Genomic DNA, 110,854 nt, shown 5'->3' with positions numbered 1-110,854 from the left:
GGTCTCGCCACCGAAGCGCCTGACGAAGTGCGCCCGGCTCAGCCCTGCTACTCGCGCCAGCCGATCTACCCCCAGCGGTTCGCCCAGATGCTCTGTGATGAAGCTTTGCGCCCGGGCAATCGGCGGCGCCACATTGGTCGTCGCCGGCGTCGCGCCGAACAGCCCGTCATGCAGCGCCATCATCGCGTCATACGCCGCCCCCGAGGCCTCGCCGCTGAGCAGTTCGGGCGTTCGCATCAGCTGCACGCAAGCATCCGCCATGCGATCCACCGCGCCTGCCGAAGGCGTCACCACCGGCCCCTTGAGGTCGATGATCGCCCGCACCAGCCGCAACGCCTCGCGACCATTGGCGCCGATCCAGAAATACTCCCAGGTCTGGCCCCGATCGAGCCAGTAGCGGTTGGCATGCGGAAAGCTCAGCACCATGGTGGAGCCCGGCAGCAGCACGTGCCGGGCGCCGGCATAGTCGAGCTCGCCCCGCCCGGCGATGGTGTGCTGGATGATGACGAACGGCACGTCGCCGCGCTTCAGCCCCTCCCAGTTATAGACCTCGTTGACGCGCTTCTCGAAGCCGGCGCCGGTGGCCATCACGTGAAAGCCCAGAGGGCCCCGCGGCGGCGCGATGGTCTGGATCTTGTGCCCATGGGCAATCAGGTCGGACAGCATGAAATTACCCGCGATCGCATGTCTTTCCTCTACACCGGCGGCCCGCCTTGCCGCTAGATGGAGCCAAATTCAAAGGGGAGGAACGCCATGTCGTTCAAAGTCGCGATCATCGGCGCCGGTTCGGTGGGGTTCACCAAGACCCTGATCTCGGATCTGCTCAAGGTGCCGGAATTCGCCGATGTCGAGTTCGCGCTGACCGATATCAACGCCCACAACCTCGACATGATCCACCAGATCATCTCGTCGATCGTGGCGGTCAACAACCTGCCGGCCAAGGTCACCGCCACCACCAACCGGCGCGAGGCCATAACCGGCGCGCGCTACATCATGAGCTGCGTCCGCGTCGGCGGGCTCGAGGCCTTCGCCACCGACGTCAACATCCCGTTGAAATACGGCGTCGACCAGTGCGTGGGCGACACCATCTGCGCCGGCGGCATCCTCTATGGCCAGCGCAACATCCCGGTCATTCTCGACTTCTGCAAGGATATCCGCGAGGTTGCCGAGCCGGGCGCGCTGTTCCTCAACTATGCCAACCCCATGGCGATGAACACCTGGGCCGCCGATCTCTATGGCGGTGTCGATGTGGTCGGCCTCTGCCACGGCGTGCAGCACGGCGCTCATCAGATCGCCCAGGTGCTTGATGTCGATGACCGCGACCTCGACTATGTCTGCTCGGGCATCAACCACCAGACCTGGTACATCGATATCCGCGCCAAGGGCCGCAAGATCGAGGCGGACGAACTGATCGCCGGCTTCGAAAAGCACCCTGTCTATTCCAAGCAGGAAAAGGTCCGCATCGACGTGCTGAAGCGCTTCGGTGTCTACTCGACCGAGTCGAACGGCCACCTCTCGGAATACCTGCCCTGGTACCGCAAGCGCCCTGAAGAGATCTCCCGCTGGATCGACATGAGCGACTGGATCCACGGCGAGACCGGTGGCTATCTCCGCCACTCCACCGAACGCCGGAACTGGTTCGAGACCGATTTCCCCAAGTTCAAGGCTGAAGCCACCAAGTCGCTGTCGGAGCACAAGCGTACCACCGAGCACGCCAGCTACATCATCGAAGCGCGCGAAACCGGCCGCACCTATCGCGGCCATTTCAACCGCCGCAACAACGGCATCATCAAGAACCTTCCGGCTGACGCCATCATCGAGAGCCCGGGCTTCGTCGATCGTTTCGGCATCAACATGGTCGAGGGCATCGAGCTGCCGATCGCCTGCGCCGCCACCTGCTCGGTGTCGATCTCGGTGCAGCGCATGAGTGTCGAAGCCGCAATGACCGGCAACATCGACATGTTGAAGCTCGCTGTGTTGCACGACCCGCTGGTTGGCGCCATCTGCACCCCTGACGAGGTCTGGCAGATGGTCGACGAGATGGTGGTCGCCCAGGCGCAGTGGCTGCCGCAATATGCCGACGCCATCCCCGCCGCCAAGGCCCGGCTGGAAAAGGCGACCGTGAAGACCAGGGACTGGGCCGGTGCCGCCCGCAAGGTGGTCCGCTCGGTCGAAGAGCTGCGCGAGATGAAGGGGGCGCATCACTGAGGGGTGCGGCCAAGGGGGCCTTGCCCACGCGCTGACGAGAGAAGTTAACTCCCGTTAACCCGACTCCCTGCATGGTGGCGGCATGTCCGATGTCGCCACTGCGCTGCTGCAACTGATCGGCCGCACCGAGCCCGCCGCTGACCCGGCGCTGGCGGCAGTGAAGCTGGCGCGCGCCAGCCTTGACGCGCTGATCCTCCGCCTCGGCCAGAGCATCGACGCCAAGGTCACGGCGCAACTTGCCGGCGGCCTGACCCAGCTCACGGCCGGCAGCGAGAGTTTCGTCCTGAAGCTCGAGACCGCGCTGCCGGTCAATACCGTGGTGACCCTGAAGATCTCCCCGACCCCGACCGGTCAGCCCGCCGTCACTGTCACCGTGCAGCCGCAACCGGCAGTTGCCCAGCCGGCTCCGCCCGCGCCGCAAGCGCTGTCGCCGTTGCCGCCCCCGCCTGCCGCCTCGACGGCGCCGCCTCCACCGGCTCCGGCGGCTGCGCAACCCGCACCGCTCGCACCGCCGCCGCCAGGTGCTGCACCGGTTGCGGCAATGCCGTTGCCCCTGTCTCCAACTGCCCCGGCGGCGCCGACCCCCACCCAGGTTCAGCCGTCGATTACGGCCACCCAGCTGCCAGCGACCCCGGGGCCACAAGCGGGGCCCGCCGCGCCGTCTCCGCTTCCCCGGGTCACCGTTCAGCAGGCGGCGGCTGCCATGGTGCCAACTGCGCCGACACAAACGCTGCCATCAGCTCCAGCCCCGGCAATGCCGGCGCCGCTACCCGCGCCAGCCCCCGCAGCGCCGGCTCAACCAGCTCCGACGGCAATCCCGCCGCTCAACCAACCGACCACACCTGCCGCCGTCTCGACGCCGCCAGCGCCGGCTGCGGCTTCCACGCAGCCCGCGACGGCCCAGCTCCCTCTGTCCGCCCCGGCCGTCCCGGCGAGCAACTCCCCCACCACGAGCAGTCCGACACCGCCGCCGGTGTTGCAGCCTGCGGCCACCACCTTGTCTGCGCCAGGTGTCGCAAGCGGTCCGGCGCCAGTCAGTGCGCCGCAGCCTGTGTCTACCCCGGCAGTGCCGAGCCCCGTGCCTCACGCAACCACCCCAGCGACCTCGCTGGCACCGCCGACGGTCGTGCCGCCAATGGTCGCATCACCGATATCGACCCCGCGGCCGGTATCGCAGCCCGCCTCGCCACCGCTTGCCCAGATCCTCGCCGACCCTGTCCAGGCCGCGGCGCGCCAGGATAGCGTCCTGCCGCTGATCGCCCGGCTTGCGACACTCGCCGCGCCCACGGCCGCGGCATTACCGCGTCCAGCGCTGGAGGCGATCGCCATGCTGCTTGGTACCCGGCTCGACCTCAATCGCGCCCCGCCTGACGGCAAGATGCTTCGCGACGCCGTGCTGCGCACCGGCATCATCACCGAGCCCGGCACTCGCACCCCCACCGATGCCAAATCCGCCCTGTTGCAGCTGCGTTCGGCGCTGTCGGGCTTCCTCGGCGGCGAAGTCGAGGCGATCGCTCCGGTGACGCGGCGTCCACCCCCGCCGCTTAAGGGCGAGCCCGTCCGCGCCTCCTCCGCTCAACCCATGTCGCCACTGGCCGAGGAGCCCGTCGAGACCGCCCGCCAACTTCTCGGTCACGCCGATGCGGCGCTCTCCCGCGCAAAACTGCTGCAGCTGGCCTCGAACCCCAATGATGCCGCGCGCCCCAACGTCGCGGCGCCCGCGGCCGAGTTGCGGGTGGAAGTGCCGATGCAGCTCGGCGCCGAAACCGGCATCCTGCAGCTGCTGGTCGAGCGCGATGGTAGGCACAAGCGCACACCCGCCGAGCGCGGCTGGCGCATGCGCTTCGCGCTCAACTTCGCGGCCACCGGCGAAGTCGGCGCCGAGGTGGCGTTGCTCGGGCGCAGCGCCAGTGTCTCGCTGTGGGCCGCCGACCCGGCCACTGCCGATGCGCTCGAGGCGATGCTGCCCGAGCTCGCCCCGGCGCTGGCCCGCCACGGTCTCGATCTCGGTTCCATCAGGGTGCGCCGCGGCGCACCGCAACCTGCCGTTCGGGCCCCGGGTCAATTGCTGGACAGCGCCCGATGAGCGACACCCCAAAGCCCGTCAGCCTCGCGGTCGCGCTGGAATATGAGCGCGGCACCCGTGAGGCGCCGCGCGTCATTGCCAAGGGCCGAGGCGAACTGGCCCGCCGCATTGTCGAGGTGGCGGGCGAGGCCGGCGTCGTCATCGAGGCCAACGGCCCGCTCGTCGAAGCGTTGGCGAGTGTCGAACTCGACGAGCAGATCCCGATCGAACTTTACGAAGCGGTGGCCGAGATCATCGGCTTCGTCCTCCGCGCCAGTGCTCAGCGTCATTGGACGCCCACCGAAAGCTAGAGCTCCCCGCCTTGCATTCCCACCCGGCTCCGGGCGAAGTGACGCGCCAAGTTCTGGGAGCCCGCGTCATGCCGACCATTGCCGACCTCGATACCCCCACCGTTCTCATCGATATCGATCGCGTCGAGGCCAATCTGCAGCGGGCCCAGGCACATGCCACCGAGCAAGGCTATGCGCTGCGTCCGCACATCAAGACCCACAAGTTGCCGCGCTTCGCCAAACGCCAGATCGAGCTCGGCGCCGTCGGCATCACCGCGCAGAAGCTGGGCGAGGCCGAGGTGATGGCCGATGCCGGCATCGCCGATATCTTCCTGCCTTACAACATCCTGGGCCCCAGGAAGCTGGCGCGGCTCAAGGCGTTGAACGAGCGCGTCACCCTGTCGGTCACCGCCGACAGCCCCGACACGCTGTTCGGCTATGCCGCGACCTTCACCTCCGGCAAACCGTTGACGGTGCTCATCGAGTGCGATTCCGGCGGCGGTCGTTGCGGCGTGCAGACCCCGGCCCAGGCGCTGGCTCTGGCCCGCCAGATCGCGCTCGCCCCCGGCCTCCGCTTCGGTGGCCTGATGACCTATCCGCCACTGCATGGGGTGGAGAAATCAAACGCCTGGCTCAGCGAGGCTGTTGCGCTGTTCGCTGAAGCCGGCATTGCCGTGTCGCGCGTCTCCTCCGGCAACAGCCCGGACATGTGGGCCCAAGCCGCTGCTCCGGTCACCGAGCGCCGCCCCGGCACGTACATCTACTATGATCGCTTCCAGGTGAAGGAGCGGGCTGCCAGCCTCGACGATTGCGCGCTCACCGTACTGGTCACTGTGGTCAGCCGGCCCACCGCCACCCGCGTGGTCATCGATGCCGGCTCCAAATCTCTCACCTCCGATCTGCTCGGCATGGAGGGTTTTGGCCTGGTGATGGGCACCGATCTCACGGTGAAGGGGCTCTCCGAAGAGCATGGCGTCATCGAGCTTCCCGTCGCCTCCGACTGGCCGCGCATCGGCGAGCGGTTGCGCATCATCCCAAACCACGCCTGCGTCATCTCCAACCTTTTCGACAGCGTGACGCTGATCTCCGGCGATGAGGTGCGCGAAGTGGTTCCCGTCGCGGCGCGCGGCCGAGTGGACTGAGCGCTTGCCGCGGGGATCGCAGACTTTTCCCGGTTCGAGAGGGCGACAAATCAAGAATGCAGAGCATTTCGGCGTTTCACTGAAACGATGAAATGCTCTAGAACACCTCTCGCAAGGGAGTGGTATTCAAATGGTCGCTGATTGGTATGATGGTTTGACGCTGGCAACCGAGTGGCGCCCAGCCGCCGAAGGCGTGGCAGCGCGCTACCGGCTGATGCTCACCAACGACACGGGTGAGGCGCTGCGCGACTTCCGTCTCGGCATTTCCGGCCCGGCGCGGGTCAGCGACGATGCCGAGATCGTCGGCGCCAAGGTGGTAACGCAGCTGAGCAATTTCTGCGAACTGGCGCCCGAGCGCGGTTTCGTCCTTGCCCCCGGCGCCAGCTGGACCATCGATGTGCTGCAGCTCGATTACCCGATCCGCCACTGGACCGATGGCGCCACCACCGGCTTCCTCGTTCTCGCCGACGGCACCACGCGCTCGCTGCGCACCGTGCCGACCCGGCGCGAGGGCAGCGATACCCTGCGCAAGAAGGGCACCGCCATCTTCGAGGTCCCCGAGCACCCGCCGGTGCCGGTGTCGATCGTCCCCTGGCCGCGGGATGTGGCGGTCTCCGGTCGCCGTACCGCGCCCGCCGGTCTCGCACCGCTCCCTTCGGCGATCGGCAAGTCCGCCGCCGCGGCCTTCGGCAAGCTGACCGAAAAGCTGTTCCCCGGCGAAGGCCTCGTCCGCCCCGCCCATGAAGGCGGCTTCCCGGTCGAACTCAGCGCCGGTCCCGGCGGCAAGGAAGGCTATGCCATCGAGTTCACCGCCGACCGGGCCCGCGTCATCGGCGAAACCGAAACCGGCTTGCTCTATGGCCTGATCACGCTGGGCCAGATCCTGCGCGGCGCCCGCATCCACCTGCGCCAGTTCAACTTCCCCACGTCCGGCCGCATCGAGGATGCGCCGGCCATGGTGTGGCGCGGCAGCCATCTCGATGTCGCCCGCCGCTACTACGCCAAGGACGAGGTCGAGCGCTTCATCGCCATTCTCGCCTGGAACAAGCTCAATGTGCTGCATTGGCACCTGAGCGACGACGAGTCCTGGCGCGTCGAGATCGATGCCTACCCGCAGCTCACCGGCAAGGGCGCCTGGCGCGGCTATGGCATGCCCGTGCCGCCACTGCTTGGCTCGGGTCCGGAGCGCACCGGCGGCTACTATTCGAAGGCCGATATCCGCGCCATCGTCGGCTTCGCCACCGAGGTCGGCGTCGACGTGGTGCCCGAGATCGATATGCCGGGCCATTGCTATGCCATGCTGCAGGCCATCCCGGCGCTGAGCGACCCCGGCGAGAACGCGCCCTATTACTCGATCCAGAGCTTCCCCAATAACTGCCTCAACCCGGCGGTCGAGGCCACCTATGGAGTGGTCGAGGCTATTATCGACGAGATGGTCGAGCTCTTTCCCTCGCGCTACTTCCATGTCGGTGCTGACGAAGTGCCCGAGGATGCCTGGCACTCCTCGCCGGCCGCCAACAAGCTGCGCCAGCAACTCGGCGTCACCGGCGCCGCGCCGCTGCAGGCCCGCTTCCTGCAGCGCCTGCAGGCCTACCTCACCTCGAAGGGCAAGCTGACCGGGGCCTGGGAAGAAGCCTCGCATGGCGGCGGCATCGACAAGGCCAACTGCTACCTCGTCGGCTGGCGCACCACCGAGGGCAGCCAGCAACTCGCCGCCGAAGGCTATGAAGTCGTCGTGGCTCCGGGCCAGGCCTATTACCTCGACATGGCCAACACCGAGGATTGGCACGAGTGCGGCGCCGCCTGGGCCGGCTGGTCTTCGCCGGAAAAGGCCTACACCTTCGAGCCGACTGCCGGCTGGAGCGACAGCGAGCGCAAGAAGCTCCTCGGGGTCCAGGCCTGCATCTGGTCAGAGCCGATGACCGATCGCGCCGTGTTCGACCGGCTGGTCTTCCCGCGCCTCTCGGCCATTGCCGAAACCGGCTGGAGTTCCAACCGCGATTTCAACCGCTTCAAGGCGCTGGTCGGCCTGATGCCGAACCTCTACGGTCGCTACGAAGGATTCTAGAGCAGGATTGCATTCGCACTCCTGCTCCTTGTTGTGTCGCGAGATCGAACCGGAAAAGTCTGCAACTTTTCCTGATTTCGCTTTGGAAGGACCGTTAGCACAATGGGCGATCTGCTGGTCCGGCTGTATGATCTGCCGGATATTGCCTCCGAAGCAAAGGTGAAGGCGGCCGGGGTCACCGTCCGCCGCGCCCTGCCGCCGGAGCGTCACGTCGTCACCGCCTGGGTCGGCCAGCATTTCAGCCCGTTCTGGGTGTCCGAGGTCGAGGCGGCGATGAGCCACCTGCCGGTCACCTGCTGGATCGCCCACAAGGACAACCAACTGCTCGGCTTTGCCTGCCATGATGCCACCGCCAAGGGGTTTTTCGGCCCCACCGGGGTCGACGAGGCGGCGCGCGGGCAGGGGATCGGCGAGGCTCTGCTCATCGCCACGCTGCGCGGCATGCGCGAGGCGGGCTATGCCTATGCCGTCATCGGCGGCGCGGGCCCGGTCGAGTTCTACCAGAAGCGGCTCGACGCCATGGTGATCCCCAAATCCGATCCCGGCATTTACAATGGGATGCTACGTCCCCCCAAGTCGGGTTGAATGCAGCGTATCGACTAACCTTGCATTTACTCGCTGCCGCTAGGCTATGAGCTTCGATCTCCTTGGGATTTCCGGGGCTACAGCGCTTTGCCAAAGACCGGAAAGACACCCACCGACGCGGCCGCGCCAGCGCAGGCCGACACCGCGGCGCTGGCCAAACTCACCCGTTCGCTGAGTTCGGCGCGTGGCAAGCTGCGCGCCCAGGAACTGCACCTGCGCGCCATTCTCGACAATCTCGCGCACGGCATTTCGCTCTACGATCGCCACGGCCGGCTGGTGCTGTGCAACCGCCAGTTCCTCGATATCTACCGGCTGCCGCCGGCATTGGGTAAACGCGGCACCAGCTTCCGCCAGATCCTCGAGGCGCGCGTCGCGGGCAACACCCATGTCGGCGACGACGTCGAGGGCTATGTCGCCGACCGGCTGAGCGCCGTGCACGAGCAGCGCACTTTGGGCGGTATCCACCGGCTCAATTCCGGACAGGTCATTTCGATGACCCACCAGCCGATCGACGATGGCGGCTGGATCTCGACCCACAAGGATGTGACCGAACTGCACAACATGCAGGCCGAGCTCACCCACCTCGCCTACCATGATGCGCTGACGGGCCTGCCCAATCGCACGCTGTTCTATCGACGGGTCGGCAATGCCTTCCATGACGTCGGCAGGGCCAGCGGCTTTGCTGTGCTCTGCCTCGATCTCGATGGCTTCAAGGCCATCAATGACACCCTGGGCCACGCCGCGGGCGATGCGCTGTTGAAGCAGTTTGCCGGCCGGCTCGGCGGCTGCCTGGGCCCGAAGGACAGCGCCGCCCGCATGGGCGGCGACGAATTCGCCGTGCTGCATCGCGGCGGCGATGCCGAAAGCGCGCTCGACCTCGCGGCCAGCATCTGCGCCGCCACCGTCGCACCCTACGACCTCGACGGCCAGGTGCTGACCATTGCCGTCGGCATCGGCATCGCGGTGGGTGGCGCCGACGGGAACGAACCTGACGAGCTGCTGCACAATGCCGACGTCGCTCTCTACGCCGCCAAGCGCGACGGGCGCGGCGCCATCCGCTGCTTCGAGCCCGAGCTCAACCGCATCGGCGTCGACCGCCGCCGGCTCGAGGCCGACCTGCGCCGCGCCCTCGAGCACGGTGAGTTCGAGCTGCATTTCCAGCCCATCCTCAACCTCCGCACCCACGCCTTCTCGGGCTTCGAAGCCTTGCTGCGCTGGCAGCATCCGGAGCGCGGGCTGGTTCCGCCTTGCGACTTCATCCCGGTCGCCGAGGATACCGGCCTGATCGTCCCGATCGGCGACTGGGTCATTCGCGAGGCGCTGGCCGAGGCGGCCCGCTGGCCGGGCGAGCTGAAGATCGCCGTCAACGTTTCGTCGATGCAACTGGTCCGCGGGAACCTCGTCACCACGCTGGTCCAGGCGCTTGCTGCCTCCGGCATCGCCCACGAGCGCGTCGAAATCGAGATCACCGAGTCGGTGTTCCTCGAGAACTCCGAGCAGAGCCTCGACACCCTGCGCCAGCTGCGCGCGCTCGGCGTCCGCATCGCGCTCGACGACTTTGGCACCGGCTTTTCGGCGCTCGGCTATCTGCTCGCCTTCCCGTTCGACAAGATCAAGATCGATGGCACCTTCATCAGGGCGCTCGACAGCGCCGAAGGAGCCGAGACCATCGTCGCCGCGGTGGCCGATATCGGTGCCCGCCTGATGATGGCGACCACCGCCGAAGGCATCGAGACCGCCGCGCAACTGCGCGGTGTGCATGCCGCCGGCTACACTGAGGCGCAGGGCTACCTGATCTCCCGCCCGATGGCCCGCGACGCCGTGCGCCGCCTGGTCCTCGCCTCCGACGCCATGCCCGAGGCGCCGTTCGAAGAGCGGGAAGCGGGGTAGGGCATCCAGGGGGAACAGAGCCGCCGGCAGCTACGTCCCTTCTCCCCTCCAAGGGGGCGCAATAGCGCCTCCCGAGGGAGAAGGTGGCCGAAGGCCGGTTGAGGGGTGAAGCGGTACGGCGAACGCTCGTTGAGAAGCTGAGCCCCTCAACCTGGTTCCGCTACGGACCTGGCGGTCCTAGCTGCACCACCCTCTCCTCAGGGAGAGGGGACAAGGCCGGTGCATCGCTGCATCTCCTTCGCCCGTCACCCCACCGTCATCCATCCGTCACAGCGGCGTCGCCTGCCGGGCGCACGGCTCCACGATATTTCAGGAGCGTCAGCATGACCGATCGTTTGAAAACCCGCGCGCGCCCGACGCGCCGCCAGTCTTTCACCACCAAATATTCCGACCTGATGGCCGAGGGCTATTCCCGCCGCACCGTGCTGAAGGGGCTGCTTGCCGGCACCGCGCTCGCCACTTCCGGCCTCGGCTTCAGCCGCGCCGCCGCCGCGACCAACTCGTCGTCGAGCCTCACCTTTCCCGAGCTGAGCCGCGTCACCGACAAGACCGACCACTGGCCCGAGGGCTACTCCCGCCAGATCCTGATCAAGTGGGGCGACAAGCTGTTCGCCGACAGCCCGGCCTTCGACGTCGCGACCCTCGATGGCGCGGCCGCCGAAAAGCAGTTCGGCTATAACAACGACTTCACAGCTTTCCTGTCGCTGCCGCAGGGCAGCGAGGCCAATGATCATGGCCTGCTGGTGGTGAACCACGAATATGCCTCGCCCTACCTGATGTTCCCCGGCCTGACCGACGAGGATTACCGGGAAAAGCTCACCGACGCACAGATCCGCGCCGTCGCAGCGTCCACCGGCATCTCCGTCGTTGAGGTCAAGAAGACCGGCAACCAATGGCAGGTCGTCACCGATGGGCAGTACAACCGCCGCGTCCATATGGGCACCGAGATGCGCCTGAGCGGGCCCGCCGCCGGCGACGACCGACTGAAGACCAGCATCGACCCCACCGGCACCATCGTCTTCGGCTCGATCTCCAACTGTTCGGGCGGCATCACCCCCTGGGGCACCATGCTGTCGGGCGAAGAAGGCGGCATGGACATCTTTGCCGGCGACTACACCACGCTCCCCGACCAGGAACTGGTGGAGCGCCAGGGCTGGGATGAGGAAGAAAATGACGGCTATGCCTTGAGCCGCATCGACGCCCGCCTGAAGTTCGAGAATGAGCCGAACGAGTGGCTGAAGTTCGACTGGGTGGTCGAGATCGATCCGTTCGATCCCGCGTCGAAGCCGGTGAAGCGCACCGCGCTCGGCCGCTTCACCCATGAGGGAGCGCAGGTCGCCGTGGCCCCCGATGGCCGCGTCGTCCTCTACATGGGCGACGATGACGACTTCGAGTACCTCTACAAGTTCGTCACTTCCAAGCCGTGGAATCCCACCGACCGCGCCGCCAACAAGGACCTGCTCGACGAAGGCACGCTCTTCACCGCCCGCTTCGATGCCGAGGGCAAGCTGACCTGGCTGCCGCTGGTGCAGGGGCAGGGGCCGCTGACGCCGGAGAATGGCTTCCACAGCCAGGCCGACGTGGTGCTCCGCACCCGCATGGCCGCCGATCTCCTTGGCGCCACCCCGATGGACGCACCGGAAGGCTTCGTGCCGCACCCGAAAACCGGCCGCGTCTATATCGCCATGACCGAGAACGAGGATCGTTTGCCGGCCGGCGAAGGCGATGCCGGCGAACAGGTCAACGTCGCCAATACTCGCGCCCCCAACCCCGACGGGCATATCCTCGAGCTCACCCCGCCGGGCGCCCCCGAGGCGCCCGACCATGCCGCGACCGACTACACCTGGGATGCCTTCATCCTTTGCGGCGACCCGACTGATCCGGCCTCGCACGCGCTCTGCCACCCCGAGACTTCGGCCAATGGCTGGTTCACCGACCCGGACAACCTGTCGGTCGATCCCGCCGGCCGCCTCTGGGTCACCACCGACGGCCCGCCGGATGCCGGCTTCAACGATGCGCTCTATGCCGCCGACACGGAAGGCGACGGCAAGGCGCTGCCTAAGCTGTTCTACCTGCCGCCGGTCGGCTCGGAAGTCTGCTCGCCGGCCTTCACGCCGGACGGCAAGACCATGTTCCTCTCCATCCAGCACCCGGGCGAGCTGCGCTTTGAAGACGGTGAGGACTCCACCTCGATCGCCGATGCCGGCACCAACTGGCCCGACTTCATCGACGGCCAGGGCCCGCGCCCCTCACTGGTGGTGATCAGCAAGGACGATGGCGGGGTGATCGGCAGCTGATGGCAGGGCGGGCTAACTGAAGCAGACGGCCCCCTCCCATCCTCCCCCATGAAGGGGGAGGTGCCCCGCCGGTTCACTTGGCACGAACGAAGACAGAGCTCCGACTCTTCACCTCCCGCTTTATGGGGGAGGCCGGGAGGGGGCCGTCTCTATCAGTCAACGTACAAAAAAGGCGGGGATCGCTCCCCGCCTTCATCACTCCTGAAACCCCAAGTCTCAGGGGTAAGTTCTCAGAGCTTGTCGGTAATCGCCGAAGTGAAGGCGCCCGACGGCTTGTTCTGGATGATCTTCTGGTCCAGCAGCGCCTTCTCGGTACGGTCATAGGCGGCCGCGTCGAGCTTGAAGTCCTTGGCGTCGACGAGCTTGGCCACTTCGCCCATCATGTACTTCTGATGGTCGAGCGTCTGCGCGCCGCTTTCGTCGTTGTCGATGACGATCTGCGCTGCCTCATCGGGATGCTCGATCGCATAGGCCCAGCCCTTCTGCGAAGCGCGGACGAAGCGCACCATCTTGTCGGCGAAAGCCGGGTCGGCGAGCTTGTCTTCCATCGCATAGAGGCCATCCTCGAGCAGGTCGTTGCCGAGGTCGGTGTAGTTGAAGATCACCAGCTTGTCGGTGGTGAAGCCGGCGTCGATCGCCTGGCCCAGTTCGTTGTAGGTCATCACCGAGATGCAGTCCGCCTGCTTCTGCACCAGCGGCTGCACGTCGAACGACTGCTTGAGGACGTTCACGCCATCGGCGCCGCCTTCGGTCGGGATGCCCAGCTTGTTCATCCAGGCGTAGAACGGATACTCGTTGCCGAAGAACCAGACGCCCAGCGTGTGGCCCTTGAAGTCGGCTTCGGTCTGCACGGGGCCATCCTTCGGGCAGATCATCAACAGGCCGGATTTCTTGAACGGCTGCGCAATGTTGACGAGGCCCACGCCCTGTTCGCGGGCTGCCAGCGCGCCGCCCATCCAGTCGACGATCACATCGGCGCCGCCACCTGCGATCACCTGCTCGGGGGCAATATCCGGCCCGCCCGGCTTGATCGTGATGTCGATGCCTTCTTCGGTGTAGAAACCCTTGTCCTTGGCGACGAAATAGCCGGCGAACTGCGCCTGCGTCACCCACTTGAGCTGCAAGGTGACCGGATCGGCCGCGTGAGCCGCGGTGGCACCGAGCGCCAGCGCGCCCGCCACCAGACCAACGAGAAGCTTCTTCATTTTGTGCGTTTCCCTTTTCCCCTGATTACGCCCGACCACCACGGACGGACGGATGCCAGAAGGTGACTGCCCTCTCCACGAGCGCCACCACCCAGTAAAAGACAGAGCCCGCCAACGCCGCCACGGCGATCTCTGCCCAGACCATCTCGACATTGAGCTTGCCGATCTCCGACGAGATGCGAAAGCCCATGCCGACGATGGGTGTCCCGAAGAATTCAGCCACGATTGCGCCGATCAGCGCCAGTGTCGAGTTGATCTTCAAAGCGTTGAAAATGAACGGCGCCGCTGCCGGCAACCGCAGTTTGAACAGCGTCGACCAGTAGCCCGAGGCATAGGTGCGCATCAGGTCGCGCTCCATGTGTCCGGCGGCGTTCAGCCCGGCGACGGTGTTCACCAGCATCGGGAAGAACGTCATGATCACCACGACGGCCGCCTTCGATGGCCAGTCGAAGCCGAACCACATCACCATGATCGGCGCGATACCGATCAAGGGCAGGGCCGAGATGAAGTTGCCGAGCGGCAGCAATCCGCGTTTGAGGAACGGCGAACGGTCGACCGCAATGGCGACGAGGAAGCCGGCGCCGCAGCCGAGCGCGTAACCGGCCAGCACTGCCTTGAGGAAGGTCTGCTGGAAATCCGCCGCGATCCTCGGGATGTTGCCGATCAAGGTCTCCCAGATCCCCGATGGCGAGGGCAGCAGCACCTTGGGCACATTGCCGCCCCGGGTGATCGCTTCCCAGGCGACGAGAATGGCGACGCCGAAGATTGCCGGGACCAGCACCCCCACGGCATCCGGAACCTCGTCCCGCGCAATCGCCAGCGACAGCCGCTCGGCGAACAGCCAGGCAAACAGCCAGCACGCCACCAGCGCGAACCAGTAGCCCGGCTCGGCCTGCTGCAGCGTTTCGAGCGCCATGATGAGCCCCACGGCGCCGATCGCCGCCAGCCCCCCATCGACCCAATAACTGACTTTTACCCGGAAGCGGACGAGGCTCAGCACCGCCAGCACCAGGAACACCCCGACCGCCGGGAATTCCCACACCGGCAGCGGTGCTCCCTCGGTCGAGGCGAAATCGAAGATCAGTGCCAGGAGGGCAAAGCCCGACGCAAAGGCCGCGAGTACCCGTTGCAGCGCCGTCATGCTCGCGCTCCCAGGCTTTGGTTGGTGAGCCGCTCGGCCAACCCGACCAGCGCGATCAGCGCCCCGGCCAGCAGGGCGGCGGCCAGCAGCGCCGACCAGATCTGGATCGTCTGCCCATAGTACGAGCCGGCCAGGAGCCGCGCTCCGATGCCGTTGCTGGTGCCGGCCGGCAGCTCGCCGACAATGGCGCCGACGAGGCTCGCCGCGACGCCGACCTTCATCGAGGTGAACAGGTACGGCAGTGCAATCGGCCAGCGCAGCTTGGTGAACACCTGGAAACGCGCCGCATTGTAGGTCCGCATCAGGTCGAGCTGGATCGTCTCGGGGCTGCGAAACCCCTTCACCATGCCGACCACCACCGGGAAGAAGCTCAGATAGGTCGAGATCAGCGCCTTGGGGATCAGACCGGAGATGCCGACCGCGTTCAACACCACGATCACCATCGGCGCGATGGCGAGGATCGGGATGGTCTGGCTGGCGATGATCCATGGCATCAGCGAGCGGTCCATCGCCTGGTTGTGGACGATGAACGCCGCCAGCCCGATGCCGAACACCGTGCCCATGGCAAAGCCGAGCAGCGTCGCCGAAAGCGTGATCCAGCCATGATAAACGAGGCTGCGCTTCGAGGTCACCGCCTGCTCGACCGTGGTCTTCCAGAACTCGCCGACAATCTGGTGCGGCGCCGGCAGCAGCGGCTTTTCGGCATTCAGCACGTCATTGAGCTGCTGGCCGAAGCTGACGTCGGTCACATCGGTGCGCTGGTAGAAATCCGACATCCCCTGCCAGTTCATCAGCACCGCCGCGAGGTACCAGACGACGATCAGCGCCGCCACCATCGTCAGAATGGGAGCGACGTTCTTCACTTGGTGAACTCGACGATCGTCTTCAGCGGCAGCCGTGCACCACTCTTGGTGTCCGTCACCCGGACGGTGAACTCTGCCTTTCCGGGCTCACCATCGCCCTCGAGGCCGATCTCCATTCCCGTCAGGTAGATGTTCCCCGCGACGACCTCCCCCTTGAAGCAAGGTTGCGCCGGATGCTGCTGTACGTCTCCGTTGGGCAGCTTCACTTTTAGGTCGCAGCTGAGCTGCACCATACCGTGATGTTCGCTGCTGAAGAATGTCAGCAGTGTCGCCTTGTCGCCGGTCCCGAGCTTGCTGGTCCCCTTGAAGCGAGGCGTCGTCTCGACCGAGGTGTTCCACTTGGCTCGCCAGTTGCTGTCAGTCACCACCAGCGATACCGCCGCCAGCCCGCCTTTGCAGACGCTGCCCTTGCCCATCATGCAGGCGGCTTCGGCTCCGCTCGCAAACCCGATCGCGGCGGTTGTAAGTCCGGCCAGCAGGAGCAGTCTTGATCTCGTCATCGCTCTCTCCCGCATTTCGCTACTCCTCGTAGGAGTGGCCGGCCCTCAGGCCGTCACGTACCCGGTGGGCGATGGCGAGGAACTCCGGCGTCTCGCGGATTTCGAGCGGCCGCTCGGCGGGGAGCGTGCTTTCGATGATATCGGTCACCCGTCCCGGCCGCGGGCTCATCACCACGATCTTGGTCGAGAGGTACACTGCCTCGGGGATCGAGTGGGTGACGAAGGCGATGGTCTTCTGGGTCGCCGCCCAGAGTTTCAGGAGCTCCGAGTTGAGGTGGTCGCGGACGATCTCGTCGAGCGCTCCGAACGGCTCATCCATCAGCAACAGGTCGGCATCGAACGCCAGCGCCCGGGCAATCGACGCGCGCTGCTGCATGCCGCCACTGAGCTGCCAGGGGAACTTCTTTTCGAACCCTTCGAGGTTCACCAGCTCCAGCGACTTCTTGATCCGCGCCTTCCGGTCGGCGTCGCCATAGCCCATGATCTCGAGCGGCAGCGCCACGTTGTTCTCGATCGAGCGCCACGGGAATAGCGCCGGCGCCTGGAACACGTAGCCATAGGAGCGGTTGACCCGCGCATCGGCCGGCGAGGTGCCGTTGACCGTGATGGTGCCGGAAGTCGGCTGCTCCAGATCGGCGATGACGCGCAGGAACGTCGTCTTGCCGCAGCCCGAGGGGCCGATGAACGAGACGAACTCGCCCCGCTTGATGTCCAGGTTGACGTCCGACAGCGCCACCACGTCGCCATCCGCCGTCTTGAAAGTCAGGCCGAGACCCTTGGCCTCGACCACGCTCTGCGATTTGCCCCCGTCAGTCGTCAAACCCTCAAACCCCCGTCGCCGGAATGCCGGTACGCTCTACCTTGCGTGGTGCGGTGATCTCTTTCCACGTCGAAAGCGCCCGGTTCACCGGGTTCCTCGCCTCACGCGCCACGAACTGGCCGTGGCCCTGCTCGGTGCTGATCTTGTCCTCGGTCACCGCCACCTGTCCACGCGTCAGCGTGAACCGCGGCAGCCCTTCGACCTCGATGCCCTCGAACACATTGTAGTCGATCGCCGACTGCTGTTTGGCCGCAGTGATGGTCTTCTTGCGCTTGGGATCCCACACCACGAGGTCGGCATCTGCCCCGACGAGGATGGCGCCCTTCTTGGGGTACATGTTGAGGATCTTGGCGATGTTGGTCGAGGTCACCGCCACGAACTCGTTCATCGTCAGCCGGCCGGTCTTGACGCCCTTGGTCCACAGCACCGGCATCCGGTCTTCGAGCCCGCCGGTGCCGTTCGGAATCTTGGCGAAGTTGCCCACCCCGTTGCGCTTCTGCGCCGTGGTGAAGGCGCAGTGGTCGGTCGCCACCACCTGCAGCGAGCCCGACGCCAGCCCGGCCCACAGCGAATCCTGGTGCTGCTTGTTGCGGAACGGCGGGCTCATCACCCGGCGCGCCGCATAGTCCCAGTCGCGGTTGAAATACTCGGTTTCGTCGAGCACCAGGTGCTGGATCAGCGGCTCGCCATAGACGCGCTTGCCGGCCTGCCGCGCCCGGCGGATCGCCTCATGCGCCTGCTCGCACGAGGTGTGGACGATATAGACCGGCACCCCCGCCATGTCGGCGATCATGATCGCCCGGTTGGTCGCCTCGCCCTCCACCTCCGGCGGTCGCGAATAGGCATGCGCCTCCGGCCCGTTATTGCCCGCGGCAAGGAGCTTGGCCGTCATCTGCGCCACCACGTCGCCGTTCTCGGCGTGGACGAGCGGCAGGGCGCCGAGATCGGCGCAGCGCTGGAACGACGAGAACATCTCGTCGTCATCCACCATCAGCGCACCCTTGTAGGCCATGAAGTGCTTGAACGAGGTGATGCCGCGATCGACCACATCGGCCATCTCGTTGAACACCTGCTCGCCCCACCAGGTGATCGCCATGTGGAACGAGTAGTCGCAACTGGCCTTCGAGGTCTTGTTGTCCCACATCTGCAAGGCTTCGAGCAGCGACTGCTGCGGGTTGGGCAGGCAGAAATCCACCACCATGGTGGTGCCGCCGCTCAGCGCCGCCCGGGTGCCGCTTTCGAAATCGTCGCTCGAATAGGTGCCCATGAACGGCATCTCGAGATGCGTATGCGGATCGATTCCGCCCGGCATCACGTAGCAGCCGCTGGCATCGAGCACCTCGCCACCGCTGAGGTTCTGCCCGATCTCGGTGATCCTGCCGCCTTCGACCCGGATATCGGCGACATAGGTGAGGTCGGCGGTAACGACGGTGCCGCCCTTGATGATCTTGCTGCTCATGCTCGGTCCCTGTCTTTGTTCAGTCTGCCCTCCCCAAGAGGGCCGAAAGCGCGCCGCGTAGGGCGCGCTACGATACGATCTCCGCCGTTTCCAGCACGGCGCGCAGCAGCACCTCGGTGCCGGCCGCCGCCCACTCCTTCGAGATCTCTTCCGCTTCGTTGTGGCTGAGCCCGTCGACGCACGGGCACATGATCATCGCCGAGGGCGCCACCCGGTTGATCCAGCAGGCGTCGTGTCCGGCGCCCGAAACGATGTCGCGGTAGGAGTAGCCGAGTTCCTTGGCCGCCTCGCGGACATTGCCAACCAGCGTTTTGTCGAACGTCACCGGGTCGAAATGCCCGACCTGCTCGACCTCGAAGCCGATATCGAGCGCCTCGGCGGTGTTCTGGATGCCGTAGCGGATGCGCTCGTCCATCTCGTCCAGCACCTCTTTATTCGGCGAACGGATGTCGATGGTGAACACCGCCTTGCCGGCAATGATGTTGCGCGAGTTCGGGTAGACCTCGATGTGCCCCACCGCACCGACGGCGTCAGGCTGGTAGTCCATCGCCACCTCGTGCACCAGCTCGATCACCCGCGCCATGCCGAGGCTGGCATTGCGCCGCTTCGGCATCGGGGTGGAGCCGGTATGCGCTTCCTTGCCGGTCAGCGTCACCTGCAGCCACTTCAGCCCCTGGCCGTGCGTCACCACACCGATATCGACGTTCTCGTCCTCGAGGATCGGGCCCTGCTCGATATGCAGTTCGTAATACGCGTGGATCTTGCGCGCCCCGACCACCTCGTCGCCGCGCCAGCCGATCCGCTCCAGCTCCTCGCCGAAGCTTTTGCCGTCCTTGTCCTTGTGGGTGTAGACCTCGGCCTGGTCGAGCACGCCGGCGAACACGCCCGAGGCCATCATCGCCGGCGCGAACCGCGCCCCTTCCTCGTTGGTCCAGTTGACCACCACGATCGGGCGCTTGGTCCGGATGTCGAGATCGTTGAGCGTGCGGATCACCTCGAGCCCGCCCAGCACCCCGAGCACGCCGTCATAACGCCCGCCGGTTGGCTGCGTATCGAGATGGCTGCCGACATAGACCGGATCGAGCCCCGGCTCGCTGCCTTCGCGCCGCGCGAACATGGTGCCCATCTGGTCGAGCCCCATCTCCATGCCGGCCGCCTCGCACCAGCGCTTGAACAGCGCCCGGCCCTTGGCATCGTCATCGGTCACCGTCTGCCGATTGGAGCCCCCGGCAACGCCCGGCCCGATCTCGGCCAACTCGTGAATGGAGCTCCACAGGCGTTCGGGGTCGATACGAAGGTTTTCGCCAGGAGCTGCCATAGTCAGTCTTTCAAGAGTCGAGGAATGTCTGCGGTGAGCCTGTAGCTCCGCTGCTTCGTCGTCGCGGCCATGGTCCCTCTTTCCCCTCTCCCCTCAGGGGAGAGGGTGGCGGGCGCGTAGCGCTCGCCGGGTGAGGGGTGCCCAGCTATCGCCGCGAGAATGCTGTCAGCAACGCCGTGGGGGTTGCCCTGCACGTCGTTGTTCCAAAAGCGCAGGACCGAGTAGCCCTGAGCTGCCAGGTACGCCGTCCGAACCAGATCGGTCTCAGACTCGACGTGCTGGCTGCCATCGAGTTCGACAACCAGTGCCGCTTCGCGGCAGGCGAAGTCAGCAAAGTATGGGCCGATTGCAACCTGTCGGGCGAACTTCCAGCCACCGATCTGTCGGCCGCGAACCATCTGCCAGAACTTGTGCTCGGCTTCTGTTTCGTTGCGGCGCAACGAGCGTGCCCGAGAGACTGAACCCCTCACCCGACGCTGCGCGTCGACCTCTCCCCTCAGGGGAGAGGTGACCTCGGCGTCGGAGTTTGAGGGGCTGCCTGCCATCGCTTACTTCTGGCTCGGGAAGCTGAACTCGGCGCCGCTCTTGATGCCCGCCGGCCAGCGCGTGGTGACTGTCTTGAGCCGGGTGTAGAAGTGCACGCCTTCCGGCCCGTAGATGCCGTGGTCGCCGAAGATCGAGCGCTTCCAGCCGCCGAACGAGTGGTAGGCCACCGGCACCGGGATCGGCACGTTGATGCCGACCATGCCCACTTCGATCTTGTCGGCGAAGTCGCGCGCCGCGTCGCCGTCGCGGGTGAAGATCGCCGTGCCGTTGGCATATTCGTGCCCATGGATCAGATCGACCGCATCCTGGTAGCTCTGCGCCCGCACCACGCTCAGCACCGGCCCGAAGATCTCCTCGCGGTAGATCTTCATGTCGGGCTTCACATGATCGAACAGCGTGCCGCCGACGAAGAAGCCGTTCTCATAACCCTGCAGCTTGAAGCCGCGGCCATCGACCACCAGTTCCGCCCCGGCTTCGACGCCCGCATCGATATAGCCGACGATCTTGTCGCGCTGCGCCTTCGAAACGATCGGGCCCATCTGCGCGTCCTTGTCGGTCGCGGGGCCGATCTTCAGCGCTTCGACCCGCGGCTTCAGCCGCGCGATCAGTGCGTCCGCGGTCTTGTCGCCCACCGGCACCGCCACCGAAATCGCCATGCAGCGCTCGCCGGCCGACCCGTACCCCGCGCCCATCAGTGCGTCGGCGGCCTGGTCCATGTCGGCGTCGGGCAGGACGATCATGTGGTTCTTGGCGCCGCCCAGCGCCTGCACGCGCTTACCGGCCTGGGTGCCGCGCCGATAGACGTATTCGGCGATCGGCGTCGAGCCGACAAAGCTCACCGCCTTGATGTCGGGATGGTCGAGAATGGTGTCGACCGCTTCCTTGTCGCCATGGACGACGTTCAGCACGCCGTCCGGCAGGCCGGCATCCATCAGCAGCTGCCAGGCGAACATCGGCGCGCTCGGATCGCGTTCCGACGGCTTCAAAACGAAGGTGTTGCCGCAGGCGATGGCCAGCGGATACATCCACATCGGCACCATGGCCGGGAAGTTGAACGGCGTGATGCCGGCGACCACCCCCAAGGGCTGCCGGTCGGAATAGCTGTCGATGTTCGGCCCGACATTGCGGCTGAACTCGCCCTTCAAAAGCTGCGGCACGCCGCAGGCGAAATCGACGCAGTCGATGCCGCGCGCCAGCTCGCCCAGCGCGTCATCATGCACCTTGCCGTGTTCGCGGCTGATCAGCTCGGCCAGTTCGTCGGCGTGCTTTTCCAGCAGCTCCTTGAACCTGAACATCACCCGCGCCCGCTTCATCGGCGTGGTCGCGGCCCAGGCGGGCAGGGCCTTCTTGGCGGCGGCCACGGCGGCATTCACCTCGTCGACGCTCGACAGCGGCAGCGTTGCGGTGGCCTCGCCGGTAGCCGGGTTGAACACCGGCTGGCTGCGGGTGCTCGTCGAGGTGACCAGCTTGCCGCCGATCGCATTCTGTACAGTCTGCATCACAGACCTCCGCTCGTTGGGTGTAGAACGTTCATTCTATCGGTTGCGATATAGAACAATCGTTCCATTCTACTCAAGCGTCTTCAGGATGCTGCCCAGGGTGCCGATCAGTTCGTCGATCTGCGCCTTGGAGATGATCAGCGGCGGGCTCATCGCGATAATGTCGCCGGTGGTGCGGATCAGGATGCCGGTCTCGAAGGCCTTGACGAAGGCCGAGAACGCCCGCTTGGTCGGCTGGCCGGCAATCGGCTCGAGCTCGATTGCGCCGATCAGCCCCAGGTTGCGGATGTCGATGATGTGCGGCAGGCCCTTGAGCGAGTGCAGCGCATCGGCCCAGTAGGGCGCGAGCTCCGCGCCGCGGGTCAGCAGGCCCTCGTCCTTGTAGGTCTCGAGCGTCGCGAGGCCCGCCGCCGAAGCGATCGGGTTACCCGAATAGGTGTAGCCATGCATGAACTCGATGACGTGCTCGGGTCCCTGCATGAACGCATCGTGGATCTCGGAGCTGACCAGCACCGCGCCCATCGGGATCACGCCGTTGGTCAAGCCCTTGGCCGTCACCAGGATATCCGGCGTGACGCCGAAATAATCCGCCGCGAACGGCGTGCCGAGGCGGCCGAAGCCGGTGATCACTTCGTCGAAGATCAGCAGGATGCCGTGCTTCCTGGTGATCTCGCGCAGCTTCTGCAGGTACCCCTTGGGCGGGATCAACACGCCGGTCGAGCCGGCCACCGGCTCGACGATCACTGCCGCGATGGTCGAGGCGTCATGCAGCGTCACGATGCGCTCGAGCTCGGACGCCAGGTCCTCGCCGCCCGCCTCGCGCTCGCCGCGGGTGAACTGGTTCTTGCCCGGCGTATGAGTGTGCGGCATGTGGTCGACGCCGGTCAGCAGCGTGCCGAACATCTTGCGGTTGGTGACGATGCCGCCCACCGAGATGCCGCCGAAATTCACCCCGTGATAGCCGCGCTCGCGGCCGATCAGCCGGAACCGGCCGGCATCGCCTTTCACCTTGTGATAGGCGAGCGCCACCTTCAGCGCCGTCTCGACCGATTCCGAACCGGAATTGGTGTAGAGCACGTGGTCGAGCCCCTCAGGCGCGATCGATACCAGCGCATTGGCCAGCTCGAACGCCTTGGGATGGCCCATCTGGAACGCCGGCGCGTAGTCGAGCTCGGCGGCCTGCTCCTGGATCGCCTCGACGATCTTGGGGCGGCAATGGCCGGCATTCACGCACCACAGGCCCGCCGTGCCGTCGAGCACTTTGCGTCCGTCGGAAGTCGTATAGTGCATGTCCTTGGCGCCGACGAACATGCGCGGCGCCTTCTTGAACTGTCGGTTCGCCGTAAACGGCATCCAGAACGCGCTCAGATCGTTCGGCGTGACATTGCGACGGTCGGACACCTTGGACTCCCCCGGAGGCTATTTGTTGAGTTCTGAGGTCAAGTATATTTGGCGCTTGACCTTTGGATGTGTTATCCAGAAATTTGACCAGTTGGAAAAAACGTTATCACTCCCATGCCGCCGATCAAGGTGAAAATGCTGGAGACCGAGGGCGGCAAAGGGGGCGCAAAGGCAGCGCCGTCGAAGCGCCCGCGGGCGCAGACGCGCATCCAGCGCGAGAAGCAGGAAGTCATCCTCGAGGCGGCGCTCGACGTGTTCAGCCGCGAGGGATTCCGCGGCGCCACGATCGACCAGATCGCCGAAGCGGCGGGGATGTCGAAGCCCAATCTGCTGTACTATTTCCCGCGCAAGGAAGAGATCTACCAGCGCCTGCTCGCCGAGATGCTCGATGTCTGGCTGGCGCCGCTGCGTGAGATCGATTCGGTCGGCGATCCGGTCCCCGAACTCCGCTCGTACCTCCGCCGCAAGCTGGAGATGAGCCGCGACTATCCGCGCCAGAGTCGGCTCTTCGCCAACGAGATGCTGCAGGGCGCGCCCCGCGTGCTCGAAATGCTGGAAACCGACCTCAAGGCGCTGGTCGACGACAAGGCCAAGGTGATCGAAGGCTGGATGGATGCCGGCAAGATCGTCCGCACCGACCCCTACCACCTGATCTTCTCGATCTGGGCCACCACCCAGCACTATGCCGATTTCGACGTGCAGGTCCGCGCCGTGCTCGGCAAGGACCGCGGCGGCGAAGGCCGCTTCGAAGACGCCGCCCGCTTCCTCGAAAACCTGTTCCTGCACGGGTTGCTGCCAAGTAAGTGATGCCAACTCTTTGTTGGGGTTGACCTTTCGCGTCGCTTCCGCGAACACGCCAAAGTCATCCGCCCGCTGGCGGGCAGGGGGGAGTGTCGTGACCAGCCGTGCCGACGAGTGGATTCTCCGCGCTGCAGACGCCTGGGTCCGCCTGACCAATCGCCGCCTGGTGCGCGCCTGCCGGCACCAGTTCGGCCACGTGCCCGATTTCGCTCGCCCGCGCGGCCATGATGCGCTGATGCAGTGGCGTAAGCACTTCGACCACAACCCGCTCTTCGTCACCTTCTGCGACAAACCCGCCGCCCGCGCCTGGGCGCGCCAACGCATCCCCGAACTCGCCACCGCCGAGATCGTCTGGCAGGGCGCGCGGCTGGAGGATCTTCCCGAACAGGCCCTCGGAGACGATTGCGTGCTGAAGGTGAATGCCGGCACCGGCGCCAACTACTTCCCCGGCCGCGGCCGGTGGGATGCCGAGACCCTGCGCCATCAGTTCGGCCGCTGGCTGCGGAGCCCCGCTTGCGGACCGGGGGAATGGGCCTACCACCAGGTGCCGCTCCGCCTCGTCGTCGAGCGCCTCATTGCGCCGCCGGGCGAACTGATCGACCTCAACCTGCGCTGTCAGGATGGCGAGATTTCCTCTGCCTTTGTCGGGGTGAACTGGAAAACCCCGGACGCCGTCGGCTGCTACCTGACCCGTGACGGTCAGCCGTTCTCCCCGGCGGACTCAGCGCTGGTCGAGCGGCTGCTCCGTCCCGGAATATTCGCGCAGGCCAGCCGCCTTGCGCGACAGCTCAGCCACGGCATCGACCACGTCCGGGTCGATTTTCACATTCGCGGCGAGACGCTGTTTCTCGGCGAACTGACGGTCTATTCGTCCTCGGGTTTCGGTGAGGAAGAGCGAGTGGGCGTCGGAGCGCTGATCGAGCGTTCCTGGCTCGCCGCGATCGAGAAATCGTGGTTCCTCGCCACCCCGCAGCCCTGGCCGATGTCGCTTTACCAGGGCGCCTTCCGCCGCTGGGTGGTGGAGCGCCGGCGCGAACTTGCAGCGCCTGAGGTAGAAAAGGCTGGCCGACCGCGCTAGCGCGCGTTCAAGAAAGGTTGCAGACCTTTCTGGTTCGAAAGCGCGACGGAACTTGGAGCATTTCGCCGTTTCAACGAAGCGATGAAATGCACCAGGCGGTCGGCCCATGGCTGGGGCCGCGTGCCTCCCGGCCACTCAGCTGAGCGGCAGCGTCGCCCGGGCCAGCAGGGCGACCAGTTGGCTCTGCTGCTGCGTGCCGGTCTTGACGAACAGCTGCGCCAGGTGGGTGCGCACCGTATGGATGGAGACCTGCAGCATTTCGGCGGCCTGCTTGAGGCTGCACCCCAGAACCAGCGCGCCGGCCACCTGTGCTTCCTTTCGGGTGAGCCCGAACAGCCCAGCCAGGCGCTGCTCCAGGCCCATGGGCGCGTTCGGCTCCAGCGACTGGATGAACACCACGGCGGCCTGCCGCACCGGCAGGCCGTAGAGCCCGGCATCGGGCATCGGCGCCACCGTCAGCGCCAGCCCCCGCCCCAGCCCGTCGGCGGCCGGCACGATCATGTAGCCACCCAGGCCGTGCCGTCCGTCGGGGTCGGCAAACGCATCTGCCAGCAGCCGGCGCAGCCGTATCGTGCCATGGCCGGCCTCCAGCACGCCACGCAGCGCGCCTAGTCCGGCCTTGCGGCTGGCCAGTACCCGCTCCGCGGTGTCGTTGACGCTGAGCAATCGACCATGCGCGTCGACCAGCGCCATCCCGATGCCGAGCCGGTCGTAGGTCTGGTGGCGTTCGGTAAGCCGCAACGCGCCCAGTTCCGATCGCATGTGGCCGATCCGTGTGATCAGCGGCGTCAATCGACGCAACAGCGTCAGGTCTTCCTCATCCACCGGCCGCTGATCGAAACCGCAGCTCGCTCCGAAAAAGCCCGTGAACCTGCCGTGGCTCGCCGTGGTGACGGCCACGAAGCTGCGATCCCCCTGCGGGCGCAACCAGCGGTTGAAGAACACGCTGCGTTCGAACTCGGCACGCGGCATCAGTGTCAAGTCGCTGAGGACCCGGCCGGGTGGCGCGCCGACGACCGGGTTCTCCACCTCCGGCGCGAAGCAGATTTCGCCATAGGCGTCCTCGCATTCGCCATACAGCAGCTGTTGTCGCCCGGTGCCGGCCTCGAACACGCCGACCGCCAGGATGCGTGCCGGGATCATCTGTTTGAATGCCGCGGCCGCGTCCGGCCAGTTGCGTTCGTCGTAGACCGCCGCATAGAGCCGGTGGGTCAGGGCGACGATGTCGTCGGCCGTCACGGCGGTCAAACGCGGCCCTCCCGGTTGATCTGTCGTAATGGCAGCTGCTCGAATGCATCGCCCAGCGGCGCCTGCAACCGCGGTGACGGCAGGCCGTATCGCCCCGCATCGGCCATGGGCCCCACAGGCCGCCCATACTGCGCTTCGCAGTTGCCGCACAGCCCCGTATTCTCATAAGTCCGGGTATCCAGCAGCCCGATGGCGGCGCCTGACGGACTCATCACCTGCTCGAGCTTGCCCCCGGCGACGGTCCAGCGGTCGTGATAAACCGCGACAAACATCAGGTCGGATAGTTGAGCAATGTCTTGGACACTGGCAGGTCGCATGCAATCGACTCTTCAGCTGGCCGACTCCCGGAGGCGCCGACGGTACAATGTCATTAAGTATTACTATCTTGTTATAACGACTTTGCGCTGCCGCGTCAGGTCAGACATCATTCAAATGAATGAGACCAGCTTCACATATGTCGGGAAGGTCAGCGTTCCCGCAGCAACGCCAACACCACCAGCCCCAGCACTGTGACCATCGCGCCGGCGGCGACGCTGACGCTGGCCCAGCCATGCCCGGCCAGCCCCTCGAATACGATGACGAAGGCCGGCACCAGGTAGCCATAGGCGATGACCTTGGCGGCCGGCAGCCGGGCCGAGGCAAACTGGATCAGAAAGAAGCATACCGCCGTCGGCCCGATGGCGAGATAGAGCACCACCCACCAGACCAGCGCCGGCAGGTGCAGCCAGTCGGTCGAGAGGATCTCGGGCAGGCCGTAAAGGACGATCCATGCTGCCGTCGCCACCATCGTCCAGAAGCTCAGCACCAGCGCCGACTCGCCTCGGTTGAAACGGCGCAGCAGCGGCGTGTAGATCGCATAGGCGACGCAGCCGACGAAGTAGATCAGCTCGCCCTGGCCGATATCGAAACGCAGCAATGCGTTGATATCGCCGCGGAAGATCACCCAGATCGCACCCAGCCCCGCCAGCAGCAGGCTGACCAGCACCGCGAACCCCGAGCGCTGCCCGACGATGAAATACGCCGTCACTGCCGTCATCAGCGGCACCAGCGTGTAGACCGCGCTGGTCGCCACCGGCTGCGTCATGGTCAGCGCGATGAACATGGTGACGAAATAGACGGCGGTCAGAAAGCCGTTGATGCCGAAGCGCCACGGCGCCGGTGGGAAGGCGAACCTCTGCCGCGCCACCCCGAAGGCGAACGCCCCCATCAGCAGCGCTGCGAGGACGAAGCGCAGCGCGTTGAGCGGTACGGCGTGGATATAGGGCACCGTCAGCGCCCCAAAGGTGAACGAGCCGGCGATCAACGCCGCGAACAGCAGCATGGCGAGGTGCGACAGCACTCGCTGGCGCTTCGCGTCTGTGCCCTCGATGCTGATGCCGGCGACGCTCACGGATGGCCTAGAGCGCGTAGGCGATGACGAGCAGGAAGGCGCCGCTGAGCCCGGTGTTCATGATGAACGACTGCACATGCGGCTTCTGCTCCTCGCCGCTGAACTCCCAGAACGGGTGAAACAGCACGGTAGCGAGGACCAGGAAAACGATCAGCGCCAGCCCGCCGAGCAGCCCGGCAAACGGCACGAACGGCGCCAGCATCGTCAACGCGCCGCCGACGATCTGCAGGGCCACCCCGAACTTCGCAGCCGTCTCCGGCTGCGCCACCTTCTTGCCCGCGAGGAAACTCGCAAGGCCTGGAATGCTCTTGATGTTGCGGATGCCGAAAACCACGAAGGCGCCGCCCAGCAGGAGGTGGGCGAGAGAGAACAAAGTCGAGAACATGCGCGAAGCTCCTCAGATGCGTGCAGAGCGCTTTGTGGAAAAGTCGTGAGACTTTCCGCCTCGAAAGCGCGGCCAATCAAAAAGACTGGAGCACCTCGCCGCTCCGCCGAAGCGGCGAGGTGCTCTTGTTACAGGACAACGACGCACGGGGCAGGCCGAAATCGACACCGGCCCACCACAATTGTGCGTCGATCAGGCGGCAACCGTTTCCGGCGCGACGGCATGCAGTGTGCGCAACCCGACGGTCACCCGGTTCCACACGTTGATCGTGCTGATCGCCACGGTGATGTTGGCGATCTGCTCCTCGGTGAAATGCGCCCTCAGCGGCTCAAATGCCTCATCCGGCGCCCGGGTATCGGCCAGCAGGGTCAGCGCTTCGGTCCAGGCCAGCACCGCCCGCTCGGCATCGCTATAGACCGGCGACTCGCGCCACACATTGACCAGGTTGATCCACTGGTCCGGGAGCCCGGTATGGCGCGCTTCCCTGATGTGCATGTCGACGCAGTAGGCGCAGCCGTTGATATGTGAGGCGAGCAGCTTGATCAGGTGGATGTAGCGGGGTTCGAGGCCGGTTTCCTTGACCACGAAGCGGTCGAGTGCCGCCACGGCCCGGTAGGTTTCGGGCGCAACCTTGGTGATGTCGAGGCGAGCTCGCATGGGGGATAGTCCTTCTTGCTTGGGGGAAAGATCAGTCGGCGGCCGGACGCCGCTCGTGGCGTTCGCGAAAGGCGCAGCTGCGCCCTGCTATGGCGTTGCCGAGCTCGGTATCCGGATTGTACGCCAGTTCCGCGATGCTGACCTTGCGCAGCTCATCGCGATAGGCGCGTTCCGCCTTCAGCATGGCGGCGCTGACGCCGCATGGCTTGGCGAAGAATTTCTGGGGCAGGGGATCAGGTCCCCGTTGCCGGATCTCGCTGCAGCGGAACGCCGGTCCGGCCCCCTCGAGCGCCAGCACCACGTCGAGCAGCGTGATCTTCTCCGCCGCGCGACCCAGCCGATAACCGCCGCGCGGCCCCGGCACCGAGGCGAGCAGGCCCGCCCCAGCCAGCGCCTGCAGGTGCTTGAGCAGGTAGCTGGTCGAAACGCCGTGATACTCCGCCAGCGCCGCCGCCGGCATGGCGCCGTCGGGCTGCAACCCGCTCAGCATCAGCATGCAGTGGATGGCCTGCTCCACCCCGTCGCCCAGCTTCATCGTCCAACTCCTATCCTGGATAAAGTTTATCCATGATTCTGCTGGGAGTCGAGTGCCGCGGCTGTAGCGGTGGGATCGTCAGGCCGCGGCAGCCAGGGTGGGGGAATCGGCAAACACGAAGGCGTGCCCGGGCAGAGCCTTGGCGCGGTAGAGCGCCGCGTCGGCGGCGGCGACCAGTCGGGTGCGATCATCGCCGTGCTCGCTGCCCATGGCGATGCCGATGCTGGCGCCGATCTGGATCTGTGTCGTGCCCAGCCGCACCGGCTCGTTCAGCGCCACGCCGATATCGGCCGCCAGCTCCGCCAGTTCCGCCCGCGAGGTCGGCGGCGACCGGAGGAAAGCGAACTCGTCGCCGCCGATCCGCGCCACACAGTCGCCATCGCGCGCCAGCCGCTTCAGCCGATCGGCCACGATCCTCAGCACGTCGTCGCCCGCGCCATGTCCAAAGCTGTCATTGACGTGCTTGAAGCCGTCGAGATCGAGGTAGAGCAGCGCTGGGCCATTCACCGTTTGACTCAAGCGTTGGTCGAAACCCAGCCGGTTGTGGAGGCCGGTCAGCGCATCTCGCGCCGCCAGTTCCTGCGCGGCGCGTCGCCGCGCTTCGAGCAGCCGCGTCAGCCGATAGAGCCGGTTCAGGACGATGCCGATGCCGCCGAGGAACAGCGCGCTGGCCAGCAGCCGGATCGGCGCCAGGTGCTGCGCCAGTTCGGTGCCGATCTGCCTCGGCGTCCACATCAGCTGGGTCTCGGATTCGGGAACCGCGATGGCCACTTCGCCTGGCTGCAGGCTGGCCGCATCGCCGAATCGCGCGCCGTTCAGCACGTAATCCTGTGCCAGGCGGTTCGCACCGGCTGCGTCCGGCCGCCCGTCGCGCAACACCACCTCGAGCGCCACCCGTGCCCGTTCGGTTTCGGCGGTGATCGCCGTTTCGTTGATCGAAAGGACCGAGTAGCCGGCGGCGATCACCACGCTGAGGCCCAGCAGCGCGATGGCGAAGATGCTGATGATCAGGAGGCGCCGGGGGTTGGGCAGGCTGAGGTCAGCCGTCATGGCAATAGCGTCGGCTCCACGACCCGAACCGACCGTGCCTGCACCGTGCTGCGCCATCATCCCCTCCACGTCAGGCGGACGCTACGGCGCGGGAGTTTGCCAATCCCTTATCGCCGACAGCCCTCGTCGGCGCATGGTTGAACAATGGTTACGCCCAAGTGGCAGTTGGCCCGCCCCAACCGCCGGCCCCCACCTCCCCCTTGAAGGCGGAGGCAAGCGCATATGGCGGCAAGAGACACCAGCTCACCTTACTCCCCTTGAGGGAGAAGGTGGCGCACAGCGCCGGATGAGGGGTACGCGCAACGCAGTGTAGCGCGCTCCGAGCGCAGCGAGGAGCGATCCAGTGCGCGGAGAGATACCCCTCATCCGCCCTTCGGGCACCTTCTCCCTCAAGGGGAGAAGGCACAGGGGGTGGTGCCCACGCTTGATACCTCGCTTACTCGGCCGGCTCAACCGACTTGCGCATCGGGTTGTTCGGGTGCGTCGTCCAGTTGGCGTAGGTCGGCTCCACCACCTTCTTGGTCCGCTCGTCGAGCATGCCCGGCTCCAGCTGGATCATGGTGATGCAGTCTTCCACCGGGCAGACATTGACGCAGAGGTTACAGCCGACGCACTCGTCGTCCATCACCTCGAAGTGCCGCTTGCCGTCCTTCTCCTTCATGATCGCCTGGTGCGAGGTATCCTCGCAGGCGATGTGGCAACGGCCGCAGCTGATGCACTTGTCCTGGTCGATATGCGCCTTGGTGATGTAGTTGAGGTTGAGGAACTGCCAGTCGGTGACGTTGCGCGTGGCGCGGCCGGTGAAATCGTCCAGCGTCGCGTGGCCCTTTTCGTCCATCCAGTTCTTCAGCCCCGAAATCATCTCCTCGACGATCTTGAAGCCATAGACCATGGCCGCGGTGCAAACCTGCACGTTGCCGGCGCCCAGCGCCATGAACTCCGCCGCGTCGCGCCAGGTGGTGACCCCGCCAATGCCCGAGATCGGCAGCCCGTGCGTTTCGGCGTCACGGGCGATCTCGGCCACCATGTGCAGCGCGATGGGCTTGGCCGCCGGGCCGCAATAGCCGCCATGCGTGCCCTTGCCGTCGATCGTCGGCATCGGCGCGAAATTGTCGAGATCGACGCCGGTGATCGAGTTGATGGTGTTGATCAGCGATACCGCGTCGGTGCCGCCGTTCTTGGCCGCACGCGCCGGACGGCGCACATCGGTAACGTTTGGCGTCAGCTTGGTGATCACAGGCATACGCGTATGCGCCTTGCACCAGCGCACGATCATCTCGATGTACTCGGGCACCTGGCCTACCGCGGCACCCATGCCGCGCTCACTCATGCCGTGCGGGCAGCCGAAATTAAGCTCGACGCCGTCGGCCTCGGTCTCCTCGACCACGGCGAGGATGGACTTCCAGCTTTCCTCGGCGAGCGGCACCATGAGCGAGACGACCACGGCGCGATCCGGCCAGTTCTTCTTGACTTGTTTGATTTCCTGCAGGTTCTTCTGCAGGTCGCGGTCGGTGATCAGCTCGATATTGTTGAAGCCGAGCAGCCGCCGGTCGGCACCCCAGATCGCGCCGTAACGCGGTCCATTGACGTTGACCACCGGCGGGCCTTCTTCGCCCAGCGTCTTCCACACCACGCCGCCCCAGCCCGCCTTGAAGGCGCGCTCGACATTATACGCCTTGTCGGTCGGCGGCGCCGAGGCCAGCCAGAACGGGTTGGGCGACTTGATCCCGACGAAGTTGTTGCGGATGTCGGCCATGGCGTCCCTCCTCAGTTTCCAGCGAGATAGCGGTTGATGCTCTCGGCCGCGTCGCGACCCTGCGCCACCGCGGTCACCGTCAGGTCGTCGCCGGCTGCAATGCAGTCGCCGCCGGCCCAGACGCCCGGTCGCGAGGTGCGGCCCTCGGCGTCCGTCTCGATGCGGCCGGCGTTCAGCGCCAGCCCTGCTGCCGTCTCGTCCTCGAGCGTCTGGCCGATCGCCTTGAATACCTGGTCGGCCGGCAGCGTCAGCGTGTGACCCATGCCGCTCAGGCGCCCGTCCTTGAGCTCGGTGTATTCGAGTTCGATCCCGGTGACCTTGCCGTTCTCGCTCAAGACGCGCTTGGGCTGCAGCCAGTGCCGGATGGTGACGCCCTTCGACGCCGCCAGATCCTGCTCGAAGCTCGAGGCGTTCATGTGCTCCTGCCCGCGGCGATAGCAGATGGTCACCTCTTCGGCGCCGAGAAGCTTGGATTGCACGGCGGCGTCGATCGCCGTCATGCCGCCGCCGATCACCACCACGCGGCGACCGACGGGGAGCTTGGAGAGATCGTCGCTCTGGCGCAGTTCGGCGATGAAGTCGACTGCATCGGCAAGTCCGTCAGGGCCGTCCGTCTCGCCTTCGGCCCGCAGCGCATTGACGCCGCCCAGCCCGATGCCGAGGAACACCGCGTCGTGGGTCTCGAGCAGTCGGTCGAGCGTCAGATCCTGCCCCAGCCGCTGACCCAGCGCGATCTCGATGCCGCCGATCGAGGTGACATAGTCTACCTCCGCCTGTGCAAAGCCGTCCGGCGTCTTGTACGAGGCAATGCCATACTCGTTGAGCCCGCCTGCCTTGGGGCGCGCGTCGTAGATCACCACGTCGTGCCCGTGCACCGCCAGCCGGTGCGCGGCAGCGAGGCCAGAGGGACCGGCGCCGACCACGGCGATGGTCTTGCCGGTGGCGGGCGCGCGGGTGAAGAACTGCGCATTCTCCTCCATCGCGATATCGGTGGCATAGCGCTGCAGCTGGCCGATCTTCACCGGCTTGCCTTCGGCCTCCATGCGGACGCATGCGTCTTCGCACAGTTGCTCAGTGGGGCAGACGCGGGCGCACATGCCGCCCAGGATATTCTGCTCGAAGATTGTCTCGGCCGCGCCCAGCGGGTTGTCCGTCGAGATCTCCCGGATGAACATCGGGATATCGATCTCGGTGGGGCAGGCGTTCATGCACGGCGCATCGAAACAGAAGTAACAGCGATCGGCCTCGACGAAGGCCTCGTGCCGGTCGAGCGCCGGGTGCAGGTCGGAAAAGTTGCGTGCGTACTGGCCGGGCTCGAGTCGCCCGGATGCGATGCCTTGTTTGAGCATTCCCCCGCTCATCGGCAGCTCCCTCTCTCCTTAGAGCCATTCCAGACTAAGGACGCTAGCGCAGCTCCGAAATTTTATCAATTGGTCAAAAATAGGAATTTTGGGCTCACCTCGCAGCCATCCACGCTGGCGGAAATTCCCTCGTGGCGATTGGATCTGGAGGCCGTTTGCCGGTCTTTGCGACCGAAATCGTGCCTTATTCTGTCGATCGGCGGCGGCTTCCGACGATGTTTTCGCGCCCGGCGGAGAAAAACTTCGCACCGCGGCATCCCTTCCGAGTCATTGGCCAAACCCGGACAAGTTTCTGGAATCTCGCGCAAAATCCCGCCGAGGCCGGGTAATGCTACTGATGCATTTCCGCAACGGTTGCACTTGGAAGGGCGGTGTTCATTTTCGGTTCATATTGTCGCCACACCGCCAAAGCCTTCTCCGGCCATCGTAAACAAGCGTGAGTAGTCCAAGGTTGAATAGGAAAATCGTTCTGGTCGCCGCAGCCCTCGTGACGGGCCTTATGACCTCAGTCACAGGCGCAATGGCAGATCAGTGCGGTGGGGCGTCCTGGTATGGACCAGGTTTCCACGGCAAGAAGACGGCCTCGGGCGAGCGGTTCAATGAGAATGCCATGACTGCGGCCCACAAGACTCTCCCCCTCGGCACGGTCGTGAAAGTCACGAACCAGCGGACGGGCAAGTCGATCAAGGTCACGATCAACGACCGCGGTCCCTTCGCCAAGGGCCGCATTATCGACCTCAGCAAGGCAGCTGCTGCCAGGCTCGGCACCAAGAATGCAGGTGTCGGCAAAGTGTGCGTCGCCAAGCTGTAAAAACCGAATGGCGCTCGGGGCAGGGTTGAGACCTGTCCGCTTTGAGCGTGTGGCCAACGGCCGATCGGTTCGCAAGATCAGGGGTCGCCCAGGTGAGATGGGCGGCCCCTTTGCTTTTGCCCGGGAGCGCTTTCAGGAAAAGCTGGTTCGGCAGCGCGACAGACGCCGCCCTAGATATCGTTTGCCGCGTTGAGTTCGCCGGTCGTCAGCCCGTCCTCCTCGGGGTCGAGCGGATGCGGCTCCGCCCCGATGACTGCCTCGATATCCACGGCCAGCTTGGTGAGATCGAGATCGGCAACCTTCTCCACCGGCTGCCGCTGCAGCGCGTGCTTGAGCGCCTCTTCGATCAACTGGGTGCGCCGGGCTTCGTCAACCACCATTGCCATCGATCTTGATCCCTCCCTCGTCGACGCGGATCTCGAGCGCCGGCTTCTGCGATTCCTGGTAGGCGATGTAGATGCCGAAGCCGACGGCGAGCGCCGCGAGCACTGCGATGACGGTGTAAAGCGAACTTCTGCTCATGCCGGTTCCTCTGACGCTGTTCCAAGGGAGCAACGCGTCAGCCCCGCCGCAGGTTCAATCGGCGATCGAGCGAAGCGCCCCGACGAATGATGCGATCCCGTCGTCGAGCCCGGCCGAGTTGTCGATGATCCGAGGCACGATCCCATCCGGCACCGGTGCGCCTTCGCGCTGCAGCCGTGCCTCAATGTCCTCGGCGCTCTCCCGGCCACGCCCGGCCAGGCGCTTCGCCCGCACCTCCGGTCGCGCCGTCACTAGCAGCACATGGCAGCTGGGGTACTTCTCTATCGCCCGCTCGATCACCTTGCGCGAGGTGTTCACCACCACGATCCGCCCGGCCACCATTGCCGCGTCGATTGCCGCCGGCACGCCATAGCAGAGCCCATGCGCTTCCCAATCCAGCGCATAGGCGCCGCGCAGCTTCTGCCGGCCGAACTCGTTGACGTCGATGCTGTCGTGATCCTCGAGCTCGACCATCGCCGTACGCGTCACCACCCGGCGCGGGAAGCTGAAGCGATGATCGTCGGCGAGGGCCGCCTTGGCCGCGCCGATCAGCGTATCCTTGCCGGCGCCCGACGGTCCGACGACGAGCACGAGGGCGCCGTGGCTCATCAGCTGACCCGCTTGCCCTGCCGCCACACAGCGCGCACCACCGGCACCGGGTCGGTCCGCCGCACCCGCACGAGGTCGGCGCGCTTGCCGATGGCAATCTCGCCGCGATCATTGAGGTGCGCCGCCGCTGCCGGCCGCGAGGTCACCATGCCCACCGATTCCGGCAGCGTGATGCTGTCGGCCACTTCCGGCAGCAGGAAGGCCGCGTAGATCAGCGAGAACGGCACATAATCCGAGCTCAGGACGTCGAGCACGCCTGCCCGCGCCAGCTCCGCCGCCGAGATATTGCCGTTGTGCGATTTGCCGCGCACCACGTTGGGGGCGCCCATCAGCACGGCCATGCCGGCCTCGTGGCAGGCGCGCGCCGCTTCCATGGTGGTGGGGAACTCGGCAATCGCCATACCGTCGCGCACCGCCTCGTCGACATGCTCGACCGTCGCATCGTCGTGGCTGGCAAAAGCCAGCCCGATCTCGCGGCCGCGTTTCAGGATCGCGGCGCGGTTCTTGTCGGCATACTTGTCGCGCTCGGCCTGCCGGTCGGCGATGTACCGCGCCATCTCGGCGTCCGACAGACGCAGCTTCTTCTGGTAGTAGGCGATGTAGTGGTCGAGCGTCGTGTATTGGCGCGCGCCCGGCGTGTGGTCCATCAGCGAGGCGAGCCCGACGATCGGGTTGCTGCAATTGTCCTCGAAGTGCTGCGCCACGTCGGGCGTCGCCAGCTCGCACCGGAGGTGGATGTGGTGGTCGGCCCTGAGCCGGTCGCCGGCATCGGCCTCGGCCACCGCGTCGACCATGGCGCGCACATCTGCAGTGATGTCGCCGACCTCCGGGTCCGAACCGATCCGCACGGCGTCGAACACCGTGGTGATGCCGGCGCCGGCGACCTGCGCGTCGTGGCTCTGCAGCGCCGCGATGGCGTTCCAGGTCACGCCCGGCCGCGGCCGGTAGTGGTTCTCGAAGTGATCGGTATGGAGCTCGACCAGGCCCGGGATGACATAGTCGCCCTCCACGTCCTCGCCGGCCCGCACCGAGCCGGCGTCGATTGCCGCGATCACCCCGTCGCGCACCAGCACCGAGCCGGTCACCACCTCATCATTGAGAACGATACGAGCGTTAGCGAGCGCGAATTCGCTCATCGGCGGCCTCCCCAGTGAGAATGAAATCGCCGAGGCGCATAAAGGGCGCCCCCGGCTCAGGCTCGTGGAACAGCACTAACCTGTCCAGTGTGGTGTCGGCTTCGGCCAGCGGGCCGAAATGCGCCGCGGCAGCGCGCGCATAGGCCTCGCGCTCATGCTCGGGCAGCCGGTCGGTCAAGGTCATGTGGAAGCGGAACTGCTCGAACACGTACGGGTAGCCGAAGCGGTCCATCAGTTCGATCTGCCGCTCGCTCAGGTGTCCGCCCTTGAGCCGCCGTTCGCGCTCGGCCGCCGAGGGCAGCGCACGGAACGGTTCGAACGCCTCGACCACTTCGGCCGCAAAGTCGGTGAGCTCGCGCGGCTGGTCTGCCGGGATCAGCGCCAGGAAGCCGTCGATCAGGTGGAGTTTCAGTCGGCCGATCGCCACCGGCACCGCCCCGGCGGCGAAATCGGCCAGCGCGTCCTCGAGTTCGGCGCGCGACTTGCCGGCGGCCAGCGTCATCGGCGCCTTGATCGTGGCGTGGAAGCCGTAGCGCCGGGCCGACACGCTCCGGTCGAACAGCGCGTCGCGCGCCGTGCCGGCGAGCGGGCCATCGAGCGCTGCCCCGCTCAGCGGGTCGCGGCCGAGCCACTCGGCGGATTTCGCCCAGAGCGGCTCGGCCGCACCGGGGGCGTAGTAGATGGCAAAGCGCTCGGGCATCGGGGACTTCAGGCTCGGCAAGGGACGGGGCTGACTAGCCCCGTTCGATGTCAGTTTTTTGTCAGCCCGACAAGCTGTCCACTGCCGGGTTCAGCCGAAGCTCAGATGACGCGCGCCACGCAGTCGGCCGCCTGGTTCGCGGTGCCGTCCAACACATTGTCGGCGACCAGCGTTTCGCCGCCGGCCAATGGGCTCAGCAGCGCAAAGAAGCCGCGCTTGCCCTCGCTCTTCAGCTGCCATTTGATCCGGGTGCCCGGCGGCAGCGCTTCGGCACTGTGGTTGACGACGACGATAGCGTTCGGAGTCCCCGAAACGGCGCAGCTCAGTTGGACATTGAGCCCGAAATGCCGGGTCTGCAGGGGCGGCTCGGGGACGTAGTCGGACTCGCCCCCGCCGTCGCTCGATGTGGGTGAGCCCGTGTCGATCGCGCCAGGAGGAGCCAGCCCATCGATCGGGCCGGGCCCGTCGGCGGGCCCGGTTCCGTCGATCGGCGGCAGGCCGCCGCCGGGGTCGAGGGGAAGCACGTCGCCGGCATAGGTCGCTCCAGCAAACGGCGACAACATCAGTGCCGCGAGCAACGCGCCCGCGAGAGGACGAATTCTGTTCATTGTTGTTTCCTGCGCAGGCCCATCGATCGCGTCCACGATCGATGCCTGACTATGTCGTTGGTTTCTTGCGGCGGCAACTAGGTCCCGGCGCTTGAACTCAGCGTGAGGTGGCCATTTAGCCCTTGTTCAGCAAGACCAGCTGTTAACGTTGCGCATCGGACACAGACCGGGCCGTGCCTTCTTCTGGCGCGCCTCCTGGAAGATGCGAGCTGTACCGGGCATGAACGCGTTGCCGGCCCGGTGCTTGCCTCGGCCGATCGTCGCCGCCAATATCGACGGCAAATCAGCACCCCGGGGCTTCATGGATCGCGACCTTCTCGAACGGCTCTATCATCGTGCCGTCGACGCGGCTCAGCCGCAGCACGCCATCGCCGCAAACCTGCCGGAGCCGCCAAAGGGACGGACCATCGTGATCGGCGCCGGCAAGGCTTCGGCCCAGATGGCGCGGGCGTTCGAGCTGGCCTGGTCCGGCCCGATCGACAGCGGCCTCGTGGTCACCCGCTACGGCTACGGCACGCCCTGCGAGCGCATCGAAATCGTCGAGGCCGCCCATCCGGTGCCCGACATGGCGGGCTACCTCGCCGCCCGCCGGTTGATGGAAAAGGTCTCCGGCCTCGGCCATGACGACCTGGTGGTGGCGCTGATTTCGGGCGGTGGCTCGGCGCTGTTGCCGCAACCCGCGGCTGGTCTCAGCTTCGAGGACGAGCAGGTGGTCAACGAGATCCTGCTGGCCTCGGGCGCGCCGATCTCGGTGATGAATGTCATCCGCAACGAGCTCAGCGCCATCAAGGGTGGTCGCCTCGCCGCCTTGGCGTCGCCGGCCCGCGTCGCCACCCTCATCGTCTCCGATATCCCGGGCGACGACCCGTCGCTGGTCGCCTCCGGCCCGACGGTGCCGCTGAGCTCGGGCCGCGCCGAAGCCCGCCACCTCGCCGCGCTCTACCGGCTGAAACTGCCGGCAGCTGCCGAACAACTGCTGGCCTCCGATCTCAACCCGGCGCCGCGGGCCGGTGATCCGCGCTTCCTGCACAACACCGTCCGCATCATAGCGTCCGCCGCCTTGTCGCTGGAGGCAGCGGCCGCCGAGGCCCGCCAGGCGGGGCTCGAAGCCCATATCCTCTCCGACGCGATCGAAGGCGAAGCGCGCGATGTCGCGTCCGTCCACGCCGCTCTCGCTCGGGAGATCAGGACTCGCAACCGTCCGTTCGCCAAGCCTGCGCTGCTGCTGTCGGGCGGCGAGACCACCGTCACCATCCGCGGCGATGGAAGGGGCGGCCGCAACGCCGAGTTCCTGCTCGCCTTCGCTCTCGCCATCGATGGCATCGATGGGATCACCGCGCTGGCTGCCGACACCGACGGCATCGACGGGGCAGGCGACAATGCCGGCGCCGTCTGTGACGGCCACACTGCGGCGAGGATGCGCGCCGCCGGCATCGACCCGCGTCGCGCGCTGGCCAACAACGATGCCTACAATGCCTTCCGTGCCGTCGGCGGCCTGCTGCTGACTGGCCCCACCGGCACCAACGTCAACGATTTTCGCGCCATTATCGTGCGGTGAAGGCTGGGGAAGGCCGACCGCCGACTGCGCTGGACGTTATTCCTCGACCCACGAGTCGAACGTGCCGTCCTTGCTGAGGCGCGCCACCATGTAGCCGCCGCGCTGACGCGGCCGCACCTCATAGTCATAGTCCTTGCCGTCCATCGCCCGCTGTAGGTTGGCGGCGCTCTCGGCGCTTTCCGCCGAGGCGAACACCTGCGGCACGCTGTTGCCTTCACTGACGAATGCTCGCGACATGGCGGCCTCCTGTTGCCTCCAGCATAGCGCACCTTAGGCAGCCGGACGATTTTCCTTGGTGAGGAACTTCCCTTTCCACCGCCCATGCCTTTAAGTGCGGCCGCTTTCAGGGAGTGTTTCGGCAATGGCCAAAAAGAAGATCGCCGTCATCGGGATCGGCAAGATCGCGCAGGATCAGCACCTGCCGGTGATCGACAAGAGCCCGGATTTCGAGCTTGCGGCCTGCGTCTCGACTCGCGGCCTCGGCCATCGTGACGTGCCGGTGTTCAAGACCCCGGCCGAGCTCTACAAGGCCATGCCCGAGGTGAAGCTCGTCGCCATCTGCACCCCGCCCGGCGTGCGCCACGCCTATGTGCGGCAGGCCATCGATGCCGGCAAGGACGTGCTCCTGGAAAAGCCGCCGACCCCCACCATCACCGAGTTCGAGGACCTCGTCGCCTATGGCGAAAAGAAGGGCAAGGTGCTCTTCCAGACCTGGCACTCACGCTACAATGCCGCCGTCGACACCGCCAAACTGATCCTCAAGGACGAAGGCGTCGCCTCGGTCCGTATCGACTGGAGCGAGAGCGTCCGCAAGTGGCACCCCGGCCAGGAATGGGTGTGGGAGCCCGGCGGCTTCGGCGTCTGCGATCCGGGCATCAACGCCATGTCGATCTTCACCAAGATCATGCCGTTCCCAGTCTTCGTCGAAAGCGCGCGGCTGAAATTCCCGGCCAATCGCCAGACCCCTGTTGATGTCGAGATCGTCTTCAAGTCCGGCGAAAAGCACCAGCCCAAGCTCAGCGCCGGCTTCAACTGGTTGGAGGAGTCCGGCGAGATCTGGACCATCACCATCGAAACCCGGAAGGGCACCCAGCTGAAGCTCGAGCGGGGCGGCACCGTGCTCACCGTCAATGGCAAGGAAACCGTCGCCAACCCCTCCGAGGAATACGAGGCCATCTACGAGCGCTTCGCCAAGCTGTTGAAGAAGGGCAAGTCCGAAATGGACGGCTCGCCCCTCAGGCTGATCGGCGATGCGTTCCTGCTCGGCGCTCGCGAAAACGTCGACGAGTTCCACTGGTAGGACGAACACTTCGGGACGGAACGGACGGGCCGGTGCGCGCTGACCCCACCCTGTCCCCTCCTCACACCAGCATCTCAGTTTGCGTCTCCCTCCCCCTTGCGGGGAGGGGACAGGGGTGGGGGACAGTCCGCGCCGGACTATCGTTGATGCGCTGTCGAATGCGCGACGCCACTAGACGTAGGTCGACTGGCGGGGTTAGCTCGCACCGCTACAGCTACCATACCAGTTAGGAGGAGACCTGCCATGTACGAGACCTTCAACGGCTCGGCGCATCCGATGGCGCCCCGGGAAATCGCCATTACCGCCGTCCCCGAGGATGAGCGGGTCTGGGTGCCGCAGGCCGAGGGCGTCTGGTTCCGTCCGCTGTTCCTCAACACCCTGCAGGGCCAGTGGTGCAACCTGCTGCGCGTCCGCCGCGCCGGCATTCTGAGCCGGCACCTGCACCCCCAGCCGGTGCACGGCTACGTCATCAAGGGCCGCTGGCACTATCTCGAGCACGACTGGGTGGCCGAAACCGGCTCCTATGTGTTCGAGCCCCCCGGCGAGATCCACACCCTGACCGTGCCCGAGGACACTCCGGAGATGATCACCTTCTTCAATATCTCCGGCTGCATGGTCTATCTCGACAAGGACAACAAGCAGGTCGGCTTCGAGGACGTCTTCACCAAGATCGACATGTGCAAGAAGCACTACGAAAAGGTGGGGCTCGGCGCGGACTACGTGGACCAGTTCGTCAGATGAGCCACTGGGCATCCGAATTCTACGCCAAGAAGACCGTCGTCATCACCGGCGGTACGTCCGGCATTGGCCAGGGCATCGGTCGCGCTTTTGCTGACGCCGGGGCGGTGGTGCATGTCACCGGCGCCACCCAGGCCGAGGTCGAGGCCGGCGCCGCCGCCGAGCCGCGCTTCCGCTACACTCAGCTCGACGTTCGCAACACCGAGCAGGTCGCCGAATACGCCGCGACCTTCGGCAGTGTTGCCGCGCTGATCAACTGCGCCGGGGTGAACCTCCGCGCCGCCGAGCACACCGTCGATGGTTTTGCCACCGTCATCGACATCAACCTCAACGGCTCGATGCGCACCGCTTACGCCTTCAAGGACAAGCTCGCCGGCGGCGCTATTCTCAACATCGGCTCGATGTTCTCGTTCTTCGGCGCGCCGCACGCCCCGGCTTATGCGGCGTCGAAGCACGCCGTCGCCGGCCTCACCAAGTCGCTCGCCACCGCCTTTGCCAAGGAGCAGATCCGCGTCAATGCGCTCGCCCCCGGCTGGATCGAGACGGCGATGACCGCGGTGCCGCGCGCCAACGAGGCGCGCAACGCCGAATTGATGGGCCGCACCCCGCTCGGCCGCTGGGGCACTCCGGCGGACCTGGCGCCCGCCGCGCTGTTCCTCTGCTCGCCGCTCGCCGGCTTCATTACCGGCGCGATCCTGCCGGTCGACGGCGGCTACCTCGTTGCGTGAGCGAGATCATCGGCAACACCGCTCAACCAGTTATTGGGCGACCGAGGCCTCGACCGGCGGCACGCGCGGCGCGCAGAAGTACAGCGCCTGGTTGATCACGTACAGCGAGCCGTCGAGCGTGATGCCGTTCCGGGGCAGGTCGGGTCCGGCTTTCGGATCGAGAAAGGCGAGGCCGCCATTTTTCAGCGCCTCGAGCAGCGGCGTCACGTCGCCCTCGATGCGGGCGTTATAGGGCGAGCCATCGGGCTTGGCGTCGACCTCGTGTCCGTCTTCCTTGTCGATATCGATACGCCACCGTCCGGCGTCGCCGCCGGGGCGGCTGGTGTGCAGATGAATGCCGATCTCGAAATCATCCTCGCAGCGCACCGCGAGGCAGACGAATTCCTTTGGCGTCGATCCGGCCGCGCACCCCAGTGCCGCCCGATCGCCCTCTCCCGCCAACGGCGAATAATGCCAGCCCGCTTCCTGGGCGAGGGCAGGGGAGGTCAGCGCGACAATCGCCCCCGCCAACCGCACCATCGATGCAGCCATCGGCTTCACTTGCCGGCGTCCGTCAGCAGCTTCAGGTCATCGGCGCTCAGCGTCAGGTTGGCGCCGCGCATCAGGCTTTGCACCTGCTCGACCGATGTCGCCGAGGCGATTGGTGCGCCGACGCCCGGCTGCGCTGCGATCCAGCTGAGGGTGATCTCAGCCGGCAGCGCGCCGGTTCGCTCGGCGATCGCATCGAGCGCCTCGAGGATGCGATAGCCTTTGGGGTTGAGGTATTTCTCCACCACGGTCTGGCCGCGCGGGCTCTTCTGTGCGTCGGCCGCGCTGCGATACTTGCCGGCAAGAAAGCCGCGGGCCAGGCTGAAATAGCCGATCCCTGAGACGCCCTCGGCAACGCAGGTCGCCTGCACGTCCTCGAATTTGGCGCGGTCGTAGAGGTTGAACTCGTTCTGGATCGTCTCGTAACGCGCGGTGCCGTTCGCCTTCGAGATGCCGAGCGCCTCGGTCAACAGGGCCGTATCCTGGTTGGACGAGCCGATATAGCGGACCTTGCCGGCCTTAACGAGCTTGTCGAGCGCCTTGAGCGTCTCGTCCTGCGGCGTATTCGGATCGGGCCAATGCGTCTGGTAGAGGTCGACATAGTCGGTCTTGAGCCGCCTCAGCGAGGCGTCGACTTCCTCCTCGATCCACTTGGCGCTGAGGTCGCGATGGCCCTGGCCCATATCCGAGCCGACCTTGGTGAACACCAGCACCTTGTCGCGGTTGCCGCGCGCCTTCATCCAGTTGCCGATGATCGTCTCCGACTTGCCCTTGCCATAGCTGTCGGCGGTGTCGAGCGCCGCAAAGCCGCCATCGAGGAACGCGTCGAGCACCGGATAGGCCGCCTGCTCCTCCAGCGTCCAGCCCAGCACGTTGCAACCGAAGACCAACGGGTCGATGAAAAGCTCTGTGCGGCCGAGGCGGCGCTTGCTCATTGTTATCTCCAGTATGGCTTGGCGGAGAGAAGGAAGGTCAGGCGAGCCTAGCCTTGCCATCCATCGGCGACAAGCGATGGAGGCCTCAGCCCTTGGGCTGAATCAGGTCCCACTTGTTGCCATAGAGGTCCTCGAACACCGCCACCGAGCCATAGACCTCGTGCCGCGGTGACTCGAGGAACTTGACCCCGCGCGCCACATAGTTCGCGTGGTCACGGGCGAAATCGTCGGTCTCGAGAAAGAACCCCACCCGACCGCCGGTCTGGTTGCCGACACGGGCCGATTGCGTGTCGCCGTCTGCCTTGGCCAGCAGCAGCCTGGCCCCGCCGCCGGCCGGCGCCACGGTGACCCAGCGCTTGCCGCCACCCATGTCGAGGTCGCTGCCGAGCGAGAACCCGAGTTTGTCGACATAGAACGAGATGGCGTCGTCATAGTCGGCGACGACGAGGGCGATTGTGGCGATGGACGGGCTCATGCACGGATCATTTGCGGCACCGCGTCGCGACCGTCAATCGGCGCGGTGTGAAATCGATCCCACCTGCGCAACCGCTTTACCTCCCGAAAAACTCAGGTTTGCGGCGACGACGGCTTTGTTGAAACGGCATTCTGTACGACAGGACTTTGACCAACCGGTAAAACTGGACCATTGCGTGGCGGAAGAAAAAGCGCTTTGTTGCGCGCCAAGCTCCGGCCGGCGGAAGGGACTCTGCCGTTGAATGCCGGGGCGTAATGCTTTTCGGGAGACAACCATCATGCATTTGATGAAAACCCTGCTCGCCGCCACTGCGCTCGTCGCGGTGATGGGCGGCAGCGTCTATGCCAAGCAGCTCGTGTTCTGCTCGGAAGCCTCGCCGGCGCACTTCGACCCCGGTCCGACCACCGGTGGTAACGATTTCGACGCCAGCTCGCGCACCATCTATGATCGCCTCGTCGAGTTCGAGCATGGCGGCACCGCCGTGCAGCCGGGCCTCGCCGAGAAGTGGGAGATTTCCGCTGACGGCCTGGAATACACCTTCCACCTCCGTCCGGGCGTGAAGTTCCACACCACCTCGTATTTCACCCCGACCCGCGACCTGAACGCCGACGACGTGATCTTCTCGTTCGAGCGTCAGTGGAAGGAAGACAATCCGTGGAACAAGTACCTCGAGGGCATCTCGTGGGACTACTTCCAGGGCATGGACATGCCCAAGTTCCTCAAGTCGATCGAGAAGGTCGATGACCTGACCGTCAAGATCACGCTGAACGAGCCCAACGCGCCGATGCTGGCGAACCTGGGCATGGACTTCGCCTCGATCGTTTCCAAGGAATATGCCGACCAGCTCGCCGCTTCGGGCAACCTGGCCGACTTCTCGAACAAGCCGGTCGGTACCGGCGCCTTCGTGTTCGTCGACTACCAGACCGACGCCGTCATCCGTTACCAGGCTTTCGCCGACTACTGGCGCGGCAAGGTGGCGATCGACGACCTGATCTTCGCCATCACCACCGATCCGGCGGTGCGTGCGCAGAAGCTCAAGGCCGGCGAATGCGATATCATGTCGTATCCCGCTCCGGCTGACATCGAGGGCCTCAAGGCCGACACCAACCTGCAGGTGCTGGAGCAGGAAGGCCTGAACATCGGCTACATGTCCTACAACACCACCGTCGCTCCGATGGATAACGTGAACGTCCGCAAGGCGCTCTCGATGGCCATCAACAAGCAGGCGCTGGTCGATGCGGTCTACCAGGGTGCTGGCCAGGCGGCCAAGAACCTGATCCCGCCGACCATGTGGTCCTATGACGACAAGATCGTCGACACGGCCTACGATCCGGAAGGCGCCAAGAAGCTCCTCGCCGATGCCGGCGTCACGGGCCTGACCCTCGACCTGTGGGCCATGCCGGTCAGCCGTCCGTACAACCCCAACGCGCAGCGCGCCGCCGAAATGATCCAGGCCGACTGGGCCGCGGTCGGCGTCACTGCCAACATCGTCACCTACGAGTGGACCGAGTACCGCGAGCGCGGCAAGCAGAAGGATCGCCCGGGTGCGTTCCAGATCGGCTGGACCGGCGACAACGGTGATCCGGACAACTTCTTTGCGACGCTGTTCTCCTGCTCGGCCATTGGCGTTTCCAACTACTCGAGCTGGTGCAACGACGACTTCGAGAAGGCCATCCAGGACGCCAAGAAGGTCTCCGACCAGGCTGAGCGTACCGCGCTCTACACCAAGGCCCAGGAAATCTTCAAAGCCGAAGAGCCGGCCCTGACCATGGCGCACTCCAAGGTCTTCATGCCGATGAACAAGCGCGTCCAGGGCTACACCATGGATCCGCTCGGGATTCACCGCTTCGACAATGTCGACGTGACCGAATAATTAGAGATAGAGTTCAAGGGGCGGCGCCAGCACCGGCGCCGCCCCTTGGCGTACCCAATGCTGCGATTCATCCTCCAGAAACTCGCCCTGATCGTGCCGACCATCATCGGCATCACGATCGCGTCGTTTGCCTTCATCCGCCTGCTCCCCGGCGACCCCATCCTGGCGATGGCCGGCCAGCACGGCGTCACCCCCGAACGCTACGAGATCCTGAAGGAACAGTTCGGCTACAACCTGCCGATCTGGCAGCAGTACTTCAATTACGTCGCCGGCATCCTGCAGGGCAATTTCGGCATCTCGCTCGCCACCAAACGGCCGGTGATCGATGAGTTCATGACCCTGTTCCCCGCCACCGTCGAGCTGGCGCTGTTCGCCATGCTGATCGCGGTGGCGCTCGGCATCCCCGCCGGCATCTTCGCCGCCATCAAGCGCGGCTCGTGGTTCGACCAGATCACCATGGGCGTGGCGCTCACCGGCTATTCGATGCCGATCTTCTGGTGGGGGCTGCTGCTCATTATCTTCTTTTCCGGCTATCTCGGCTGGACCCCGGTATCGGGCCGCATCGCGCTGAACTTCTTCTTCCCGCGCGTCACCGGTTTCATGCTGATTGACAGCCTGCTCGCCGGCAAACCCGACGGCTTCATCTCGGCGCTGCGTCACCTGATCCTGCCGGCGATCGTCCTGGGCACCATCCCGCTCGCTGTCATCGCCCGACAAACGCGCTCCGCCATGCTGGAAGTGCTGGGCGAGGACTATGTCCGCACCGCGCGCGCCAAGGGCCTCGACCCCAACCGCGTCGTCGGTGTTCACGCCTTCCGCAACGCGCTGATCCCCGTCGTCACCACCATCGGCCTGCAGATCGGCCTGCTGATGGCCGGCGCCATCCTCACCGAGACGATCTTCTCCTGGCCGGGCATCGGCAAATGGATGATCGACTCGATTTCCAAGCGTGACTACGTCTCGGTCCAGTCGGGCCTGCTGCTCATCGCGTTGATCGTCATGGCGGTGAACCTCATCGTCGACATCCTCTACGCCGTCATCAATCCGCGCATCAGGGTGCAGTGATGGCAGCAGAAACCACCACCACGACCTCAGCCGCTCCGGGCCGTTTCAGCGGCCTGCGCGAGTTTTGGTACTATTTCTCGACCAACCACGGTGCAGTGCTCGGCCTCGCCGTGTTCCTGCTGCTGATCCTCGTCGCGATCTTCGCGCCGGTGCTGGCGCCGTTCTCGCCCGACCAGCAGTTCCGCGAGTTCATCCGCATGGCGCCGCCCTGGGCCGGTGGCACGCAGCCGCAGTTCTTCCTCGGCACCGACGAGGTCGGCCGCGACATCCTCTCGCGCCTGATCCACGGCTCGCGCTACTCGTTGATGATCGGCTTCATCGTGGTCACCGGCGCGCTGATCGTCGGCGTTACGCTCGGGCTGCTCGCCGGCTATTTCCGTGGCTGGGTCGATGCCCTGATCATGCGCGTCATGGATATCATCCTCGCCTTCCCGTCGCTGCTGCTGGCGCTGGTGCTCGTCGCCATCCTCGGCCCCGGCCTGTTCAACGCCATGCTGGCCATCGCGCTGGTGCTGCAGCCGCACTTCGCCCGCCTGACCCGCGCTGCGGTGCTGAGCGAAAAGAGCCGCGAGTATGTCACCTCGGCCAAGGTTGCCGGCGCCAGCAACCTGCGTCTGATGTTCATCACCATCCTCCCCAACTGCCTCGGGCCGCTGATCGTCCAGGCGACGCTGAGCTTTTCCAATGCCATCCTCGAGGCGGCGGCGCTCGGCTTTCTCGGCATGGGCGCGCAACCGCCGACACCGGAATGGGGCACCATGCTGGCGCGCGCCCGTGAGTTCATCACCAGCGCCTGGTGGATCGTCACCATGCCCGGCCTCGCCATCCTGATCACGGTTCTCGCCATCAACCTCGTCGGCGACGGCCTGCGCGATGCGCTCGATCCCAAGCTCAAGCGGAGCTGAGGCGATGCACCTGCTCGAAGTCAAAAACCTCACCGTCAGCTTCGATACCTCGGTCGGCGTGTTCAACGCCGTCAAGGGCATCGACATCCATGTCGACGCCCGCGAAGTGCTGGCCATTGTCGGCGAGTCCGGCTCCGGCAAGTCGGTGGCGATGCTGGCCGTCATGGGCCTCCTGCCGCCCACGGCGCATGTCAGCGCCGACAAGATGACTTTCGACGGCAAGGATCTGCTCGCCATGTCGGCCGCCGACAAGCGCAAGATCATCGGCAAGGATGTCGCCATGATCTTCCAGGAGCCGATGACCAGCCTGAACCCCTGCTTCACGGTGGGTTTCCAGATCGAGGAAGTGCTGCGCTTCCACCTCGGCATGGACAAGCAGAGGCGCCGGGCCCGCGCCGTCGAACTGCTCGATCAGGTCGGCATCCCCGACCCGGCCGAGCGATTGAAGTCCTATCCGCATCAGATGTCGGGCGGCCAGAACCAGCGTGTCATGATCGCCATGGCCATTGCCTGCAACCCCAAGCTCTTGATCGCCGACGAGCCGACCACGGCGCTCGACGTCACTATCCAGAAGCAGATCCTCGATCTGCTGGTGCGGCTGCAGGCCGAGCACGGCATGGGCCTGATCATGATTACCCACAATATCGGTGTCGTCGCCGAAACCGCCGACCGCGTCGTGGTGCAATACAAGGGCCGCAAGATGGAAGAGGCGGGCGTGCTCGAGCTCTTCACCGCGCCCAAGAGCAACTACACCCGGGCGCTGCTGGCGGCGCTCCCCGACAACGCCACCGGCGATCGGCTGCCCACCATTACCGGCACCAATTTCGAGGAGGCCGTGTGATGACAGCAGTCCTCGAAGCCAGGAACCTCGTTCGCGACTATCACATCGGCGGAACGCTGTTTGGCGGTGGCCGCACCGTGCATGCGGTCAAGGGCGTCAGCTTCAAGCTCGAGCAGGGCAAGACCCTCGCCATCGTCGGCGAGTCCGGCTCGGGCAAGTCGACGCTGGCGCGCATCCTCACGCTCATCGACCGGCAGACCGGCGGTGAGCTGCTGATCGATGGCGAGACCATCGACATCAAGAAGACCGGCGTGACTGCCGCCATGCGCCGCAAGGTGCAGATCGTCTTCCAGAATCCCTATGGCTCGCTGAACCCGCGCCAGAAGATCGGCAACGTGCTGATGGAGCCGTTGCTGCTCAACACCGACATGCCGGCCGCCGAACGGCGCGACCGCGCCCTCGATATGCTGGTGAAGGTCGGGCTGCAGCCCGAGCACTTCAATCGCTATCCGCACATGTTCTCGGGCGGCCAGCGCCAGCGCATCGCCATCGCCCGCGCCATCATCCTGAAGCCATCGCTGCTGGTGCTCGACGAGCCGGTCTCCGCCCTCGATTTGTCGGTGCAGGCGCAGATCCTCAACCTGCTCGCCGACCTGCAGGACGAGTTCGGGCTCACCTACGTGTTCATCAGCCACGACCTGAGCGTGGTGAAGTACATCGCCGACGAGGTGATGGTGATGTATCTGGGCGAGGCGGTGGAGCAGGGGACCCGCGAGAAGCTGTTCTCGAATCCCGAGCACCCCTATACCCGCGCGCTTTTCGCCGCGACGCCGCGCGCCGACGTCGAAAGCATCAAGGCCAGGCTGGCCAAGAAGGCCGCCCTGGCCTCAGCCTGATCCGGGGCTTTGCCGGCCAGAGCGCTTTCAGTGAAATGCTCTAGTGCATGGTCGGCATCATGCCCATCTGCATCATCATGCCGGCAACGTCGGGATGCGTGCGGAACTCGACGATCTTGCCGTCGCGGACCCGGGCGAAGTAGTCACCGTGCCCGACGACCTTCTTCTGCGTCGCCGGAATGGTCTGGCCGGCCATGCTCATCGGGCCGCTATTGGTGCCGGTGAACTCGAGTTCACTCGCCACGGCATCATCTCCGACGATCTGGCTGACGCGGCGCGTATGCAGGTCGGGAAACGCAGTCATCCAGGAGTCGAAATAGGCCCTCGCGGCCTTCTTGTCGCGGATCGGTTGCGGCGTCGTCCAGTCATACCAGACGAAGTCGTCCGCCAGGAGGTTCACGAAGGCGGCGCCATCGTGCTTGTCCCAGGCGGCCAGGCCTTGGTCGTCGATCCGTTTCAGTTCGTCCTTGGTCATGGTGTCCTCCCCTTTCTGGGGTGAACGCCACGCGCCCCCTCACGTGGCGCTGCGGTCCCGAACCTAACACCCTGCCCAGCGCCCGACCAGTGTCGCATCTGCTGCTGTTGCGCGCTTTAAGCCGGTGTTAAGCCAGGGCCCTTAGCGTTCGGCGATGCTTGTCACGCCGGTGTCTCTACTTGCCCAAAGCTGCCAAAAGCACGTCGGCTCTGGCCGCCGGAGCGCTTTCAGGAAAAGTTGCAGGCTTTTCCACCTCGAAAGCGCGACATAATCGGGGCTCTGATGCCCGCAGCGCGCGCAAGCCGGCGCGCCGATCGGCATTGCTGAACTTCACCTTCTGGATCGCCCTGCCGGCGGTCGCCGTCTATTTCGGCGTCTGTGCACTGGTGTTCGTCGCCATGCACCTGATGAGCGCCGAGATGAACGCCATCGATTCCGATCGCGGCAAGAGTGCAATCGCCGCTGCAGTGGAGTCGCTGGTGGTCGGCCTCGCCGAGAGCACCGCCGACGAGGCGACCTGGACCGAGGCCTACATCAACACCTATGTCGAACCCAATCCGGCCTGGCTCGATTCCGCCTGGGGCGCCACCGCCCGTATCTCCGATACCTACGACACCGCCATCCTCACCGATGTGAACGGCACCATCATCTTCGGTGAAACCAGCCGCGGACCGGTGACCGGAACGCTCGCCGACCTGTTCAGTGGCGTGCCGCAACTGCTCGAGCGGCTCGAGGCGGGCATCGCCAAGGCCGGCGACGACGCGACCGTTTCCAACCTGTCGCGCAACGCGCGTGGCGCGGCGGCGCTGGCCGGCGCGGTGGTGCATGGCAATTCCGGCCAGGCCAGCATCCCGCGCGAGCAGCGCCGGGTGCTCTGGCTCGCCCGCCAGCTCGACGACATCATGCTGCGCGACGTCGCCACCCGCTTCCAGCTGCCGCTGCCGCGGCTCGTCGAGGTGCCCAAACCGGACCACGACTCGATGGCGCTCACCGACGCGGCGGGAGCGGCCATCGCCACCATCGACTGGCCGCCGCGCCGCCCTGGCGATCCGGCCTTCGCCCACACCGCGACCGTTGCAGTACTGGTGATGCTGATCATCGGGGTGCTGATCTTCGTCGTCCTCGCCGCTTTCCGCCATTCCATCAAACTGCGCACCGTTTCCGAGGAGCGCGACTGGTACAATGCCCGCTATGACGGCACGACCGGGCTCTTGAGCCGCTTCGGTCTCGAGGAACACATCACCCAGTCGATCCCCAGGAAGCGGGGCGAACTCCCGGTTGCGGTCAGCCAGATCAATGTCGACGGCTTGCAGGATATCGTCGGCCTCTATGGCCGCGAGGCTGCCAACGAGTTGCTGGTCGCGCTGGCCGACCGTTTCGAGTCGATCGCCGACAGGCAGGCGGTGCTCGCCCGCACCGGGCCCACCGAACTATCGCTCGCCCGCCTCGGTGACGACGCCGGCGAGAAGATCCGCGGTTTCTCCGACCGCATCCTCGCCGGTGCCAGCGAGCCGGTGCCGGTCGGTAACCTCAAGCTGAAGATCGGCCTGAGCATCGGTGTCGTCGATGCGCCGACCCGTCGTGATAACGTTGGCAACCTGATCCGCATGGCCGAAACCGCCGTGGCGCGGGCCCGCGAGACCGGCGGCAACCACATGGTGGCCTATGACCCGGCGATCGAGGACGAGCGCCGCCGCCGCATCGAGCTGCAGGCCGATATCCGGCGCGGACTGGAAGCCGGCGAGTTCGATCTCGAATACCAGCCGATCATCGATTTCCGCACCCAGGCTATCCTCGGCGTCGAAGCGCTGATGCGCTGGAACCGCCGCGCTGCCGGTCCGATGGGCCCCGGCGAGTTCATCCCCGCCGCCGAAGCCTCCGGCCTGATTGACGATCTCGGCATGTTCGCGCTGCGCCGCGCCATCGAGGAGATCGGCCCGCTCGGCAACCTCAAGATCTCGGTCAACGTCTCGCCGGCGCAGCTTCGCAACCCGACGCTGCCGCAGACCGTTTTCTCGACCCTCGACGAATGGGGTGTCGCCGCAAGCCGGCTGCAGCTCGAGGTGACCGAGTCGTTCCTGGTCTCCCACCCCGATCGCGCCATCCGGCTGATCGAACAGCTCCGCCAATCCGGCATCATCATCGCGCTCGACGACTTCGGCACCGGCTATTCGTCGATCGGCTATCTCAAGCAATTCCGCTTCGACCGGGTGAAGCTCGATCGCTCGCTCGTCGCCGAGATCGACAGCGATCCGGTGCAGGCGGCGCTGGTGGAATCCACCATGATCTACGCCTTCGCCATGGGCCTCGCCGTCACCGCCGAAGGCGTCGAGCGGCGCGAGGAAGCGGCGCTGCTCTCCCGCCTCGGCTGTCGCGAATTCCAGGGTTACCTGTTCGCCCGCCCGCTGCGGCTGGCGCAACTCGAGCGCCTGCTGCAGGGCGAGCAGGCTTTGCGCGAAGCGAGCTAGGCGGGGCGAATAGCGAATAGCGAATAGTGAGTAGAAAGAGGCTGCAGGACCAAATGGTTCGGGCGGCGCTACCCGCTATGCCGCCTTCTGGCACTCGGCGCAGCGGCCGCGCAGTTCGATCGTCGTCCGCTCCAGCGCGAAACCGGTATCTCCGGCCCAGGCCACCAGCCGCGCCGTTACCTCAGCGTCGGCGAATTCGTCCACCCGCCCGCAGCCCGAGCAGATGGCGAAGGCCGCCGTGCCGCTGGCCCGCCCGTGGCAATTGGCATCGGCGCAGCAGACGAAGGCGTTGAGCGATTCCAGCCGGTGCGCCAGCCCGTGCTCGATCAGCTTTTCCAGCGCCCGATAGACCTGCAGCGGCGCGCGCAGACCCTCGTCGCGCAGCTTGTCGAGAATATCGTAGGCCGACAGCGGCGCCTCGGCATTGTTGAGCGTCGTCAGCACCAGCTCCTGGTTGCGCGTCAGGTCGCGCGGCCGCTCGTGGTGATGGGCTTCGTGGCTATGGGCCATGGCTCAGGCCTCCCGTCTGGCGCGCCACAGGTGCACCGGCAGCGCGATGGAAATGAGAAACAGCACAAGTGCCGCAACGACGATCGACGGGCCGCTCGGGGTATCGAAGCGCAGCGAGCCGAACAGCCCGCCCGCCACTGCCAGCGCCCCGACGCCGGCCGAGATCAGCGCCATCTGCTCGGGCGTGGCGCTCAGCCGCCGCGCCGTTGCCGCGGGGATGATCAGCAGCGCCGTGATCAGCAGCACGCCGACGATCTTCATGGCGATGGCGATCACCGAAGCGAGCAGCAGCATGAAGACGATCCGCGTCACCTCGGGCCGCATGCCCTCGGCTTCCGCCACCTCGGCATTGACCGTCGCCGCCAGCAGCGGCCGCCACATCGCGGCAAGCACGGCGAGGATTACCAGCCCACCCAGATAGATCACCACGATATCGCTGACCGACACGGCGAGGATGTCACCGAACAAAAAGCCCATCAGGTCGACCCGGATGCCGCTGAGGAACGCCACGACGAGGCCGATCGCCAGCGCCGAGTGGCTGAGGATGCCGAGCAGCGCGTCGGTCGAGAGCGTCTGCCGCCGCTGCAGCAGCAGCAGCGCGCCGGCGACGGCGGCGGCGATAATGAACACCCCGAGCGTCATGTTCACCTGCAGCACCAGGCTAAGCGCCACCCCGAGCAGCGCCGAATGCGCCATGGTGTCGCCGAAATAGGCCATGCGTCGCCAGACGATGAAGCAGCCCAGCGGCCCGGTCACCAGCGCCAGCCCGATCCCTGCGATAACCGCCCGGGTGAAGAAGTCCTCAAGCATGGCGGTGCCCCAAGTGGTCGTGCTCGTGCACATGTTCGTGCGCTTCGACGATCCGACCGTCCGCCTCTTCTACCCGCCCATCGGGCAGGTGGGTGTGGTCGTGATGGTGCTGGTACACCGCCAGCGCATTGGCGGCGCGCGCGCCGAACAGGCTGAGATATTCCGGGCTCCGCGCTACCGATTCCGGCGTGCCGCGGCAGCAGACATGGCCGTTGAGGCAGATCACCGTATCGGTCGCTGCCATCACCACGTGCAGGTCATGGCTGATCAGCAGGATGCCGCAGCCGGTCTCGTCCCGGATCTTGCCGATCAGGTCGTAGAGCGCCACTTCGCCGGAGAAATCGACGCCCTGCACCGGCTCGTCCAGCACCAGCAGATCCGGCTTCCGGATCATCGCCCGCGCCAGCAGCGCCCGCTGGAACTCGCCGCCCGAGAGGTGCTGCACCTCGGCATTGGCGAGGTGCGCGACACCCGTCGCCGCCAGGGCTGCATCGATCTCCGCCTTGGGATAGCTCCCGGTCAGCGACATCAGTCGCCGCACCGTCAGCGGCATGGTCCAGTCGATCGAGAGCTTCTGCGGCACGTAGCCGATCCGCAGCCCACCTTTGCGCGCGACCGTGCCGGCATCGGGCTTCAACACCCCGGTGACCAGCTTGGCCGTGGTCGATTTGCCCGAGCCGTTCGGCCCGATCAGCGTGACGATCTCGCCCTTGCGGATGGTCACGTCGACAGCCTCGACCAGCCAGCGGCCATCACGCCTCACGCCGGCGCCGGCCACATCCACCAGCACCTCGTGCCCTCGATGCGCATCCATGAAATTCACGTTTCCGTCTCTTGCTGACGTTCTACCATTACGTTATAGCGTAACACGTCGATAGCGTAATGTCATAACATATCGCGCATTCGAGCTGTGTTTCAAACAGGGGTCTTCCGATGCAGAAACCGTTCTTCCTGGCGCTCGCTGCGGCGCTCAGCTGGTCTACCGTCGCGCTTGCCGAGGTGCCAAGCGTGGTGACCACCATCAAGCCGCTGCACGCGCTGGTCGCCGCGGTGATGGGAGATCTCGGAACGCCCGCCCTCATCGTCAAGGGCGCTGCCTCGCCCCACAGTTACAGCCTCAAACCCTCCGATGCGCAGGCGCTGCAGGCGGCCAACCTGGTGTTCTGGACCGGCCACGGCCTCGAACTCTTCCTCGAGGATTCGATCGACACCCTGGCGCCCAAGGCCACCATCGTCGAGTTGAGCAAGGCTCCCGGCATCGAACTGCTGCCGCCGCGCGAGACCGGCACCTTCGAGCATCACGATCACGACGAAGAGGAGCATGCCGGGGAGGCACATGCGGATGAGCACGAGCATGGCGAGGAGCAGGACCTGCACTTCTTCCTCGATCCCGCCAACGCCAAGGTGATGGTCGCCGCCATCGCCGACAGCCTCGTCGCTGCCGATCCCGAGCATGCCGACACCTATCGCGCCAATGCCGCAAAAGAGACCGCCGACCTCGACGCCCTGATCGCCGAAACCGAGGCCAGCCTCGCGCCGATCAAGGATCGCCCCTTCGTCGTCTTCCACGATGCCTACCAGTATTTCGAGAAGCGCTTCGGGCTGAACGTCGCCGGCTCGGTCACCCTCAGCCCCGAGATCGCCCCCGGCGCCGACCGCATCAACGAGATTCGTGCCAAGCTGAAGACCCTCGACGCCGCCTGCGTCTTCGCCGAGCCGGTGTTCGAGCCGCGCATCGTCAACGTGCTCACCGAAGGCACCACGGCCAAGCAAGGCGTGCTCGACCCCGAGGGCGCCAACCTCGATGAAGGTCCGGGCCTCTACCGCCAACTGATCGAGAACCTCGCCACCAGTCTCAAGGCCTGCCTCGCGCAGTAGCCTGAGGGGCCGCCGCGCCACCCGGCGGCCCTATCCCCCTCCTGCTCGCCGACAACCGCGCGCCATCCGGCGCGCGAACCCTTCCGCTCGACCTCGATTTTTCACCTTGGGAGACTGCCGATGCCGCGCCTGCCGCACCACCTGATCCTGCCTGCCATCGCCTTGTCGTTCTGTGCCACCTCGGCCTCGGCCGAAGAGGAAGCCACGTTCTGGCGGTTGTTCGTCGCCGACCATGCCAAGCCGCTGGTCACCGCCATCGACCTTGGCACCGACGCGATCTCCGGCAGCTTCGAGCTGGGCAGCCCGGCGAGCCTCTACGCTACTCCGGGCAAGGCCGCCGTCTATGCCGTGCAGGGCGAGGCCGACCGCGTCTCCGCCATCGCTTCCGGCATTGCGCTGGGCGACCATGGCGATCATGCCGACCTCGAGGTCAGCGCGCCCAAACTGCTCGATGCCGCCGTCGCCGGCGACAAGCCGGTGCACTTCGTCGAGCACCATGGCGACATCGCGCTGTTCTTCGATGGCGAAGGCGTCGCCCGCCTGCTCTCCGAGAAAGACTGGCTCGCCGGCAATGCTTCCAGCCGTGAGCTGAAGGTCGCCGCCCCGCACCATGGCGTCGCCGCACCGCTGGGCGAGTACACGCTGATCTCCCGCCCCAGTCCCGAAGACCCCAAGGCGCTGCCGGTGGGTATCGACGTCTATGGCGCCGACGGCGCGACTATCGGCGATCTTCATGCCTGCCCTGACCTCCACGGCGAAGCCAGCTCCGGCGACACCCTCGCCATCGCCTGCGCCGCCGGCCTCCTGCTGGTGAAGTCAGCAGAAGCGGGCCCCGAGCTGCAGCTGCTGCCCTATTCGGCAAACCTGCCGGAGGGCAAATCCACCACACTGCTCGGCGGCGTCGCCATGCAGTATTGGCTGGGCAACTATGGCGCCGATCGCGTCGCCATCATCGATCCCTCGGCCGGCGAACCCTTCCGCCTGGTCGATCTGCCGAGCCGCCGCGTCCACTTCGCCATCGACCCCGAGCGCGTCAGATATGCCTATGTCTTCACCGAGGACGGCGCGCTGCACCGCCTCGATGTCGTCTCCGGCGCCATCGACAAGACGCTGAAGCTGACTGAGCCCTATTCGATGGATGGCGAGTGGAGCCTGCCGCGCCCGCGCCTCGCGGTGGCCGGCGACCACATCGCCGTCACCGATCCGCTTGAAGGCACCATCCACCTCGTCGATGCCGAGAACTTCACGCTCGCCCGCGACATCGCGGTGGCCGGCGCGCCTTACAACATCGTCGCGGTCGGCGGCTCCGGCCTCAGCCACGAGTGAACCATTGCGCCCCGCCTCGCTGCGGGGCTTCTCCCACGGAGCAATGCCATGAAACGTCTGCCCGTCACCGTGCTTTCCGGCTTCCTCGGCGCCGGCAAGACCACCCTGCTCAACCACATCCTCAACAACCGCGAGGGGCGCCGCGTCGCCGTCATCGTCAACGACATGAGCGAGGTGAATATCGACGCGACGCTGGTGCGCGAGGGGGGCGCCGAGCTGTCGCGGGCCGACGAGCAACTGGTCGAGATGTCGAACGGCTGCATCTGCTGCACCCTGCGCGGCGACCTGTTGCGCGAGGTGCGCGCCCTAGCCGAGGCCGGGCGCTTCGACTACCTGCTCATCGAGTCGACCGGCATCTCCGAGCCGCTGCCGGTCGCCGCCACCTTCGAGTTCCGCGATGTGGCAGGTGAAAGTCTCAGCGACATCACCGACCTCGACACCATGGTCACCGTGGTCGATGCCGCCAACCTCGCCACCCAGTTCGGCTCCACCGATCCGCTCTCCGCCCATGGCGAGACCCTCGGCCCCGACGACGAGCGCAGCCTCGTCCACCTGCTGGTCGACCAGATCGAGTTCGCCGACGTTATCGTGCTGAACAAGGTCGCGACCGCCACGCCGGATGCGCTCGCGGCCGCGCGCCGCATCATCCGTTCGCTGAACGCCGGCGCCGAGCTCATCGAAACCGACTTCAGCCGCGTCGCCATCGACCAGATCCTCGGCACCGGCCGCTTCAACTTCGATCGCGCCGAGCAGCATCCGCTGTGGTTCAAGGAACTGAACGGCTTTGCCGATCACATTCCGGAAACCCTCGAATACGGCATCCGCTCCTTCGTCTATCGGGCGCGCCGGCCGTTCAACCCGCTGCTGTTCAACAGCTTCGTCGCTCGGGCTCACCCCGGCGTCATCCGCGCCAAAGGTTTCTTCTGGCTTGCCACCCGGCCGCACTATGTCGGCGAACTGAGTCAGGCCGGCCAACTGGTCTCGACCAGTCGGCGGGGGCTCTGGTGGTCCGCCGTGCCACGGCAACGCTGGCCCGACGATCCACAGTGGGAAACTGCCATGGCCGCCTATCTCGATCCCATCTGGGGCGACCGCCGGCAGGAGATCGTCTTCATCGGTACCGACCCGATGGACGAGGCGTCGCTGCGCCGGGCGCTGGACGACTGCCTGATCCCGGCACGCGCCTTCACCCCATCGGCCTGGGAGCACCTCCCCGATCCGTTCCCGGCCTGGTCGCCGGCCTGATGCAGATCTCAGTCCGGCGGAACGTCTCTTCGCCGGCGCCATTCCCCGTTCGGAACAGGACAATGATATGTACGATGTCATCATCATCGGCGGCGGCTTTGCCGGCCTCGCCGCCGCCACGCAACTGGGTCGCGCCCGCCGCAAGGTGCTGGTGCTCGATACCGGCAAGCCGCGCAACCGCTTCGCCGCCCACTCGCATGGCTTCCTCTCGCGCGATGGCGCCGCGCCGGGCGAACTGCTGGCCGAAGCCCGTCGCCAGCTCGAGACCTACGGCACCGTCGAGCTCCGCAATGCCGAGGCCATCGCTGCCTCGGGTGAGTTCGACGGGTTCAGCATCGAGCTCGCCTCACACCAGCGGCTCGCCGCCCGTCGGCTGATCATCGCCCACGGCGTCACCGATGATACCAGCGGTATTCCCGGCATGGCGGAGTGCTGGGGCAAGACGGTGCTGCATTGCCCCTACTGCCACGGCTATGAGGTCGCCGATCACCGCCTCGGCCTGATGCTGCGCGAGGGCGATATCCCGCACCTCGCCCGCTTCTTTTCCGAGTGGACCAGCGACCTGACGCTGTTCGCCAACGGCGCCCCGGTCGATCCGATCGTCCGCACTGCGCTGGCCGATATGCGGGTGAAGCTGGTCGAGGAGGCGCTGGTGCGCTTCGATCACGACGGCGGCAAGCTGAACTCCGTTGTCACCACCGCGGGCTCGGTCGCACTCGACGCCATCTTCGCCCACGCGCCGATCCGGTTCGCGAGCAATCTCGGCATCCAGCTCGGCTGCGAAACCAAGGCCGGCATGGCAGGCGACTTCTTCGTCGTCGATCACCTGCAGCAGACCAGCATTCCCGGGGTCTATGCCGCGGGCGATGCGGCCAGACCAATGCACAATATCAGCTTTGCGGTCGCCGATGGGGCAGGGGCCGGCGTCTTCGCTCACCAGTCACTGGTCGCTACTTCAGCGGCCCCCGGAAGATGAAGAACGCTCCGGCAAAGATCAGCAGGAAGCCGACCGCGTGGTTCCAGGTCAGCTTCTCGCCGAGGACGAACACCGCGAAGCCGGCGAACACCGTGAGGCTGATCACCTCCTGGATGGTCTTGAGCTCCGCCGCGGTATAGGCGCCGTAGCCGATACGGTTGGCGGGCACCGCCAGCCAGTATTCCACCAGCGCGATGCCCCAGCTGACCATCACCGCCACCCACATCGCCATATGCGGGAACTTGAGGTGCCCATACCAGGCGACGGTCATGAACACGTTGGAGCCGATCAGGAGCAGGATCGGCATCACCGTCTGGAAGGTGAAGGGCATCGGGGCACCGGGGCGAATCAGTTGGCTTCGTCCATTGATCGCCGGGCCCTGTGTCGGCCGCAAGGCCGCTCAGTTCGGCCGGACCAGCGGGGTATCGTCGGCTCGGAAGGCGAACAAGTGCTCCTGCCCACGCTGGCCGAGCGGCACGAACAGCGGCAACACCAGGTCGCGCACTCGCCGCGCCAGCCAACCCTGCGCCTTCTTGGGCGTGCCACCCTGCCGGCCGAGCCGCACCGCCGCCTCCACGCGGTCGCGCCGCAATGCCTCGAAACGTCGAAAGGCGCTTTCCGGCGTCGCCTCCGCCTCGAGGCAGGCCGCCAGCACCAGCGCGTCCTCGAGCGCCATCGATGCGCCCTGGCCCGAATGCGGGGTCACCGCATGCGCCGCATCGCCGATCAGGATCACCCGCCCCCTCGACCAATAGGGCAGGCTCGGCACGTCGTAATCGGGATAGATCCGGCTCACCTGCGGCGCGGCAGCCGCGATGATCCGCCGGTTGACCGAGGGATCGCCGCGATGCAGCGCTTCGAAATACCCGGTCGCTGCCTGGCGATCGATCAGTTGCGCCTGCTTTTCGTCGGCGGGAAAGCTGTTGAACCAATAGACCGGGCCGCCCGGGTCCTTGATGTAGCCGAAGAACGCCCGTCGCCCGAAGGTCATCAACATCTGCCCGTTCGTCGGCGGCACCTCCGGCACATCGACGATGCCGCCGCTCCCCAGTAGCCCGTTATAGGCCGGTGACGGCAGCCCGGGCATGGCGAGGCCACGCACATTGGAGCGGAGGCCATCTGCCCCCACCAGCACGTCGAAACTGTGTGTCACGCCGTCAGCGGTCGTCGCCGCCACCTCGCCTTCCAGATTGGCGACCGCTATCACCGGCGTCTCGAACTGCATCGGCACCCCTGCGGCACGGGCTGCGCCGAGAAGGATCTCGCTCAGCGCGCCGCGCCGGATCGTCACCGAGGGGGCGCCGAACCGCGCCGTGTGGCGGGCATAGTCGACCGTGCCGAGCGCCTTGCCGTGTTCGTTGTGGAGGACAATGGCGCGCGTTTCGACCCCGTGCCGCAGCGCCTCCGTCGCAAGGCCAAAGCCGCGCAGCGCGTTCATGCCGTTGGGCGCCAGCGTCAGGAAAATCCCCTCGTCGATCACCTGCTTTTCGCTGCGCTTCTCGAAGACAACGGGGGCGAAGCCGCGCCTGACCAGCGCCAGGGCCAGGCCGAGGCCGGCGGAACCTGCGCCAACGATACCGATGCGTGCTTTCATTCTTGCCTCACCTGCGCGACGCCGCATATCATGCGCCCGTCGTATTATTCGATGAGTAGATAATTAGATGGTCGAAATAAATTCGTCAAGCGATGCAAAGGCCGAGCTCGTGCAGCGGCTCGGCACGCTCATCGTGCGCTGGCAGGAGGCGACGCAGCGTTATGACGAGGAGGTGGGAGCAATCTTCCAGCTCGGCCCGGCCGAACGGCTGTGCCTCAGCTTCCTCACCAGCGGTCCGCAGACCGCCAGCGCCATCGCCCGCGCCACCCGTCTCACCCCGGCCGCCGTCACTTCGCTGATCGACCGGCTCGAGGCCCGTAACTTCGTCCGCCGCCAACCCGATCCGCATGACCGGCGCAAGGTGCTGGTGGAACTCGCCGAGGCCACTGCCGCCGTCATCGAGAAGGCCTACGCCCCGATGGCGATCGCTGGCGCCGAAGCGCTGGGCAAGCGCAGCCTCGACGAGCTGCGCCTCCTCACCGAGGTGATCGTGGAGGTCCTCGCGATCCAGAACCAGATGACCGAACGGCTGCAGTCGGGTGGATGACCCTGCGCCCAGCTTCCGCCGCAAGGCCTGCCCAGACTCACTGGGCTCAGCTAGATTCGGCGGGTCAACGGAGGTCGACAATGCGCGCGCTGGTCCTGTTTCCCCTGTTGCTGCTGGCGGCGCCCGCCCTGGCCGCCGACATCGTCTGTGAGGGTCCTTTCGCCGCTGACAGCTCCGAAGCGCGGCTGATCGAGGCCTTCGGCAAGGACAATGTGGTGACTGGCGACGTCCCGGGCCCCGAGGGCTCCACCGTGCTCGCCACCACCATCTTCCCCAACGATCCCACCAAGACCATCGAGTTCGGCTGGTGGGACGAGGAGAAGCACGAGCGCGTCGCCTATTTCACCGTGCCGCCGGGAGACACCGCGCCGGGCGGGCTCAGGAAGGGGCTCACCGTCAAAGAGGTCGAGGCGTTGAATGGCGGGCCGTTCCAGCTCTACGGCTTCTTCTGGGATTATGGTGGCGCCGCCATCTTCGAGGGCGGCAAGCTCGCCCCGCCGGAAGGTGGTTGCTCGGTCAGCGTTCGCTTCGCCGTCGGCGATTATCCGGCCGATCTCAATGTCGATGCCATCTCCGGCGACATGCAGATCTCGTCGAGCGAGCCACTGCTCGAGAAGGTCGATGCGCGCGTCGACACTGTCACCGTCGGCTATCCCGATTCCGCTGCGGCGGAAGATTGACCGCGCCCCCTCCCGCGGCGTAACCATAGCCCCACGTTGGTTCCTCAAACCCGTTCGGGCGAGGGGATCAAAAGGGAACACGGTGCGGCGTACCCATCAGGGACCAAATCCGTGGCTGCCCCCGCAACTGTAAGTGGCGAGTGCCTCCGACTATGCCACTGACATCCCTCGGGATGTTGGGAAGGCCGGAGACCACGGTGACCCGCGAGTCAGGAGACCTGCCAGCGTCCGGGAGTGTTTCGGGAAAAGTTGTGAGACTTTTCCGGTTCAAAACGCGACCCCCGGAAAGAGCTCGGGCGATGCGCCCACTTTCATCCGCACGGAGGGTGCAGGCATATGAATACTCAGGTCCAGACGGCGTCGGTCGTCCGTCTTTCTGTCTCGCAGCGGCTCATCGCAGGTGTGCTGGCGTTGTTTATCGGCTTCGTCCTTGTCGGCGGCGTCGGTTTTGCCAGCGACATGGCCATCCACAATGGTGCGCACGATACGCGCCATGCGCTTGGCTTCCCCTGCCATTGAGCTGACTCAGCTCTAAGCACACGAGACATCGATGAAACTCTTCCAGCGAATCTTTTTCGCTGCGGTCCTTGCCGGACTCGCAGCCGGCTTGGCCATGAGCGCCGTGCAGCAATGGCGCGTCGCACCACTGATCCTCGCCGCCGAGGTTTACGAGAACGCCGCCCCCGAGGCGTCGGCCGTCGCCGAGCACAGCCACGAGGCCGGCACCGCAGAGCATTCTCATGCCGAAGCCGCACCCGCCCACGAGCATGACGAAGACGCTTGGGCCCCGCAGGATGGCGCCGAGCGCATCGCCTACACCGTGCTGGCCAACCTCCTCGGCTGCATCGGCTTCGCCTTCCTGCTCGCTGCCGTCTCCGTCTTCTCGGGTATCGAGATCACTGCCCGCAACGGCGTGATCTGGGGGCTCGGCGGCTTCATCGCCCTGCAGCTCGCTCCAGCCCTCGGCCTGCCGCCTGAACTCCCGGGCATGCCCGCCGCCGATCTCGTCGCCCGCCAGGTCTGGTGGGTCGGCACGGCGCTCGCCACCGGTGCCGGCATCCTCGCCATCGCCAAACTCCGCAACTGGACCGGCATCGTCATTGCTGCCGTGCTGATCCTCGCGCCGCACGTCATCGGCGCGCCGCCGCTCTTGGGCGAGCACGCCAGCGCCGTCCCCGCCAACCTCGCCACATCATTCGCCGCGGCGACCCTCGCCACCGGTGCGCTGTTCTGGCTGATCGTCGGCCCGCTGTTCGGCTGGCTCAACGAGCGCTTCGCCCGATCTTCTGCCTTCGCCCTGAAAGGTGCCCACGCATGAGCACGACCGAACTCGCCAGTTCAAAGATCCCCGTCACCGTCATCACCGGCTTCCTCGGCGCCGGCAAGACCACCCTGGTCCGGCACCTGCTCGCCCATGCCAAGGGCAAGCGCATCGCGCTGATCATCAACGAGTTCGGCGAACTCGGCGTCGACAAGGAAATCCTCGCCGGCTGCGGCGACGAGACCTGCCGCGAAGAGGATATGATCGAGCTGAGCAACGGCTGCATCTGCTGCACTGTCGCCGACGAGTTCATCCCCACCATGCAGGCGCTGCTCGAGCGTGACGATCGCCCCGACCACATCGTCATCGAAACCTCCGGCCTCGCTTTGCCGCAGCCGCTGATCCGCGCCTTCAACTGGCCCGAGATCAAGTCCGAGGTGACCATCGACGGCGTCGTCACCGTCGCCGACGCGGCGGCGCTCAGCGAAGGCCGCTTCGCCAATGACGAACAGGCGGTCGATGCGCTCCGTTCCGCCGACGCCATGCTCGACCACGAGACGCCGCTCGGCGAGCTGTTCGAGGATCAGCTGATCGCCGCCGACATGGTGATCCTCAACAAGGCCGACCTGGTCTCCGACGCCCAGCTCGACACCATCGAAGCCCACCTCAAGGCCGAGATGCGTCCGGGCACCGGCGTGGTCCGCGCCCGCAACGGCCATGTCGATGTCGCGGCGCTCCTTGGCATGGGGCTCTCGACCGAAGACAACCTCGCCGGACGCGAGAGCCACCACGAGCTCGAGCACGGTGGCGAAGGCCACGAGCACGACGACTTCGATTCCTTCTCGGTCACCCTCGGCGGCGTCACCAGCAAGGATCATCTGCTGGCGACCATCGAGCAGACCATCCGCGCCCACGATGTGCTCCGTCTGAAGGGCTTCGCGTCGCTCCCCGGCGCCCCGGCCCGTCTCGCCATCCAGGCGGTCGGTCCGCGCGTCACCGCCTATTTCGATCGGCCATGGAAAGCGGGCGAAGCCCGCCAGACCACCCTGGTGGTGATCGGGGAGAGCCCGCTCAACCGCGCCGCCATCACCGCTAGCCTCGAGCAGGCGGTGGCGGCCGCAGCCTGATGCATCTCCTCGCGGCGCAAGCCGGAGCGCTGCAGCAGGAGGGCGAGGCCATCGACCTCGCCCAGACGCCCGGGGATGTCGTCTTTGCTTCGGCGGCCGACAGCGAGCTGATGATGCTTGCCGCCGCGGCCGATCGGGCGGCAACATCCGACCTGCGCCTCGCCAACCTGCTGCGGTTGAGCCACAACCTGTCGGTCGATCTGTGGCTCGACCAGACCGTGCAGCGCGCCCGGCTGGTGGTGGTCCGCCTGCTCGGCGGCCCGGCCTATTGGCAATACGGCGTCGATGAGCTCACCGCGCTGGCGTTGAGCGGCAAGATCCGGCTGGCGCTGCTCCCCGGCGACGCCAACCTCGATCCGATCCTGCAGCAACGCTCGACCATCCACCCGGATGACTGGACGCGCCTCCACGCCCTCTTCACCGCCGGCGGTCCCGAAAACGCCGACACGCTGCTGCAGGCTTTCGCACAACTGGCGCAATCGTCACCCTCCCCCTCGCGGGGAGGGATCAAGGGTGGGGGGAGCCCCACGCTCGAGCAGAGCAGCTCGGTCCCCAAACCCTTCCACCGTTTCGGCCTTTGGCATCCGGCCCACGGTATGCTTGACGCGCTGCCGGCCTCGCCGCACCCCAACGTGCCCATCCTGTTCTACCGCGCCGCCCTCGAAGGCGCCGGCACCGCAACGCTCGAAGCGCTGATCGCCGAGCTCGAAGCGCAATCGCTCAACCCCGTCCCGATCGTCGTCTCGACGCTGAAGGAGGGCGCCTGTATCCGCTTCGTTCAGGCCGCCTTTGACCTCCATCCGCCGAGCGTCATCCTCAACCTCACCGGCTTCGCCCTTGGCCTCGATGGCCTCGACGACAAGCAGAACCCCTTCGCCGGCACCGATGCCCCGGTGATTCAGCTGCTGCAGGGCGGTCGCCCCGAGGCGCAGTGGGCCGCCGATATCCAGGGCCTCACCGCCAAGGACCTCGCCATGCAGGTGGTGCTGCCCGAGCTCGACGGCCGCATGGGCATGCTGCTGGTTGGCCACAAGCACGACGCGGTCTGGCACGAGCGCACGCAGTGCCCGCTCTCCGCCTATGCTCCCGACGCCGATGGCATCCGCCGCGCCGTCACTCTGGCGAAGAACTGGACCACCCTGCGCACTACCCCGCGTGCCGAACGCCGTGTCGGCCTCGTCATCGCCAACTACCCCATCCGCGACGGCAGGCTGGCCAACGGGGTGGGATATGACGCGCCGCAGTCGGCGGTGGAGATTTTGCGGGCGATTGCGGGGGCAGGGTATGTGGCCTCCCCCCTCCCAACCTCCCCCGCAAGGGGGGAGGTGCCGACCGAGGTTGAGGCTCGATTCGCTCCAGAAGCACTGGCAGACACCTCCCCCCTTGTGGGGGAGGATGGGAGGGGGGTGGCCACAGGCAACGACCTGATCGAACTCCTGCAATCCGGCCCTACCAACGCTCATCCCGAGCGCGGGGAAGGCATCCGGTTTCCCGTGCATCGCTACCGCGAGCTGTTCGCCACGCTCCCGGCCAAGATCCAGTCCGAAGTCACCACCCGCTGGGGCGATGCTGCTGCCGATCCGTTCGTGCGGGGAGCCCACTTCCATCTCCCGGCGATACGCCTCGGCAATGTCGCCGTGCTCATCCAGCCGGCCCGCGGCTACCATCTCGACGAGACTGCCAGCTACCACGATCCGGACCTCGTGCCGCCGCACGGCTACCTCGCCGCCTATCTCTGGCTGCGCCACGAGTTTGCCGCCCACGCCGTCATTCACAACGGCAAGCACGGCAATCTCGAGTGGCTTCCCGGCAAGGCCGCGGCGCTCGACGCCGCCTCCTATCCCGCCGCGCTCTGGGCCGAGTTGCCGCAGCTCTATCCGTTCATCGTCAATGACCCCGGCGAGGGCACCCAGGCCAAGCGCCGCACCGGCGCGGTGATCATCGATCACCTGGTGCCGCCGCTCACCCGCGCCGAAACCTATGGGCCGCTCAAGGACCTCGAAGCGCTGCTCGACGAGTATTATGCCGCCTCCGGCATGGACCGCCGCCGCCTCGCGGGCTTGCGCAAACGCATCCTCGATTTCACCCGCGACGCGCGCCTCGACCGCGATATCGGTCTCGTCCCGGACGAGTTCGAAACGCTGAAGCGTATCGACACCTTCCTGTGCGATCTGAAGGAAGCCCAGATCCGCGACGGCCTCCACATCTTCGGCAAATCTCCCACCGACCGTCTCGAGCGTGACCTCATCGTCGCCCTCGCCCGCGTGCCGCGCGGTGAGACGCCGGGCGAAGCGTCGCTGATCCGCACCCTGGCCGATGACCTGAAACTCGGCTTCGACCCGCTGACGGCGGACCTGGGGGCGCCATGGACTGGGCCCGCGCTCCCCTCCCCTCAACGGGGAGGGGAGCTGATCCGCACCGTCGGCGACGTGGTCGAACACCTCGAGAACCTCGCGGCTGACCTGGTCGACGGCCACGCGCCCGATCCCGACTGGCACGCCACCGCCGCCGTCCTCTCGACGATCGAAACCACCATCCGCCCCCGCCTCGTTGCCTCCGGCCCGAACGAGATCGCCTCGCTGCTCCTCGGCCTCGACGGCAGGTTCGTCCCGCCAGGCCCGTCGGGCGCGCCGTCGCGCGGTCGCCTCGATGTCCTCCCCACCGGCCGCAACTTCTATTCCGTCGATATCCGCGCTGTACCGACGCCGACCGCCTGGGAGCTTGGCCGGAAATCGGCCGAGAACCTCCTGGTTCGCCATTTCCAGGATCACGGCACGCCGCTCCGTTCCCTTGCCCTGTCCGTCTGGGGCACCGCCAATATGCGCACCGGCGGTGACGACGTCGCCCAGGCCCTCGCCTTCATCGGCGCCAAACCGGTTTGGGATCCGTCCTCGCTCCGTATCTCCGGCTACGAGATCATCCCGCTGGCCAAGCTCGGCCGCCCACGCGTCGACGTCACCCTTCGTATTTCCGGCTTCTTCCGTGATGCCTTCCCGGCCCAGATCGCGCTGTTCGACAAGGCCGTCCGCGCCATCGGCGCCCTCGACGAGCCTGAGGACCAGAACCCCATCGCCGCCCGCATGCGCACCGACGCGCTGGAGCTGATGAAATCCGGCGCCGATGATCGCGCTGCTGCACTCGGCGCCGGCCACCGCATCTTCGGCTCGAAGCCGGGCGCCTATGGTGCGGGCCTGCAGGGCCTGATGGATTCCGCCAACTGGGAGAGCAAGGCCAACCTCGCCGAAGCCTTCCTCAACTGGGGCCAATATGCCTATGGCGCCAACGCCGACGGCACGCCCGAGCGCGATCGTTTCGCCGCCCGTCTCAGCGATATCGAGGCGGTGGTCCACAACCAGGACAATCGCGAGCACGATCTGCTCGACAGCGACGATTACTACCAGTTCGAGGGTGGCCTCGCCGTCACCGCCGAGACCCTGACCGGCCGCGCCCCTGCCGCCTATCACAACGACCATTCCCGCCCCGAGCGGCCAGTTGCCCGCACGCTTGCCGAGGAGATTTCGCGGGTCGTTCGCTCCCGCGTCGTCAACCCGAAATGGATCGATGGGGTAAAGCGCCATGGCTATAAGGGCGCCTTCGAGATCATCGCCACCGTCGACTACATGTTCGCTTTCGCGGCGACGACCGGGGCGGTCGCGACCCACCACTTCGACCTCGCCTTCGAAGCTTTTGTCGAGGACGAAGCGACGCGTCGGTTCATTCAAACCAACAACCGCTTCGGTTATGACGAGCTGATCGAAAAGTTCAACGAAGCCCGCCGCCGCGGCTTCTGGACCCCACGTTCCAACTCCGCCTTCGCCTATCTCGAGGACACTTGATGACCGACAAAGCTCCCAAGAAGACCGACCTGATGAGCGAAGCCGAGCGCGACGCCTATCACGCCGAAAAGATGCGGAAGAAGAAGGAGGCACGGAACAAGATCCTCGCCACCAAGACCGAGGAGCGCGGCCTGCTCATCGTCCATACAGGCAAGGGCAAGGGCAAGTCGACCGCCGCTTTCGGCATGGTATTCCGCGCCATCGGCCACGGCTTCAAGGTTGGCGTGGTGCAGTTCGTCAAGGGCGCCTGGAGCACCGGCGAGCGCGACGTGCTCGACAGGTTTCCCGAGCAAGTGACCATCAAGGCGATGGGCGAGGGCTTTACCTGGGACACCCAGGATCGCCAGCGCGACCTCGCCGCCGCCCGCGGCGCCTGGGAGATGGCCAAGGAGCTGATCGCCGACAAGAGCTACAAGCTCATCCTGCTCGACGAACTCAACATCGTGCTGCGCTACGACTACCTGCCGCTCGATGAAGTGCTCGAGGTGCTGCGCAACAAGCCACGCGATACCCACGTCATCGTCACCGGCCGCAATGCCAAGGACGAGCTCATCGAATTGGCTGACCTCGTCACCGAAATGACCGAGATCAAGCACCCGTTCCGCAGTGGGGTGAAGGCGCAGGCGGGGATCGAGTTTTAGCAGGCGCCACACGCACTGGCCCCATCTCCCCCTTGGCGGGGAAGAAAGCGAAAACTTGGGCTTAGCGCAGTTAAGTCCTTAGTTTTCGCAAGACAGGGGGGCGTGGGGAGCCACCATGCCCGTCAGGATCCCCTCTCTTGGAATTTCTAAGGCTTAGCCAAGAAGCTAAGCCCAAGAAATTCCATTCTCCCCCGCAACGGGGGAGAAGGCGGAGATGCCGGTGGATGCCCCTTACTCCAGCCACCGGGTATCGAACTTCGGGCTCGCGTGGATGTGGATGCTCTTCATCGGGCCGAGCGTCCGGAACTTGTGCGGGGTGTTTGCCGGCACCACCAGGATCTGGCCGGGCCCGGCCTCGATCTCCTCGTCGCCTACCGTGAACACGGCCCGGCCAGCCTCGATGATGAACGTCTCGGGGTAGGGGTGGGTGTGGAGCCGCGGTCCGGCGCCCTTTTCGACGCTGTCGTGGAGGATCACCGTGACATTGGCTTCACCGCCTTCCCACTCGCCCGACTGGCGGGTGGGGTGCATGGCCCAGTCCTCGCGTCGGTAGACCCGCGCCATCAGCACCCTCCTTTGAGGCTCCGCACCAGCTGCTCCACCACCGGCTCCAGCTTGCCGAGGTCCACCGCCGAGTATTCCAGCTGGAACGCCGCATAGGCGCCGTCGCAAAGCGCGATCATCCGCTGGTAGAGAATCCGCTTGCCCTGCGCGCCCGAAAAGCTCGCCCAGCTCGGCGTTACCGCTTCGTAGCTGATGTTCCAGCCGTCAGCCTCGGCAAAGCCCTTGGCCGAGGCGACTGCGCCTTCGAAGCTGTCCTCGGTGATATTGCCACCCCACACCAGGAGCTTGCTGGCCCCGCCGCGAAAGACGCGGCCATCACCGTTGTCGGCCTCCTTGCCCCACTCGAAGCCCGGCGGCACGTCGATGGTGTAGCCGAAGCGGGCATTGTCATACTGGCCCCAATCGGTGGCGAGCGCCGGAGAGGCCACCGGGGCGGCCACGGGAGCGACAAGGACGATGAGCATCAGACAAATCAGGAGGCGCATGGCGGCAAAGATCGCTCGCCATGCGCCGGCCTGCAACCTCAAACCCGGCAGCGCTTTCAGGAAAGCTTGCAGAACTTTCCGGTTCGAAAGCGCGACAAAGTCAAGGACCGAGGGCCTCAGGCGCCTTTCATCATCACCGCGGCGGCGAGCACGATGAACGCAACGATCAGGATCCAGAACGCGTAGGTGCCGATGAACGCTATCGAGAATAACTGCCCAATCAACGCGATGACCGCGATGACGACGGCGACGATGAACATGGTCTGGCTAGGCGCATTGAGAGTCATGAACGATCTCCTGGGTCATGCACACCGGCAAAGCTTAGGCGCGCCGCTGCATCGCAGCCATGCCGCACCGGGCGCTTTGCACAGCTTGTGGGCGCGCAACCACGGTCGGGCCGCGCGCCGTTGCATCAGGGTGTCAGGCCGCTCTGAACAGCACCGCGACGGCGAGCACGATGAACGCGATCGCCATCAGCCAGAATGCCCAGCCGATCATTCCGCCCAGCACGCCGAAATAGGCGAGCAGGCCGACGATCGCGAGCAGCAGCGCCACCAGATACATCACCATGTTGGGAGCATTGAGAGCCATCTTAGCCTCCATGTGCCAAGACGCGGGCCCGCGGATCGAGCCCGCATCGGCTGCTCAAGATGTGGTGATCCCCAGCTTCTGCCGCAAGGACTTGAACGGCTTGCGCTTTTCACGCTTGCGAGAGCTTGCCGCAGGCCCCGCCCGCCGCACCCGATTTGCCCTGTTCCGCCAAATTGTCTTGTCGGGATAACAATTTAGCGACAATGCTCGGCTACGGTGCGCGCTTTCTACTGGGGCTTGGGGGCTTCAGCACATGTCCATACCGATTTTGGGGCGGCTCGACCGCCTTGCGATAGCGCTGATCCGGGCCTGCCTGTTGGCCCTGCTGGCCCTTGTTGCGCCGCTCTCCGCACATGCGCAGAGCACGGGTGCTTCCGCTCTCGCCCGCATCCAGGCCGCCGGCAAGCTCACCGTGGCGGTGTTCTTCGAGGATGTGGTGCCGTTCTTCTATGTCGGCCCGGATGGCAAGCTGATCGGCGTCGACCCTGCCATCGCTGAGGACATTGCCGCAAAGCTCGGCGTAACGCTCGAGTACAACCGCGCCGCCACCACCTTCGATGGGCTGATCGACGAAGTGGTCGAAGGTCGCGCCGACATGGCGATCAGCCTCCTCAGCGATACGCTCGACCGCGCCGCGCGCGCCAGCTTCTCGCAGAGCTATGTCAGTGTCCGCCAGTTCCTGCTGATCAATCGCCTGCAGCTGGGCCGTCTCGTCGCCGCCGATCCCGAGCGCGCCAACGACATTCCGGCGCTGCTCAACAATCCGCAGTCGCGCATCGGCGTCATCGATGGCACCTCCTATGTCGGCTTCGTCGCCGAGGATTTTCCCGAAGCGCAGAACGTTGCCTTCGACACCTGGGCCGAAATGCTCGCCGCGGTGAAATCCGGCGATCTTGTCGCGCTGATGTATGACGAGATCGAGATCGGCAACTGGCGCCTCGCCGATTCCGCCGGCGCCGTCGAGCTTCGGCCCTACCACCTGGCCGGCCACCCCGACACCATCGCCATCGCCATGCCGCCCGGCGATACCGACCTCAAGGCCTGGGTCGACCTCTATCTCACCAAGGCCAAGAGCAACGGTTTCCTCGATGGCGTGCTCAACACTTACCTCTACTCGAAAGACAGGGCGCTGATCGATGGCTGAGGCACTGAAAGGCCGCATCGGGCGCCTGCTGCTCCACCCCGTCGCGATCTTCACCGGCCTCATCGCCGGTGGGGTGCTCGGCTGGCTGGACAAGGGCCAGATGCCGGTCATCGGCACGCTGGGCGATATCTACATTCGCCTCCTGCAGATGTGCGTGATCCCCTTGCTGTTCACCGCGGTCGCCACCAGCCTCAGCCGCCTGTTCCTCGATGGCGCCGCCAATCGCTATTTCACCCGGCTGGTGTTGCTGATCATCGGCGGGCTCGCCGTCGCCGGGGCGCTCGGCGTCGCGCTGGGCTATTGGGGCCAGCCCGGCGGCGAGTTGCAGCTCGCGGCGCGCGAGGTCATCGGCAAGGTGATCTTCACCGCCGAGGCGGCCGGCACCGGCGTCGATCCGGCGCATACCCAGGGCGTCTTCGCCGATCTGGTGGTCGGCATGTTCCCCGAGAACATTTTCGGGGCGCTGACCACCGGCAACAAGATCGCCATCCTGATGTTCGCCGTGCTGTTCGGCGTGGCGCTCGGCTCCATCGCGCGGGAGAAATCCGAGCGCGCCACGGCGCTGCTCGAGGCGTTCTACGATACCTTCATCAAGATCATCGAATGGCTGATGTACGTGCTGCCGTTCGGCCTGTTCTGCCTCGCCTACAGCCAGGTCTCAGCCGTCGGGCTCGACGTGCTGTTCGCCATGACCAAGCTGGTGATCTTCATCTATGCCGGCGCCATCCTCCTGATCGCGCTCTACTCCGTGCTGATCTGGCTGCGCGTCGGCGGCAGCTATCTTGCGACGCTCGGGGCGATGCGCGAAACGGTGGTCGTCGCCTTCGGCACCTCCAGCAGCTACGCCTCGATCCCCTCGGCCCTGCGTGGCCTCAAGGAGGGCTTGCGGCTCGATCGGCGCGTCGTCGATCTGGCGCTGCCGCTCGGCATCACCCTCAATCCGCCCGGCTCCACCTTCCACTTCGCGCTCGCGACGCTGTTTCTCGCCAATCTCTACGGGCTGGCGCTCGACCCCGGCCAGATGGTGTTCGTGCTGTTCGGGGCCATGCTGGCCGGCGTCGCCGCCACCGGGGCGCCCGGTGTCGCGGCTTTGTCGATGATCTCGATCATCCTCGTGCCGCTGGGGTTGCCAGTCGAAGTGGCGATCATCCTGCTCGTCGCCATCGACCCGATCGTCGACCCGATCCTCACCGTGGTGAACGTCCAGGGCAACGCGGCGACGACGGCGCTGCTGGCGGGGAGGCCGGAGCGAGAGCCGGCCCATGTAGATGGCGCGAAAACGCCTACGGTGGGGTAGGCGCTTAAGGGGAGGGCTGTCATGCGGAACTGCAAGCCCGGGTGGCTCCCGCGACCCCCTCTCTTGCGAAAACTAAGGACTTAGCTGCGCTAAGCCCAAGTTTTCGCTTTCTCCCCCGCCAAGGGGGAGAGTCCCGACTGATGCTCCGGTACATTTGGAGGGCGCGGATTATCTCCCCCTTGGCGGGGGAGAAAGCAAAATCTTAGGTTTAGCCGTTTGGCTAAGCCTTAGATTTTGCAAGAGAGGGGGTCCTGGAGGGCACGACGGCCCGGCCGCTCACACCACCACGATGCCCGAGTGCTTGGCCTTGTTCTCGGGTTCGACGTGGATGGTGATCTGCGCCCGTTCCACCGCTTCGCGGAGCTTGGCTTCGATCCCGTCGCAGATCGCATGCGCTGCCTCGACGCTCATTGTACCGGGCACCACCAGGTGAAAGTCGATGAAGGTCATGGCGCCGGCCTGCCGGGTGCGGATGTCATGCGCCTCGAGCGCCCCGTCGGCATTGGTCGAGATGATTTCGCGGATCTGGGCGAGCAGCTTTGGCTCCACCGCCACGTCCATCAGTCCGATGACGCTCTGCTTGATCAGCTCCCAGCCCGACCACAGGATCGCCACGCCGACCAGTGCCGCGAGGATCGCGTCGAGCTGCACGAAACCGGTCGCCGCCGCCAGCAACACGCCGATCAGTACGCCTAGCGTCGAGACCACGTCGGTCCACAGATGCTTGCCGTCTGCCACCAGCGCCGGCGATTGCTCCTCGCGGCCGCGGCGCGATAGCCACCAGGCCCAGCCGGCATTGATGCCGGTCGCCAGCACGCTGACGCTGAGGCCCAACGGATCGAGCGTGAAGCCCCTCGGCTCGACGAAGCCATAATAGGCTTCGCGGAAGATCAACAGCGCTGCCACGGCGATGAAGATGCCGATCACCACGGCCGAAAAATACTCGGCCTTGTAGTAGCCGTAGGGCAGCGTGGCGTCGGCCGGGCGCGCGGCGAGCCGCACCGCGATCAGCGCCACGATCGCCGTCACCACGTTGACCACGCTTTCGAGCGCATCCGAGAACAGCGCGATCGAGCCGGTCGCCCAGGCGGCATAGCCCTTCAGCGCCAGCACCAGGATGCCGACCACCAGGCTGCCATAGGCGACGCGCACCGCCAGATTTGAAGAACCGTTTGCCATCAGCGGCCAATAGACGAGCCTATCCGCGCTGGCAAGTCACTGAATTTGCATGTGATTTTGAGAAGCGTTCGCATCTGACCGGGAATCGTTTGACCCGATATGGCCCCCTCACTACAACCCATTGATAGCGCAGCGTTCCTTGATGGACTGAAACTCACGCTCGGTGCGGTCGACCCAAATCGGGGACCAAGTCCGGGGCTGCTGGTTGGTCGAAAAGCGAACTCTGCCTTTGTGCAAAACAGAGGCGAGAATGGAAAAATCCCTGATCCTGCCGGCGGGAACCGCCGTGATGCTGTGCGGCCATGGCAGCCGCAATCAGCTCGCCGTCGGCGAGTTCGCGGTGCTGGCCGAGCGGCTACGCGAGCGCCTGCCGGGCGTCCCCGTGGAGTACGGCTATCTCGAGTTCGCCAATCCGGTGATCCATCAGGGCCTCGATAAGTTGCGGGCAGGGGGAGCCAGGCGGGTTCTCGCCGTGCCCGGCATGCTGTTCGCCGCCGGCCACGCCAAGAACGACATTCCCTCGGTGCTCAACACCTATGCCGCCGGCAAGGATGTCGAGATCACCTATGGCCGCGAGCTCGGCGTCGATCTGAAGATGCTGCGCGCTGCCGGCGATCGCATCCAGGAGGCGATCGATGCCTCGCCCAACGATGTACCGCGCCATGAAACGCTGCTGGTGGTTGTCGGTCGCGGCGCTTCCGACCCGGATGCCAATTCCAACGTCGCCAAGGTCATGCGCCTGCTCTGGGAGGGCATGGGTTTTGGCTGGGGCGAGGTCGCCTATTCCGGCGTCACCTTCCCGCTGGTCGCTCCGGCGCTCGATCATGCGGTGAAGCTCGGCTATCGCCGCATCATCGTCTTCCCGTACTTCCTGTTCACCGGCGTGCTGGTCAAGCGCATCTACGATGCCGCCAATGAGGCCGCGGCGAAGTATCCGCATATCGAGTTCCTCAACGCGCCTTACCTCAACGACCACCCACTGGTCGTCGAGACCTTCATCGATCGCATCCAGGAAATGCTGGTCGGCCAGAACCTGATGAACTGTGCCATGTGCAAGTATCGCGAGCAGGTGCTGGGCTTCGAGGCCGAGGTCGGCTTGAAGCAGGAGAGCCACCACCACCATGTCGAGGGCATTGGTGGCGGGCTCGAGAACTGCCCGTGCAGGGGCGATTGCGATTCATCGTGCCGCGACGAGGCCTTCTGCCTGAAGCATGGGCTGCCCTGGACGCCGCTGCACGCGCACGATCACGGCCATGACCATGCCCACCCGCACACGCATTCGCACCCTCACGCCCCGGCCCGGCACGCCCTGGTCGCCAACCCGGCCTTCCCGGTGATCCGCCTCGGCGGTAGCCACGATCACGGCTATCCTGAGGATCATGGCCATCACCACGGCGACGGTGCGCACCATCACCACGATGCCGATCACCACCATCACCCCTATCCGCACGCCAACCACCCGCTTGGGCCGGTGACCCTGCCCAAGGTCCCCGGCCGCCTCGCCCGCGAGGATAGCGACAGCTGATGCCGCTGTTCGATCGCTACATCGCGGTGGATTGGTCGGCGGCGAATGCGCCGAAGCGCGGCAAGGATTCGATCTGGATCGGCGAATTCGGCCCCGAGGGCCGCGTGCCGAGCCAGAACCCACCGACCCGCCACGCCGCGATGGAAGAGATCGTCGCCCGCCTGCTGGGCGCCCGCCGGCGCGGCGAGCGCGTCATGCTCGGTTTCGATTTCGTCTTCGGCTACCCCCGTGGCGCCTCGGCCGCCATCGCCACTGCAACCCTCGATCTTGCCCATCCACCGGCCGGCACCGGGCAGGGCAGTCGCCCATCGGATGGTGCGGCGCGGGAAGAATACACCCCACCCTGTCCCTCCCCCGCAAGGGGGGAGGAGACCAGAATACCGGCGTCAGTGAAGGCGTCTCCCTCCCCCTTGCGGGGAGGGGACAGGGGTGGGGGTACGTCTCCCGCGCCGGCCTGTCGGCCAGGTAATCCGCCGCCGTGGCTACAGCTTTGGTCGACGCTGGCGCGCCTCGTCGTCGACACCGCGGACAACGGCTCCAATCGCTTTCAGCTCGCCGAGGCGATCAACCATCGGCTCTCAGATGGTCCACATTTCTGGGGCCACCCGCACCAGCATAGCTACGCCACACTGCACCCCAAGCGCCCGCCCGGCGCCTACGCAACCATCCCCGAGCGCCGGGTGGCGGAGCGCTACGTCCGCAGCGCCCAGCCGGTGTGGAAGCTGACCGGTGTCGGCTCGGTCGGCAGCCAGGCAATGCTCGGCATCGCCCGTCTCGAGGCGCTCCGCACCGACCCGCGCCTTGCCGCGGACATTGCCATCTGGCCCTTCGAAACCAGCTTCGCCGACGACCTCAGTAAGCCCATCACCATCACCGAGATCTACCCCTCGCTCTTCCCGGTCAGCGAGGTCGATGGCCTGCCGCGCGACCGCGCGCAGGTCGAAGTCACCACCACGCGGTTCGCCGAGCTCGACCGCGCCGGTCTTCTCCACGGCTTCCTCAGCCCGCCCGCCGAGGTGACCGCCGACGAGCGCGCCATCCTGATTGCCGAGGAAGGCTGGATCGCCGGCGCCGGTCACCAGGCGCTGCTCGCGCAGTTGCAGAGCGCCGCATGACGTACCTCCGCGACCCCGCCGCCATCTACGCGCAGAGCTTTGCCACCATCGAAGCCGAAGCCGACCTGTCGGGGCTCGCTCCCGAACTCCACCCCGCCGCCATCCGCATGATCCATGCCTGCGGCATGGTCGACCTCGCAGCAGACATCGTCGGCGATCCCGCCGTTGCGGCGGCTTCCCAGGATGCGCTGCGCGCCGGCGCCCCCGTCCTCTGCGATTGCGAGATGGTCCGCTCCGGCATCATCCGCCGCCACCTGCCTGAAACCACCGAGCTCGTTCTCACCCTCAACGATCCCCCGGTACCGGCGCTGGCGACCTCGTTCGGCACCACCCGCTCGGCCGCCGCCGTCGAGCTCTGGCGCCCGCGCCTCGCCGGCGCCGTGGTGCTCATCGGCAATGCGCCGACGGCGCTGTTCCACCTCATCGAGCTGATCGCCGCCGGCGGCCCGCGCCCGGCCGCCATCATCGCCGCGCCGGTTGGTTTCGTGGGGGCGGCTGAAAGCAAGGCCTTGCTCGCGTCCAACGCGCTTTCTATTCCATTCCTCACGGTGCGCGGTCGCCGCGGTGGTTCGGCCATCGCCAGCGCCGCCTTCAACGCCATTTCGAAAGACCTCGCATGACCGCCTGGCTGCATATCATCGGGGTAGGGGAGCGGGGGCCGAACGAGCTGCCGGCATCCTACAAGCTGCTGCTCAGCTATGCCGATACGGTCGTCGGTCCGGCTCGATTCCTCGCGGATCTCGAACCGGTGACCCGTCCCAACGCCGGCGCCGACCTGTTCAATCCGGAATTCGTCACCAAGCGCAGCTTCGAGGCGGTGGCCCGCGCGCTGGCCGGCGAGGAGCCCGACCATTCGCCTGCCGCCACCTATGCGGATGGCCGCACACTGATCGAATGGGAGCCGCCGCTCGAAAGCATGATCGAGCAGGTGATGGCGCTGCGCGAGACCCCCACCGTCATCCTCGCCTCGGGCGATCCGATGTGGTTCGGCATCGGCGCGACGCTGACCCGCTACCTGCTGCCTTCAGAGTTCGTCATCCACCCCACCCCCTCGGCTTTCCAGCTCGCCGCAGCGCGGCTGCACTGGCCGCTGCAATCGGTCGCCACCATTTCGTTGCATGGCCGGGCGGTGGAATCGCTGCACCCGCATCTGCTGCCCGGCAACCGCATCCTGGCGCTCACTGCCGATCACACCACTGTCGACCTTGCCACCGAGCTCCTCGTCGATCGTGGCTATGGCCGTAGCCTCGTCACCACGCTCGAGAACCTCGGCAGCCCGGACGAGAAGCTCACCGCCGACGAGGCCGAGAGCTTCAACAGCCGCGAAGTCGAGGATTTCTATGTCCTCGCCATCGACTGCGTGCCCGATTTCACCGCCCCGCTGCTGCCGCCGCTCCCCGGCCTGCCTGACGAAGTCTTCGTCACCGATGGCCAGTTGACCAAGCGCGAGGTGCGCGCCGCCACTCTCGCCAAGCTGGGCCCGTTCCCCGGCGCTTTGCTCTGGGATGTCGGCGCCGGCTCGGGCTCCATCGCCATCGAGTGGATGCGGGCCGCCCGCGATGCCAAGGCCATCGCCTTCGAGCGCGAAGGCGAGCGTCTGCAGATGATCGCTCTCAATGCCGCCGCGCTCGGCGTGCCCAACCTCGAAATCGTCAGCGGCGAGGCGCCCGGTACCTTCGGCCGCACGGCCCCGCCCGATGCCATCTTCATGGGCGGCGATGTCGGCAATGACGATCTGTTCGATGCCTGTTGGAGCGCGTTGAAACCTGGCGGAAGGCTGGTCGCCAACGCCGTCACCCTCGATGCCGAGCACGCCCTCTATTCGCGCCACCTGCAACTGGGCGGCGAGCTGACTCGCATCGAGATCTCCTCGCTCGATCGCGTCGGCGGCCATCGCGCCTTCAAGCCGCGCATGGCGGTGACGCAATGGCTGGTCACCAAGGCAATGCACGGCCTGGTGGTGACGCCATGAAGACCGGTACGCTGTACCTCGTGGGCGTCGGCCCAGGCGATCCCGAACTGCTGACGCTGAAGGCGGTTCGCCTGCTCGGCGCCGTCCCCGTGATTGCCTACCCCACCACCGGCGAGGACGCCGCCCTGGCGCTCGAGATCGCAGCCCCGCACCTCAATGCTGCGGCCGAACGGCTGCCGGTGGCCATTCCGATGGCGGTGGAACGCGGCCCCGCCCAAGCCGCTTATGATGGCGCCGCTGCAGCCATCCTCGTGCATCTGCGGGCCGGGCGCGATGTCGCATGGCTCTGCGAGGGCGATCCATTGTTCTACGGCTCGGCCATGTATCTGGTCGCCCGGGTCGGCCCGCACGCCCCGGTCGAGATCATCCCGGGCATCACCTCGCTCACCGCCGCTGCGGCGGTTGCCGGTCGCCCGCTTGCCGCCCGCAACGAAATGCTCAAGGTGCTGCCTGCTCCGCTCGACGACATGACACTCCGCACCGAGCTCGCCGCCACCCCGGTTGCCGCCATCATCAAGGTCGGCCGCCACTTCGATCGCATCCGCGCGCTGCTTGCCGAAACCGGCCATGCCGATGGCGCAGTGGTGGTCGAACACGCCACCACCGCGCGCCAGCGCATCACCCGCCTCGCCGATTTCGCTCACGACGAGCGGCCGTACTTCTCCACCATCCTCTGCTATCGCGGCGCCGAAGCCTGGGGCGATACCGCCGGAGCCGGTAGATGACCACTCCCGCCATCATCATCTTCGCCGATACCGGCCTCGATACCGCCACCCGCATCGCCGAAGCCACGGGCGGCGAGATCTACAGCTGCGGGCAGGGCGGCGCCGACGCGCTGAAGCTCCTGCCGCGGCTGTTCTCCGAGGGGCGTCCGATCATCGGTGTGTGCGCGGCCGGCATCCTGATCCGGCTGCTCGCCTCGAGCCTCGAGAACAAGCAGAAAGAGCCGCCGGTGCTCGCCGTCTCGCTCGGCGGCGCCAGCATCGTGCCGCTGCTCGGCGGCCACCGCGGCGCCAACCGACTGGCCCGCGAGCTTGCCGATGAACTGGGCGGCCACCCCGCCATCACCACGGCGTCAGACAGCAAGTTCCTCCACAGCCTCGACGAGCCGCCTCCGGGCTGGGTGCTCGGCACCCCGCAGGATGCCAAGCCCGCCATGATGGCGCTGCTGCTCGGCGCCAAGCTGCAGATCGAAGGCGAAGCCCCGTTCCTCGCCGAAGCCGGCTACCCGGTGTCGTCGCTGGGCGCGGTGAAGGTGCTGGTCTCCGAACAGAAGCTGCGCATCGAGCGCGGCATCGTCTATCATCCCAAGACGCTGGTCGCCGGCGTTGGCTGCGAGCGCGGCGCCGACGCCGAGGAAGTCATCGGCCTCATCGATTTCGCCCTCCGCCAGCAGAACCTGGCGCCCGAAAGCCTCGCTGCCATCGCCTCGATCGACATCAAGGCCGACGAGCCGGCGCTGCTTGAAGCGGCGCGCCATTTCAAGGTGCCGCTCCGGCTCTTCTCTGCCGCCGAGCTCCTGCAGGAGCGCTATCGCCTCAAGTCTCCGTCCGACTATGTCGAGGAAACCGTCGGCACCCCCAGCGTCGCCGAAGCCGCTGCCCTCAAGGCCGGTCCGCTGGTGGTCGAGAAGCTGAAGTCCGACCGCGCCACCTGCGCCATCGGCAAGGCTCTGCATCCGATCGATCCGGAGAGCCTCGGCCGTCGCCCCGGAGTGCTGCACCTCGTCGGCATCGGGCCGGGCGAAGCCATCTCCCGTACCGCGGCGGCGGTGAACGCGCTCGAGCAGAGTACCGACTGGGTCGGCTACGACCTCTATCTCGATCTCGTCGCCGACCTGCGACGCGGCCAGCTTGAGCACCGCTACGGTCTCGGTGAGGAAGAAAGCCGCGTCCGCCATGCTCTCGAGCTCGCGGCTGAGGGCAAGGTCGTGTCGCTCGTTTGCTCCGGTGACGCGCAGATCTACGCCATGGCGGCGCTCGCCTACGAGCTGCTCGACGCCACCGGTCCGCGCGCTGTCTCCGACGTCGCCCGCCGCGTCAATCTTGAGACCCACCCGGGCGTCTCCGCCTTCCAGGCCGCTTCCGCCGCTGCCGGGGCGCTGATCGGCCACGATTTCTGCTGCATCTCGCTGTCGGATCTGCTGACCCCGCGTCAGGATATCCTGAAGCGGCTCGATGGCGCGGCGCGCGCCGATTTCGTCACCGCACTCTACAACCCGCGCTCGCAGCGCCGCACCGACCTGATCGAGGAGACCAAGCGCATCTTCCTCGACCATCGCCCGCCCTCGACCCCGGTGATCATCGGCTCCAATCTCGGCCGCCCCACCGAAAAGGTCCGCGTCGTTGCGCTGGCCGATTTCGATCCGACCGAGATCGACATGCTCACCATCGTGATGATCGGCTCCAGCACTTCGCGTACCTTCCAGCGCGGCTCCGGCACCGTCGCCTATACGCCGCGCGGCTACGCCGCCAAGGGAGCGCAGGATGGCCAGTAACTGCCGGGCACTGCCCCTCACCCGTCTCGCTTCGCTCGCCACCCTCTCCCTCAAGGGGAGAGGGAAGTCAGCGGCCCGCCCCGCGGCCCTTCTTCCCTCTCCCCTTGAGGGAGAGGGTGCCCTGCGGAGCGGGGCGGGTGAGGGGCAGTTCACCCGAGTCCAGTATCCATGACCGTCTACTTCATCGGCGCCGGCCCCGGCGCGCCCGATCTCATCACGCTGCGCGGCCAGCGCCTCATCGAGCGCTGCGAGGTCTGTCTCTATGCCGGCTCGCTGGTGCCAGCCGAAATCATCGCCGCCGCTCCCGAGGGGGCGCTGGTCCGCGACACCGCGCCGATGCATCTCGACGAAATCATTGACGAGATCATCAAAGCCAATGACGCCGGCAAGGATGTGTCGCGCGTCCATTCCGGCGACCCGTCGATCTATGGCGCCGTTGCCGAGCAGATGCGCCGCCTCGACGCGCTCGACATCCCCTACGAAGTGGTGCCCGGTGTTCCCGCCTTCGCCGGCGCTGCCGCCCGCATCGCGGCCGAGCTGACCTTGCCGGAGATATCGCAGACCATCATCCTCACCCGTACTTCGGGCAAGGCCTCGGCCATGCCTGAGTCGGAGAGCCTCGAGATCCTCGGCCAGTCGAAGGCGACGCTCTGCATCCACCTGTCGATCCGCAACCTCGGCTATGTCGAAACCGCGCTGACCCCGAACTATGGCGCCGATTGCCCGGTCGTCATCATCTACCGCGCCACCTGGCCGGACGAAGAGGTGATCTTCACCACCCTGTCCGAGATGAAGGCTCGCGTCCGCGAGGAAAAGATCACCCGCACCGCGCTGATCCTCGTCGGCCGCGTTCTCGGCGAAACCCGCTTCCGCGAGTCGAAACTCTATGACGAGAGTTTTGCGCACGTGCTGCGCAATGCCGGCAAGAAGAAGCTGAGGGCAGGGGGATGACCCTCGATGGGGCAGTGCGGGAAGAGTGCCCCCACCCCTGTCCCCTCCCCGCAAGGGGGAGGGAGACGCCAACACAGCGATCTGTGAGAGACGAAGACTTGCGAGCGCACGTCACCTCCCCCCTTGCGGGGGAGGGACAGGGTGGGGGGTATGTTTCCCGCACCGGCCCCTCGATAGGCTCAGACCAGCTTCAGCGCCGCGATCGCTTGCCCGACCGTCGGTACGTCGTGTGCCGGCGGCAAGGCCGGCCGGGCGATCATGAACACCGGCAGCCGCAGCCGCAGCGCCGCCTGCAGCTTCGCCTCGGTCTGCGCCCCGCCGGAATTCTTGCAGATCAGGTGGGTGATCCCCTGGTCCTGCATCATCTGGAACTCGCCATTGAAAAAGAATGGCGGCCGCGCCAGGAGCGACGTGGCGTTGACCGGCAGTTCCTTTTCCGGCGGCTCGATCGAGCGCACCACGAAACTGCAATCGGTGCGCTTCAGATAAGCGTCGAGATGGGTGTGCCCGACGGTCAGCAGCGCCCGTGCCCCCTTGGGCAGGCTGGCCGCCGCCTCCTCGGCATTGGCAACATGCTTCCAGAACGCATATTGCGGCTCGCTCCAGGCTGGCCGGGTCAACCGTACCAGCCGCATCTCGGCGAGTTCCGCCGCCCGCACGGCGTTGCGCTTGATCTCTTCGGCATAGGGATGCGTGGCGTCGACCAGCCGGTCGAAGCGCTCGGTGATGATGTAATTGCCCATTCCGTCGCCGCCGCCAAACCCACCAACGCGCACCTCGCCCGCCGGCAGCAGCGGATCGCTGGTGCGGCCAGCCAGCGACGTGGTCACCGCGTGACCCATCTTGGTCAATTGCGCAGCAAGCTGCCGCGCCTCTTCGGTCCCGCCGAGGATCAGGATCTTCATCGATTTGTATTCCCCAAGTCCGGCGCCCAGTTGGGCCGCAGCGCCGCCAGTACCCCCCGGTCCGGTTGCGATAACGCTATCTTAACCGCTAGTCCCAAGATTTTGCAGCATAATCTTCGAGTGCCGGGATGAATGGCCTGATTGTTGCCGCGCCCCGCTCCGGCTCGGGCAAGACTACGCTCACCCTCGGCCTCCTCGCCGCACTGACGCGTCGCGGCTTGAGTGTCGCGCCGGCCAAGACCGGCCCCGACTATATCGACACCACCATCCTCGCTCGAGCCGCCGGCCGTCCGGCCATCAACCTCGACCCCTGGGCCATGTCGCCAGAGCGCCTGCAGAGCCTCGCCTCGCACCACGCCGCAACTGCCGACCTGCTGCTCGTCGAAGGGGTCATGGGCCTGTTCGACGGCGCCGCCGACGGCCGCGGCTCGACCGCCGATCTCGCCGCCACGCTTGGCCTGCCGGTGATCCTGGTGCTGGATGCCGAGCGCCAGTCGCAGTCGATCGCCGCCCTCGCGCACGGCTTCGCCACCTGGCGCCCTGAAGTGAAAGTCGCCGGCCTGATCGTCAACCGCGCCGCCTCGACCCGCCACGAAGCAATGCTCCGTGCCGCGCTGGCAACTGTCGACATCCCTTTGCTCGGCGTCATCCCCAGGCGCGAAGCCCTTGCACTCCCCGACCGCCACCTCGGCCTCGTCCTCCCCGACGAGGTCGCCGGTTTCGATAAGGTCGTCGCCACCGCAGCCGAAGCGATGGAGGACTATGTCGACCTCAATCTGCTCCTCGCGCTGAGCGCGCCGCTCCACTCCGTTCAAGGCGGAGGGGAGGCGCTTCCACCCCTCGGCCAGCACATCGCCATCGCCCGCGACGACGCCTTCGCCTTCCTCTACCCGCACTGGCTTGATGACTGGCGCGAGGCCGGGGCCAGCCTCAGCTTCTTCTCGCCGCTCGCCGATGAAGCCCCGGACCCATCCGCCGATGCCGTCTTCCTCCCCGGCGGTTATCCCGAACTGCATGCCGCCCGTCTCGCCGCCGCCGGAAATTTCGTGCGCGGCCTGCGGGCGAGCGCCGAACGGTCGGCGCTGATCTACGGCGAGTGCGGGGGCTTCATGGTGCTCGGCGCCAGCCTCACCGACAAGGCCGGTGCGGCTTATCCGATGTCCGGGCTATTGCCGCATGAAACCCGCATCGACCGCCCCAAGCGGGTCCTCGGCTATCGTCGCCTCGTCCACCGGAGCCTGCTGCCGTTCCCGCAACACCTCGCCGGTCACGAGTTCCATTACTCGTCCGCGCGCCAGACCCACGGCACGCCGCTGTTCCAGGCCACCGATGCGCTCGGCGAGGCGCTGCCGCCGATGGGGCTGGTGCACGGCCGCGTCATGGGGTCGTACGCTCACGTGATTGATGCGGCTATTCAGCCCGCGCCGGCGGCTAAGTAGGCAGCAATAGCGTCAGCCCTTCTCAGGCTTGCGGATCATGTACGTGTCCATGATCCAGCCGTTCCGCGCCTGCGCCTCGCGCCGCTTCGTATCGATCTCGTCCATCACCTCGGACACTTTTCCGGCAACGAGAATCTCGTCCGCCGTCCCGAGATAGGCGCCCCAGAAGATCTCCGCTTCGTCCTCGGCAAAGCGCCGGAACACCTGGTGGTTGTCGAGCATCACCACGGCGCTGCTGAGGTCATCGGCCTCACCTTCGCCCACCCGACGGCCTGTGGTGATGGTGACCGCTTCGCCGACCCGGTTCAGCGTCACCTGGTGTTGCGCCGCCAGCGCTTGCGGCGCTGAAATCCCGGGGATCACCTCGATGGCGATTGGGCCCCCCGCTGCCTGCATGTCCCTGAGGATGCGCAGCGTTCCGTCATAGAGCGCCGGGTCTCCCCAGACGAGGAACGCGCCGGTGCCATCCTCCGGCAGCTCGGCGAACATCCGCCGGTAGGCCAGCTCGAGCTTTTCCCGCCACTCCTCGACGCTCTCGCGATAGTCCGGCGTTGCGGCCTTGCGGCGCGACGGGATGGCGAACTCCACGAGTCGGTAGTGCGGCTCGCTGACGAACTGCTCGAGCATTGCCAGCCGGATGGCGTTGAGCCCGGCCTTCTCCTCGCCCTTGTCGGGCATGAAAAAGACATCGGCGCGGTTCATCGCCTTGATCGCCTGAAGCGTGAGGTAATCCGGGTTGCCGGCCCCGATGCCGATGACGAGGATGGTGCGCATCCGTCCTCCCTATCGGATCGCTGCGTCACCCGCTAGAACCGCAGCATGGCGAAATCCCTGATGGTCATGGGCACCGGGTCCGATGTCGGCAAGTCGCTGCTGGTGGCAGGCCTTTGTCGCGCCTACACAAATCGCGGGCTGCGCGTCGCGCCGTTCAAGCCGCAGAACATGTCGAACAATGCCGCCGTTACCGCCGATGGCGGCGAGATCGGTCGTGCCCAGGCGCTGCAGGCAAGGGCGGCTCGTCGCGACCCCGTCACCGCCATGAACCCGGTACTGCTGAAGCCCGAGGGCGAAACCGGCTCGCAACTGGTGCTGCGTGGCCAGCGCATCGGCAGCTTCCCGGCCCGCGAGTACTGGAAGAAGCGCGGCGAACTGCTCCCCCAAGTGCTCGCCGCCCATGCCGAACTTGCGGCCGACGCCGACCTGATCCTCGTCGAGGGCGCCGGCAGCGCCTCCGAGGTCAACCTCCGCGCCAACGACATCGCCAATTTCGGTTTCGCCCGGGCCGCCGACCTGCCGGTGATCCTCGCCGGCGATATCCAGCGCGGCGGCGTCATCGCGGCGCTGGTCGGCACCTTCGCGGTGATCGATGCCGATGATGCCGCACTGATCGCCGCGACGCTGGTGAACAAGTTCCAGGGCGACCCGGCGCTGTTCGAAGACGGCAAGCGCTTCATAGCCGAGCGCACCGGCGTGCCTTGCCTCGGCCCGATCCCCTGGTTCGGCGACGCGCGCAAACTCCCGGCCGAGGACGCGCTGGCGCTCGAGGAGCAGCAGACGCCGGGGCAGGGCGCCTATCGCATCGTCGTGCCGCGCCTGCCGCGCATTGCGAATTTCGACGATCTCGATCCGCTGCGGCTCGAGCCCGGCGTCAGTCTCGAAATCGTCCAGCCCGGTCGCCCCTTGCCTTATGGCGAGCTGATCATCCTCCCCGGCTCCAAGGCCACCCGCAACGACCTCGTGGCGCTGCGCGAGTATGGTTGGGATATCGATATCCTCGCCCACCACCGCGCCGGCGCCCGCGTGCTCGGGCTCTGCGGCGGCTTCCAGATGCTGGGCCATACGGTGTTCGATCCGCTGGGCCTCGAGGGTGTGATCGGCACCTCGGCCGGCCTTAACCTCCTCGACATCGACACCGTCCTCGGCCCGACCAAGGAGCTGCGGGTCGAGCAGGCGACTTCCACTCTGACCGGCGATCCGCTCGTGGGCTACCACATGCACATGGGCGTCACCCGCGGCCGCGGTCTCGAGCGGCCGTTTGCCCGTATCGGCGACACGAGCGACGGCGCGGTCAGCGCCGATGGTACCGTGATGGGGACGTATCTCCACGGCCTGTTCGCCGCCGACTCTTTCCGCCGCAACTTCCTCGGTTCCGCAGCCGCGACCTCGATGCTGGCCTACGAGGCCACGATCGATGCGACCCTCGATGCGCTCGCCGAGCATCTCGAGCGGCACCTCGACCTCGATGCGCTGCTGGAGCTGGCCCGATGAACGACGTTGTTGCCGCATCTCTCCTCGCGGTGCGGGCCAGCCCCAGTGGGGCGCTATAGTGCAAGCCCTGCTCGCTCCCATCGCGCTGCTGCTCGAGCGCCTCGTCGGTTACCCCAATGGTCTTGTCGCCCGTATCGGCCACCCGGTGATGTGGATCGGCAAGCTGATCTCGCTGCTCGATATGAGGCTGAACCGTGACGCCAACCGCCGCGGCAAGGGCGTGCTGGCGCTCGTCATCCTGCTCGCCGTCACCGGCCTCGTGACCGCGGTCATCGCCTGGCTCTGCCGTCTCATCCCCTATGGCTTCATCCTCGAAGCAATCCTCGCCTCCTCTTTCCTGGCGCAGAAGGCGCTCGGCGATGCCGTGCGCTTCGTCGCTGCCGCACTGCGCCGCGGCCTCCCCGAGGGCCGAACGGCGGTGAGCCACATTGTCGGTCGCGATCCGCAAGCGCTCGACGAGCCAGGCGTCGCCCGCGCCGCCATCGAGTCGCTGGCCGAATCCACGTCCGATGCGGTGGTCGCGCCGCTGTTCTGGCTGCTGCTGCTCGGCCTGCCCGGCATCGCGCTCTACAAGGCGGTGAACACCGCGGATTCGATGATCGGCCACAAGACCGAGCGGCACCTCGAATTCGGTTGGGCCAGCGCCCGCTTCGATGACCTGTTGAACCTCATCCCCGCCCGCCTCACCGCTTTGCTGATCGCCGGCGGCGCCTTCTTCATCAAGGGCGCGCATCCGGAGCTGGCCTGGTCCACGGCGCTGCGCGATGCGAACAAGCACGAGAGCCCCAATGCCGGCTGGCCCGAAGCCGCCATGGCCGGAGCGCTCGACTTCCGCCTCGGCGGCCCCCGCAGCTATGACGGCGAAGTGGTGGACTTGCCGAGTTTCGGCGACGGGCGGGCGGCGCTCGGGGCAGACGATATCGACCGCGCCCTCAGGCTCTACGCCATGACGCTAAACCTGACGCTGGCAGTGACGGTGCTGGTGGCGCTTATCGTGTGGAGGCTAGGCTAGCCGAGAGAGAGGGCCGCGCCGTCGCTGCCCCCCACCAGCGTCATTCCCGCGAAGGCGGGAACCTAGTGCGGTCTCTCAACGTCCGCCGGCGTTCAAGCATCCCACTGGGTCCCCGCCTTCGCGGGGATGACGCCGGTAGGGAGGAGGGAACTGGTCAGCGCCCCACGCCTCAGCCCTCAAGCCTCATGCACCCGCCGCTGCAGCACCTCCGCTTCCGGCGCTGCCCCCTTCAGCACCATCGGTAACCCCGCCACCACGAAATAGGCATCGTCGCAGATCTCGGCGATGCGCTGATGCGCCGAGCCGGCGAGGTCGCGGAACATCCGCGCCATGGCATTATCCGGCACGATCCCCAGCCCCACCTCGTTCGACACCAGGATCACCCGGGCGCTGGTCGTCTTCGCCAGCGTCGCCAGCAATTCGTCCACTGCCGCCGCGACGTTTTCGTTGGCGACGATCAGGTTGGTGATCCACAGCGTCAGGCAGTCGACCAGAATCGCATCGTGCGCCTTGGCGGCTTGCGTAATGGCAGCGCTCAGCCGCAGCGGCTCTTCAATCGTGGCAAAGGCCTGCGCCCGTTGCTGCTTGTGGCTTTCTACCCGCTCGCGCATTTCGGCATCGAGCGCCTGTGCCGTCGCGAGATAGGCCGGGCGCGTTCCCGCCCGCATCGCCAGCCGCTCGGCAAAGCCGGTCTTGCCCGAGCGTGCGCCGCCCAGTACCAGAACATGACCCATTCCCTGGCCTCCTTGCCGTCTTTCGCTGCCATGGAGCAATGCGCCGCGCCGGGCTTTGATCCATCGGCGACGGACTCTGTCCGCATGCGAGCCATGCGGCAAGCGACCTTTCCAGCCGCCTTCCTTTGCTTATTCTACTTTCGTCTAGAAATCTTTGGCATTAAGGTCCGCGCCGGACTCGGGGGGCTCCTGGGTCGACAAGCCATCAATTGTCGCCAAGCCATTAGTTGTCGTAAGGAGTGCGCGTTCGGTGCCTAGGTACTATCTGGGGGTGGATGGTGGCGGCACCAACTGCCGCATCCGCCTCGCCAACGAGAACCTCGAAACCCTGGCCGACGCCGCGGGCGGTCGCTCGAACCTGCAGATCGAAGCCGGCGAGCCGGCTTTCCGCTCCATTACCGAGGGCACCAAAGAGGTGTTCAGCAAGGCCGGCATCGATATCGCTGAGGCCGCCAATACCTATGCCTGCTTCGGCATGGCCGGCGGGCGCCTGCCATCGGCGCGCGATGCCTTTGCGCAGCGCCCCTGGCCCTTCGCCAAGGTCCGCGTCTATGACGACATCGATATCGCCCGCGCCGGCGCCCACGGCGGTGAAGATGGTGCGGTGATCATCGTCGGCACCGGCTCGGCTGCCCTGGCTTTGGTCAACGGCCAGCGCCACCAGTGCGGTGGCTGGGGTTTTCAGATCGGCGACCAGATGAGCGGCGCCATCCTAGGCCGCGAGCTGGTGCGCCGCTCGGTGGAAGCCGCCGACGGCCTGCGGCCGGCCTCGCCGCTCACCGAGGCGGTGATCGACAAACTGGGCGGCTCGATCGATGCGGTAATGGACTGGTCCTTCCCGCAAGACCCGCGCGGGCCGATGCCCGCCGGCAACGGGGCCCCCTCGACCCTGCTCGGTCGCGCCCCCGCCGAATTCGGCGCCCTGATCCCGCTGTTTTTCGATTTCTACGAAGGGGGCGATCCAGTGGCCAGGGAGCTGATGGAGCTCGAGCTGAGCTACATCGACACCTATGTGCGCTGGTTCAAGGCGCGTGGCGTCACCCGCATGGCCGCCGTTGGCGGCTTCGGCACCCGCCTCTACCCGCTGATGATCGAGCGCCACGGCGACTTCATCGTCCGCCCCGTCGACGAGCCGCTGCATGGCGCCGTCATCCTTGCCAAGCAGAATTTCGCCTGAGTTTGAGTTGCCATGAACTACCTCGATAGGAGCTTGAAGAGCGTGTCCAGCCGTATCATCCCGGTCCAGCCCTTCGATTACGTGGTGTTCGGCGCGACCGGCGACCTCACCAAGCGGAAGCTCATTCCGGCGCTCTACCACCGCTTCAAGGATGGGCAGTTCGACGAACACAGCCGCATCATCGGCGTGTCGCGCACCAAGCTGACCGATGCCGAATTCCAGAAGCTCGCCCGCGAGTCGATCGAGACCTTTGTCGAAAAGTCCTACCAGGACAAAAAGACCATCGACCGCTTCATCGGCACCTTCTCCTACGTGGCCAACGACGTCACCGACGAGGCGCATTGGGGCGATTTGTCGAAGAACCTGCGCGAGGATCCCAAGGTGGTCCGCGCCTTCTACCTCGCCATTGCGCCCGACCTGTTCGGGCCGACCTGCGAGTACATCCTCAAGAAGGGCTATTATCGTCGCGATGCCCGCGTGGTGATCGAAAAGCCGCTCGGCCACGACCTCGCTTCCTCGATCGAGATCAACGACGAAGTGTCGAAGATCTTCAAGGAGGATCAGGTCTACCGCATCGACCATTACCTCGGCAAAGAGACGGTGCAGAACCTGTTGGCGCTGCGCTTCGCCAACATCCTGTTCGAGCCGATATGGAACTCGGCCCATATCGACCACGTGCAGATCACGGTCGCCGAGTCGGTCGGCGCCGGCACCCGCGGCTACTATGACGAATCCGGCGCGCTGCGTGACATGGTGCAGAACCACATCATCCAGCTCCTCTGCCTCGTTGCCATGGAGCCCCCGGCCTCGGACGCCGCCAATGCGCTGCGCGACGAAAAGCTCAAGGTGCTGCGCTCGCTGAAGCCGATCGCCGGCGCCGATGTCAGCCGCGTCACCGTGCGCGGTCAGTATCGAGGCGGCAGCGTCGATGGCGCCGCCGTCGCCAGCTACCAGGACGAGCTGCCCGAGGAGAAGAAGGGCTCGCGCACTGAGACCTTCGTCGCCATCAAGGCCGAGATCGAGAACTGGCGCTGGTCTGGCGTGCCGTTCTACATCCGCACCGGCAAGCGGCTGGTGTCGCGCGCCTCCGAGATCGTCATCCAGTTCCGCAACATCCCGCACTCGATGTTCGACCATGCCCAGGGGGCGCCCAAGCCCAACCGGCTGGTCATCCGCATCCAGCCCGATGAAGGCGTAAAGCTGTTCCTGATGATCAAGGATCCGGGCCCGGGAGGGATGCGTCTGAGGGAAGTGCCGCTGAACCTGAGTTTTGCCGAGACCTTTGCCGAGCGCACCCCGGAAGCCTATGAACGCTTGCTGCTCGACGTTATCCGCGGCCAGCAGACCCTGTTCATGCGCCGCGACGAGCTCGAGGCCGCCTGGGAATGGGTCGATCCGATCCGCAGCGGCTGGGATCTCGCCAACGATGCCCCGCAGACCTATACGGCCGGCACCTGGGGTCCGACCGGCGCCATCGCCCTGATCGAGCGCGACGGCCGCACCTGGCACGAGGACGGGCATTGAACGCGACCCGGCGCAGCTTCGGCACCAAGGAAGACCTGGCGCTCGCGCTTGCCGAGACCGTCGCCGAACATCTGAACGACGGCATCGTGGCGCGTGGCCAGGCGGTGCTCGCCGTCTCCGGTGGTTCGACCCCGGCGCGGTTCTTTGCCGTGCTGGGCCGCCGCAAGGACATCGACTGGGAAAAGGTCACCGTCACCCTGGTCGACGAGCGCTGGGTGGATGAGACCAACGACCGCTCCAATGCGCTCCTGGTCAACGAGAAGCTGCTGCAAGGCCCGGCCGCCTCGGCGCATTTCGTGCCGCTCTATTCCGGCGGCGACGAGCCGACCGATGCCGCCATCGCCCGCACCAATATCGCGGTCAACGCCCTGCCGACGCCGTTCGACGCGGTGATCCTCGGTATGGGCAATGACGGCCACACCGCATCGTTCTTTCCTGGCGGCGACAACCTCGCCGCGGCGCTGACCGGCGAGGGGCCGGCCCTCGCCATCCGGGCGCCGGGGGCAGGGGAGCCCCGGGTGACGCTGGTCCTCAGGCGCCTTCTCGACGCTTCCGGGCTCTATCTGCATATCGAGGGGGAGGAGAAGCTGGCGACACTGGAAAGGGCTGCGTCGGAAGGTCCCGTTGAGGACATGCCGATCAGGTCTATTCTGCGTCAAAGCCAGACACCGCTGACTATCTTCTGGAGCCCCTGAGAGAGTGCTCAGGCGCTCCCCCAAGGAGCATGAAATGTCCGTCGTCAAGATCGTCCAGGAAGTCACCGACCGCATCGCGGCCCGGAGCGCTGGTTCACGTCGCGAGTATCTCGATCGCATCGAGGGTGCGCGAGCCCAGGGCGTGCATCGCGCCGCGCTTGCCTGCGGTAACCTGGCGCATGGCTTTGCTGCCTGCTCCCCGTCCGACAAGGCCAAGCTCGCCGGCTCCAAGGCGCTGAACCTCGGCATCGTCACCTCCTACAACGACATGCTGAGCGCCCATCAGCCCTACGAGACCTACCCCGAGATCATCAAGGATGCGGCCCGCCAGATCGGCGCCACGGCGCAGGTGGCGGGCGGCGTGCCGGCCATGTGCGACGGCGTCACCCAGGGCCAGCCGGGCATGGACTTGAGCTTGTTCAGCCGCGACGTCATCGCCATGGCGACCGCCATCGCGCTCAGCCACAACATGTTCGATGCCGCCGTCTATCTCGGCATCTGCGACAAGATCGTCCCCGGCCTGATGATCGGCGCGCTGACCTTCGGGCACCTGCCCGCCGTGTTCGTCCCCGCCGGCCCGATGCCCACCGGCATCTCCAACGACGAGAAGGCCAAGGTCCGCCAGCTCTATGCCGAGGGCAAGGTCGGCCGCGCCGAACTGCTGGAGTCCGAGGCCAAGTCCTACCATTCGCCTGGCACCTGTACTTTCTACGGCACCGCCAACTCCAACCAGATGCTGATGGAGATCATGGGCCTGCACCTGCCGGGCGCCAGCTTCGTCAACCCCAACACGCCGTTGCGCGAAGCGCTGACGCGCGAAGCCGCGAAGCGCGCCTTGTCGCTCACCGCCGAGGGTAACGACTACACCCCGATCGGCCACATCGTCGACGAGAAGGCCATCGTCAACGGGCTGGTCGGTCTGCTGGCCACCGGCGGCTCGACCAACCACACCATGCATCTTGTCGCCATCGCCGCCGCGGCCGGCCTCAAGGTGACCTGGGAGGATATGTCGGATTTGTCCGGCGGCGTGCCGCTGCTGGCTCGCGTCTATCCCAACGGCATCGCCGACGTGAACCATTTCCACGCCGCCGGCGGCATGGGCTTCTTGATCCGCGAACTGCTCGAGGCCGGGTACCTGCACGAAGACGTCAAGACCGTCTGGGGCGCCGGGCTCTCCGGCTACACGGTCGAAGCAAAGCTCATGGAAGACAAGCTCAGCTTCGAGCCCTCGCCCGCCGTCTCCGGCAACCCAAAAGTGCTGGCACCGGTGAAGGACGCCTTCTCCGCCAACGGCGGCCTCAAGGTGCTCTCGGGCAATATCGGTAAATCGGTGATCAAGGTTTCCGCGGTGAAGCCCGAGAACCGGGTCGTCGAAGCCCGAGCCCGGGTCTTTCACACCCAGGAAGGTATGCTCGCCGCCTTCAAGGCCGGTGAACTCACCGGCGACGTCATCGCCGTGGTCCGCTTCCAGGGCCCGAAATCGGTCGGCATGCCGGAGCTGCACAAGCTCACCCCGCAGCTCGGCATCCTGCAGGATCGCGGCCACAAGGTCGCGCTGGTCACCGATGGCCGCATGTCCGGCGCGTCGGGCAAGATTCCCGCTGCCATCCACATGACCCCGGAAGCAAGCGACGGTGGCGCCATCGCCAAGATTCGCGACGGCGACCTGATCCGCCTCGATGCCAACGAGGGTACGTTGACCTTCATCGGCGACGAGAAGGAGTTCTTCTCGCGCACCCCGGCGACCGAGGATCTCCGCCGCGAACACTATGGCATGGGCCGCGAACTCTTCGCCGGCTTCCGCGCCCTGGTGGGCACCGCCGACCGCGGCGCCAGCGTCTTCGGCTAGCAAGCCATAGCCCTCTCAGTGATCCTCCCCCGCGTGGCGGGGGAGGGGGACCAGCGAAGCTGGTGGAGGGGGCGGCCAAAACCCCCACCTTGATCCTGACGCAATCGGCGGCTTGCCTGCGGCCGGGCACCGGGACACGTGCTGCGGGGGAGATGGCTGTGGGTTGGAAAGTGGCCGTGACGGCGCTGCGGATCGCGGCCGCCCTGGCCTTGCTGGCGCTCCTCTGTATCTCCCTGGTCCCGCTGCTTGGCCCCTGGCCGGGCGACATGATCGCGCCATTTCGGGTGCAACTCGCGGTCGCGGCTCTTGTCGGTTTCGTTGCAGCAGCGGCGCTCAAAGACCTGCGATTGCTCGGCTTTGCCGGCATCGTCGTGGCGGCTACTGTCATGCCGATCGCCGCCCGGCTGATCGATCGCCCGGTGCTGCCGGAGACGGCGGCCGGTCGGCCCGTCAGCCTAGTCGTCGCCAACGTGCTTTGCGACAACACTCAGTATGACCGCGTCGTCGGGCTGGTGCGGGAACAGCAGAGCGATATCTTCGCCGCCGTGGAGACGACGCCGGAATGGGTGGCGTCGCTGGACGGACTCAAGGATCAATACCCCCACAGCTTTGCGCCCACGACGCTCGGCGTCTTTGGCGTGGCCCTCTACGCCAAACGCCCGTTCTCGGCCACGCTGCTCTACGTTGGCCGCCGGCAACTGCCGCTGCTGCGGGCCGATTTCGGCGATATGGTGGTCTATGTCGCGCACCCGATGCCGCCCGCCAGCGCGAGGCTCACGGCCGACAATCGCGACTACATCGAGGCTCTGGCGGCAGAGGTCGCGGCAGAGACACATCCGGTCGTTATCGCCGGTGACCTGAACACCACGCTCTGGTCGAACAACATCGAGCCGCTGCTTCGGCATCCCATGCAATGGCCCGCTAACTCGGGGCTCGCCTACACCTGGCCGGCGGCGAAGCCATGGATGGCCATCCAGATCGATCAGGTGCTGACGAGAGGAATGACGGCCGGCAGCTTCCGGACGCTCGGCGATGTTGGATCTGACCACTACCCGGTGCGGGCTGATCTGGTGATCTGAGCCCCGGGGACGGGCGCTGCATCTGACGTCCCCTGTGGATACTCTGCCACTCGCCAGCCGATGTGATCACCGCCACCCAGAATATTCTTGTCCCTACTTTAACGTGCGTGCACTCTGATCAGGTGGGGGCCGGTGCGTCGCGCGCTGGCTGTGGCGGTTGTTGCGGCAACCGATCGACAGGAGGGAAGCGTGCTTGCAAGAATAGCCATGGCGGCATTGGCATCGGTTTCGATGGTTTCCGGCGCGCTGGCCTGGGACGGGGCGCGGGCCTACCACCTGCGTCCGGGCGGGGCGAGCGATATCAGCCTGGCGCTGAACATGATCCACGTCGAGAACAATATTGCCTTACTGGGGGACACCACGCTGGACGTGGGCGTGCTGACCCCGACCTATCGCAAGACCTTCGACCTCTCGGGCAATGTCGGCCTCGTGCTGATCGGCCTGCCGGTGGGCGGCATGTCGTTCGACTCGTTGGCTCCCACTGTCGATACCGGCATCGCCCAGGGCGATCTGGTGCTCGGTGCAGCACTGGGACTGGCGGGCATGCCCGCCCTCGCCCCGATGGACTACGCCATGCACAAGCCGGGATTCCAGGCCATGGTCGAGGGCAAGCTGTTCCTGCCCACCGGCGATTATGATGCCAACCGGATGGTGAACCTGGGACAAAACCGCTGGACGTTCCAGGCCAGCCTTCCCATCAGCTATGCGCTTGGCGACAATATGATCGATCCGGAGCTGACCACCTTCGAACTCCGGCCAGTAGTGGTGATCTTCGGCGACAACGAGGATCCCTTCGTTGGTGTCCCCGCCAACGTGGTGAGCCAGGCCCCGATCTTCGGCCTTGAAGGCCATATCACCCGCAATTTCGGCAACAGCATCTGGGCCGCTGTCGATGCCTACTACGAGACCGGCGGTGAGACCTCATGGGATGGCGTTCCGCAGGGTGACGGGGTGGAGACGCTGGCGCTCGGCGCCACCCTCGGCCTGGTGCTCAGCCCGAATGTCGCAACGCGCATGACCTATCGCCACACTGTCTATTCCAGCGACCCCGACCTCTCGGGGCACGGCCTAGAGATCACCGCGGCCTATCTGTTCTGACGATTACTCGGCGGCGGCTGCGTAGGCCGCTTCCATCCTGGCGAAGGCCGACACGGCCGGTCGCGGCGCGCCCAGATGGATGTGCCGCAGCTCATCCATGAACTCTTCCCAGAGCTGCGGGCCGCCATCTTCGAGCACCTGCGCCCCTGTCGCCAGATCCGGCGCAGGGAGGGTGTGGCGTAGCCCCCAACTACCCATCACCGCCATCAGCGGCACCAGCTCGATCGCCTTCTCGGTCAGCGAGTAGACCACCCGCTGCTTGTGGCTGGGGTCCCGGCCGCGGGTCAGCAGCCCATTGGCGGTGAGCCGCTTCAGCCGGTCGGTGAGGATGTTTGAGGCGATGCCCTCGATGCTCTCCGTCAGGTAGGAGCGAAAGGTCCGCGGGCGGCCGCCGAACATCGAGTCCCGCAGGATGATCAGGCTCCAGCGGTCGCCGAAGGTTTCGAGCGTATTGTTGATCGGGCACCCGGCGCGTCGGTAGCTCATCATGTCCATCCGCAAAACTGGTTGCAAAATAGAGGTGGTTTCCGGCCGAGCTCGACTGTTAGCACAGTGACCGGCGCAAATGAACGCGACCCCTGCGGGCCGCTGCAGAGCCAAAGGAGCCCGCATATGGCCAAGCTCGTCTTCGGAATGAACCAGTCTCTCGATGGCTATGTCGACTTCATGGCGTTCGCCCCGAGCCCGGTGCTGTTCCGGCATTTCATCGACCAGGCGAAGGCCAATGCCGGCAGCCTCTATGGTCGGAAGCTCTACGAGATCATGAGCTATTGGGATGAGGACCAGGCCGAATGGGACGCTGCCGAGCGCGACTTCGCCAAGGCCTGGCGCAGTGCACACAAATGGGTGGTCTCGAGCACGCTGAAGTCGGTCGGCCCCAATGCGACGCTGATCGACGGCGACCTCGAGACGGCGGTGCGAAAGCTCAAGGCCGAGCATGAGGGGGAAATCGAAGTGGGCGGCCCGGTCCTCGCCGGTCGGCTGACCGAACTGGGGCTGATCGACGAATATCGTATCTACCTGCACCCGGTGGTGCTCGGAAAAGGCGATCCGTTCTTCGTTGCCGCGCGGCCGCCGCTGCGGCTGAAATCCAGCGAGCAGCTCGACGAGAACGTCATCCTGCTGACCTACGTGCCGGCCTGAGGAGAGCTGCGATGCTGAGCTGGCAGGTCGGCCGGGTGAGGATTACCCGCATCGTCGAGATGGATCTGCCGATCCCGGTCTCGTTCATGTCCGGGACAACACCCGAGGCGCTGCGCCGGCTGCCGTGGCTCTATCCGCACTTCGTCAGCGCTGACGACAGCACCCTCTACCTCAGTGTCCATGCGCTGCTGGTCGAGGCGCCGGGGCTGCGGCTGGTGGTCGATACCTGCGTCGGCAACGATCGGCGGCGCGAATTCACCGGCGGCGAGACGCTGTCGACGCCGTTCCTCGAGCAATTGGGCGAGGCCGGTTGGTCGCGCGATGGCGTCGACGCGGTGGTGTGCACGCATCTCGATGTCGACCATATCGGCTGGAACACCGTGCTCGAAGCAGGCAAGTGGGTGCCGACCTTTCCGCGGGCGCGCTACCTCATCGGCCGCGAGGAATATGAGTTCTGGAAGGGCGTCGACGACGCCGAGCAGGTGGCGGCGATGGCCGACAGCATCAAGCCGATCTTCGACGCCGGCCTCGTCCAGTTGGTCGAGCAGGATCACGTGCTCTCGCCCGAGGTCCGGCTCACCCCGTCCAACGGCCACACCCCGGGCCATGTCAGCGTGTTGATCGAATCCGACGGCGCGCGGGCGGTGATCACCGGCGACATGACGCACCACCCCTGCCAGATGGCGCACCCGGACTGGACCCTCGCCGACATCGATCCCAAACATGCGATCGACACCCGCTCCCGGCTCTTCGCCGAATGGGCCGACCAGCCGATCCTCGTCATCGGCACCCACTTCGCCGCCCCGACGGCCGGCCATATCGTGCGCGACGGCAAGGCGTTCCGGTTCGAGGTTTAGGCCCCTTCACTATTGAGCTGAGGCGCCAGCTAAGTGATCGCAGGTGAGCGTGGCTCTCAGTGCTCGAGCTGACCCACTGCAAGTACCCCACCCAGCCGGTGGCTGCGGTAGTTCAGTGCCACTTCCCCTTAGCCGATGCAGCCAATGACCAAACGCTTTCGCGCTGCATCAGGCAAGCTTCACTGGTCTTTCAGCCTGTAATCGAGCGTCGGCCAATCGCTGCTGACAAGCCATTGCAGCAAGTGCTCCCGGAACGGCAGCGCGGCAACCACCGCGCCCGTCCGCCACCACCAGACCACATCGGCCGCCTGCTCTCCGGCAATCGACGGATAGACATAGAGGCAACCGAGGTATTCGCCCTCCTGGCTTTCGATCACCCAAGCGAAACTGCGACGGGCCTCGAACTCCCGTTGATGCCAGGCGAGATCGATCAGGTTCTTCTCTCTGGTCAGCCCGTCCGGCCAGCTCAATCCCGGGTTCGCGGCCTTGATGTCGGCTGCGCTCTCCGTCACGGCGCTGAAATCCCGCTCCAGGTCACTGACTGACAACGCCCGCAGCGTGACCTCGCCGAGGACATGCACGGCCGGGATGGTGCGGTCCTTGAACGCGGGGTGTGGCCTCATCCGGTCACCCCGACGACCGGTCGAACCTCGGCCAGCCGCCTGATCGAATAATCATCCTTCCAGCATACCGCCGCTTCCCAGGCGGCCGAGGCCTGGGCGGCGATATCGAGCGCGTCGCCTTCGAGGTCGGCGGCGTTATGGGGCAGCTCGAGGTCGAGATCGGGGACGTCGACATGCGCTTCGTCCCAGTCGATAAGCGCCACGCGATCGGCGGTCATCCTCACGTTGCCGGGGTTGGGGTCGCCGTGCACGGCGCTGGTCGGCCGTCCGGCAAGCCGCGCCCAGGCGGCCCGGCAGCGAACCACCGCCTCGGCCGGCATCGCATTGAGGTCGATGCGTGTGCCCGTGTCGGCAACCAGCAGGTCGGTGGAGGAGCGCCAGCCCGGCCGCTGCGGCCAGCCTGCCGTCAGCCGGTGCAACTCACGCAGCGTCGCGGCCACCCGGCGCCAGTCGTCCGCCGACTGCGGCGGCCCGCCCTCCAGGTATTTCATCACCACCAGCCCATCGACGAACAGGCGCCCGTCGGTGGTCGGGAGCGGCGCCGGCACGGTGAGGCCGTTCCGTTCGAGATGCTGCAGCAGTTCGGCCTCCCAGGCGAGGTCGGCGTCGTCCCGCTTGCCGAGCCGCGCCACCGCCAGTTCTCCGCCGATCCGCACGCTCCAGATGTCGTTAGCCACGCCACCCTTCAGCCGTTCGACCCGCACCGCATCATTTCCCCACAGCCCGAGCGCTTCCCAACCCACCTGCAACATCCCTCGATATGCAAAAACCGCCGCGCTAGCGCGGCCCCGGCCCCGAACGACGCCGATCAGGCACCTGCCGATGACGGACGCGAAGTCCGCGTGCCGCCAATCACTCTTGAGGCCATGCGCGGGTCAACCCCCATTCCGCAGCTTGACACTGCCATCGCAATGCTGAATTGAATTCAATTCAAGATTAGTGAGGGCATGCGAATGACCAACACCCGCCAGAACCTCATCGCAGCCGCCCAGGCCGAGCTTATCGCGGGGCATGGCCACCTCGAGATGCAGGCGGTCGCCAGGCGGGCCAAGGTCTCGGTCGGGCTCGCCTATCACCACTTCGGCTCGAAGAGCGGGCTGATCGCGGCGGTGGTGGAAGCGTTCTACGCCGAGCTGAATGCCGCGGCCTTCGACAGTGCCGAGTTTCCTGCGGGCAACTGGGCCGAGCGCGAGAAGGCGCGCATCGGTGCCTACGTGGCGTTCCACTACGCCCACCCGTTTGCACCGCTGGTCATCGGAGCGCTGAGCCGGTCGCCTGAAGTGCTCGACGTCGAGACCGCCTTCACCAACCAGACGCTCACGGGCGGCGAAGCCATGATCCGGGCGGCGCAGCGCGATGGCACCGTTCGGTCGGACCTCGACCCCGCGCTGACCATCGCCCTGATGAGCGGCGGCATCCGGCAGGCGATGCTCGGCGCCCTGACGCGGGTGGATCGGCCCGACCCGGACGCGCTCACCGAAGCGATCTGGAGCTTCATGGCCGCCGCGCTGCGCTCGGCCACCTGACCGCGAGATCCAGCATGCCGACGCCGCTCGACTTTCACCGCCCGCAGCCCGCCTACGACCGCAGCGAGCTGCTCCGCTCCTCGGCCGGCGGCTATTTCGGCCCCGGCAACGCCCAATTGCCGGCCCCGCCGATGCTGATGATGGACCACATCACCACCATCAGCCGCGATGGCGGCGCCTACGGCAAAGGTCACGTCCTCGCCGAACTGGCGATCACCCCCGAGCTCTGGTTCTTCGCCTGCCACTTTCCCGGCGATCCGGTGATGCCCGGCTGCCTGGGGCTCGATGCCATGTGGCAGATCATCGGCTTCTGGCTGGGCTGGTCCGGCCTGCCGGGTAAGGGCCGGGCGGTCGGCGTCGGCGAAATGAAGTTCCGCGGCCAGATCACCCCCGAGACGCACCTCGTCCGCTACGAGGTCAGCATCCGCCAGGTTCGCCGCGGCCGGCTGCCGATCGGTGTCGCCGATGGCAGCGTCTATGCCGACGAGACTTGCGTCTATGTCGCCAAGGATATGCGCGTCACCCTGATCGGCGGAAGCACCTCCGAATAGCGGCGGCCGCGTTCGGCTCCCCGGCCAGCTCCGCTCCCGACATTGTCACGGTGCCGTCTCGAAGGCAGCGGCTTCGAGCCGCCCCCAGCTTGTCCCACACCTGGCGCGATCCCGAACGGTGCTAGACGCCGGCGTCGGTAGACGGCGCCACGGAGAGCGGGTCCAGGGGCTTCCCGCAGTCGCTGATGGTCGGCGCGGGGTGCGGATGAACGTCTTTCGGCGGGTGGTTCTTCAGCCACTGGGCAGCCAGTTCGAACCCGGTAGTGATGTCGCCGCGCGTGAGATTGGCGGTGATGGCTTCAGGTAGTGGCGACTGACACCCGCGCTGGATCGACAGCTGATACCACTTCACTGCCAAGACCGGATCTGGCCGATCAACGATGCTACCGGTGGCATACATCATGGCCAGTTGCCACTGTGCTGCAGCGGCGTTCTTGTTGGCAGCGATCTGCAGCAACCGTAGGGCCTCATCGGCGTCTTGGGTCAGTCCCAGTTCGCCGAACAGGTAAGCGTTGGCGAGCTGGAAGTGGGCCCCGGGGTCGCCCTTGGCGACTGCAATGCGGTATAGCCGCAGGGCCTCTGCTTCGTCCTTCTCGACACCATCGCCCGCAGCGAAAAGGTCGGCGATGTTCCGGTCGCTCCAGCCGTCGTCCTCGGGCATCGCCGCGGCCTTGCGATACCAGCGGATGGCCTCTTCGACGTCGCGCACCACACCGTATCCCTGTTCATAGTGGGCGCCGAGGTCGTTCATCCCCTTTCGGCTGCCCAGCGCTGCGGATCGACTGGACCACTCCAGCGCCGTTGCGTGATCAATCGAAGTGCCCTCACCGAACCAGTACATGTGGGAGAGGCGGTCCATCGCTTCGACATTTCCTGCCTCAGCCAGGGCCGTCATCCTCGCCATCGCTTCGGCGAAATCGCCCCGCTGGTAGATCGCCCAGGCATCGTCCCAGGGGTCTGCTGCAACTGGCGCGGCCAACACAAACATCAGCAGCAATGCGGCAAGTCTTGAAAGATGCTTCATCGAAAGCCCCGACAATCTGCAAGTCAGACTGCCGCACCGTTCGCCGCCGCGCCAGCACAGCGTTAAGGGATGCTTAACTACGCCCCCTCGAGCTTTGCCCGCACGCTGTCGCGCATTTTGGCCATGCGCCGCTGCATCTCGATCACCCCGTCGAGGTCCTCACCGCTGGCCAGTGCCAGTTCCACGGCGGCCAGTTTGCCGTCGGCCTTGAGAGCGAGCCCGGCGTCGGTGATCTCGACATCGAGCACCCGCTCGTCGTCCTTGTTGCGGGTACGCTTCACCAGCCCCGCCGCCTCGAGCTTCTTGAGCAGCGGCGTCAGCGTGTTCGATTCCAGCATCACCAGGTCGGTGAGCGCCTTCATCGTGATCTTGCCGTTTTCCCACAGCACCATCATCACCACGAATTGCGGGTAGGTGAGGCCAAGCTTGTCCAGCATCGGCCGGTAGAACCGGCTGAACGCGTGGCTCAGCGAATAGGCTGAAAAGCACAGCAGCAGATCGAGCTTCAACTGCTCGGCGATCTCTTTCTTGTCCATCGGATACCTCCAGTCGTGCCTTCTATATAGAGCGCATGCGATCTAATCGCAAGCGACCGACGCATGCCAGCCATGCAGGATCATACGTTGTTCAAAATTCAATCGCGTGCGATTTAATCGTCATCGCAATGACGCGACCGACTTTCAAACGGGAGATTGAAATGACCACGAACCTCGACACTTCGGCCGCCTTTGCCGCCGCCAATGCCGCAAAGAGCAAGACCGCGCTGTTCATCACCGGCGCCTGGATGCACACCTCGAGCTGGGACAAGCTGCGCTCGGTGTTCGAAGCCGCCGGTTACAAGACCCTGGCTCCGGCCTGGCCCTATCTCGAAGGCAATCCGGCCGAACTTCGCGCCCACCCCGACAAGCGGCTGGGCACACTGACCTTCGGCAAGATCGTCGATCACTATGCCAAGATCATCGACGGCCTCGACGAGCAGCCGGTGATCATCGGCCACTCGATGGGCGGCCTCATCACCCAGCTGCTGCTCGATCGTGGCTACGGTGTCGCCGGCATCGCCATGGACCCCGGCCCGATCGCCGGCGCGTTGCCCGGTCCGGTGTCGCTGCTCGCCGCCCTGCCGCCGATCTTCGCCGGCCCGGGCAACAGTCAGACCATCACCCGCGAGGGCTTTGCCAAGAACTTCGCCAACACTCTGAATGCCGCCGACCAGCAGGTCGCCTATGACGACTATGTCGTGCCCACTCCGACCAATATCTTCTACCAGGCCGCCGGCATGTTCGGCACCGCCGTGAAGGTGAGGGCGCGCAAGCAACCCCTCTTGGTGATCTCGGCCGAACACGACCGCACCGTCACTCCGTATCTGGCCAAGGCCATCTTCAACATCCAGAAGAAGTCGCCGGCCCGCACCGATTTCCACCAGTTCGCCGACCGCTCTCACTTCCTGGCCGGCGAGAAGGGCTGGGAAGAAGTCGCTCACTACGCCCTCGACTGGGCCAACGAAGTCACTGCGGCTCCGTCTATCCACTGAGCTTATCCTCCCCCGCGTGGCGGGGGAGGGGGACCAGCGGAGCTGGTGGAGGGGGCATATCAAGCCGGCATTTTCCTCCCTCCCTCGCCCCGCTGGGGAGGACTAATGCCAGACCGGTGCCATCACCTCCGCCATTCCCTCACCCCCGGGAATCTCGTACCCATCCTCATAGGCCCTGAGGGGAGGGGAAGTTGATCCGCCGGACCACCCGTATCGTAGCCGCCGCGATTGCGCTTGCCGCTCTCGCTGCCTGTTCCTCAATTCCCCTAGGCACCGCCTCGAAACTTCGCGGCCTCGACTACCTCAACGATGATGTCGCGAGCCTGCTGCTCGCCTTCGACCTGCCGCCCTCACTGGAACCGGTGCAGGGTGCCTCGACCATCAACTTCGACATCACCACGCCATCGAGCGGCGAGCGCCACATCAAGGCGACGCTGGTCGCAGCCGACGCCGGCGATCTGGCCGGCACGCTCCCGCCTCCCTCCGGTGACCGCAACTACTACCTGTTCGGTTTCTCCGACCCGGACAAGCAGGCGATCCGCGAAGCGCAGGCCTGGGCCAAAACCCTGCCGGCTGGCAATAATGCGCTGTCGATTTCGCTGAGCCCAAAACTCTGCCGCACCGAGCCGCTCGATCCGAGCAAGACCACCGTCTCGGCGCTCATCGCGCTGCCCGGTGCGACCGGTCTCGCCCCGCTGCTCAGCAACCAGCCGCTGTCGAGCGTCCTCGCCAGCGCCCCGATCAAGGATGTCCCACCCTGCGCCGGGCATTCCGGGTAGGGCGCTACTGCGGGTGAGGGGCACTTCACTGGGCGTTTCAGACGGCTAAGTGCGATAGCGCAGCGCTTCGACGAAGGCGGTGAAGGCCGGCGAGGGCTGCCGACGGTTGGGATAGTAAAGGTGAAAACCCTGCCAGAGCGGTGACCAATCGGCCAGCACCTCGACCAGCTCGCCGCTTTCGATGTACTTGCGCGCCATGAACTCCGGCACGTTGCCGAGCCCATGTCCGTCGAGCGCCGCGTCCAGCACCGGCAGGATGCTGTTGAAGATCAGCTGCCCTTCCACCCGCACGTTCAGCTCGCGGCCGTCCTTTTTGAACTCCCAGGCATAGAGGCTGCCGGCGGTCGTCAGCCTGAGGTTGATGCACTGGTGCTCGGTAAGGTCGTGCGGCGTCAGCGGCGGCGGACATCGCTCGAGATAGTCGGGAGTTGCCACCACGCTGAATCGCCAGTCCGGACCGATCCGCACCGCGATCATGTCTTTGGACAGCGCCTCACCCAGCCGCACCCCGGCATCGAGGCGTTGCTCGACGATGTCGACGAAGCCGTTCTGGATCGCCAGCTCCACCGTGATGTCGGGATAGCGCCTGAGGAACGTCTTCAGCATCGGCCGGAACACCGACGCCACCACCGAGTCACCGCACGAAACCCGGATGGTGCCGGCCGGCCGGTCGCGCAGCTCGCTGAGCGCCGCGATCTCCGCCTCGATCTGCTCGAAATGCGGCCCGACCGAGTTGACCAGCCGCTGACCGGCCTCGGTCGGCGACACGCTGCGCGTGGTCCGCGACAACAGCCGTAGGCCCAACCGCGCTTCCAGCCCTTTTACCGAATGGCTGAGCGCCGACGGCGTCACCCCCAGCTTAGCGGCCGCCCGGGTAAAGCTCTGCTCCCGCGCCACTGCGAGAAAGGCCTGCATGTCATCGATCGGGCTGCGCGCCATTGCTGAGCCATGCTCATAACTTCATGGAGATTATTCATCCTAATCGACGGCAACTCAGCTGGCTATATTGGCTGCCAGCAAGGAGTGCTGACTATGCTCGCCACTATCCTCTACGCTCCGGGCGACGTGCGCGTCGAACAGCGCGACGAACCAAAAATCCTGAAACCCACGGATGCGATCATCCGCCTCTCGGCCACCTGCATCTGCGGCTCCGACCTCTGGCCGTTCCGCGGCGCCAACGAGGTCGCCTCACCCATGGCGATGGGCCACGAATATTGTGGCGTGGTGGTCGAAGTCGGCAGCGAGGTGAGGACCGTGCGGCCGGGCCAGTTCGTCGTTGGCTCGTTCGTCCTCTCCGACAACACCTGCCCGCATTGCCGCTACGGCTTCCAGTCGTCCTGCGAGCAGCGCGAGTTCATGACCGGCGGCCAGGCCGAGCTGGCGCGCGTACCGCTCGCCGATGGCACGTTGATCGCCACTGCCGAATTGCCCCCCGACGACCTGATCCCAAGCCTCCTCGCCGCCTCCGACGTGCTTGGCACCGGCTGGTATGCCGCCGACGCGGCCCGCGTGCAGCCCGGCTCCACCGTGGTCGTCGTCGGTGACGGCGCAGTAGGCCTGATGGGGGTGCTGGCGGCGAGGCAGCTCGGCGCCGATCGCATCATCGCCATGAGCCGGCACAAGTCACGGCAGGATCTGGCGCTCGACTATGGCGCAACCGATATCGTCGCCGAGCGTGGTGACGCCGGCGTGGCGCGGGTCCGTGAGCTCACCCAGCGCGTCGGCGCCGACGCCGTGCTCGAATGCGTCGGCACGCAGCAGTCGATGCAGACCGCCATCGACTGCGCCCGTCCGGGCTCGATGATCGGATATGTCGGCGTCCCGCACGGCGTCACCTTCGACGGCCAATCGCTGTTCTTTGCGCAGCGCGGCATGATCGGCGGTCCGGCTCCGGTCCGCCGCTTCCTGCCGCAGCTGCTGGACCTGATCCTCACCCGCAAGATCAACCCCGGCAGGGTCTTCGACCTCGAACTGCCGCTCCGCGATGCCGCACTGGGCTATCGCGCCATGGACGAGCGCCGCGCCATCAAGGCGCTGCTACGCCCGTAATTCCGAAAAGGAAATCAAGATGCAAAAGCGCAAACTCGGACAGGGCCTCGAAGTCTCGGCCATTGGGCTGGGCTGCATGGGGATGAGCCAGTCCTACGCCCCGTTCCCGGAAAAATCCGCTTCGATCGCGCTGATCCGCGCGGCCGTCGATCGCGGTCTCAGCTTCTTCGATACTGCCGAGGTCTATGGCCCCTTTGGCAACGAAGAGATCGTCGGTGAGGCACTGGCGCCGGTGCGCGATCAGGTGGTGATCGCCACCAAGTTCGGTTTCCAGTATCAGGACGGCAAGTCGAACGGCGTCAACAGCCGGCCGGAACATATCCGGCAGGCGCTGGAGGGTTCGCTCAAGCGGCTGCGCACCGACCGCATCGATCTCTACTACCAGCACCGCGTCGATCCGAACGTGCCGATCGAGGATGTCGCCGGCACGGTCCGCGACCTCATTGCCGAGGGCAAGGTCAAGCATTTCGGCATGTCCGAGGCGGGCCCCCAGACCATCCGCCGGGCCCACGCCGTGCAACCGGTCAGCGCGTTGCAGAACGAGTACTCGCTGTGGTTCCAGCGCCCGCCGGTGCTCGACCTGCTCGAGGAGCTCGATATCGGCCTCGTCGCCTACAGTCCGCTCGGCAAGGGCTTCCTTGCCGGCAAGATCACCGAGGCCACCACCTTCGAAGCCCACGACATCCGCAACACCATTCCGCGCTTCACCCCTGCGGCGCGCGCCGCCAACCAGGCAATGGTCGATCTCCTCGCCCGCATCGGCGGCCAGCTCGATGCCACGCCGGCCCAGGTGGCGCTCGCCTGGCTGCTGGCCCAGCGTTCGTGGATCGTCCCGATACCCGGCACCACCAAGTTGCCGCGCCTTGAAGAGAACATCGCCGCGGCGTCGCTCGAGCTGTCGCCCGAAACCCTCGCCGAGATCGACGCTGCCGCGGCGGCGATCGAAGTAGAGGGCGCTCGCTACAATGAGCAGCAGGAGCGCGCCACCGGGCTCTGACCAGCGACAGGCCCTACGGGACGACGATCTCCGACCCGGTCTTGACCCGGTCAAGCGCCACCAGGGTGCGAAAGCTCGCCACCGCCTCGTTCTGTGCGAACAGCCGCCGGGTCGTCGCCTCATAGCTCACCATGTCGGGCGAGACGATGATCAGGACGAAGCTGGTGCCGCCGGTCACGTAGTAGCACTGCTGCACTTCGGGCGCGTCGCGGAACAACGCCTTGGCCGCGTCGACCGTCTGCAGCCGCTCGTTGGCAAGGTGCACCTCGACGATTGCCGTGATCCCCATCTGAACGGCGCGGGTATCGAGCACAGCGACGTTCTTCTCGATCACACCCGCGGCTTCCATCGCGGCGATGCGGCGCTGCACTGCGGCTGAGGAGAGGTTCACCGCCTCGGCAATGCTGCGCTGCGGGGTCTTGTTGTCGCGCTGGATGATCCTGAGGATGGCGCGATCGAAGCTGTCGAGCTTGCGCGGCGGAGCTTTGGCTTGGGTCATGGGTGAGTTTTTGTTGCATTTGGGGCGGCAATCAAGAGCGCAACGCTCGCCTGGCTGATGATACCCCTCGCTTCGATCCTCGCGAGGCCAGCTTGAGCACCACCACCGCCGCACCATCGGGCGCCTATCGGACCACTCTCGGCCTCGCTTTCGGCGTTGGCGCCGGGGCGCTGTGGGGGCTGGTGTTCCTCGCCCCGGAACTGGTGCGCAGCTTCAGTCCGCTCGAGCTTGCTGCCGGACGCTACCTCGCCTACGGCGTCATTTCCGCCCTGCTGATCGTGCCGCGCTGGCGGGCGTTGCGCGCCGTTCTCACTCGCCGCGACTGGCTGTCGCTGGTCTGGCTGGCGCTGGCCGGCAACACGCTCTACTACATCCTTGTCGCCTCGGCGGTGCAACTGGGCAGCGTCGCCATGGCCTCGCTGGTCGTCGGCTTCCTGCCGGTCACCGTCACCGTCATCGGCAGCCGCGATCGCGGTGCGGTGCCGCTCCGCGCGCTGCTGCCCTCGCTGCTGCTCTGCGCTGCCGGGGCGCTCAGCATCGGCTGGCAGGCCGTTGCAGCAGCGCCGACAGCCGCGGTCGGCACCGAACTGCTGGGCCTCCTCTGCGCCGTCGGCGCGCTCGCCTCGTGGACCGCCTATGCCGTCGGCAACAGCCGCTGTCTCGCCCGGCTGCCGCATTTGTCGGCGCATGACTGGAGCCTGCTCACCGGCGTCGTCACCGGCGCCCAGGCCCTGCTGATGGTGCCGCTCATCGCCCTCATTCAGCCGCAGCACGCGCCGGCAGAATGGCTGCAGTTCGCCGGCGTCTCCATCGGCGTCGCAGTGCTGGCGTCGATCTGCGGCAATGCGTTGTGGAACCAGATGAGCCGGCTGCTGCCGCTCACCCTCGTCGGGCAGATGATCGTGTTCGAGACGGTGTTTGCCCTGCTCTACGGGTTCCTTTGGGAACAGCGCTGGCCTCAGCCGCTGGAAGTCCTCGCCTGTGCCTTCGTCCTCGCCGGCGTGATCTCGTGCCTCAGGGCGCATCGTGGCCACCGTGCCCCGTCAGCGCACCCGGACGTCGACGAGCAGGCGGCAGGCTAGAGCGCTTCCGCCTCGTATCCCCTCTCCCCTCTGAGGAGAGGGGGCGGCAACCGCCGGCAGTGACCCGCTAAGCCCGCCCTCTGCTTCCGCTCTAGTTCAGCACGACGATCGCTTCGACCTCGAACAGCATCGGCTCGATTGCCAGCTTGGGTACCGGCACCAGCGTCTGCGCCGGCAGCCTGTCGCCGAACATTGTTTTGACGTTCTCGGTCAGCACGCCGAGCTTCGACATGTCGTGGTCGACCACGAAAATCGTCAGCTTGGCCACCTGGTCGGGCGTCGCCCCGATTCCCTCGAGCGCCGCACCGAGGTTGGCATAGGCCTGCTTCACCTGCGCGGCGAAGTCGGGCGCGAGACCGCCAGTGCTGTCCTGCCCGCCCTGTCCCGAAATGTAGGCGATCTTCGCACCGGCGGGCACGATCACCGCCGTGCTGTAGCCGTTCGGCGTGGGGTCGAAGAGGTTCGCCGGATTGACGATGCTGAGCCTGCTTTCGTCCGCCAACGTTGCGGTGGATGCGCCTGCGGTCATGATGAATAGCCCTCCGATAAGCAGCTGGGTGAATGTGCGTGACATGGTGTTTCTCGTAGCTCCGCGGATCCGCGAGAGGCTCGCGGCCGACAAGGATTGAGCGTTGATCGATTGCGCCTTACGTCTGACTCGTACGGTGTACGGGAACGTGACATCGTACGATGTACGAGTCAATCGGGCAGGGGCGACATTTGCCGTCGCGCGTGGAGCGCTTTCAGAGTAGTTGCAGACTTTACCGGTTCGAAAGCGCGATAAAATCAATAGCCTGGGGCGTTTCGACGTTTCAGAAGACGGCGAAACGCTCCCCTGGATCCCTGGGACTGACAGCGAGGACCACATGCCAACCAAACCCAGCGGCGCTCCGGCGAGGCGCTCCCGAAGCACCGGTGCAGCCACCGCCTCGGGCGGCCCGCCGCTCTCGCTGGAGCGCATCGTCGCCACTGCCGTGGATCTGCTCGACAGCCAAGGGGTCGATGGCCTGTCGATGCGCCGGCTGGCCGATCGGCTCGGCGCCGGCGCGATGAGTCTGTATTGGCATGTGGGGAACAAGGAGGAGGTCTTCGACCTGGCCCTCGACGCCGTCCTTGCCTACGGCCCGACCGAAGCTGATGCCCGCGACTGGCGCGCCAGTGTCGTCCACATGCTCGAGGATTGGCGCGCCGCCATGCTGCGCCACCCCTGGTCGGCCGCCCTGCTGCCGCGTCGCGCCCTCGGTCCGAGCATGCTGGGGCGCCTCGAACTGCTCAGCCGGACCCTGTCGCGGGCTGGTGTGGCCGATGCCGACCTGAACGTCGCGATCTGGTCGGTGTGGAACTATGTGATGGGCGCTGCCATCACCCGTGGCAGCTTTGACCGCTCGCCCGATGATCTCGCGGCCGCGCAACTCCGCCTCGCCGAGCTCGGCGAGCGCTACCCGACCATCGACCGCTCGCGTCTGCTGCTCGACAGCGATTGGGACGGCGCTTTCAAGAAAGGCCTCGATCTGCTGCTCGACGGACTGGCTCCGGGCGGTGAACGTCAATGACGTGATGTCTGGCGATGGAGCCTGGTTCCGCGCTTGCCACGGCGGCGGCGCCCGACGGGTGCGGCGCGGAGTTACGATGGGGGCGCCATGCCTTGCGGCGAGCCCTCTCGGGACAGGCTAGAAGCCGCCACCGGTCTTGAAGCCGCCGCTGGTGCGGTTGCCGCTGGAGCCGGTGCGTGGGCGGGAGAACCCGCCGCCTCCACTGGAACCGCCGCCGCCAAAGCCACCACCGCCGCTGCCGGGGAGTCGGCCCCAGCCGCCGCCGAAGCCGCCGTCGCGACGGCCGCCCGAGGCACCACCACCGAAGCTCGAGTCGGGCCAGCTGAAGCCGCCGCCCGAGTTGCCGCCCCACGGCGAATCCTGCCGCTGCTGTTGCGGCTGCACGCCGCCGGTCCAGTTCTGGCTGCGTCGCCACTGGCCCCAGTAGTCCGCCGCGGTAA

General features: G+C 66.1%; 113 protein-coding genes and 1 riboswitch (2 of these 114 running past the window's edge). Of the genes, 60 read left to right on the top strand and 53 right to left on the bottom strand.

The genetic code is table 11. From position 1 onward, the window contains the following. Positions 1 to 666 carry the 5' portion of a helix-turn-helix domain-containing protein gene (locus tag AC1ROK_RS09700; RefSeq protein ID WP_492846201.1) on the bottom strand. Its footprint begins 198 nt before the window's first position, so only the first 666 of its 864 coding nucleotides appear in the window; it begins with the start codon at positions 664 to 666; its stop codon lies beyond the left edge, outside the window. Between the two features lie 87 nt (positions 667 to 753). Between AC1ROK_RS09700 and AC1ROK_RS09695 the strand changes: the two genes are divergently transcribed. From AC1ROK_RS09695 to AC1ROK_RS09660, 8 genes are all read left to right on the top strand, one after another. Further along, entirely contained in the window at positions 754 to 2,208 is a 1,455-nt protein-coding gene (locus tag AC1ROK_RS09695; protein ID WP_492846199.1) for an alpha-glucosidase/alpha-galactosidase, read from the top strand. Positions 2,209 to 3,343: 1,135 nt separating this feature from the next. After that, positions 3,344 to 4,294 (top strand): flagellar hook-length control protein FliK, encoded by a 951-nt coding sequence (fliK, locus tag AC1ROK_RS09690; protein WP_492846197.1) that lies wholly within the window; start codon positions 3,344 to 3,346, stop codon positions 4,292 to 4,294. Next, complete coding sequence (locus AC1ROK_RS09685) at positions 4,291 to 4,584, top strand: EscU/YscU/HrcU family type III secretion system export apparatus switch protein (protein WP_492846195.1); 294 nt, start codon at positions 4,291 to 4,293, stop codon at positions 4,582 to 4,584. The genes fliK and AC1ROK_RS09685 overlap by 4 nt, the downstream gene beginning before the upstream one ends. Positions 4,585 to 4,652: 68 nt before the next feature. Further along, positions 4,653 to 5,705 (top strand): D-TA family PLP-dependent enzyme, encoded by a 1,053-nt coding sequence (locus tag AC1ROK_RS09680; RefSeq protein WP_492846193.1) that lies wholly within the window; start codon positions 4,653 to 4,655, stop codon positions 5,703 to 5,705. 130 nt (positions 5,706 to 5,835) lie between these two features. Further along, positions 5,836 to 7,773: a beta-N-acetylhexosaminidase gene (locus tag AC1ROK_RS09675; protein ID WP_492846191.1), complete on the top strand. Its 1,938-nt coding sequence runs from the start codon at positions 5,836 to 5,838 to the stop codon at positions 7,771 to 7,773. A 102-nt stretch (positions 7,774 to 7,875) separates the two neighbouring features. Then, entirely contained in the window at positions 7,876 to 8,358 is a 483-nt protein-coding gene (locus AC1ROK_RS09670) for a GNAT family N-acetyltransferase (protein WP_492846189.1), read from the top strand. An 87-nt stretch (positions 8,359 to 8,445) separates the two neighbouring features. Further along, complete coding sequence (locus tag AC1ROK_RS09665) at positions 8,446 to 10,248, top strand: putative bifunctional diguanylate cyclase/phosphodiesterase (RefSeq protein WP_492846187.1); 1,803 nt, start codon at positions 8,446 to 8,448, stop codon at positions 10,246 to 10,248. 323 nt (positions 10,249 to 10,571) lie between these two features. Next, the gene (locus AC1ROK_RS09660) at positions 10,572 to 12,545 is read left to right on the top strand and encodes a PhoX family protein (RefSeq protein WP_492846185.1); all 1,974 of its coding nucleotides are present in this window, start codon (positions 10,572 to 10,574) and stop codon (positions 12,543 to 12,545) included. Between the two features lie 230 nt (positions 12,546 to 12,775). Here AC1ROK_RS09660 and AC1ROK_RS09655 read toward each other — a convergent pair whose 3' ends face one another. The 10 genes from AC1ROK_RS09655 to aptA form a co-directional block, all read right to left on the bottom strand. After that, positions 12,776 to 13,750: an ABC transporter substrate-binding protein gene (locus tag AC1ROK_RS09655; RefSeq protein WP_492846183.1), complete on the bottom strand. Its 975-nt coding sequence runs from the start codon at positions 13,748 to 13,750 to the stop codon at positions 12,776 to 12,778. Positions 13,751 to 13,775: 25 nt separating this feature from the next. Further along, a complete protein-coding gene (locus tag AC1ROK_RS09650; RefSeq protein WP_492846181.1) occupies positions 13,776 to 14,891 on the bottom strand; it encodes an ABC transporter permease in 1,116 nt (371 codons plus the stop codon). Continuing rightward, entirely contained in the window at positions 14,888 to 15,727 is an 840-nt protein-coding gene (locus AC1ROK_RS09645) for an ABC transporter permease (RefSeq protein WP_492846393.1), read from the bottom strand. The genes AC1ROK_RS09650 and AC1ROK_RS09645 overlap by 4 nt, the downstream gene beginning before the upstream one ends. A 23-nt stretch (positions 15,728 to 15,750) precedes the next feature. After that, a complete protein-coding gene (locus tag AC1ROK_RS09640) occupies positions 15,751 to 16,254 on the bottom strand; it encodes a hypothetical protein (protein ID WP_492846179.1) in 504 nt (167 codons plus the stop codon). Between the two features lie 19 nt (positions 16,255 to 16,273). Beyond that, positions 16,274 to 17,074, bottom strand: a complete 801-nt coding sequence (locus tag AC1ROK_RS09635) for an ABC transporter ATP-binding protein (RefSeq protein ID WP_492846177.1) — start codon at positions 17,072 to 17,074, stop codon at positions 16,274 to 16,276. A gap of 4 nt (positions 17,075 to 17,078) precedes the next feature. Beyond that, positions 17,079 to 18,533: a dihydropyrimidinase gene (gene hydA, locus AC1ROK_RS09630; protein ID WP_492846175.1), complete on the bottom strand. Its 1,455-nt coding sequence runs from the start codon at positions 18,531 to 18,533 to the stop codon at positions 17,079 to 17,081. A 67-nt stretch (positions 18,534 to 18,600) separates the two neighbouring features. Then, entirely contained in the window at positions 18,601 to 19,851 is a 1,251-nt protein-coding gene (locus AC1ROK_RS09625; protein WP_492846173.1) for a Zn-dependent hydrolase, read from the bottom strand. A 2-nt stretch (positions 19,852 to 19,853) separates the two neighbouring features. Next, a complete protein-coding gene (locus tag AC1ROK_RS09620) occupies positions 19,854 to 20,396 on the bottom strand; it encodes an endonuclease domain-containing protein (protein ID WP_492846171.1) in 543 nt (180 codons plus the stop codon). A gap of 3 nt (positions 20,397 to 20,399) precedes the next feature. After that, positions 20,400 to 21,896 carry a CoA-acylating methylmalonate-semialdehyde dehydrogenase gene (locus AC1ROK_RS09615; protein ID WP_492846169.1) on the bottom strand — a complete coding sequence of 499 codons (1,497 nt, stop codon included), beginning with the start codon at positions 21,894 to 21,896 and terminating at the stop codon, positions 20,400 to 20,402. A gap of 69 nt (positions 21,897 to 21,965) precedes the next feature. Further along, positions 21,966 to 23,297, bottom strand: a complete 1,332-nt coding sequence (gene aptA / locus AC1ROK_RS09610) for an omega-aminotransferase AptA (protein WP_492846167.1) — start codon at positions 23,295 to 23,297, stop codon at positions 21,966 to 21,968. A 135-nt stretch (positions 23,298 to 23,432) separates the two neighbouring features. Here aptA and AC1ROK_RS09605 point away from each other — a divergent pair, with 135 nt between their 5' ends. Both AC1ROK_RS09605 and AC1ROK_RS09600 read left to right on the top strand, forming a co-directional pair. Then, the gene (locus AC1ROK_RS09605; RefSeq protein ID WP_492846391.1) at positions 23,433 to 24,104 is read left to right on the top strand and encodes a TetR family transcriptional regulator C-terminal domain-containing protein; all 672 of its coding nucleotides are present in this window, start codon (positions 23,433 to 23,435) and stop codon (positions 24,102 to 24,104) included. A gap of 88 nt (positions 24,105 to 24,192) precedes the next feature. Continuing rightward, on the top strand, positions 24,193 to 25,176 hold the full coding sequence (locus AC1ROK_RS09600) for an ATP-grasp fold amidoligase family protein (RefSeq protein WP_492846166.1): 984 nt from the start codon (positions 24,193 to 24,195) through the stop codon (positions 25,174 to 25,176). 135 nt (positions 25,177 to 25,311) lie between these two features. Here the strand turns inward: AC1ROK_RS09600 and AC1ROK_RS09595 are convergent, their stop codons facing one another. From AC1ROK_RS09595 to AC1ROK_RS09555, 9 genes are all read right to left on the bottom strand, one after another. Further along, on the bottom strand, positions 25,312 to 26,415 hold the full coding sequence (locus AC1ROK_RS09595; protein ID WP_492846389.1) for a helix-turn-helix transcriptional regulator: 1,104 nt from the start codon (positions 26,413 to 26,415) through the stop codon (positions 25,312 to 25,314). 5 nt (positions 26,416 to 26,420) lie between these two features. Continuing rightward, the gene (locus AC1ROK_RS09590; protein WP_492846164.1) at positions 26,421 to 26,741 is read right to left on the bottom strand and encodes a hypothetical protein; all 321 of its coding nucleotides are present in this window, start codon (positions 26,739 to 26,741) and stop codon (positions 26,421 to 26,423) included. Positions 26,742 to 26,890: 149 nt separating this feature from the next. Continuing rightward, positions 26,891 to 27,814, bottom strand: coding sequence for a DMT family transporter (locus tag AC1ROK_RS09585; RefSeq protein ID WP_492846162.1), 924 nt, complete (start codon positions 27,812 to 27,814; stop codon positions 26,891 to 26,893). Between the two features lie 7 nt (positions 27,815 to 27,821). Beyond that, on the bottom strand, positions 27,822 to 28,199 hold the full coding sequence (locus AC1ROK_RS09580) for a DoxX family protein (RefSeq protein ID WP_492846160.1): 378 nt from the start codon (positions 28,197 to 28,199) through the stop codon (positions 27,822 to 27,824). A gap of 192 nt (positions 28,200 to 28,391) precedes the next feature. Next, positions 28,392 to 28,856, bottom strand: coding sequence for a carboxymuconolactone decarboxylase family protein (locus AC1ROK_RS09575; protein WP_492846158.1), 465 nt, complete (start codon positions 28,854 to 28,856; stop codon positions 28,392 to 28,394). Positions 28,857 to 28,887: 31 nt separating this feature from the next. Then, positions 28,888 to 29,391, bottom strand: coding sequence for an RrF2 family transcriptional regulator (locus AC1ROK_RS09570; RefSeq protein ID WP_492846156.1), 504 nt, complete (start codon positions 29,389 to 29,391; stop codon positions 28,888 to 28,890). A 78-nt stretch (positions 29,392 to 29,469) separates the two neighbouring features. Next, positions 29,470 to 30,498 carry a diguanylate cyclase domain-containing protein gene (locus AC1ROK_RS09565; RefSeq protein WP_492846154.1) on the bottom strand — a complete coding sequence of 343 codons (1,029 nt, stop codon included), beginning with the start codon at positions 30,496 to 30,498 and terminating at the stop codon, positions 29,470 to 29,472. A gap of 379 nt (positions 30,499 to 30,877) precedes the next feature. Further along, positions 30,878 to 32,197: an NAD-dependent dihydropyrimidine dehydrogenase subunit PreA gene (gene preA, locus AC1ROK_RS09560; RefSeq protein ID WP_492846152.1), complete on the bottom strand. Its 1,320-nt coding sequence runs from the start codon at positions 32,195 to 32,197 to the stop codon at positions 30,878 to 30,880. Positions 32,198 to 32,208: 11 nt separating this feature from the next. Continuing rightward, positions 32,209 to 33,558 (bottom strand): NAD(P)-dependent oxidoreductase, encoded by a 1,350-nt coding sequence (locus tag AC1ROK_RS09555; protein WP_492846150.1) that lies wholly within the window; start codon positions 33,556 to 33,558, stop codon positions 32,209 to 32,211. A gap of 499 nt (positions 33,559 to 34,057) precedes the next feature. Between AC1ROK_RS09555 and AC1ROK_RS09550 the strand changes: the two genes are divergently transcribed. Further along, positions 34,058 to 34,369 carry a septal ring lytic transglycosylase RlpA family protein gene (locus AC1ROK_RS09550; RefSeq protein WP_082527963.1) on the top strand — a complete coding sequence of 104 codons (312 nt, stop codon included), beginning with the start codon at positions 34,058 to 34,060 and terminating at the stop codon, positions 34,367 to 34,369. A gap of 170 nt (positions 34,370 to 34,539) precedes the next feature. On the opposite strand, the gene AC1ROK_RS09545 is transcribed toward AC1ROK_RS09550, so the two are convergent. The 6 genes from AC1ROK_RS09545 to AC1ROK_RS09520 form a co-directional block, all read right to left on the bottom strand. After that, entirely contained in the window at positions 34,540 to 34,755 is a 216-nt protein-coding gene (locus AC1ROK_RS09545; protein WP_492846148.1) for a hypothetical protein, read from the bottom strand. Then, on the bottom strand, positions 34,739 to 34,891 hold the full coding sequence (locus tag AC1ROK_RS09540; protein ID WP_197421105.1) for a hypothetical protein: 153 nt from the start codon (positions 34,889 to 34,891) through the stop codon (positions 34,739 to 34,741). Before AC1ROK_RS09540 ends, AC1ROK_RS09545 begins: the two co-directional genes overlap by 17 nt. Positions 34,892 to 34,945: 54 nt before the next feature. Then, positions 34,946 to 35,500 carry a phosphonate metabolism protein/1,5-bisphosphokinase (PRPP-forming) PhnN gene (gene phnN, locus AC1ROK_RS09535; RefSeq protein ID WP_492846145.1) on the bottom strand — a complete coding sequence of 185 codons (555 nt, stop codon included), beginning with the start codon at positions 35,498 to 35,500 and terminating at the stop codon, positions 34,946 to 34,948. Then, complete coding sequence (locus tag AC1ROK_RS09530) at positions 35,500 to 36,636, bottom strand: alpha-D-ribose 1-methylphosphonate 5-triphosphate diphosphatase (protein WP_492846143.1); 1,137 nt, start codon at positions 36,634 to 36,636, stop codon at positions 35,500 to 35,502. Before AC1ROK_RS09530 ends, phnN begins: the two co-directional genes overlap by 1 nt. Next, on the bottom strand, positions 36,614 to 37,336 hold the full coding sequence (locus AC1ROK_RS09525; protein ID WP_492846141.1) for a DUF1045 domain-containing protein: 723 nt from the start codon (positions 37,334 to 37,336) through the stop codon (positions 36,614 to 36,616). Before AC1ROK_RS09525 ends, AC1ROK_RS09530 begins: the two co-directional genes overlap by 23 nt. Positions 37,337 to 37,437: 101 nt before the next feature. Continuing rightward, entirely contained in the window at positions 37,438 to 37,944 is a 507-nt protein-coding gene (locus AC1ROK_RS09520) for a hypothetical protein (protein WP_492846139.1), read from the bottom strand. A 301-nt stretch (positions 37,945 to 38,245) separates the two neighbouring features. On the opposite strand from AC1ROK_RS09520, the gene AC1ROK_RS09515 reads away from it, so the two are divergent. After that, positions 38,246 to 39,502 (top strand): glycerate kinase type-2 family protein, encoded by a 1,257-nt coding sequence (locus tag AC1ROK_RS09515; RefSeq protein ID WP_492846137.1) that lies wholly within the window; start codon positions 38,246 to 38,248, stop codon positions 39,500 to 39,502. 36 nt (positions 39,503 to 39,538) lie between these two features. Here AC1ROK_RS09515 and AC1ROK_RS09510 read toward each other — a convergent pair whose 3' ends face one another. Beyond that, a complete protein-coding gene (locus AC1ROK_RS09510; protein WP_055998793.1) occupies positions 39,539 to 39,739 on the bottom strand; it encodes a hypothetical protein in 201 nt (66 codons plus the stop codon). Between the two features lie 124 nt (positions 39,740 to 39,863). Between AC1ROK_RS09510 and AC1ROK_RS09505 the strand changes: the two genes are divergently transcribed. The 3 genes from AC1ROK_RS09505 (at position 39,864) to AC1ROK_RS09495 (ending at position 42,268) form a co-directional block, all read left to right on the top strand. Next, complete coding sequence (locus tag AC1ROK_RS09505) at positions 39,864 to 40,802, top strand: Gfo/Idh/MocA family protein (protein WP_492846135.1); 939 nt, start codon at positions 39,864 to 39,866, stop codon at positions 40,800 to 40,802. Between the two features lie 243 nt (positions 40,803 to 41,045). Continuing rightward, positions 41,046 to 41,543, top strand: coding sequence for a 2,4'-dihydroxyacetophenone dioxygenase family protein (locus AC1ROK_RS09500; RefSeq protein ID WP_055876662.1), 498 nt, complete (start codon positions 41,046 to 41,048; stop codon positions 41,541 to 41,543). Next, a complete protein-coding gene (locus AC1ROK_RS09495) occupies positions 41,540 to 42,268 on the top strand; it encodes an SDR family NAD(P)-dependent oxidoreductase (RefSeq protein ID WP_492846132.1) in 729 nt (242 codons plus the stop codon). The genes AC1ROK_RS09500 and AC1ROK_RS09495 overlap by 4 nt, the downstream gene beginning before the upstream one ends. Positions 42,269 to 42,298: 30 nt before the next feature. Here AC1ROK_RS09495 and AC1ROK_RS09490 read toward each other — a convergent pair whose 3' ends face one another. The 3 genes from AC1ROK_RS09490 to AC1ROK_RS09480 form a co-directional block, all read right to left on the bottom strand. Then, positions 42,299 to 42,799 (bottom strand): hypothetical protein, encoded by a 501-nt coding sequence (locus tag AC1ROK_RS09490; RefSeq protein WP_492846130.1) that lies wholly within the window; start codon positions 42,797 to 42,799, stop codon positions 42,299 to 42,301. Positions 42,800 to 42,804: 5 nt separating this feature from the next. After that, entirely contained in the window at positions 42,805 to 43,731 is a 927-nt protein-coding gene (locus tag AC1ROK_RS09485) for an aldo/keto reductase (RefSeq protein ID WP_492846128.1), read from the bottom strand. A gap of 85 nt (positions 43,732 to 43,816) precedes the next feature. Next, a complete protein-coding gene (locus AC1ROK_RS09480) occupies positions 43,817 to 44,206 on the bottom strand; it encodes a VOC family protein (protein WP_492846126.1) in 390 nt (129 codons plus the stop codon). Between the two features lie 277 nt (positions 44,207 to 44,483). On the opposite strand from AC1ROK_RS09480, the gene AC1ROK_RS09475 reads away from it, so the two are divergent. From AC1ROK_RS09475 to AC1ROK_RS09455, 5 genes are read left to right on the top strand one after another with little or no spacing between them, the layout of a single operon-like run. Further along, complete coding sequence (locus AC1ROK_RS09475; RefSeq protein WP_492846124.1) at positions 44,484 to 46,079, top strand: ABC transporter substrate-binding protein; 1,596 nt, start codon at positions 44,484 to 44,486, stop codon at positions 46,077 to 46,079. 57 nt (positions 46,080 to 46,136) lie between these two features. Further along, positions 46,137 to 47,144: an ABC transporter permease subunit gene (locus AC1ROK_RS09470; RefSeq protein WP_492846122.1), complete on the top strand. Its 1,008-nt coding sequence runs from the start codon at positions 46,137 to 46,139 to the stop codon at positions 47,142 to 47,144. Further along, positions 47,144 to 48,049, top strand: coding sequence for an ABC transporter permease subunit (locus AC1ROK_RS09465; RefSeq protein ID WP_492846120.1), 906 nt, complete (start codon positions 47,144 to 47,146; stop codon positions 48,047 to 48,049). The genes AC1ROK_RS09470 and AC1ROK_RS09465 overlap by 1 nt, the downstream gene beginning before the upstream one ends. 4 nt (positions 48,050 to 48,053) lie before the next feature. After that, on the top strand, positions 48,054 to 48,890 hold the full coding sequence (locus tag AC1ROK_RS09460) for an ABC transporter ATP-binding protein (protein ID WP_492846118.1): 837 nt from the start codon (positions 48,054 to 48,056) through the stop codon (positions 48,888 to 48,890). Beyond that, on the top strand, positions 48,890 to 49,726 hold the full coding sequence (locus tag AC1ROK_RS09455; RefSeq protein ID WP_492846116.1) for a dipeptide ABC transporter ATP-binding protein: 837 nt from the start codon (positions 48,890 to 48,892) through the stop codon (positions 49,724 to 49,726). The genes AC1ROK_RS09460 and AC1ROK_RS09455 overlap by 1 nt, the downstream gene beginning before the upstream one ends. A gap of 40 nt (positions 49,727 to 49,766) precedes the next feature. On the opposite strand, the gene AC1ROK_RS09450 is transcribed toward AC1ROK_RS09455, so the two are convergent. Further along, positions 49,767 to 50,201 (bottom strand): ester cyclase, encoded by a 435-nt coding sequence (locus AC1ROK_RS09450; protein WP_492846114.1) that lies wholly within the window; start codon positions 50,199 to 50,201, stop codon positions 49,767 to 49,769. A 320-nt stretch (positions 50,202 to 50,521) separates the two neighbouring features. Here AC1ROK_RS09450 and AC1ROK_RS09445 point away from each other — a divergent pair, with 320 nt between their 5' ends. Beyond that, a complete protein-coding gene (locus AC1ROK_RS09445; protein WP_492846112.1) occupies positions 50,522 to 52,669 on the top strand; it encodes a putative bifunctional diguanylate cyclase/phosphodiesterase in 2,148 nt (715 codons plus the stop codon). 75 nt (positions 52,670 to 52,744) lie between these two features. Here AC1ROK_RS09445 and AC1ROK_RS09440 read toward each other — a convergent pair whose 3' ends face one another. The 3 genes from AC1ROK_RS09440 to AC1ROK_RS09430 are packed head-to-tail and all read right to left on the bottom strand — an operon-like array spanning position 52,745 to position 54,803. Next, positions 52,745 to 53,179: a Fur family transcriptional regulator gene (locus AC1ROK_RS09440; RefSeq protein ID WP_492846110.1), complete on the bottom strand. Its 435-nt coding sequence runs from the start codon at positions 53,177 to 53,179 to the stop codon at positions 52,745 to 52,747. A 3-nt stretch (positions 53,180 to 53,182) separates the two neighbouring features. Then, positions 53,183 to 53,989 (bottom strand): metal ABC transporter permease, encoded by an 807-nt coding sequence (locus AC1ROK_RS09435; protein ID WP_492846108.1) that lies wholly within the window; start codon positions 53,987 to 53,989, stop codon positions 53,183 to 53,185. Further along, positions 53,982 to 54,803, bottom strand: coding sequence for an ATP-binding cassette domain-containing protein (locus AC1ROK_RS09430; protein ID WP_492846106.1), 822 nt, complete (start codon positions 54,801 to 54,803; stop codon positions 53,982 to 53,984). Before AC1ROK_RS09430 ends, AC1ROK_RS09435 begins: the two co-directional genes overlap by 8 nt. A gap of 119 nt (positions 54,804 to 54,922) precedes the next feature. Here AC1ROK_RS09430 and AC1ROK_RS09425 point away from each other — a divergent pair, with 119 nt between their 5' ends. The 4 genes from AC1ROK_RS09425 to AC1ROK_RS09410 all read left to right on the top strand — a co-directional run bounded on the left by AC1ROK_RS09425 (position 54,923) and on the right by AC1ROK_RS09410 (position 59,414). After that, positions 54,923 to 55,867, top strand: coding sequence for a zinc ABC transporter substrate-binding protein (locus AC1ROK_RS09425; protein WP_492846104.1), 945 nt, complete (start codon positions 54,923 to 54,925; stop codon positions 55,865 to 55,867). A 120-nt stretch (positions 55,868 to 55,987) separates the two neighbouring features. Next, positions 55,988 to 57,193, top strand: coding sequence for a hypothetical protein (locus tag AC1ROK_RS09420; protein ID WP_492846102.1), 1,206 nt, complete (start codon positions 55,988 to 55,990; stop codon positions 57,191 to 57,193). Between the two features lie 48 nt (positions 57,194 to 57,241). After that, entirely contained in the window at positions 57,242 to 58,438 is a 1,197-nt protein-coding gene (locus tag AC1ROK_RS09415) for a GTP-binding protein (protein WP_492846100.1), read from the top strand. Positions 58,439 to 58,505: 67 nt separating this feature from the next. Continuing rightward, entirely contained in the window at positions 58,506 to 59,414 is a 909-nt protein-coding gene (locus AC1ROK_RS09410) for an NAD(P)/FAD-dependent oxidoreductase (RefSeq protein ID WP_492846098.1), read from the top strand. On the opposite strand, the gene AC1ROK_RS09405 is transcribed toward AC1ROK_RS09410, so the two are convergent. Further along, positions 59,389 to 59,745 (bottom strand): DMT family protein, encoded by a 357-nt coding sequence (locus AC1ROK_RS09405; protein WP_055998830.1) that lies wholly within the window; start codon positions 59,743 to 59,745, stop codon positions 59,389 to 59,391. The genes AC1ROK_RS09410 and AC1ROK_RS09405 overlap by 26 nt on opposite strands. 69 nt (positions 59,746 to 59,814) lie before the next feature. Continuing rightward, positions 59,815 to 61,008, bottom strand: a complete 1,194-nt coding sequence (locus AC1ROK_RS09400; protein ID WP_492846095.1) for an FAD-dependent monooxygenase — start codon at positions 61,006 to 61,008, stop codon at positions 59,815 to 59,817. 67 nt (positions 61,009 to 61,075) lie between these two features. On the opposite strand from AC1ROK_RS09400, the gene AC1ROK_RS09395 reads away from it, so the two are divergent. The 7 genes from AC1ROK_RS09395 to cobO all read left to right on the top strand — a co-directional run bounded on the left by AC1ROK_RS09395 (position 61,076) and on the right by cobO (position 69,100). Continuing rightward, on the top strand, positions 61,076 to 61,555 hold the full coding sequence (locus AC1ROK_RS09395; protein WP_492846093.1) for a MarR family winged helix-turn-helix transcriptional regulator: 480 nt from the start codon (positions 61,076 to 61,078) through the stop codon (positions 61,553 to 61,555). An 80-nt stretch (positions 61,556 to 61,635) separates the two neighbouring features. Continuing rightward, on the top strand, positions 61,636 to 62,235 hold the full coding sequence (locus AC1ROK_RS09390) for a hypothetical protein (RefSeq protein ID WP_492846091.1): 600 nt from the start codon (positions 61,636 to 61,638) through the stop codon (positions 62,233 to 62,235). A gap of 20 nt (positions 62,236 to 62,255) precedes the next feature. Further along, a riboswitch (cobalamin riboswitch) is annotated at positions 62,256 to 62,475 on the top strand. Positions 62,476 to 62,571: 96 nt separating this feature from the next. Then, complete coding sequence (locus tag AC1ROK_RS09385; RefSeq protein WP_492846090.1) at positions 62,572 to 62,754, top strand: CbtB domain-containing protein; 183 nt, start codon at positions 62,572 to 62,574, stop codon at positions 62,752 to 62,754. Between the two features lie 31 nt (positions 62,755 to 62,785). After that, complete coding sequence (locus AC1ROK_RS09380; RefSeq protein WP_492846088.1) at positions 62,786 to 63,553, top strand: CbtA family protein; 768 nt, start codon at positions 62,786 to 62,788, stop codon at positions 63,551 to 63,553. Then, positions 63,550 to 64,623, top strand: coding sequence for a cobalamin biosynthesis protein CobW (gene cobW / locus AC1ROK_RS09375; protein ID WP_492846086.1), 1,074 nt, complete (start codon positions 63,550 to 63,552; stop codon positions 64,621 to 64,623). The genes AC1ROK_RS09380 and cobW overlap by 4 nt, the downstream gene beginning before the upstream one ends. Further along, on the top strand, positions 64,623 to 68,459 hold the full coding sequence (cobN, locus tag AC1ROK_RS09370) for a cobaltochelatase subunit CobN (protein WP_492846084.1): 3,837 nt from the start codon (positions 64,623 to 64,625) through the stop codon (positions 68,457 to 68,459). Before cobW ends, cobN begins: the two co-directional genes overlap by 1 nt. Beyond that, complete coding sequence (gene cobO / locus AC1ROK_RS09365; RefSeq protein WP_492846082.1) at positions 68,459 to 69,100, top strand: cob(I)yrinic acid a,c-diamide adenosyltransferase; 642 nt, start codon at positions 68,459 to 68,461, stop codon at positions 69,098 to 69,100. Before cobN ends, cobO begins: the two co-directional genes overlap by 1 nt. A gap of 231 nt (positions 69,101 to 69,331) precedes the next feature. On the opposite strand, the gene AC1ROK_RS09360 is transcribed toward cobO, so the two are convergent. The 4 genes from AC1ROK_RS09360 to AC1ROK_RS09345 all read right to left on the bottom strand — a co-directional run bounded on the left by AC1ROK_RS09360 (position 69,332) and on the right by AC1ROK_RS09345 (position 70,740). Then, positions 69,332 to 69,664, bottom strand: coding sequence for a cupin domain-containing protein (locus AC1ROK_RS09360; RefSeq protein ID WP_492846080.1), 333 nt, complete (start codon positions 69,662 to 69,664; stop codon positions 69,332 to 69,334). Next, positions 69,664 to 70,128 carry a hypothetical protein gene (locus AC1ROK_RS09355; protein WP_492846079.1) on the bottom strand — a complete coding sequence of 155 codons (465 nt, stop codon included), beginning with the start codon at positions 70,126 to 70,128 and terminating at the stop codon, positions 69,664 to 69,666. The genes AC1ROK_RS09360 and AC1ROK_RS09355 overlap by 1 nt, the downstream gene beginning before the upstream one ends. 137 nt (positions 70,129 to 70,265) lie before the next feature. Beyond that, positions 70,266 to 70,436 carry a hypothetical protein gene (locus AC1ROK_RS09350; protein ID WP_492846077.1) on the bottom strand — a complete coding sequence of 57 codons (171 nt, stop codon included), beginning with the start codon at positions 70,434 to 70,436 and terminating at the stop codon, positions 70,266 to 70,268. A gap of 133 nt (positions 70,437 to 70,569) precedes the next feature. Further along, positions 70,570 to 70,740, bottom strand: coding sequence for a hypothetical protein (locus AC1ROK_RS09345; protein ID WP_492846076.1), 171 nt, complete (start codon positions 70,738 to 70,740; stop codon positions 70,570 to 70,572). A gap of 253 nt (positions 70,741 to 70,993) precedes the next feature. On the opposite strand from AC1ROK_RS09345, the gene AC1ROK_RS09340 reads away from it, so the two are divergent. Further along, on the top strand, positions 70,994 to 71,884 hold the full coding sequence (locus tag AC1ROK_RS09340) for an ABC transporter substrate-binding protein (RefSeq protein ID WP_492846074.1): 891 nt from the start codon (positions 70,994 to 70,996) through the stop codon (positions 71,882 to 71,884). Further along, entirely contained in the window at positions 71,877 to 73,181 is a 1,305-nt protein-coding gene (locus tag AC1ROK_RS09335) for a dicarboxylate/amino acid:cation symporter (protein WP_492846072.1), read from the top strand. The genes AC1ROK_RS09340 and AC1ROK_RS09335 overlap by 8 nt, the downstream gene beginning before the upstream one ends. A gap of 276 nt (positions 73,182 to 73,457) precedes the next feature. On the opposite strand, the gene AC1ROK_RS09330 is transcribed toward AC1ROK_RS09335, so the two are convergent. Then, a complete protein-coding gene (locus AC1ROK_RS09330) occupies positions 73,458 to 74,360 on the bottom strand; it encodes a cation diffusion facilitator family transporter (RefSeq protein WP_492846070.1) in 903 nt (300 codons plus the stop codon). A 250-nt stretch (positions 74,361 to 74,610) separates the two neighbouring features. On the opposite strand from AC1ROK_RS09330, the gene AC1ROK_RS09325 reads away from it, so the two are divergent. The 7 genes from AC1ROK_RS09325 (at position 74,611) to cobM (ending at position 82,420) form a co-directional block, all read left to right on the top strand. Continuing rightward, positions 74,611 to 75,885: a sirohydrochlorin chelatase gene (locus tag AC1ROK_RS09325; RefSeq protein ID WP_492846068.1), complete on the top strand. Its 1,275-nt coding sequence runs from the start codon at positions 74,611 to 74,613 to the stop codon at positions 75,883 to 75,885. Beyond that, complete coding sequence (locus AC1ROK_RS09320) at positions 75,885 to 77,000, top strand: hypothetical protein (protein WP_492846066.1); 1,116 nt, start codon at positions 75,885 to 75,887, stop codon at positions 76,998 to 77,000. Before AC1ROK_RS09325 ends, AC1ROK_RS09320 begins: the two co-directional genes overlap by 1 nt. Then, positions 76,997 to 77,620 (top strand): precorrin-8X methylmutase, encoded by a 624-nt coding sequence (locus tag AC1ROK_RS09315; protein WP_492846064.1) that lies wholly within the window; start codon positions 76,997 to 76,999, stop codon positions 77,618 to 77,620. The genes AC1ROK_RS09320 and AC1ROK_RS09315 overlap by 4 nt, the downstream gene beginning before the upstream one ends. After that, positions 77,617 to 78,972 carry a precorrin-6y C5,15-methyltransferase (decarboxylating) subunit CbiE gene (cbiE, locus tag AC1ROK_RS09310; RefSeq protein ID WP_492846062.1) on the top strand — a complete coding sequence of 452 codons (1,356 nt, stop codon included), beginning with the start codon at positions 77,617 to 77,619 and terminating at the stop codon, positions 78,970 to 78,972. Before AC1ROK_RS09315 ends, cbiE begins: the two co-directional genes overlap by 4 nt. Beyond that, positions 78,969 to 79,697, top strand: coding sequence for a precorrin-2 C(20)-methyltransferase (cobI, locus tag AC1ROK_RS09305; protein ID WP_492846060.1), 729 nt, complete (start codon positions 78,969 to 78,971; stop codon positions 79,695 to 79,697). Before cbiE ends, cobI begins: the two co-directional genes overlap by 4 nt. After that, positions 79,694 to 81,469, top strand: coding sequence for a bifunctional cobalt-precorrin 5A hydrolase/precorrin-3B C(17)-methyltransferase (locus AC1ROK_RS09300; RefSeq protein WP_492846058.1), 1,776 nt, complete (start codon positions 79,694 to 79,696; stop codon positions 81,467 to 81,469). Before cobI ends, AC1ROK_RS09300 begins: the two co-directional genes overlap by 4 nt. 168 nt (positions 81,470 to 81,637) lie before the next feature. After that, complete coding sequence (cobM, locus tag AC1ROK_RS09295) at positions 81,638 to 82,420, top strand: precorrin-4 C(11)-methyltransferase (protein WP_492846056.1); 783 nt, start codon at positions 81,638 to 81,640, stop codon at positions 82,418 to 82,420. A 179-nt stretch (positions 82,421 to 82,599) separates the two neighbouring features. Here cobM and AC1ROK_RS09290 read toward each other — a convergent pair whose 3' ends face one another. Then, positions 82,600 to 83,325 carry a cobalt-precorrin-6A reductase gene (locus AC1ROK_RS09290; RefSeq protein ID WP_492846054.1) on the bottom strand — a complete coding sequence of 242 codons (726 nt, stop codon included), beginning with the start codon at positions 83,323 to 83,325 and terminating at the stop codon, positions 82,600 to 82,602. Between the two features lie 128 nt (positions 83,326 to 83,453). Here AC1ROK_RS09290 and AC1ROK_RS09285 point away from each other — a divergent pair, with 128 nt between their 5' ends. Continuing rightward, positions 83,454 to 84,764 carry a cobyrinic acid a,c-diamide synthase CobB gene (locus tag AC1ROK_RS09285; RefSeq protein ID WP_492846052.1) on the top strand — a complete coding sequence of 437 codons (1,311 nt, stop codon included), beginning with the start codon at positions 83,454 to 83,456 and terminating at the stop codon, positions 84,762 to 84,764. A 12-nt stretch (positions 84,765 to 84,776) separates the two neighbouring features. Here AC1ROK_RS09285 and cobF read toward each other — a convergent pair whose 3' ends face one another. Beyond that, positions 84,777 to 85,538, bottom strand: a complete 762-nt coding sequence (gene cobF, locus AC1ROK_RS09280) for a precorrin-6A synthase (deacetylating) (RefSeq protein WP_492846050.1) — start codon at positions 85,536 to 85,538, stop codon at positions 84,777 to 84,779. A 45-nt stretch (positions 85,539 to 85,583) separates the two neighbouring features. Between cobF and AC1ROK_RS09275 the strand changes: the two genes are divergently transcribed. Continuing rightward, positions 85,584 to 87,032 (top strand): cobyric acid synthase, encoded by a 1,449-nt coding sequence (locus tag AC1ROK_RS09275; RefSeq protein WP_492846048.1) that lies wholly within the window; start codon positions 85,584 to 85,586, stop codon positions 87,030 to 87,032. Between the two features lie 58 nt (positions 87,033 to 87,090). Beyond that, a complete protein-coding gene (cbiB, locus tag AC1ROK_RS09270) occupies positions 87,091 to 88,044 on the top strand; it encodes an adenosylcobinamide-phosphate synthase CbiB (protein WP_492846046.1) in 954 nt (317 codons plus the stop codon). A 176-nt stretch (positions 88,045 to 88,220) separates the two neighbouring features. On the opposite strand, the gene cobU is transcribed toward cbiB, so the two are convergent. Next, complete coding sequence (gene cobU / locus AC1ROK_RS09265) at positions 88,221 to 88,778, bottom strand: bifunctional adenosylcobinamide kinase/adenosylcobinamide-phosphate guanylyltransferase (protein ID WP_492846044.1); 558 nt, start codon at positions 88,776 to 88,778, stop codon at positions 88,221 to 88,223. Positions 88,779 to 89,028: 250 nt separating this feature from the next. Here cobU and AC1ROK_RS09260 point away from each other — a divergent pair, with 250 nt between their 5' ends. The 6 genes from AC1ROK_RS09260 to AC1ROK_RS09235 all read left to right on the top strand — a co-directional run bounded on the left by AC1ROK_RS09260 (position 89,029) and on the right by AC1ROK_RS09235 (position 96,200). After that, positions 89,029 to 89,955, top strand: a complete 927-nt coding sequence (locus AC1ROK_RS09260; protein WP_492846042.1) for a glucosamine kinase nucleotide-binding domain-containing protein — start codon at positions 89,029 to 89,031, stop codon at positions 89,953 to 89,955. Between the two features lie 42 nt (positions 89,956 to 89,997). Then, a complete protein-coding gene (gene zwf / locus AC1ROK_RS09255; protein ID WP_492846040.1) occupies positions 89,998 to 91,479 on the top strand; it encodes a glucose-6-phosphate dehydrogenase in 1,482 nt (493 codons plus the stop codon). Beyond that, positions 91,476 to 92,174 (top strand): 6-phosphogluconolactonase, encoded by a 699-nt coding sequence (pgl, locus tag AC1ROK_RS09250; RefSeq protein ID WP_492846038.1) that lies wholly within the window; start codon positions 91,476 to 91,478, stop codon positions 92,172 to 92,174. Before zwf ends, pgl begins: the two co-directional genes overlap by 4 nt. A 34-nt stretch (positions 92,175 to 92,208) precedes the next feature. Further along, positions 92,209 to 94,023 carry a phosphogluconate dehydratase gene (edd, locus tag AC1ROK_RS09245; RefSeq protein ID WP_492846036.1) on the top strand — a complete coding sequence of 605 codons (1,815 nt, stop codon included), beginning with the start codon at positions 92,209 to 92,211 and terminating at the stop codon, positions 94,021 to 94,023. Positions 94,024 to 94,199: 176 nt separating this feature from the next. Then, entirely contained in the window at positions 94,200 to 95,102 is a 903-nt protein-coding gene (locus AC1ROK_RS09240) for an endonuclease/exonuclease/phosphatase family protein (RefSeq protein WP_492846034.1), read from the top strand. Between the two features lie 189 nt (positions 95,103 to 95,291). Beyond that, the gene (locus tag AC1ROK_RS09235; protein WP_492846032.1) at positions 95,292 to 96,200 is read left to right on the top strand and encodes a transporter; all 909 of its coding nucleotides are present in this window, start codon (positions 95,292 to 95,294) and stop codon (positions 96,198 to 96,200) included. A 3-nt stretch (positions 96,201 to 96,203) separates the two neighbouring features. Here the strand turns inward: AC1ROK_RS09235 and AC1ROK_RS09230 are convergent, their stop codons facing one another. After that, the gene (locus AC1ROK_RS09230) at positions 96,204 to 96,686 is read right to left on the bottom strand and encodes a winged helix-turn-helix transcriptional regulator (RefSeq protein WP_492846030.1); all 483 of its coding nucleotides are present in this window, start codon (positions 96,684 to 96,686) and stop codon (positions 96,204 to 96,206) included. Between the two features lie 126 nt (positions 96,687 to 96,812). Between AC1ROK_RS09230 and AC1ROK_RS09225 the strand changes: the two genes are divergently transcribed. Both AC1ROK_RS09225 and AC1ROK_RS09220 read left to right on the top strand, forming a co-directional pair. Then, entirely contained in the window at positions 96,813 to 97,343 is a 531-nt protein-coding gene (locus AC1ROK_RS09225) for a dihydrofolate reductase family protein (RefSeq protein ID WP_492846028.1), read from the top strand. 11 nt (positions 97,344 to 97,354) lie between these two features. Then, positions 97,355 to 98,200: an MBL fold metallo-hydrolase gene (locus tag AC1ROK_RS09220; RefSeq protein ID WP_492846027.1), complete on the top strand. Its 846-nt coding sequence runs from the start codon at positions 97,355 to 97,357 to the stop codon at positions 98,198 to 98,200. Between the two features lie 179 nt (positions 98,201 to 98,379). Here the strand turns inward: AC1ROK_RS09220 and AC1ROK_RS09215 are convergent, their stop codons facing one another. Beyond that, on the bottom strand, positions 98,380 to 98,823 hold the full coding sequence (locus tag AC1ROK_RS09215) for a hypothetical protein (RefSeq protein WP_492846025.1): 444 nt from the start codon (positions 98,821 to 98,823) through the stop codon (positions 98,380 to 98,382). Further along, a complete protein-coding gene (locus AC1ROK_RS09210) occupies positions 98,820 to 99,566 on the bottom strand; it encodes a phosphotransferase enzyme family protein (RefSeq protein ID WP_492846023.1) in 747 nt (248 codons plus the stop codon). The genes AC1ROK_RS09215 and AC1ROK_RS09210 overlap by 4 nt, the downstream gene beginning before the upstream one ends. A 210-nt stretch (positions 99,567 to 99,776) precedes the next feature. Between AC1ROK_RS09210 and AC1ROK_RS09205 the strand changes: the two genes are divergently transcribed. After that, the gene (locus AC1ROK_RS09205) at positions 99,777 to 100,349 is read left to right on the top strand and encodes a TetR/AcrR family transcriptional regulator (protein WP_492846021.1); all 573 of its coding nucleotides are present in this window, start codon (positions 99,777 to 99,779) and stop codon (positions 100,347 to 100,349) included. Between the two features lie 14 nt (positions 100,350 to 100,363). Further along, entirely contained in the window at positions 100,364 to 100,900 is a 537-nt protein-coding gene (gene fabA, locus AC1ROK_RS09200; RefSeq protein ID WP_492846019.1) for a bifunctional 3-hydroxydecanoyl-ACP dehydratase/trans-2-decenoyl-ACP isomerase, read from the top strand. Positions 100,901 to 101,021: 121 nt separating this feature from the next. Here fabA and AC1ROK_RS09195 read toward each other — a convergent pair whose 3' ends face one another. Beyond that, positions 101,022 to 101,924 carry a tetratricopeptide repeat protein gene (locus tag AC1ROK_RS09195; protein WP_492846018.1) on the bottom strand — a complete coding sequence of 301 codons (903 nt, stop codon included), beginning with the start codon at positions 101,922 to 101,924 and terminating at the stop codon, positions 101,022 to 101,024. 77 nt (positions 101,925 to 102,001) lie between these two features. Further along, positions 102,002 to 102,460, bottom strand: coding sequence for a MarR family winged helix-turn-helix transcriptional regulator (locus tag AC1ROK_RS09190; protein ID WP_492846016.1), 459 nt, complete (start codon positions 102,458 to 102,460; stop codon positions 102,002 to 102,004). Between the two features lie 161 nt (positions 102,461 to 102,621). Here AC1ROK_RS09190 and AC1ROK_RS09185 point away from each other — a divergent pair, with 161 nt between their 5' ends. Continuing rightward, positions 102,622 to 103,455 carry an alpha/beta hydrolase gene (locus AC1ROK_RS09185; RefSeq protein WP_492846014.1) on the top strand — a complete coding sequence of 278 codons (834 nt, stop codon included), beginning with the start codon at positions 102,622 to 102,624 and terminating at the stop codon, positions 103,453 to 103,455. Between the two features lie 191 nt (positions 103,456 to 103,646). Continuing rightward, entirely contained in the window at positions 103,647 to 104,234 is a 588-nt protein-coding gene (locus tag AC1ROK_RS09180; RefSeq protein WP_492846012.1) for a hypothetical protein, read from the top strand. Positions 104,235 to 104,279: 45 nt separating this feature from the next. Here AC1ROK_RS09180 and AC1ROK_RS09175 read toward each other — a convergent pair whose 3' ends face one another. Continuing rightward, positions 104,280 to 105,173 carry a LysR family transcriptional regulator gene (locus AC1ROK_RS09175; protein ID WP_492846010.1) on the bottom strand — a complete coding sequence of 298 codons (894 nt, stop codon included), beginning with the start codon at positions 105,171 to 105,173 and terminating at the stop codon, positions 104,280 to 104,282. Positions 105,174 to 105,266: 93 nt separating this feature from the next. Between AC1ROK_RS09175 and AC1ROK_RS09170 the strand changes: the two genes are divergently transcribed. Together AC1ROK_RS09170 and AC1ROK_RS09165 are read left to right on the top strand one after the other, a co-directional pair. Then, entirely contained in the window at positions 105,267 to 106,283 is a 1,017-nt protein-coding gene (locus tag AC1ROK_RS09170; RefSeq protein WP_492846008.1) for a zinc-dependent alcohol dehydrogenase family protein, read from the top strand. A 19-nt stretch (positions 106,284 to 106,302) separates the two neighbouring features. After that, positions 106,303 to 107,280, top strand: coding sequence for an aldo/keto reductase (locus AC1ROK_RS09165; protein ID WP_492846006.1), 978 nt, complete (start codon positions 106,303 to 106,305; stop codon positions 107,278 to 107,280). A 13-nt stretch (positions 107,281 to 107,293) separates the two neighbouring features. Here AC1ROK_RS09165 and AC1ROK_RS09160 read toward each other — a convergent pair whose 3' ends face one another. After that, positions 107,294 to 107,779 carry an Lrp/AsnC family transcriptional regulator gene (locus tag AC1ROK_RS09160; protein ID WP_492846004.1) on the bottom strand — a complete coding sequence of 162 codons (486 nt, stop codon included), beginning with the start codon at positions 107,777 to 107,779 and terminating at the stop codon, positions 107,294 to 107,296. A 92-nt stretch (positions 107,780 to 107,871) separates the two neighbouring features. Here AC1ROK_RS09160 and AC1ROK_RS09155 point away from each other — a divergent pair, with 92 nt between their 5' ends. Continuing rightward, positions 107,872 to 108,861 (top strand): DMT family transporter, encoded by a 990-nt coding sequence (locus AC1ROK_RS09155; protein WP_492846002.1) that lies wholly within the window; start codon positions 107,872 to 107,874, stop codon positions 108,859 to 108,861. 91 nt (positions 108,862 to 108,952) lie between these two features. Here AC1ROK_RS09155 and AC1ROK_RS09150 read toward each other — a convergent pair whose 3' ends face one another. Beyond that, on the bottom strand, positions 108,953 to 109,435 hold the full coding sequence (locus tag AC1ROK_RS09150; RefSeq protein ID WP_492846000.1) for a RidA family protein: 483 nt from the start codon (positions 109,433 to 109,435) through the stop codon (positions 108,953 to 108,955). A gap of 292 nt (positions 109,436 to 109,727) precedes the next feature. On the opposite strand from AC1ROK_RS09150, the gene AC1ROK_RS09145 reads away from it, so the two are divergent. Next, complete coding sequence (locus tag AC1ROK_RS09145) at positions 109,728 to 110,414, top strand: TetR/AcrR family transcriptional regulator (RefSeq protein WP_492845998.1); 687 nt, start codon at positions 109,728 to 109,730, stop codon at positions 110,412 to 110,414. 117 nt (positions 110,415 to 110,531) lie between these two features. On the opposite strand, the gene AC1ROK_RS09140 is transcribed toward AC1ROK_RS09145, so the two are convergent. After that, a protein-coding gene (locus tag AC1ROK_RS09140; RefSeq protein WP_492845996.1) for a hypothetical protein crosses the window boundary here: on the bottom strand, positions 110,532 to 110,854 show its final stretch. Its footprint extends 1,231 nt past the window's final position; 323 of the gene's 1,554 nt are visible here — the last part of the coding sequence; the start codon falls outside the window, past its right edge; it ends in the stop codon at positions 110,532 to 110,534.

The organism is Devosia sp. GW821-FHT12F11 (assembly GCF_058806655.1).
Note: the sequence above shows the minus strand (reverse complement) of the source record. Positions and strands in the feature narration are given on the sequence as shown.

Coding starts and splice junctions, on each gene's coding strand:
- AC1ROK_RS09290 (WP_492846054.1), bottom strand. CDS start 83,325: ATGAAGATCCTGATCCTCGGCGGGACCGAAGAGGCGCGGCAGCTTGCT.
- AC1ROK_RS09205 (WP_492846021.1), top strand. CDS start 99,777: ATGACCAACACCCGCCAGAACCTCATCGCAGCCGCCCAGGCCGAGCTT.
- AC1ROK_RS09220 (WP_492846027.1), top strand. CDS start 97,355: ATGCTGAGCTGGCAGGTCGGCCGGGTGAGGATTACCCGCATCGTCGAG.
- AC1ROK_RS09490 (WP_492846130.1), bottom strand. CDS start 42,799: ATGGCTGCATCGATGGTGCGGTTGGCGGGGGCGATTGTCGCGCTGACC.
- AC1ROK_RS09190 (WP_492846016.1), bottom strand. CDS start 102,460: ATGGACAAGAAAGAGATCGCCGAGCAGTTGAAGCTCGATCTGCTGCTG.
- AC1ROK_RS09225 (WP_492846028.1), top strand. CDS start 96,813: ATGGCCAAGCTCGTCTTCGGAATGAACCAGTCTCTCGATGGCTATGTC.
- AC1ROK_RS09450 (WP_492846114.1), bottom strand. CDS start 50,201: ATGACCAAGGACGAACTGAAACGGATCGACGACCAAGGCCTGGCCGCC.
- AC1ROK_RS09675 (WP_492846191.1), top strand. CDS start 5,836: ATGGTCGCTGATTGGTATGATGGTTTGACGCTGGCAACCGAGTGGCGC.
- AC1ROK_RS09275 (WP_492846048.1), top strand. CDS start 85,584: ATGGCGAAATCCCTGATGGTCATGGGCACCGGGTCCGATGTCGGCAAG.
- AC1ROK_RS09575 (WP_492846158.1), bottom strand. CDS start 28,856: ATGCGAGCTCGCCTCGACATCACCAAGGTTGCGCCCGAAACCTACCGG.
- AC1ROK_RS09315 (WP_492846064.1), top strand. CDS start 76,997: ATGACGTACCTCCGCGACCCCGCCGCCATCTACGCGCAGAGCTTTGCC.
- AC1ROK_RS09420 (WP_492846102.1), top strand. CDS start 55,988: ATGCCGCGCCTGCCGCACCACCTGATCCTGCCTGCCATCGCCTTGTCG.
- AC1ROK_RS09590 (WP_492846164.1), bottom strand. CDS start 26,741: ATGCGACCTGCCAGTGTCCAAGACATTGCTCAACTATCCGACCTGATG.
- AC1ROK_RS09150 (WP_492846000.1), bottom strand. CDS start 109,435: ATGTCACGCACATTCACCCAGCTGCTTATCGGAGGGCTATTCATCATG.
- AC1ROK_RS09380 (WP_492846088.1), top strand. CDS start 62,786: ATGAAACTCTTCCAGCGAATCTTTTTCGCTGCGGTCCTTGCCGGACTC.
- AC1ROK_RS09165 (WP_492846006.1), top strand. CDS start 106,303: ATGCAAAAGCGCAAACTCGGACAGGGCCTCGAAGTCTCGGCCATTGGG.
- AC1ROK_RS09430 (WP_492846106.1), bottom strand. CDS start 54,803: ATGGATGCGCATCGAGGGCACGAGGTGCTGGTGGATGTGGCCGGCGCC.
- AC1ROK_RS09455 (WP_492846116.1), top strand. CDS start 48,890: ATGACAGCAGTCCTCGAAGCCAGGAACCTCGTTCGCGACTATCACATC.
- AC1ROK_RS09340 (WP_492846074.1), top strand. CDS start 70,994: ATGTCCATACCGATTTTGGGGCGGCTCGACCGCCTTGCGATAGCGCTG.
- AC1ROK_RS09695 (WP_492846199.1), top strand. CDS start 754: ATGTCGTTCAAAGTCGCGATCATCGGCGCCGGTTCGGTGGGGTTCACC.
- AC1ROK_RS09415 (WP_492846100.1), top strand. CDS start 57,242: ATGAAACGTCTGCCCGTCACCGTGCTTTCCGGCTTCCTCGGCGCCGGC.
- AC1ROK_RS09540 (WP_197421105.1), bottom strand. CDS start 34,891: ATGAGCAGAAGTTCGCTTTACACCGTCATCGCAGTGCTCGCGGCGCTC.
- AC1ROK_RS09580 (WP_492846160.1), bottom strand. CDS start 28,199: ATGTTCTCGACTTTGTTCTCTCTCGCCCACCTCCTGCTGGGCGGCGCC.
- AC1ROK_RS09660 (WP_492846185.1), top strand. CDS start 10,572: ATGACCGATCGTTTGAAAACCCGCGCGCGCCCGACGCGCCGCCAGTCT.
- cobU (WP_492846044.1), bottom strand. CDS start 88,778: ATGGGTCATGTTCTGGTACTGGGCGGCGCACGCTCGGGCAAGACCGGC.
- cobF (WP_492846050.1), bottom strand. CDS start 85,538: ATGCGCACCATCCTCGTCATCGGCATCGGGGCCGGCAACCCGGATTAC.
- AC1ROK_RS09605 (WP_492846391.1), top strand. CDS start 23,433: ATGCTGGAGACCGAGGGCGGCAAAGGGGGCGCAAAGGCAGCGCCGTCG.
- AC1ROK_RS09400 (WP_492846095.1), bottom strand. CDS start 61,008: ATGAAAGCACGCATCGGTATCGTTGGCGCAGGTTCCGCCGGCCTCGGC.
- cobO (WP_492846082.1), top strand. CDS start 68,459: ATGACCGACAAAGCTCCCAAGAAGACCGACCTGATGAGCGAAGCCGAG.
- AC1ROK_RS09520 (WP_492846139.1), bottom strand. CDS start 37,944: ATGAACAGAATTCGTCCTCTCGCGGGCGCGTTGCTCGCGGCACTGATG.
- AC1ROK_RS09300 (WP_492846058.1), top strand. CDS start 79,694: ATGACCACTCCCGCCATCATCATCTTCGCCGATACCGGCCTCGATACC.
- cobM (WP_492846056.1), top strand. CDS start 81,638: ATGACCGTCTACTTCATCGGCGCCGGCCCCGGCGCGCCCGATCTCATC.
- AC1ROK_RS09470 (WP_492846122.1), top strand. CDS start 46,137: ATGCTGCGATTCATCCTCCAGAAACTCGCCCTGATCGTGCCGACCATC.
- AC1ROK_RS09410 (WP_492846098.1), top strand. CDS start 58,506: ATGTACGATGTCATCATCATCGGCGGCGGCTTTGCCGGCCTCGCCGCC.
- cobI (WP_492846060.1), top strand. CDS start 78,969: ATGAAGACCGGTACGCTGTACCTCGTGGGCGTCGGCCCAGGCGATCCC.
- AC1ROK_RS09465 (WP_492846120.1), top strand. CDS start 47,144: ATGGCAGCAGAAACCACCACCACGACCTCAGCCGCTCCGGGCCGTTTC.
- AC1ROK_RS09640 (WP_492846179.1), bottom strand. CDS start 16,254: ATGACGAGATCAAGACTGCTCCTGCTGGCCGGACTTACAACCGCCGCG.
- cobW (WP_492846086.1), top strand. CDS start 63,550: ATGAGCACGACCGAACTCGCCAGTTCAAAGATCCCCGTCACCGTCATC.
- AC1ROK_RS09645 (WP_492846393.1), bottom strand. CDS start 15,727: ATGGTGGCGGCGCTGATCGTCGTCTGGTACCTCGCGGCGGTGCTGATG.
- AC1ROK_RS09485 (WP_492846128.1), bottom strand. CDS start 43,731: ATGAGCAAGCGCCGCCTCGGCCGCACAGAGCTTTTCATCGACCCGTTG.
- AC1ROK_RS09395 (WP_492846093.1), top strand. CDS start 61,076: ATGGTCGAAATAAATTCGTCAAGCGATGCAAAGGCCGAGCTCGTGCAG.
- hydA (WP_492846175.1), bottom strand. CDS start 18,533: ATGAGCAGCAAGATCATCAAGGGCGGCACCGTCGTTACCGCCGACCTC.
- AC1ROK_RS09355 (WP_492846079.1), bottom strand. CDS start 70,128: ATGCTCATCGTCCTTGTCGCTCCCGTGGCCGCCCCGGTGGCCTCTCCG.
- AC1ROK_RS09195 (WP_492846018.1), bottom strand. CDS start 101,924: ATGAAGCATCTTTCAAGACTTGCCGCATTGCTGCTGATGTTTGTGTTG.
- AC1ROK_RS09615 (WP_492846169.1), bottom strand. CDS start 21,896: ATGCAGACTGTACAGAATGCGATCGGCGGCAAGCTGGTCACCTCGACG.
- AC1ROK_RS09680 (WP_492846193.1), top strand. CDS start 4,653: ATGCCGACCATTGCCGACCTCGATACCCCCACCGTTCTCATCGATATC.
- AC1ROK_RS09555 (WP_492846150.1), bottom strand. CDS start 33,558: ATGAGCGGGGGAATGCTCAAACAAGGCATCGCATCCGGGCGACTCGAG.
- AC1ROK_RS09385 (WP_492846090.1), top strand. CDS start 62,572: ATGAATACTCAGGTCCAGACGGCGTCGGTCGTCCGTCTTTCTGTCTCG.
- AC1ROK_RS09425 (WP_492846104.1), top strand. CDS start 54,923: ATGCAGAAACCGTTCTTCCTGGCGCTCGCTGCGGCGCTCAGCTGGTCT.
- preA (WP_492846152.1), bottom strand. CDS start 32,197: ATGGCCGACATCCGCAACAACTTCGTCGGGATCAAGTCGCCCAACCCG.
- AC1ROK_RS09215 (WP_492846025.1), bottom strand. CDS start 98,823: ATGAGGCCACACCCCGCGTTCAAGGACCGCACCATCCCGGCCGTGCAT.
- AC1ROK_RS09460 (WP_492846118.1), top strand. CDS start 48,054: ATGCACCTGCTCGAAGTCAAAAACCTCACCGTCAGCTTCGATACCTCG.
- cobN (WP_492846084.1), top strand. CDS start 64,623: ATGCATCTCCTCGCGGCGCAAGCCGGAGCGCTGCAGCAGGAGGGCGAG.
- AC1ROK_RS09435 (WP_492846108.1), bottom strand. CDS start 53,989: ATGCTTGAGGACTTCTTCACCCGGGCGGTTATCGCAGGGATCGGGCTG.
- edd (WP_492846036.1), top strand. CDS start 92,209: ATGTCCGTCGTCAAGATCGTCCAGGAAGTCACCGACCGCATCGCGGCC.
- AC1ROK_RS09230 (WP_492846030.1), bottom strand. CDS start 96,686: ATGAGCTACCGACGCGCCGGGTGCCCGATCAACAATACGCTCGAAACC.
- AC1ROK_RS09620 (WP_492846171.1), bottom strand. CDS start 20,396: ATGGCAGGCAGCCCCTCAAACTCCGACGCCGAGGTCACCTCTCCCCTG.
- fabA (WP_492846019.1), top strand. CDS start 100,364: ATGCCGACGCCGCTCGACTTTCACCGCCCGCAGCCCGCCTACGACCGC.
- AC1ROK_RS09345 (WP_492846076.1), bottom strand. CDS start 70,740: ATGGCTCTCAATGCTCCCAACATGGTGATGTATCTGGTGGCGCTGCTG.
- AC1ROK_RS09525 (WP_492846141.1), bottom strand. CDS start 37,336: ATGCCCGAGCGCTTTGCCATCTACTACGCCCCCGGTGCGGCCGAGCCG.
- AC1ROK_RS09515 (WP_492846137.1), top strand. CDS start 38,246: ATGGATCGCGACCTTCTCGAACGGCTCTATCATCGTGCCGTCGACGCG.
- AC1ROK_RS09480 (WP_492846126.1), bottom strand. CDS start 44,206: ATGAGCCCGTCCATCGCCACAATCGCCCTCGTCGTCGCCGACTATGAC.
- AC1ROK_RS09505 (WP_492846135.1), top strand. CDS start 39,864: ATGGCCAAAAAGAAGATCGCCGTCATCGGGATCGGCAAGATCGCGCAG.
- cbiE (WP_492846062.1), top strand. CDS start 77,617: ATGACCGCCTGGCTGCATATCATCGGGGTAGGGGAGCGGGGGCCGAAC.
- AC1ROK_RS09670 (WP_492846189.1), top strand. CDS start 7,876: ATGGGCGATCTGCTGGTCCGGCTGTATGATCTGCCGGATATTGCCTCC.
- AC1ROK_RS09440 (WP_492846110.1), bottom strand. CDS start 53,179: ATGGCCCATAGCCACGAAGCCCATCACCACGAGCGGCCGCGCGACCTG.
- AC1ROK_RS09500 (WP_055876662.1), top strand. CDS start 41,046: ATGTACGAGACCTTCAACGGCTCGGCGCATCCGATGGCGCCCCGGGAA.
- AC1ROK_RS09160 (WP_492846004.1), bottom strand. CDS start 107,779: ATGACCCAAGCCAAAGCTCCGCCGCGCAAGCTCGACAGCTTCGATCGC.
- AC1ROK_RS09335 (WP_492846072.1), top strand. CDS start 71,877: ATGGCTGAGGCACTGAAAGGCCGCATCGGGCGCCTGCTGCTCCACCCC.
- AC1ROK_RS09185 (WP_492846014.1), top strand. CDS start 102,622: ATGACCACGAACCTCGACACTTCGGCCGCCTTTGCCGCCGCCAATGCC.
- AC1ROK_RS09175 (WP_492846010.1), bottom strand. CDS start 105,173: ATGGCGCGCAGCCCGATCGATGACATGCAGGCCTTTCTCGCAGTGGCG.
- AC1ROK_RS09325 (WP_492846068.1), top strand. CDS start 74,611: ATGGAAAAATCCCTGATCCTGCCGGCGGGAACCGCCGTGATGCTGTGC.
- AC1ROK_RS09655 (WP_492846183.1), bottom strand. CDS start 13,750: ATGAAGAAGCTTCTCGTTGGTCTGGTGGCGGGCGCGCTGGCGCTCGGT.
- AC1ROK_RS09550 (WP_082527963.1), top strand. CDS start 34,058: ATGACCTCAGTCACAGGCGCAATGGCAGATCAGTGCGGTGGGGCGTCC.
- AC1ROK_RS09405 (WP_055998830.1), bottom strand. CDS start 59,745: ATGCCCTTCACCTTCCAGACGGTGATGCCGATCCTGCTCCTGATCGGC.
- AC1ROK_RS09685 (WP_492846195.1), top strand. CDS start 4,291: ATGAGCGACACCCCAAAGCCCGTCAGCCTCGCGGTCGCGCTGGAATAT.
- AC1ROK_RS09320 (WP_492846066.1), top strand. CDS start 75,885: ATGCCGCTGTTCGATCGCTACATCGCGGTGGATTGGTCGGCGGCGAAT.
- AC1ROK_RS09330 (WP_492846070.1), bottom strand. CDS start 74,360: ATGGCAAACGGTTCTTCAAATCTGGCGGTGCGCGTCGCCTATGGCAGC.
- AC1ROK_RS09475 (WP_492846124.1), top strand. CDS start 44,484: ATGCATTTGATGAAAACCCTGCTCGCCGCCACTGCGCTCGTCGCGGTG.
- AC1ROK_RS09650 (WP_492846181.1), bottom strand. CDS start 14,891: ATGACGGCGCTGCAACGGGTACTCGCGGCCTTTGCGTCGGGCTTTGCC.
- phnN (WP_492846145.1), bottom strand. CDS start 35,500: ATGAGCCACGGCGCCCTCGTGCTCGTCGTCGGACCGTCGGGCGCCGGC.
- AC1ROK_RS09530 (WP_492846143.1), bottom strand. CDS start 36,636: ATGAGCGAATTCGCGCTCGCTAACGCTCGTATCGTTCTCAATGATGAG.
- AC1ROK_RS09510 (WP_055998793.1), bottom strand. CDS start 39,739: ATGTCGCGAGCATTCGTCAGTGAAGGCAACAGCGTGCCGCAGGTGTTC.
- AC1ROK_RS09545 (WP_492846148.1), bottom strand. CDS start 34,755: ATGGCAATGGTGGTTGACGAAGCCCGGCGCACCCAGTTGATCGAAGAG.
- AC1ROK_RS09565 (WP_492846154.1), bottom strand. CDS start 30,498: ATGGCGCAGCACGGTGCAGGCACGGTCGGTTCGGGTCGTGGAGCCGAC.
- AC1ROK_RS09495 (WP_492846132.1), top strand. CDS start 41,540: ATGAGCCACTGGGCATCCGAATTCTACGCCAAGAAGACCGTCGTCATC.
- AC1ROK_RS09570 (WP_492846156.1), bottom strand. CDS start 29,391: ATGAAGCTGGGCGACGGGGTGGAGCAGGCCATCCACTGCATGCTGATG.
- AC1ROK_RS09360 (WP_492846080.1), bottom strand. CDS start 69,664: ATGGCGCGGGTCTACCGACGCGAGGACTGGGCCATGCACCCCACCCGC.
- fliK (WP_492846197.1), top strand. CDS start 3,344: ATGGTCGCATCACCGATATCGACCCCGCGGCCGGTATCGCAGCCCGCC.
- AC1ROK_RS09285 (WP_492846052.1), top strand. CDS start 83,454: ATGAATGGCCTGATTGTTGCCGCGCCCCGCTCCGGCTCGGGCAAGACT.
- AC1ROK_RS09390 (WP_492846091.1), top strand. CDS start 61,636: ATGCGCGCGCTGGTCCTGTTTCCCCTGTTGCTGCTGGCGGCGCCCGCC.
- AC1ROK_RS09350 (WP_492846077.1), bottom strand. CDS start 70,436: ATGACTCTCAATGCGCCTAGCCAGACCATGTTCATCGTCGCCGTCGTC.
- AC1ROK_RS09145 (WP_492845998.1), top strand. CDS start 109,728: ATGCCAACCAAACCCAGCGGCGCTCCGGCGAGGCGCTCCCGAAGCACC.
- AC1ROK_RS09170 (WP_492846008.1), top strand. CDS start 105,267: ATGCTCGCCACTATCCTCTACGCTCCGGGCGACGTGCGCGTCGAACAG.
- AC1ROK_RS09625 (WP_492846173.1), bottom strand. CDS start 19,851: ATGGCAGCTCCTGGCGAAAACCTTCGTATCGACCCCGAACGCCTGTGG.